The organism is Aliivibrio sp. 1S128, assembly GCF_001691065.1.
Lineage (GTDB): Bacteria > Pseudomonadota > Gammaproteobacteria > Enterobacterales > Vibrionaceae > Aliivibrio.
This window is the reverse complement of sequence record NZ_MAJV01000058.1, coordinates 1-115,343: the sequence shown is the minus strand read 5'-3', so window position 1 is coordinate 115,343 and position 115,343 is coordinate 1. Positions and strand designations below refer to the sequence as shown.

The 115,343-nt window shown below is 37.9% G+C and carries 100 protein-coding genes and 3 pseudogenes (1 of these 103 running past the window's edge); 40 read left to right on the top strand and 63 right to left on the bottom strand.

What is annotated here, in order from left to right:
• Positions 1 to 965 carry the 5' portion of an NAD(P)/FAD-dependent oxidoreductase gene (locus tag A6E03_RS08240; protein ID WP_065600593.1) on the bottom strand. 646 nt of this gene lie to the left of the window's left edge, so only the first 965 of its 1,611 coding nucleotides appear in the window; it begins with the start codon at positions 963 to 965; its stop codon lies beyond the left edge, outside the window.
• Positions 966 to 1,066: 101 nt separating this feature from the next.
• A complete protein-coding gene (locus A6E03_RS08235; protein WP_065591152.1) occupies positions 1,067 to 2,011 on the bottom strand; it encodes a LysR family transcriptional regulator in 945 nt (314 codons plus the stop codon).
• Between the two features lie 126 nt (positions 2,012 to 2,137).
• Between A6E03_RS08235 and A6E03_RS08230 the strand changes: the two genes are divergently transcribed.
• The 4 genes from A6E03_RS08230 (at position 2,138) to A6E03_RS08215 (ending at position 5,072) form a co-directional block, all read left to right on the top strand.
• Entirely contained in the window at positions 2,138 to 3,481 is a 1,344-nt protein-coding gene (locus A6E03_RS08230; protein WP_065591151.1) for an MATE family efflux transporter, read from the top strand.
• A 265-nt stretch (positions 3,482 to 3,746) separates the two neighbouring features.
• Positions 3,747 to 4,295, top strand: a complete 549-nt coding sequence (locus A6E03_RS08225; protein ID WP_369688357.1) for a VRR-NUC domain-containing protein — start codon at positions 3,747 to 3,749, stop codon at positions 4,293 to 4,295.
• Between the two features lie 27 nt (positions 4,296 to 4,322).
• Entirely contained in the window at positions 4,323 to 4,748 is a 426-nt protein-coding gene (locus tag A6E03_RS08220; protein WP_065600592.1) for an NUDIX domain-containing protein, read from the top strand.
• Positions 4,749 to 5,072 (top strand): DUF4144 family protein, encoded by a 324-nt coding sequence (locus A6E03_RS08215; protein WP_065600591.1) that lies wholly within the window; start codon positions 4,749 to 4,751, stop codon positions 5,070 to 5,072.
• A 47-nt stretch (positions 5,073 to 5,119) separates the two neighbouring features.
• Here A6E03_RS08215 and A6E03_RS08210 read toward each other — a convergent pair whose 3' ends face one another.
• Positions 5,120 to 5,281: a CCGSCS motif protein gene (locus tag A6E03_RS08210; protein WP_065591147.1), complete on the bottom strand. Its 162-nt coding sequence runs from the start codon at positions 5,279 to 5,281 to the stop codon at positions 5,120 to 5,122.
• Positions 5,282 to 5,394: 113 nt separating this feature from the next.
• On the opposite strand from A6E03_RS08210, the pseudogene A6E03_RS08205 reads away from it, so the two are divergent.
• From A6E03_RS08205 to A6E03_RS08180, 6 genes and pseudogenes are all read left to right on the top strand, one after another.
• Positions 5,395 to 5,571: pseudogene (locus A6E03_RS08205) on the top strand (chlorhexidine efflux transporter); the annotation flags it as partial.
• 50 nt (positions 5,572 to 5,621) lie between these two features.
• Positions 5,622 to 6,233 (top strand): sugar O-acetyltransferase, encoded by a 612-nt coding sequence (locus A6E03_RS08200; protein ID WP_065591146.1) that lies wholly within the window; start codon positions 5,622 to 5,624, stop codon positions 6,231 to 6,233.
• Between the two features lie 150 nt (positions 6,234 to 6,383).
• A complete protein-coding gene (locus A6E03_RS08195; RefSeq protein ID WP_065591145.1) occupies positions 6,384 to 6,758 on the top strand; it encodes a hypothetical protein in 375 nt (124 codons plus the stop codon).
• Positions 6,759 to 7,016: 258 nt separating this feature from the next.
• Positions 7,017 to 7,673, top strand: coding sequence for a Qnr family pentapeptide repeat protein (locus tag A6E03_RS08190; RefSeq protein WP_065600694.1), 657 nt, complete (start codon positions 7,017 to 7,019; stop codon positions 7,671 to 7,673).
• A 12-nt stretch (positions 7,674 to 7,685) separates the two neighbouring features.
• A complete protein-coding gene (locus A6E03_RS08185) occupies positions 7,686 to 7,997 on the top strand; it encodes a cupin domain-containing protein (protein WP_065600590.1) in 312 nt (103 codons plus the stop codon).
• A 75-nt stretch (positions 7,998 to 8,072) separates the two neighbouring features.
• Positions 8,073 to 8,363, top strand: coding sequence for a putative quinol monooxygenase (locus A6E03_RS08180; protein ID WP_065600589.1), 291 nt, complete (start codon positions 8,073 to 8,075; stop codon positions 8,361 to 8,363).
• Between the two features lie 136 nt (positions 8,364 to 8,499).
• On the opposite strand, the gene A6E03_RS08175 is transcribed toward A6E03_RS08180, so the two are convergent.
• Both A6E03_RS08175 and A6E03_RS08170 read right to left on the bottom strand, forming a co-directional pair.
• Positions 8,500 to 9,720, bottom strand: a complete 1,221-nt coding sequence (locus tag A6E03_RS08175) for a NupC/NupG family nucleoside CNT transporter (RefSeq protein ID WP_065600588.1) — start codon at positions 9,718 to 9,720, stop codon at positions 8,500 to 8,502.
• A 293-nt stretch (positions 9,721 to 10,013) separates the two neighbouring features.
• Positions 10,014 to 10,925 carry a LysR family transcriptional regulator gene (locus A6E03_RS08170; protein WP_065591141.1) on the bottom strand — a complete coding sequence of 304 codons (912 nt, stop codon included), beginning with the start codon at positions 10,923 to 10,925 and terminating at the stop codon, positions 10,014 to 10,016.
• 167 nt (positions 10,926 to 11,092) lie between these two features.
• Between A6E03_RS08170 and cobB the strand changes: the two genes are divergently transcribed.
• On the top strand, positions 11,093 to 11,806 hold the full coding sequence (cobB, locus tag A6E03_RS08165; RefSeq protein ID WP_065600587.1) for a Sir2 family NAD+-dependent deacetylase: 714 nt from the start codon (positions 11,093 to 11,095) through the stop codon (positions 11,804 to 11,806).
• Positions 11,807 to 11,904: 98 nt separating this feature from the next.
• Here cobB and A6E03_RS08160 read toward each other — a convergent pair whose 3' ends face one another.
• From A6E03_RS08160 to potA, 5 genes are all read right to left on the bottom strand, one after another.
• Positions 11,905 to 12,948, bottom strand: coding sequence for an extracellular solute-binding protein (locus A6E03_RS08160; protein ID WP_065591139.1), 1,044 nt, complete (start codon positions 12,946 to 12,948; stop codon positions 11,905 to 11,907).
• A gap of 210 nt (positions 12,949 to 13,158) precedes the next feature.
• Positions 13,159 to 14,193, bottom strand: coding sequence for an extracellular solute-binding protein (locus A6E03_RS08155; RefSeq protein WP_065591138.1), 1,035 nt, complete (start codon positions 14,191 to 14,193; stop codon positions 13,159 to 13,161).
• A gap of 99 nt (positions 14,194 to 14,292) precedes the next feature.
• The gene (potC, locus tag A6E03_RS08150; RefSeq protein ID WP_065591137.1) at positions 14,293 to 15,063 is read right to left on the bottom strand and encodes a spermidine/putrescine ABC transporter permease PotC; all 771 of its coding nucleotides are present in this window, start codon (positions 15,061 to 15,063) and stop codon (positions 14,293 to 14,295) included.
• Complete coding sequence (potB, locus tag A6E03_RS08145) at positions 15,063 to 15,920, bottom strand: spermidine/putrescine ABC transporter permease PotB (RefSeq protein ID WP_065591136.1); 858 nt, start codon at positions 15,918 to 15,920, stop codon at positions 15,063 to 15,065. The genes potC and potB overlap by 1 nt, the downstream gene beginning before the upstream one ends.
• Positions 15,904 to 17,022: a spermidine/putrescine ABC transporter ATP-binding protein PotA gene (gene potA / locus A6E03_RS08140; protein ID WP_065591320.1), complete on the bottom strand. Its 1,119-nt coding sequence runs from the start codon at positions 17,020 to 17,022 to the stop codon at positions 15,904 to 15,906. Before potA ends, potB begins: the two co-directional genes overlap by 17 nt.
• A gap of 327 nt (positions 17,023 to 17,349) precedes the next feature.
• Here potA and A6E03_RS08135 point away from each other — a divergent pair, with 327 nt between their 5' ends.
• The 3 genes from A6E03_RS08135 to A6E03_RS08125 are packed head-to-tail and all read left to right on the top strand — an operon-like array spanning position 17,350 to position 19,569.
• The gene (locus A6E03_RS08135) at positions 17,350 to 18,177 is read left to right on the top strand and encodes a hypothetical protein (protein WP_065591135.1); all 828 of its coding nucleotides are present in this window, start codon (positions 17,350 to 17,352) and stop codon (positions 18,175 to 18,177) included.
• 8 nt (positions 18,178 to 18,185) lie between these two features.
• Positions 18,186 to 18,920, top strand: coding sequence for a glucosaminidase domain-containing protein (locus tag A6E03_RS08130; protein WP_065591134.1), 735 nt, complete (start codon positions 18,186 to 18,188; stop codon positions 18,918 to 18,920).
• 1 nt (position 18,921) lies between these two features.
• Complete coding sequence (locus tag A6E03_RS08125; RefSeq protein WP_065591133.1) at positions 18,922 to 19,569, top strand: DUF2987 domain-containing protein; 648 nt, start codon at positions 18,922 to 18,924, stop codon at positions 19,567 to 19,569.
• Between the two features lie 107 nt (positions 19,570 to 19,676).
• Here A6E03_RS08125 and ttcA read toward each other — a convergent pair whose 3' ends face one another.
• From ttcA to ccoN, 11 genes are all read right to left on the bottom strand, one after another.
• Positions 19,677 to 20,600: a tRNA 2-thiocytidine(32) synthetase TtcA gene (gene ttcA / locus A6E03_RS08120; RefSeq protein ID WP_065591132.1), complete on the bottom strand. Its 924-nt coding sequence runs from the start codon at positions 20,598 to 20,600 to the stop codon at positions 19,677 to 19,679.
• Between the two features lie 136 nt (positions 20,601 to 20,736).
• On the bottom strand, positions 20,737 to 21,684 hold the full coding sequence (gene uspE / locus A6E03_RS08115) for a universal stress protein UspE (RefSeq protein WP_065591131.1): 948 nt from the start codon (positions 21,682 to 21,684) through the stop codon (positions 20,737 to 20,739).
• Positions 21,685 to 21,838: 154 nt separating this feature from the next.
• Complete coding sequence (locus A6E03_RS08110) at positions 21,839 to 22,591, bottom strand: FNR family transcription factor (RefSeq protein WP_065591130.1); 753 nt, start codon at positions 22,589 to 22,591, stop codon at positions 21,839 to 21,841.
• A gap of 96 nt (positions 22,592 to 22,687) precedes the next feature.
• A complete protein-coding gene (locus A6E03_RS08105; RefSeq protein ID WP_065591129.1) occupies positions 22,688 to 23,362 on the bottom strand; it encodes a sulfite exporter TauE/SafE family protein in 675 nt (224 codons plus the stop codon).
• A complete protein-coding gene (ccoS, locus tag A6E03_RS08100; protein ID WP_065600586.1) occupies positions 23,352 to 23,522 on the bottom strand; it encodes a cbb3-type cytochrome oxidase assembly protein CcoS in 171 nt (56 codons plus the stop codon). Before ccoS ends, A6E03_RS08105 begins: the two co-directional genes overlap by 11 nt.
• Positions 23,515 to 25,893, bottom strand: a complete 2,379-nt coding sequence (locus tag A6E03_RS08095; RefSeq protein WP_065600585.1) for a heavy metal translocating P-type ATPase — start codon at positions 25,891 to 25,893, stop codon at positions 23,515 to 23,517. The genes ccoS and A6E03_RS08095 overlap by 8 nt, the downstream gene beginning before the upstream one ends.
• Positions 25,894 to 25,898: 5 nt before the next feature.
• Positions 25,899 to 26,378, bottom strand: a complete 480-nt coding sequence (locus tag A6E03_RS08090; protein ID WP_065600584.1) for a FixH family protein — start codon at positions 26,376 to 26,378, stop codon at positions 25,899 to 25,901.
• A gap of 73 nt (positions 26,379 to 26,451) precedes the next feature.
• Positions 26,452 to 27,423, bottom strand: coding sequence for a cytochrome-c oxidase, cbb3-type subunit III (gene ccoP, locus A6E03_RS08085; protein WP_065600583.1), 972 nt, complete (start codon positions 27,421 to 27,423; stop codon positions 26,452 to 26,454).
• The gene (locus tag A6E03_RS08080; RefSeq protein WP_060990987.1) at positions 27,423 to 27,605 is read right to left on the bottom strand and encodes a CcoQ/FixQ family Cbb3-type cytochrome c oxidase assembly chaperone; all 183 of its coding nucleotides are present in this window, start codon (positions 27,603 to 27,605) and stop codon (positions 27,423 to 27,425) included. The genes ccoP and A6E03_RS08080 overlap by 1 nt, the downstream gene beginning before the upstream one ends.
• Before the next feature lie 10 nt (positions 27,606 to 27,615).
• Positions 27,616 to 28,227 (bottom strand): cytochrome-c oxidase, cbb3-type subunit II, encoded by a 612-nt coding sequence (gene ccoO, locus A6E03_RS08075; RefSeq protein WP_065591124.1) that lies wholly within the window; start codon positions 28,225 to 28,227, stop codon positions 27,616 to 27,618.
• 12 nt (positions 28,228 to 28,239) lie between these two features.
• Positions 28,240 to 29,670, bottom strand: coding sequence for a cytochrome-c oxidase, cbb3-type subunit I (gene ccoN / locus A6E03_RS08070; protein WP_065591123.1), 1,431 nt, complete (start codon positions 29,668 to 29,670; stop codon positions 28,240 to 28,242).
• A gap of 270 nt (positions 29,671 to 29,940) precedes the next feature.
• Here ccoN and A6E03_RS08065 point away from each other — a divergent pair, with 270 nt between their 5' ends.
• The 4 genes from A6E03_RS08065 to A6E03_RS08050 all read left to right on the top strand — a co-directional run bounded on the left by A6E03_RS08065 (position 29,941) and on the right by A6E03_RS08050 (position 34,685).
• Positions 29,941 to 30,396 carry a hypothetical protein gene (locus A6E03_RS08065; RefSeq protein ID WP_065600582.1) on the top strand — a complete coding sequence of 152 codons (456 nt, stop codon included), beginning with the start codon at positions 29,941 to 29,943 and terminating at the stop codon, positions 30,394 to 30,396.
• A gap of 96 nt (positions 30,397 to 30,492) precedes the next feature.
• Positions 30,493 to 31,677, top strand: coding sequence for an FIST signal transduction protein (locus A6E03_RS08060; RefSeq protein ID WP_083190341.1), 1,185 nt, complete (start codon positions 30,493 to 30,495; stop codon positions 31,675 to 31,677).
• A 14-nt stretch (positions 31,678 to 31,691) separates the two neighbouring features.
• Positions 31,692 to 33,770: an ATP-binding protein gene (locus A6E03_RS08055; RefSeq protein ID WP_065600581.1), complete on the top strand. Its 2,079-nt coding sequence runs from the start codon at positions 31,692 to 31,694 to the stop codon at positions 33,768 to 33,770.
• Positions 33,771 to 34,130: 360 nt separating this feature from the next.
• Positions 34,131 to 34,685 carry a DUF1439 domain-containing protein gene (locus A6E03_RS08050; RefSeq protein WP_065591120.1) on the top strand — a complete coding sequence of 185 codons (555 nt, stop codon included), beginning with the start codon at positions 34,131 to 34,133 and terminating at the stop codon, positions 34,683 to 34,685.
• A gap of 59 nt (positions 34,686 to 34,744) precedes the next feature.
• On the opposite strand, the gene matP is transcribed toward A6E03_RS08050, so the two are convergent.
• Positions 34,745 to 35,194, bottom strand: a complete 450-nt coding sequence (gene matP / locus A6E03_RS08045) for a macrodomain Ter protein MatP (protein ID WP_065591119.1) — start codon at positions 35,192 to 35,194, stop codon at positions 34,745 to 34,747.
• Positions 35,195 to 35,372: 178 nt separating this feature from the next.
• Here matP and A6E03_RS08040 point away from each other — a divergent pair, with 178 nt between their 5' ends.
• Positions 35,373 to 37,040 carry an AAA family ATPase gene (locus A6E03_RS08040; protein WP_065591118.1) on the top strand — a complete coding sequence of 556 codons (1,668 nt, stop codon included), beginning with the start codon at positions 35,373 to 35,375 and terminating at the stop codon, positions 37,038 to 37,040.
• Between the two features lie 65 nt (positions 37,041 to 37,105).
• Positions 37,106 to 37,624 (top strand): bifunctional 3-hydroxydecanoyl-ACP dehydratase/trans-2-decenoyl-ACP isomerase, encoded by a 519-nt coding sequence (fabA, locus tag A6E03_RS08035; RefSeq protein WP_065591117.1) that lies wholly within the window; start codon positions 37,106 to 37,108, stop codon positions 37,622 to 37,624.
• A gap of 152 nt (positions 37,625 to 37,776) precedes the next feature.
• On the opposite strand, the gene rmf is transcribed toward fabA, so the two are convergent.
• The 14 genes from rmf to A6E03_RS07965 all read right to left on the bottom strand — a co-directional run bounded on the left by rmf (position 37,777) and on the right by A6E03_RS07965 (position 58,779).
• On the bottom strand, positions 37,777 to 37,950 hold the full coding sequence (gene rmf / locus A6E03_RS08030; protein ID WP_060990978.1) for a ribosome modulation factor: 174 nt from the start codon (positions 37,948 to 37,950) through the stop codon (positions 37,777 to 37,779).
• Positions 37,951 to 38,147: 197 nt separating this feature from the next.
• Entirely contained in the window at positions 38,148 to 39,836 is a 1,689-nt protein-coding gene (locus A6E03_RS08025; RefSeq protein WP_065600580.1) for a DUF3466 family protein, read from the bottom strand.
• Positions 39,837 to 39,844: 8 nt separating this feature from the next.
• Positions 39,845 to 41,758, bottom strand: coding sequence for an ABC transporter ATP-binding protein (locus tag A6E03_RS08020; RefSeq protein ID WP_065591115.1), 1,914 nt, complete (start codon positions 41,756 to 41,758; stop codon positions 39,845 to 39,847).
• On the bottom strand, positions 41,739 to 41,981 hold the full coding sequence (locus A6E03_RS08015; protein ID WP_065591114.1) for a glutaredoxin family protein: 243 nt from the start codon (positions 41,979 to 41,981) through the stop codon (positions 41,739 to 41,741). Before A6E03_RS08015 ends, A6E03_RS08020 begins: the two co-directional genes overlap by 20 nt.
• 6 nt (positions 41,982 to 41,987) lie before the next feature.
• A complete protein-coding gene (gene rlmKL / locus A6E03_RS08010) occupies positions 41,988 to 44,105 on the bottom strand; it encodes a bifunctional 23S rRNA (guanine(2069)-N(7))-methyltransferase RlmK/23S rRNA (guanine(2445)-N(2))-methyltransferase RlmL (protein ID WP_065591113.1) in 2,118 nt (705 codons plus the stop codon).
• Positions 44,106 to 44,639: 534 nt separating this feature from the next.
• Complete coding sequence (locus tag A6E03_RS08005) at positions 44,640 to 45,179, bottom strand: cell division protein ZapC (protein ID WP_065591112.1); 540 nt, start codon at positions 45,177 to 45,179, stop codon at positions 44,640 to 44,642.
• Between the two features lie 218 nt (positions 45,180 to 45,397).
• Positions 45,398 to 46,408, bottom strand: a complete 1,011-nt coding sequence (gene pyrD, locus A6E03_RS08000) for a quinone-dependent dihydroorotate dehydrogenase (protein ID WP_065591111.1) — start codon at positions 46,406 to 46,408, stop codon at positions 45,398 to 45,400.
• Positions 46,409 to 46,672: 264 nt separating this feature from the next.
• Positions 46,673 to 51,505 carry an NAD-glutamate dehydrogenase gene (locus tag A6E03_RS07995; RefSeq protein WP_065600579.1) on the bottom strand — a complete coding sequence of 1,611 codons (4,833 nt, stop codon included), beginning with the start codon at positions 51,503 to 51,505 and terminating at the stop codon, positions 46,673 to 46,675.
• Between the two features lie 158 nt (positions 51,506 to 51,663).
• Positions 51,664 to 51,888: a DUF2835 domain-containing protein gene (locus A6E03_RS07990; RefSeq protein WP_065591109.1), complete on the bottom strand. Its 225-nt coding sequence runs from the start codon at positions 51,886 to 51,888 to the stop codon at positions 51,664 to 51,666.
• A gap of 107 nt (positions 51,889 to 51,995) precedes the next feature.
• On the bottom strand, positions 51,996 to 54,599 hold the full coding sequence (gene pepN, locus A6E03_RS07985) for an aminopeptidase N (protein WP_065600578.1): 2,604 nt from the start codon (positions 54,597 to 54,599) through the stop codon (positions 51,996 to 51,998).
• Positions 54,600 to 54,747: 148 nt separating this feature from the next.
• Positions 54,748 to 55,413 carry a hypothetical protein gene (locus A6E03_RS07980; protein WP_065591107.1) on the bottom strand — a complete coding sequence of 222 codons (666 nt, stop codon included), beginning with the start codon at positions 55,411 to 55,413 and terminating at the stop codon, positions 54,748 to 54,750.
• A 139-nt stretch (positions 55,414 to 55,552) separates the two neighbouring features.
• Positions 55,553 to 57,574, bottom strand: a complete 2,022-nt coding sequence (gene prc, locus A6E03_RS07975) for a carboxy terminal-processing peptidase (protein ID WP_065591106.1) — start codon at positions 57,572 to 57,574, stop codon at positions 55,553 to 55,555.
• A 17-nt stretch (positions 57,575 to 57,591) separates the two neighbouring features.
• Positions 57,592 to 58,221, bottom strand: a complete 630-nt coding sequence (proQ, locus tag A6E03_RS07970; protein WP_065591105.1) for an RNA chaperone ProQ — start codon at positions 58,219 to 58,221, stop codon at positions 57,592 to 57,594.
• A 105-nt stretch (positions 58,222 to 58,326) separates the two neighbouring features.
• Positions 58,327 to 58,779 (bottom strand): GAF domain-containing protein, encoded by a 453-nt coding sequence (locus A6E03_RS07965; RefSeq protein WP_065591104.1) that lies wholly within the window; start codon positions 58,777 to 58,779, stop codon positions 58,327 to 58,329.
• Positions 58,780 to 58,862: 83 nt separating this feature from the next.
• Between A6E03_RS07965 and A6E03_RS07960 the strand changes: the two genes are divergently transcribed.
• The 5 genes from A6E03_RS07960 to A6E03_RS07940 all read left to right on the top strand — a co-directional run bounded on the left by A6E03_RS07960 (position 58,863) and on the right by A6E03_RS07940 (position 67,361).
• Positions 58,863 to 60,656, top strand: a complete 1,794-nt coding sequence (locus A6E03_RS07960) for an ABC transporter ATP-binding protein (protein ID WP_065600577.1) — start codon at positions 58,863 to 58,865, stop codon at positions 60,654 to 60,656.
• A gap of 17 nt (positions 60,657 to 60,673) precedes the next feature.
• Positions 60,674 to 61,900 (top strand): paraquat-inducible protein A, encoded by a 1,227-nt coding sequence (locus tag A6E03_RS07955; protein ID WP_065600576.1) that lies wholly within the window; start codon positions 60,674 to 60,676, stop codon positions 61,898 to 61,900.
• Positions 61,878 to 64,514, top strand: coding sequence for an MlaD family protein (locus tag A6E03_RS07950; protein WP_065591101.1), 2,637 nt, complete (start codon positions 61,878 to 61,880; stop codon positions 64,512 to 64,514). Before A6E03_RS07955 ends, A6E03_RS07950 begins: the two co-directional genes overlap by 23 nt.
• Before the next feature lie 163 nt (positions 64,515 to 64,677).
• Entirely contained in the window at positions 64,678 to 66,099 is a 1,422-nt protein-coding gene (rsmF, locus tag A6E03_RS07945) for a 16S rRNA (cytosine(1407)-C(5))-methyltransferase RsmF (RefSeq protein ID WP_065600575.1), read from the top strand.
• Between the two features lie 86 nt (positions 66,100 to 66,185).
• Positions 66,186 to 67,361: a threonine/serine exporter family protein gene (locus A6E03_RS07940; protein WP_065600574.1), complete on the top strand. Its 1,176-nt coding sequence runs from the start codon at positions 66,186 to 66,188 to the stop codon at positions 67,359 to 67,361.
• A 68-nt stretch (positions 67,362 to 67,429) separates the two neighbouring features.
• Here A6E03_RS07940 and yeiP read toward each other — a convergent pair whose 3' ends face one another.
• Together yeiP and A6E03_RS07930 are read right to left on the bottom strand one after the other, a co-directional pair.
• The gene (gene yeiP / locus A6E03_RS07935) at positions 67,430 to 67,996 is read right to left on the bottom strand and encodes an elongation factor P-like protein YeiP (protein ID WP_065591098.1); all 567 of its coding nucleotides are present in this window, start codon (positions 67,994 to 67,996) and stop codon (positions 67,430 to 67,432) included.
• Between the two features lie 99 nt (positions 67,997 to 68,095).
• The gene (locus tag A6E03_RS07930) at positions 68,096 to 68,986 is read right to left on the bottom strand and encodes a sulfite exporter TauE/SafE family protein (RefSeq protein WP_065591097.1); all 891 of its coding nucleotides are present in this window, start codon (positions 68,984 to 68,986) and stop codon (positions 68,096 to 68,098) included.
• A 287-nt stretch (positions 68,987 to 69,273) separates the two neighbouring features.
• On the opposite strand from A6E03_RS07930, the gene A6E03_RS07925 reads away from it, so the two are divergent.
• Positions 69,274 to 70,035 carry a transporter substrate-binding domain-containing protein gene (locus tag A6E03_RS07925; protein WP_065600573.1) on the top strand — a complete coding sequence of 254 codons (762 nt, stop codon included), beginning with the start codon at positions 69,274 to 69,276 and terminating at the stop codon, positions 70,033 to 70,035.
• 75 nt (positions 70,036 to 70,110) lie between these two features.
• Here A6E03_RS07925 and A6E03_RS07920 read toward each other — a convergent pair whose 3' ends face one another.
• The 4 genes from A6E03_RS07920 to A6E03_RS07905 form a co-directional block, all read right to left on the bottom strand.
• Positions 70,111 to 70,797 carry a TVP38/TMEM64 family protein gene (locus tag A6E03_RS07920; protein WP_065591096.1) on the bottom strand — a complete coding sequence of 229 codons (687 nt, stop codon included), beginning with the start codon at positions 70,795 to 70,797 and terminating at the stop codon, positions 70,111 to 70,113.
• A 2-nt stretch (positions 70,798 to 70,799) separates the two neighbouring features.
• Positions 70,800 to 71,369, bottom strand: a complete 570-nt coding sequence (locus A6E03_RS07915; protein WP_065591095.1) for a glutaredoxin — start codon at positions 71,367 to 71,369, stop codon at positions 70,800 to 70,802.
• Positions 71,370 to 71,573: 204 nt separating this feature from the next.
• Positions 71,574 to 71,954, bottom strand: a complete 381-nt coding sequence (locus tag A6E03_RS07910) for a VOC family protein (protein WP_065591094.1) — start codon at positions 71,952 to 71,954, stop codon at positions 71,574 to 71,576.
• A 21-nt stretch (positions 71,955 to 71,975) separates the two neighbouring features.
• The gene (locus tag A6E03_RS07905) at positions 71,976 to 72,536 is read right to left on the bottom strand and encodes a TetR/AcrR family transcriptional regulator (protein ID WP_065600572.1); all 561 of its coding nucleotides are present in this window, start codon (positions 72,534 to 72,536) and stop codon (positions 71,976 to 71,978) included.
• 124 nt (positions 72,537 to 72,660) lie between these two features.
• Here A6E03_RS07905 and A6E03_RS07900 point away from each other — a divergent pair, with 124 nt between their 5' ends.
• Complete coding sequence (locus A6E03_RS07900) at positions 72,661 to 73,113, top strand: DUF417 family protein (protein ID WP_065591092.1); 453 nt, start codon at positions 72,661 to 72,663, stop codon at positions 73,111 to 73,113.
• Between the two features lie 111 nt (positions 73,114 to 73,224).
• On the opposite strand, the gene yciA is transcribed toward A6E03_RS07900, so the two are convergent.
• The 3 genes from yciA to A6E03_RS20245 all read right to left on the bottom strand — a co-directional run bounded on the left by yciA (position 73,225) and on the right by A6E03_RS20245 (position 75,515).
• Positions 73,225 to 73,650, bottom strand: a complete 426-nt coding sequence (gene yciA / locus A6E03_RS07895; RefSeq protein ID WP_065600571.1) for an acyl-CoA thioester hydrolase YciA — start codon at positions 73,648 to 73,650, stop codon at positions 73,225 to 73,227.
• 129 nt (positions 73,651 to 73,779) lie between these two features.
• Positions 73,780 to 75,216, bottom strand: a complete 1,437-nt coding sequence (locus tag A6E03_RS07890; protein WP_065600570.1) for an amidohydrolase — start codon at positions 75,214 to 75,216, stop codon at positions 73,780 to 73,782.
• 149 nt (positions 75,217 to 75,365) lie between these two features.
• The gene (locus A6E03_RS20245) at positions 75,366 to 75,515 is read right to left on the bottom strand and encodes a hypothetical protein (RefSeq protein WP_176703462.1); all 150 of its coding nucleotides are present in this window, start codon (positions 75,513 to 75,515) and stop codon (positions 75,366 to 75,368) included.
• A gap of 186 nt (positions 75,516 to 75,701) precedes the next feature.
• Here A6E03_RS20245 and malE point away from each other — a divergent pair.
• A pseudogene (gene malE / locus A6E03_RS07880) lies at positions 75,702 to 76,376 on the top strand (maltose/maltodextrin ABC transporter substrate-binding protein MalE); the annotation flags it as partial.
• 60 nt (positions 76,377 to 76,436) lie between these two features.
• On the opposite strand, the gene A6E03_RS07875 reads toward malE, so the two are convergent.
• Positions 76,437 to 77,429 carry an MBL fold metallo-hydrolase gene (locus tag A6E03_RS07875; RefSeq protein WP_065600569.1) on the bottom strand — a complete coding sequence of 331 codons (993 nt, stop codon included), beginning with the start codon at positions 77,427 to 77,429 and terminating at the stop codon, positions 76,437 to 76,439.
• A gap of 162 nt (positions 77,430 to 77,591) precedes the next feature.
• Positions 77,592 to 78,413, bottom strand: coding sequence for a helix-turn-helix domain-containing protein (locus A6E03_RS07870; RefSeq protein WP_065600568.1), 822 nt, complete (start codon positions 78,411 to 78,413; stop codon positions 77,592 to 77,594).
• Positions 78,414 to 78,480: 67 nt separating this feature from the next.
• On the opposite strand from A6E03_RS07870, the gene A6E03_RS07865 reads away from it, so the two are divergent.
• Positions 78,481 to 79,377 (top strand): DMT family transporter, encoded by an 897-nt coding sequence (locus A6E03_RS07865; RefSeq protein WP_012550255.1) that lies wholly within the window; start codon positions 78,481 to 78,483, stop codon positions 79,375 to 79,377.
• An 80-nt stretch (positions 79,378 to 79,457) separates the two neighbouring features.
• Here A6E03_RS07865 and manA read toward each other — a convergent pair whose 3' ends face one another.
• The 3 genes from manA to malX all read right to left on the bottom strand — a co-directional run bounded on the left by manA (position 79,458) and on the right by malX (position 83,392).
• A complete protein-coding gene (manA, locus tag A6E03_RS07860) occupies positions 79,458 to 80,564 on the bottom strand; it encodes a mannose-6-phosphate isomerase, class I (protein ID WP_065600567.1) in 1,107 nt (368 codons plus the stop codon).
• Entirely contained in the window at positions 80,564 to 81,733 is a 1,170-nt protein-coding gene (locus A6E03_RS07855; protein ID WP_065600566.1) for a MalY/PatB family protein, read from the bottom strand. The genes manA and A6E03_RS07855 overlap by 1 nt, the downstream gene beginning before the upstream one ends.
• Positions 81,734 to 81,814: 81 nt before the next feature.
• Positions 81,815 to 83,392 (bottom strand): maltose/glucose-specific PTS transporter subunit IIBC, encoded by a 1,578-nt coding sequence (gene malX, locus A6E03_RS07850; protein WP_065591084.1) that lies wholly within the window; start codon positions 83,390 to 83,392, stop codon positions 81,815 to 81,817.
• A 248-nt stretch (positions 83,393 to 83,640) separates the two neighbouring features.
• Between malX and A6E03_RS07845 the strand changes: the two genes are divergently transcribed.
• Positions 83,641 to 84,663: a Mal regulon transcriptional regulator MalI gene (locus A6E03_RS07845; protein ID WP_065591083.1), complete on the top strand. Its 1,023-nt coding sequence runs from the start codon at positions 83,641 to 83,643 to the stop codon at positions 84,661 to 84,663.
• Between the two features lie 80 nt (positions 84,664 to 84,743).
• Here A6E03_RS07845 and A6E03_RS07840 read toward each other — a convergent pair whose 3' ends face one another.
• The 5 genes from A6E03_RS07840 to A6E03_RS07820 all read right to left on the bottom strand — a co-directional run bounded on the left by A6E03_RS07840 (position 84,744) and on the right by A6E03_RS07820 (position 90,122).
• Entirely contained in the window at positions 84,744 to 85,610 is an 867-nt protein-coding gene (locus tag A6E03_RS07840) for a DMT family transporter (protein ID WP_065591082.1), read from the bottom strand.
• Between the two features lie 182 nt (positions 85,611 to 85,792).
• Positions 85,793 to 87,046 carry a peptidase T gene (gene pepT, locus A6E03_RS07835; RefSeq protein WP_065600565.1) on the bottom strand — a complete coding sequence of 418 codons (1,254 nt, stop codon included), beginning with the start codon at positions 87,044 to 87,046 and terminating at the stop codon, positions 85,793 to 85,795.
• A 63-nt stretch (positions 87,047 to 87,109) separates the two neighbouring features.
• A complete protein-coding gene (gene dcuC, locus A6E03_RS07830) occupies positions 87,110 to 88,471 on the bottom strand; it encodes a C4-dicarboxylate transporter DcuC (RefSeq protein WP_065600564.1) in 1,362 nt (453 codons plus the stop codon).
• Positions 88,472 to 88,604: 133 nt separating this feature from the next.
• Positions 88,605 to 89,456, bottom strand: coding sequence for a MurR/RpiR family transcriptional regulator (locus A6E03_RS07825; protein ID WP_065600563.1), 852 nt, complete (start codon positions 89,454 to 89,456; stop codon positions 88,605 to 88,607).
• Positions 89,457 to 89,711: 255 nt separating this feature from the next.
• Entirely contained in the window at positions 89,712 to 90,122 is a 411-nt protein-coding gene (locus A6E03_RS07820) for a LysM domain-containing protein (protein WP_065591078.1), read from the bottom strand.
• A gap of 606 nt (positions 90,123 to 90,728) precedes the next feature.
• Here A6E03_RS07820 and A6E03_RS07815 point away from each other — a divergent pair.
• The 3 genes and pseudogenes from A6E03_RS07815 to A6E03_RS07810 all read left to right on the top strand — a co-directional run bounded on the left by A6E03_RS07815 (position 90,729) and on the right by A6E03_RS07810 (position 93,530).
• Positions 90,729 to 91,475, top strand: a complete 747-nt coding sequence (locus A6E03_RS07815) for an HAD-IIB family hydrolase (RefSeq protein WP_065600562.1) — start codon at positions 90,729 to 90,731, stop codon at positions 91,473 to 91,475.
• Between the two features lie 27 nt (positions 91,476 to 91,502).
• Positions 91,503 to 91,642, top strand: a pseudogene (locus A6E03_RS20440) (IS3 family transposase); the annotation flags it as partial.
• 553 nt (positions 91,643 to 92,195) lie between these two features.
• A complete protein-coding gene (locus tag A6E03_RS07810; protein WP_065591076.1) occupies positions 92,196 to 93,530 on the top strand; it encodes an amidohydrolase family protein in 1,335 nt (444 codons plus the stop codon).
• Positions 93,531 to 94,319: 789 nt separating this feature from the next.
• On the opposite strand, the gene A6E03_RS07800 is transcribed toward A6E03_RS07810, so the two are convergent.
• The 5 genes from A6E03_RS07800 to aspT form a co-directional block, all read right to left on the bottom strand.
• Positions 94,320 to 96,410 (bottom strand): carboxylesterase family protein, encoded by a 2,091-nt coding sequence (locus A6E03_RS07800; protein WP_065600561.1) that lies wholly within the window; start codon positions 96,408 to 96,410, stop codon positions 94,320 to 94,322.
• Positions 96,411 to 96,575: 165 nt separating this feature from the next.
• Entirely contained in the window at positions 96,576 to 97,751 is a 1,176-nt protein-coding gene (locus A6E03_RS07795) for a BamA/TamA family outer membrane protein (RefSeq protein WP_065591073.1), read from the bottom strand.
• A gap of 272 nt (positions 97,752 to 98,023) precedes the next feature.
• A complete protein-coding gene (locus tag A6E03_RS07790) occupies positions 98,024 to 98,938 on the bottom strand; it encodes a LysR family transcriptional regulator (RefSeq protein ID WP_065600693.1) in 915 nt (304 codons plus the stop codon).
• Positions 98,939 to 99,075: 137 nt separating this feature from the next.
• Entirely contained in the window at positions 99,076 to 100,260 is a 1,185-nt protein-coding gene (locus A6E03_RS07785; protein ID WP_065600560.1) for a patatin-like phospholipase family protein, read from the bottom strand.
• Positions 100,261 to 100,301: 41 nt separating this feature from the next.
• Entirely contained in the window at positions 100,302 to 102,017 is a 1,716-nt protein-coding gene (gene aspT, locus A6E03_RS07780) for an aspartate-alanine antiporter (protein WP_065600559.1), read from the bottom strand.
• Positions 102,018 to 102,413: 396 nt separating this feature from the next.
• Here aspT and A6E03_RS19810 point away from each other — a divergent pair, with 396 nt between their 5' ends.
• From A6E03_RS19810 to A6E03_RS07750, 7 genes are all read left to right on the top strand, one after another.
• On the top strand, positions 102,414 to 102,626 hold the full coding sequence (locus A6E03_RS19810; protein ID WP_083190343.1) for a DUF1656 domain-containing protein: 213 nt from the start codon (positions 102,414 to 102,416) through the stop codon (positions 102,624 to 102,626).
• Between the two features lie 10 nt (positions 102,627 to 102,636).
• Positions 102,637 to 103,515: an HlyD family secretion protein gene (locus A6E03_RS07775; protein ID WP_065600558.1), complete on the top strand. Its 879-nt coding sequence runs from the start codon at positions 102,637 to 102,639 to the stop codon at positions 103,513 to 103,515.
• Positions 103,516 to 103,525: 10 nt separating this feature from the next.
• Positions 103,526 to 104,893, top strand: a complete 1,368-nt coding sequence (locus A6E03_RS07770) for an FUSC family protein (protein ID WP_065600557.1) — start codon at positions 103,526 to 103,528, stop codon at positions 104,891 to 104,893.
• Between the two features lie 160 nt (positions 104,894 to 105,053).
• Positions 105,054 to 106,700 (top strand): porin family protein, encoded by a 1,647-nt coding sequence (locus A6E03_RS07765; RefSeq protein WP_255310609.1) that lies wholly within the window; start codon positions 105,054 to 105,056, stop codon positions 106,698 to 106,700.
• A gap of 724 nt (positions 106,701 to 107,424) precedes the next feature.
• Positions 107,425 to 108,819 (top strand): glutamate decarboxylase, encoded by a 1,395-nt coding sequence (locus A6E03_RS07760; RefSeq protein WP_065591068.1) that lies wholly within the window; start codon positions 107,425 to 107,427, stop codon positions 108,817 to 108,819.
• Positions 108,820 to 109,060: 241 nt separating this feature from the next.
• Positions 109,061 to 110,785, top strand: a complete 1,725-nt coding sequence (locus A6E03_RS07755) for an aspartate:alanine exchanger family transporter (protein WP_369688358.1) — start codon at positions 109,061 to 109,063, stop codon at positions 110,783 to 110,785.
• 64 nt (positions 110,786 to 110,849) lie between these two features.
• Positions 110,850 to 111,488 (top strand): hypothetical protein, encoded by a 639-nt coding sequence (locus A6E03_RS07750; RefSeq protein WP_065591066.1) that lies wholly within the window; start codon positions 110,850 to 110,852, stop codon positions 111,486 to 111,488.
• A 494-nt stretch (positions 111,489 to 111,982) separates the two neighbouring features.
• On the opposite strand, the gene A6E03_RS07745 is transcribed toward A6E03_RS07750, so the two are convergent.
• From A6E03_RS07745 to A6E03_RS07735, 3 genes are read right to left on the bottom strand one after another with little or no spacing between them, the layout of a single operon-like run.
• Positions 111,983 to 112,645 (bottom strand): DUF3299 domain-containing protein, encoded by a 663-nt coding sequence (locus tag A6E03_RS07745; protein WP_065600556.1) that lies wholly within the window; start codon positions 112,643 to 112,645, stop codon positions 111,983 to 111,985.
• 9 nt (positions 112,646 to 112,654) lie between these two features.
• Positions 112,655 to 113,998: an FtsX-like permease family protein gene (locus tag A6E03_RS07740; protein WP_065600555.1), complete on the bottom strand. Its 1,344-nt coding sequence runs from the start codon at positions 113,996 to 113,998 to the stop codon at positions 112,655 to 112,657.
• Between the two features lie 2 nt (positions 113,999 to 114,000).
• Positions 114,001 to 114,690, bottom strand: coding sequence for an ABC transporter ATP-binding protein (locus A6E03_RS07735; protein ID WP_065600554.1), 690 nt, complete (start codon positions 114,688 to 114,690; stop codon positions 114,001 to 114,003).
• Positions 114,691 to 115,343: the final 653 nt, after the last annotated feature.

The following is a 115,343-nucleotide window of genomic DNA, read 5'->3' as shown; positions in this document are numbered from 1 at the left end:
ACGAGTTTATAATCGGCAGCGCCTAGAAGTGGGTGACCTGCATTTTTTCCAAAGCGTGCTTGGTCAATCATTTCTTGTTTGTGTTCAACACGGAAACCAATCGAGAATGATTGAGCTTCCATGTGTACGCCTTTATCATGCAACATTTGGAATGTATCACGTGCACTGTGGCCGATAGCTGCAACAACGTGTTTACTATTGATGACTTCGCCACCGTTTAGTGTCACGCCCGTTACTTGCCCGTCTTCGATATTGATTTCATCAACGCGGCTTTCAAAGCGAATGTCTCCACCCAGCTCAATGATCTTGCTACGCATTTGTGAAACCATGGTCACTAATTTATAAGTACCGATATGAGGCTTACTTACATAAATGATTTCAGCAGGTGCACCGGCTGCAACAAATTCTGTTTTTACTTTAAGTCCTAGGAAACCTGGATCTTTCACTTGGCTGTATAGCTTGCCATCAGAGAAAGTGCCTGCGCCGCCTTCACCAAACTGAACGTTTGATTCTGTGTTTAATTCACTGGTACGCCAAAAACGGAAGGTATCTTTTGCACGTTCGTGTACTGATTTGCCACGTTCTAATACGATTGGTTTGAATCCCATTTGCGCTAAGATAAGTGCAACAAATAAACCACATGGGCCCATACCAATAACAATAGGGCGCTCAGTTAAATCAGCAGGAGCAGTGGCAACGTATTTGTATTCTGTGTCAGGTGAAACACGAATGTTATGGTTGTCTTCAACGTTGCCTAGTAGCTGCTCTTCATTCACGTCTTGTAGGGTAATATCTAGCGTGTAGATTAAGAAAATTTGATTCTTTTTACGTGCGTCATAGCCACGTTTAAATACATGGATATCAACCAGCTGCTCTTCAGTAATAGACAGTGTACTTAAAACTGTATTTTTCAGTTCGTCTTCACTGTGATCCAGCGGTAATTTAACTTGGTTGATACGTATCATAATTCACCTGATAGTTGGCATGAAAATAAGCGCGTAGTTTACGTGATCTATCTCAAAAATGTAATCAATATTACCGCTTAAAAACGGCAAAAATACTCATTTCATATCACACCGTGCCAATGATATTTTTTTGCTAATTTTTTCAATAAGTTTATTTCATTTTCTGAACTCACTTTTAACCATTCGATTAGATCATCAATTACGGCTGAATGGGTGCGTTGGTGTCCGAAATATGTCCATGCGCTGTGCTGTATTTTTGCATTTTCAGGGCAATAAAAGAAACCTCTGTCCAACTCTTGAAGTATGAGTAAGAGATCCGTTACGGTAGCGCCTTGTCCTGATAAACAGGCACTCAACGCTAAATCTAATGAAAGAAAGCTGGTATTTCTTATTTGTTGATATGGGGAACTTGCCATATCTGCTAGCCACATTTTCCAATCATGATGGTCCAAGGTTGGGTGCAGTCGTGGCATGGTTAATATCGAATCCACATTTGTGTGTTCCGTTACGATACTGGCGGCACAAACGGGAGCCATAAACTCTTCTCGGAGAAGAAACATATTTGGTCTGTTGTCATAATAATCTTTTAAACGAGAGTGAAAGATCAACAGGTCATAGTCTGGGTTATTTAGGCATTCATCTTCTTCCAAAGAAGGGATGATAACGATTTCGTAATCAGGGTAACGTTCATTAAGCTCTCGAACCTTAGGGATGAGTATACGAGTCGCAAAGCTGAGCGTTGCTTTAATAACGATTCGTTTCTGTTTTGGTTCTTGCCAAGATGAAATGATTGATTCTAACGTGGAATAGTTACCTTGTAACGCATGATAAAGGTCTAACCCTTGTAAAGTCAGTTCGATGGCTCGATGTTTACGTATAATTAAGGATGCGTTGAGATCATCCTCAAGCTGTTTTACCTGCCGACTTACCGCACTTTGTGTCACATTAAGTTCGTTTGCTGCTGAGGTGAAGCTCATTAGGCGCGCTACGGATTCAAAGGCTTTTAGGCCGTTATGTGAGTAAGGTAAATTAGGATAAGGAGTCATAATCTCTTCGCATGAGTTTTTGGAATGTCAGTGTGGCGGATATATCAATTGAATACTAGCGCTTTACACTTTAACTTTGGCCCTAATCAATAATGTCGCGATATAATTATAAGAACGTTCACCTTTATGAAAAAAATACTCTCATTAGCATTCCCTCTCATCATCTCACAACTTATTTCTATGGCTTTGGTATTGACTGATGTATGGATGATGTCGCGGTTAAATGTTTCCGCATTGGCTGGCGGTGGTTTGGGTGCCTCTATCTACTTTTTCATTTTTATTATTGGCAGCAGCACGGTTGGTTGTGTCGCCAATTTAATTGCGATTGCTTATGGGCAGCGCTTGGCAAGACCTGATTATGGTAACCAGCAGATCCGTTTAGCGGTTAAAGGGGCCGTATTATTGTCTGTGTTATTAAGCGTTGTTCTTATGTTTCTTTTTTCGTATGCCCCATTAGTATTAAGGGCGGCAAATCAACCAGAAGAAATGATCACTTTGGCGATGGAATACGTTCACGCTTTAAAATGGGTTATGTTTCCATCACTCATATTACTTGTGCTGCGAGGCTTAACCAGTGCATTGGGCAATGTGAGGTCGATTATGGTGATGTCAGTGATTACCGTGATTCTTAATGTACCTATCAGTTATGTATTAACCTTTCAATTTGATATGGGTCTTACCGGTTTAGGATTAGGAACGGCAATTGCGGCGTTTATAGTGATGATTGGGTACGGTTTATGGGTATTTAAGCAAGCAGAGTATCAGCCGTTTTCCCCTTGGTTACATCTTGACGAATATTCATTGAAGTTAATGAGCCCCTTGCTCGTGATGGGATTACCTATTGCGGTAGCTGCATTACTTGAACATGGCTTAATTTACGGTGGCACTCTAATGGCAGGAACAATAAGTATTGCTTCTTTAGCGTTACATCAAATCCTATTACAGTGTTTAAGTTTTACATGGAATTTTAACTTTGGTTTCTCACAAGCCTCTGCCATTTTAGTGGGGCGTGATTTTGGTTCTGAGAATTATGAAGGAATAAAACGCACTTCGTTGCACAGTTTTATGTTGGTCACGGTATTAAGTGTATTTTTATCTGCTCTTTTCATTATCTGGCCAGAAGCGGTGGCAAACTTGTTCTTATTGGATGATGGAAGTAATAATATGTCTGAATTACTGTCGTCTGTTATTTGGGTTGTCGCCTTGTGTTTCATTGTAGATGCATGGCAATTGCTTGCGATTAACTTATTGCGTGGAATGAAAATTGTCTCAATGCCAACAGTTATGACGGCAATAGGTTATTGGGTGTTTGGTTTACCCGCGGCATGGTTCTTAATGCCATTGTTTGGATTGGCTGGAATTTGGGCCGGTATTGGGGTCGGATTAGGTGTAACTGGCATATTGTTATTGATTCATCTAATGGTGGCCATACGTCGCTATAATCATATAGGCAGTCATTCGTTGAATTAAAACACATCGTAAAAGATAATAAATTTCATTTAAGCATTTAAGCATTTAACAGTTAAATATGTTGAATGCTTTTTTTATTTATATTATTCACTCTAATATGTTGTTTTAGTTGCATACTCACATCTTTCACACTCTCTATAGCTGACATCACAAATTCATTAAGTCTTCATACACACAGAATTAATAGGGGATTATAATGGACAGAATAGAATGTTGCAGACCACTATTCGCCCACGCGTCTAATCTGTGTTTATAAAAGGAATTTATGATGATTCACACGATTCAAGAAACGGTATTTACGTATTCTCAACCATTGTTTGAAGATTGGAAAAAAGGTGCAAATACTTGGCTGCCTTCTGAAGTCTCTGTCCCTATAGAAATAGATGCTCAGCGTGATGAATATTTTGGTTCATACTTCGCTTTATCTCAATATATGAAGAAAGGGTGGTTAGGCACTCCGTTTTATGCATTAGGTAATAGGGAGGTGGATAACCCGATGTATACAGAAGGGCGAATTTTACTCGCCCAATATATAAACCCGAATAAATTATCTCTTTTTAAAGGATTACGAACAGGGTTAACGTCAGGAGAGCCTGATTTATTCTTATACCGACCTGATGGCGCCATATTGTTTGTTGTGGTAAAAAAAGAGAATGAATACCTTTCGGATGCAGAGTTAATTTGTTTATCCAACATTAAATCAGTCTTGGAGTGTGAGGTTGAAGTCGCCTACCTGGCAGAAGAGGACTGCAATTATGTTCCGAAGAGTTATGATATTAAGGTGGTTCAATTTCCTAACCCATTAGGAGTGTAAGACAAAGTGACTGATATAGGGGTAACAATGAATAAGATAATAGATAAATTAGCTTGGATTTACCTAGAAGATGGAAAGTTACTTACTGTGCGTTCTAAGGGGAAAGCCTTGTTTTATCTTCCTGGTGGAAAACGGGAATCAGGTGAAACTGATGAGGAGGCTTTGGTTCGAGAGATAAAAGAAGAGCTATCCGTTGATTTAAACGTTGATACCATCAAATATGCAAATACGTTTACCGCCCAAGCCGATGGGAAAGACAAGGGAGTATCTGTTCAATTGACGTGCTATTTTTCAGAATATGAAGGAGAACTAGCCCCTGATGCAGAAATTGAAGAAGCTAAATTTTTAAACTTGTCTGAGAAAGCGTTATGTTCACTAGCGACATTAGTTACTATGGATTGGCTTGAAGAAGAAAATCAATTAATCGGTAAAGAAGAAACTAGTGAGGTATAAATGGTAATTTGGCCAGCAATAGTGAAATTTGATGGTGATCCTGAACTTGATTACATCTCTGATGAAAAGAAATGGGAAATAGAATCTGAATTACATTATTTAGGGTATCAGGATAAAGATATATTGATTGATTCTACTGGTACGATATTTAGCTTGAATGATCCAAGTAATAATTCGACGAAGGTTATTAATAGCAATAAAACGATAGCGGTGGACGCTTTACTTGATCTTATTAAAGCACATCAGTCTTCATTAGGTTTATGTTGTGCTGCTAAAGTGGGTATTGATTCAATAAAAGAGGCCATTAATTCTGTTAAAGAATGATGTAAACCTCGAGGTATGAGGGTATCTCGAGGTTTTATATGAAAACATTATGAGCATGAACCGCAACAAACCCCTGGTTCACCGTGTTTTCCTTTTTGTTCTGCTTTAGCGTCTTCAGTGCTTTTAGTTGACGCTTGCTGTTGAATTACCGCTTTTGTTTCTTTGTTGGTTTCTTCTTTTTTGAAAATCTTTTTAAGTGAAAATGTCATAAGAACTCCTGATGGTTAATAAGGTGCATTTAATATGCGTCTTATTAATTATTTGTTGATTAGTCAAGAGTACATTCTTATCACTCTTAACCCATCTGATATTTAGATGGTATCTAACTATTCCTGGAATGGCGTGGTTCTTAAATATCAGCCTAGTTGAAGCCTTTATTTTAGATATTGGTCTCGTTGTGTTTTATCTGTTTTATGCTTATATCTATAACTTGGCTTATGATAAAGCTTTCCCTATACAGCATAAAACTCAGTTAAAGAATGAGAACGTAACAATATAGTTTTATTTGGTTGGATTTAAATAGGGAGTCTCGTTTAACAAGGAGTGAGAATGAGTCATAAATTGTCAGATTTTAGTGTGCATATCCCTATTGATCGTGAATTGATGGATCTTCAAAACCAAGTAAAAGAAAAACTCTATGATTTTAATCATAGTCGCCCGTCGCAAAGTGTACTTAGACAAGAATTATTGGATGATCTCTTTGGAAGTAATAAAGGAGTTACCATCATTCCTCCTTTTTATTGTGATATGGGGAAAAACATTCGCTTTAAACAAGGCGGTTTTTTAAATACAGGTGTCACTATTCTTGACCTTGCTACCGTAACTATCGGTGAATACGTTCAAATTGGGCCAAATGTGGTTATTAGCACTGCCGGGCATCCTTTTGATCTTGCTGAGCGAGTGCTTCCTATTGCTACAGGTAATCCTATTGTTATTGGTGATAACGTATGGATTGGTGCCAACAGTGTTATTCTTGATGGTGTAACAATAGGGGATAGAAGTATTATTGGTGCAGGAAGTATAGTAACGAAAGATATTCCTTCTGATTGTGTTGCTGTTGGTAATCCTTGTCGTGTAATTAAGTCAATTTCTCATAGTAAAATGCCGACAAATGAAGAATTAGATGAAATGTGGTTGCCATTGTTTGACGCACATAATTAAAGATAGAATTAACAATTGTTCTTTTTTTGAACAAATGAAGGTAATAGTGATCGTGATAGCATTTTGTGTTTATAAAGTTATCTAAACTCTTAATGGAAAATTTATTTTTGAAATTTGAGTAAGATTATCAAACAAACAAGGAGGTAACACATGGATAATGTAGCGATTGCATTGCACCAATTAAATAGGGCCATTGATCTTTACTTTAATCAGCAAGATTTTATCAGCACAATAACATTGAGTAATGCCGCTCAGACTCTTTTATTAAAGAAATGGATCGTTGATAGCCAAGCGAAAGCCTGTGAAGATGTTATTTTTAATTCAACCGAGTCTTCTGAATTTTTACAATACGGTTATAAAATGGATTCATGCATTTCATTTTCTGCGCTAGATAATAATGAAGAATTAGAAGATAAAGCTCATCAAATATTAATGCGATGCTGTGATAATGTAATGAGGTTAAACCTCCCTCGTAGCAAAGAGGTCTCTGCCTTTATTCGTATGAAAAGTAAAATATTCATATAGCGCATTTAAATACTGGTGTTGTGAATGTTAACCTATAGGAGGAGGCTCGTGTCGTCCTTTTTAAGCCCTCCTTGCCCAAGTAACCGTTTTTCTTATCCAGGGTTCTTTGTTTTACTTTTATTCACCACAGGTTCTGTTTTACGTCTTAAAACTCGTCTTTATTATGCCTTTAAGTTTTTGTTTTTTATGAGTTTATAATTATTGGTATTTGTAATGGATACTGGTAATCTTTCCCTAGATAAATTCAGAGGACAAGATATGGCGACCTACAATGAAGTATTTGAAAAAGTAGATTTCTCACATCAAGATTTGAGTGAGTCCTATTATGAAGGATGTAAGTTTTATTGCTGTAATTTTAGTCGAGCAAATTTAAGAGACGCTAGATTTATAGATTGTTCTTTTATTGAGCAAGGTGCCATTGAAGGTTGTCATTTTGATTACAGTGATTTACGAGATGCTTCTTTTAAAAGTTGCCGTTTAACAATGTCTAATTTTAAAGGCGCAAATGGATTTGGAGCAGAGTTTAGAGATTGTGATTTAAAAGGCGCGAATTTTGTCCAAGCAAACTTTGTAAATCAAATAAGCCACCAAATGTATTTTTGTTCTGTTTACATCACTGGTTGTAACTTGTCTTATGCGAACTTTGAACGTTTATGTATTGAAAAATGTGATTTGTTTGAAAATAAATGGAATGGCGCCAATCTACAAGGAACCTCATTAAAAGGTTCTGATCTTTCCCGTGGTTCTTTCTCTGAAGATGCGTGGGGGCAATTTAGAATGCAAGATGCTAATTTATGCCATTGTGAATTAGAAGGCTTGGACCCCCGTAGGGTTGATTTAACGGGCGTTAAAATTTGTGGTTGGCAACAAGAGCAATTATTAGAACCACTGGGTTTAGTCGTTTTACCTGATTAATAGGAGAGTGTGATGAGTAATTTGTTTACGAACCTTCCTACTGAGCTAAGTAATGAGGTATTTACTGATTTAGTGACAAGTCATTCTGTGCGTATAGAGAGAATCGTATCGTCAGGCCAAAGCTCTCCTGAATCTGGTTGGTATGATCAAGATGAGAATGAATGGGTTTTAGTACTTGAAGGTTTTGGTACGATAGTATTTGAAGATGGAACAGAGAAAACATTATGTAAGGGAGATTACTTAACTATCCCTGCACATCAAAAACATAAAGTGAGTAAAACAGACCCTGATAACATCACTATTTGGTTAGCGGTCTTCTATTGAGTAAATGAAGATTCTTACATTTGGGCTTTTAATCGTTTACTCTGTCTTCTCTATTAATAGAACGGAACCAATATAATGACTCAAACACTGACGATTGTTGCAAGAATTGAAGCACAAGAAGGCAAAGCGGAATTTGTTAAAGCAGAAATGCTTAAGTTACTTGAACCGACACGTAAAGAAGTCGGTTGTATTCAGTATGATTTACATCAAGATAACGACAACCCATGTGTATTTGTGTTCCATGAGCAATGGGAAAGCGAAGCGCTTTTACAAGACCATTTAGATAGCGCTCATATAGCTGAGTATGTAAAAGCAGTAGACGGCTCAGTCGCCTTATTTGTGCTTAATCGTATGACAAAGCTTTAATAGAGATTGAATACTGATAATTTATTAGAGACTGCAAGCTTATTGTATAGCGAGTAAGTCATGAGTAAGAAAAAGCCACTCACGTATCATCATGAGTGGCTTTTTTATATCTTATGTATTTATCAGTATCGAACCCTTAGAAGGAAAGGAAGATACCTGCAACTGTTGCACTCATTAAGTTTGCTAATGTAGCAGCAAAGATGGCTTTCATGCCTAAACGGGCAATATCAGGACGACGACTTGGTACAACACCACCTAACCCCCCCATTAACATGGCAATAGAGGTTAAGTTTGCAAAACCGCATAAAGCAAAAGTGACAATAGCTTGAGAGTGTTCACTCAATTGGTCTTTAACTGTCATTAAGTCAGCAAAAGCAACGAATTCATTAATCGCGATTTTCTTACCAATTAAACTGGCAGCAACCGTTGCTTCTGACCATGGCACACCGATTAACCAGGCGACAGGGGCAAATAGGTAACCAAAAATAAGATCTAAGCTTAAGTTTTCAAACCCAACTAACATTCCTATTTTATGTAATCCGCCATTCAATAGAGCGATAAGACTGATAATAGCTAATAAGCTGGCACCAACAGCAAATACAATTTGTAAACCGTTCAATGCACCTTGAGAAGCCGCATCAATAATATTGACAGGGGCATCATCAACACAATCATCTTCGTATTGGTCTGTTTCGTTAATGTCTTCAGTTTGAGGGACAATGAGTTTTGCCATCATTAGGCCTGCTGGTGCAGACATAAAGCTTGCTGCGATTAAGTAACGTAATTCAACACCTAAACCTGCGTAACCGACCATTGTGCCACCCGCAACGGATGCTAAACCACCCACCATTACGGCAAACAATTCAGAACGAGACATTTTAGCAAGAAAGGGGCGTACAACTAACGGTGCTTCAACTGAGCCAACAAAAATATTCGCGGTTGCTGACATTGATTCTGTACGAGTTGTGCCAAGGAAGCGCTGTAAACCGCCGCCAATAATTTTAATGACCCATCCCATTATACCTAAGTAGTAAAGAACAGAGATTAGCGCTGAGAAGAAAACGATGGTAGGCAAAACGTTGACGGCAAAAATAAAGCCTAGTTTGTATTGGGCTAAATCACCAAAAAGGAATTCTGTGCCTATACGTCCATAAGCAATAATGTCTGAAACAGCAAGAGAGATACTATTTAGGATAGTTTGGCCAATTGGCACGTAGAGGATGAACCCGGCAAATAATAACTGAATTAAGAACGCGCCTAATACAGTGCGCCATTTGATGGCTTGTCGGTTTTCTGAAAAAAGAAACGCAATCGCGAATAGGCAAACAATGCCTAAAATACTGACCAAAAAGTCCAAGGTCAAACTCCAATAGTATTTAGTTGATGATTGCGGGGGTATTCTAGTCAAAAATAAAAGTGTGACAAGGATCAAGATGTTATTGAAACTACATAGCCATAACAAAAATAAGGTAATTTGTTTATAGATCCATCAATAAATACTCATTTGAGAGGTTTGTCACATATAAAAGAGTCAGTTGTTACTATATGGGATAATGGGTGCGATTAATTACGATTATTATCCCTAAGGTAGGGTGTTTTTTTATCGATTAATCTAATTAACAATGATTCAAAAAGTTGATTAGGTAACCATTACACATTATCAATCTTCTCTGCATTAATGTGGTGGCGAACAAACTCCATAAAGATGTGTACTTTTTTGGCTAAGAATTTACGACGCGGATAAACAGCGTAAAGAGGCATTGATTGATTTAATTCCCAATCAGGAAGAAGTTGCACAAGCTTACCAGTTCGTAATTCATCAGAAAGCAGATAAGTCGCTATATAGCCTATACCATTACCTGATACGGTCGCGTTACGAATCGCATCGGCAGAATCAATTCGATAATTACCCGATACTTTTATTTGTAGATTCTCATCTCCTTTATGGAAACCCCATACATTATCTTTACGCTCACGACTCATGTACGTTAGACAGTTATGCTTTTTAAGATCGTAAGGGTGATAAGGGATCCCATGCTTAGCTAGATACGTAGAGTTAGCGACAAGCACAAAATGACAATCAATTAGATGCCTTGCTACAAATCCTTCAGGAGGGGAATCCATCACACCTATCCATAAGTCTAATTGCTCTGCAATCACATCGATCTTATGATCAAACAACGTTATCTCTATATTAAGCTGTGGATAGCGCTGATGAAGCTCAGAAAGATAGGGCAATATATGATTGGTTGCAAAAGACTGCGCGATACCGACACGTAATTTACCATTCAATGTATCTACGCTAGAAAGCAATTCATTTTCGGCTTCGTTAATTTCATCGGCGATATTGGCACAATGCACTGCGAACGATTGACCTGCTTCCGTAAGAGAAAAAGAGCGCGTGGTTCGTTGTACTAGCTGAACACCTAAACGCTCTTCAAGAAGTTGGATTTGTAAACTGACCTGAGTTCTTGAAATATCAAGAAGTTGAGCGGCTTTGGTAAAGCTTTTTTGTTGAGTAAGCGCATTGAATACGATCATTTGTTTAGCTTGCTTTAGCATGGGCTTCTCTATGGGCATTTTAACAGTTAAAAGGTCAACTCTATTGTAATAGAGCGATGGGATTGAATAAAGTGTGTAATATCTTTGTTTTACGTGGTCTATTGAAAAATACACTGTTTTTTCATGGTAAAGTTTGGTTATGAAAGAAGTTTATTAAGGAAGATTGAATGTTATTTCCATATAAGAATATAGTTATATTAACGGGTGCTGGCATTTCAGCAGAATCAGGTATTCAAACCTTTCGTGCAAGTGATGGCCTGTGGGAAAACCATAGAATTGAAGATGTCGCTACACCGGAAGGTTTTTTTAAAGATCCCGATTTAGTTCAAGATTTTTATAATAAGCGCCGTGCATTATTAAAAAGCAATGAGATCAAACCAAACGCAGCCCATAAAGCATTAGCGAAGCTTGAGAGTGAGCTTGATGGCACGGTGACTATTGTGACTCAAAATATTGATAATTTACACGAACGTGGTGGCAGTTCAAATGTGATTCATATGCATGGTGAGCTAAATAAGATCCGCTGTGAAGAATCAAACCAAGTTATCGGCTGTACTGATGATATCCATACCGGCGATCTTTGCCATTGTTGCCAGATACCTGCGCAGCTACGCCCTCATGTGGTGTGGTTTGGTGAGATGCCATTAGAGATGGGACGAATTCATGATGCGTTAAATAAAGCGGATTTGTTTATTTCTATTGGAACGTCAGGTTCTGTGTATCCCGCTGCAGGGTTTGTTCATGAGGCCATGCTTCATGGAGCTCACACCATTGAGATTAATCTAGAGGCAAGTGCCGTTGATGATGAGTTTGAAGAGAAACGTTATGGGAAGGCGGGTACGCTCGTTCCTGAGCTAGTTGCGGAACTATTAGAAGCATAAAACGAACCTAAATCGATATAATAAAAAAAAGCCAATGAAGTATTTGTTCATTGGCTTTTTTTGTTTTATTTATGACTTAGTCAAAAGTAAAAATAATATTACATATCTACTTTTAGGCGTTGGAAGTATTCATCATAAATAGAACTTGCAGAGCCTACTTCATCTTGCCACTCGCCTGAATCCATAACTTCTTGTGGTGGGAAGATATTAGGATCATTAGCAAACGCTTTAGGAAGAAGAGGATATGCAGATTTAACTGGCGTAGGGTAGCCAATTTCTAGCGCAATTTTTGCTGCATTTTCAGGGCGAAGTAAAAAATCTATCATTTGGTGTGCAGCATCTACATTTTTCGCACCAGAAGGAATCGCTAGGCTATCCATCCAAAAAATAGTGCCTTTATCAGGCCATACGATTTGAATATTAGCACCTTCTTCACGAGCCATATAAGCAGAACCGTTCCACAACATACCTACGCTTGTTTCGCCAGCTAAGTATGGATTTGCAGGGAAATCAGAATTAAATACCAATACGTTTGGCATTAATTTTTTCAATTCTTCGTATGCAGCTTTGATTTCGTCAGGATTAGTTGTATTTCCTGAGTAACCTAATTTAGTTAATGCCATATGGAAGACTTCACGTGAGTCATCCATCATCATTAATTGGCCTTGCCATTTTTCATCCCAGAAGTCATTCCAAGAATGAAGCTCATTCGGGTTCATCATATCCGCATTAACACCGATACCCGTCGCACCCCAAATATAAGGAATAGAGTAGTTGTTGTTTGGATCGAATGGTTTGTTCAAATAGTTAGGATCTAAATCTTTGAAATGTGGCAATTTACTTTTATCAATTTTTTGTAACATACCTTCTTTGCGCATTTTAGACACAAAGTAAGTTGAAGGAACAACTAGGTCGTATCCTGAACCTTGAGTTTTTAACTTAGCGTACATGCTTTCGTTAGACTCGTATGTAGAATAATAGACTTTGATGCCGGTTTCTTTTGTGAAGTCTTCTAGTACTTCATTAGGAATATATTCTGACCAGTTGTAAAAATAGAGCTCTTTATCTGCAGCTTGTGCATTACCAGCGATTAAGGCTGCAGCGCACAGTCCTGTAGAGACGAGAGTGGTCCACTTTTTCATTTCCTTCTCCTATATCAGAGGGATTTCCATTAATTAGCCGAGCATTATACCAATATTTGAGACAGACTTCATGGGTTTATAAATCAAGGGCTTGATATAGATTAGTTTTTGAGGAAAGAAAGGGGGGGATAGAGATGAATAAGCATAAATCTTGAGTATAAAAATGGCAGCGTAAACGCTGCCATTAATTAAGGTCAGTAAAGGGTTAGGTTACTGTCCGGCTTTCAGTTTTAAGAAGTACTCTTCGTATTTCACTGTCATGTCACCAACGGCAGATTGCCATTCAACACGGTCAAGATCTTCTTGAGAAGGGAATAATGGCGCTATATCTTTAAATTTGTCATTTGATGCTTTAACAGCAGTTAGGTAACCAGTATCTTGAGAGATACGTGCTGCAATTTCAGGGCGAAGTAAGAAATCAATCATCTTATGTGATGCTTCTACGTTTGTCGCGCCAGATGGAATTGCAAAGTTATCAACCCAACCAATACCACCTTCTTTAGGGAAGATTAGCTTAATTGGTAATCCTTCCGCTTGCGCGGCAGCCGCTGAACCATTCCAAAGCATACCAAGACCAACTTCGCCTGCCATGTATGGTGCAGCAGGGTTGTCTGAGTTAAACACCAATACGTTTGGCATTAGTTTTTGTAGCTCAGCGTAAGCTTCATCAATTTCTTTTGGATTGGTTGAGTTACCTGAGTAACCTAATTTGCGCAATGCAATATGGAATACTTCACGAGTGTCATCCATTAGCATTAATTGACCTTCAAACTCTGGGTTCCAAAGATCGCTCCAGCTATCGAAATCATCTGGATTATACATTTCAGTATTTACAGCAAGACCTGTAATGGCAACTACGTGTGGGATAGAGTATTCATTCTTTGGATCGAATGCTTTATCTAAATAGTTTGTATCTAAACCATTGAAGTTTGAAATTTTTGATTTATCAATTGGTTGTAGCATTTTTTCGTCACGCATTTTTGCTACAAAGTAAGTTGATGGTACAACTAAATCGTAACCTTTATTATGCGCTTTCATTTTTGCGTATAAAGTTTCGTTAGACTCATAAGTAGAGTAGATAACTTTAATGCCAGTTTCTTTAGTAAATTCTTCTAAGATATCACTGTTGATGTATGGTCCCCAGTTCATGAATACCAATTCATCATTTTCTTTTGCGTTAGCAACATTGATTGTTAGTGCTAATGCACAGGCGGTTCCAGTAAAAAACGCAGCCATTTTGTTCATTGATTGACTCTCCATTAGAGTGATAAAAAAGGAGACATGTCGAACAAAAGGCATGTCTTCCAGATTTTATTGCTTATATTAAGCAATTAATTTTTAGATTTACTTTATTTTTTCTCTTGCTAGCAGTTGTGATATTACAACTAAAGCAAGTGAAACAATTAACATTACCGTCGCTAGGGCGTTCACTTCAGGTGAAATGCCCACTTTAACCATTGAATAAATCTTCAGTGGTAAGATTTCGTAAGTTGGCCCCGTTACAAATGAACTGATAATTACGTCATCTAACGAAAGCGTAAAACTTAGTAACCAACCAGCGGCAACGGCTGGTTTTGCTAGTGGTAAGATAATCTGTTTTAGAATTACCCATTCACTTGCACCTAAATCACGAGCCGCTTCTAGCATCTTCACGTCAAAGCCTTTTAAGCGGCTATAAACAGTGACCACTACGAATGGCAGGCAGAAGGTAATGTGAGCAATTAATAAGGTTAAAAAACCAAGTTCAAATCCGATAACTAAGAAAATAGCTAATAATGAAATTGCCATCACGATATCTGGTGACATCATGACGATAAACAATAATCCATTAACGAATTTCTTGCCTTTAAACTGATAACGAAATAGGGCAACCGCTGTCAAGCTACCAATCACGGTTGCTGCAGTACCTGAAATTACTGCAATGGTAATTGAGTGCCAAGCGGCTTGCATTAAACTGTCGTTATTTGCTAGAGCTTCATACCACTTAGTAGTAAAACCTCCCCATTTCATGCCAAACTTACTTGCGTTAAATGAGTTCGCAATTAAAACGATGATTGGTAAATATAAGAAAATATATACCAAGCTCATGAAACTGAATTTTATAGTGCGTCCCATTAATCTAGATCCGCCTTTTTATTTAATAACTTGCCTGCACGATAGTATGCGTACAGCATTAATGCCATTGCTAGAGTTAGGGCAATACTGGTTGCTGCGCCAAATGGCCAGTCTCGAGCATTAAGTACCTGACTCTTGATAACATTACCAATCAATAGATTTTTCGCGCCACCTAACAGGTCAGAAATATAGAACATACCTAATGCTGGTAATAGAACCAATAAACAACCACCGATAATGCCTGGCATAGTAAGCGGTAAAACAATCTTCCATAACGTTTGAAGTTTGTTTGCGCCTAAATCACGAGCGGCTTCTAAATAGGTGCGATCCAACTTTTCGATTGCTGAATATAATGGCAAGATCATAAAAGGTAATAGGATATAAACCAAACCGATCATAACCGCGCTTTCCGTATACATAATTCGCATTGGTTTATCAATGATATCCATTGCGATTAAGCTTTTATTCAGAATACCTTGGGTGCCTAACACTATTTTTAAGCCGTAAGTACGGATCAATGAGTTAGTCCAGAAAGGAACAATGATTAAAAAAAGCATAAATGGACGCCATTTTTCTGGCATTTTTGCAACAATGTAAGCAAATGGGTAACCCACAACTAAACATATTAGTGTTGCAACAATGGCCATATAAAATGAATGCCACAGTACTTTTGCGTATAAAGGATCAAAAAGACGCAGATAGTTATCTATCGTAAACGTCATTTCAATTAAATTTGCTTCATCACGAGTTAGGAAACTGGTGCCGATGATCATTACATTAGGAATGAAAACGAACAGCAGTAACCAGGTTACGATAACAGTGATGATGATATTTTGGAGATTAAACTTCTTGTTCATCTGCTAACACCACTTCCCAGCTTTCAACCCAAGTAATTGCTACTTTTTGACCTAAAGAGTGATCAACATCAGGATCATCTTCATTAAAGAACTCACTGATCATGACTCGCATCCCTGAATCTAATTCAAGAACAGAATCTAATGTCATGCCTTTATAAGTACGTTCGCGAACATACCCAGTAATGCCTTTAGTATCTGATTCTTTAATTTCTTCAAGTCGTAAATCTTCAGGACGCAACAGCACTTTTACTTTATCTCCTGGATTTACATCCAGTTCACAGTAAACAGTTGCTGATGTGTCTTCAATTTCTGCTTTAATACGTTTGTCATCAAGACGTTCCAGCACAGTGGCTGCGAATACGTTGATTTCACCAATAAAGCGAGCAACAAATAGGTTCTTTGGTTCTTCATAAATTTCACGAGGAGTACCATCTTGTTCGATAACACCATCACGCATTACAATAATACGGTCTGACATCGATAGGGCTTCTTCTTGATCGTGAGTTACAAAGATAAAAGTAATACCCAACTGACGCTGTAGTTGTTTAAGCTCAATTTGCATTTGTTTACGTAATTTGTAATCAAGTGCAGATAACGATTCATCTAATAATAGAACCTTAGGCTTATTTACTACTGCGCGTGCAATAGCAATACGTTGTTGTTGGCCACCAGATAACTGATGCGGCTTACGATTTGCCATTTGAGCAAGACGTACCATTTGCAATGCTTCCATTACTCTTGGTTCGATGTCTTTACTTGGAATGTTTTGCATACGTAAACCAAACGCAACGTTTTCAAATACCGTCATGTGTGGGAATAGGGCATAGCTTTGGAATACAGTATTCACATGCCTCTGCTCTGCGGGTATTGACGTTACATCCGTCGAATCCAGTAAAATTGTTCCTGCATCTGCAGTTTCAAAACCTGCTATCATGCGCAACACTGTGGTTTTACCACACCCTGATGGCCCAAGAATGGTTAGAAATTCACCGTGGTTAACATCTAGATCAAAATTAGATATTACTTCTTTGCCATCAAAACTTTTTGAAATGCCTGTTAATTTAATAACGGCTTCTTTTTCGGATTTTTGTGTAACGTTCAATGTCTTTTTATCTCCGCCTTCGGGTAGTGATACCGCGCTTAGTATTATGAATGTAAGATGGGATTTCGGGCGCATAATAGACCCCAAGTTATCATATTAAAAGTGTTTTTTATTTGATAACCCTATTTTTTTTTAAACTCTTTGTATTTTAGCGCTTTAGTGTATATATGTTGAGCTTAATTATAGACAAAATTCAGTAAGTTGGTTGGTTTTGTTACAATTAAAAGTCGTTGTTTTCAAAGGATTAGTAAAATTCTTTTTTTTGATTACTGCACTAGGAGGATGAAAGCCGTATAATCGCCTCATGTTTTATTGTGGTATATAGAAATGAGCGAACAACCAAAAGAAAAAACGTTTCTCCTTGGTGGGAGCATCGAAAAGGCAATGACTGGTCAGGTTGAATTAAGTCCTGTTAGTGTACTTCAAGAAGCGTGGAAGAATACGATTACGCATTTCTTCACGTTTTCGCCCGCTATTTTATTGCTGACGTTTTCTTATATGGCAGTATTCTTCATTGCTTTACAAGTTCAATTAGGTGATCCCGCTATTTTGTTTCAAGCTTTCTTAGGTGAAACAGAACTGACGACGACTATCTCTTATGCAGCATTTGTTGCTGGTTTAAGTGCACAAGTTATTGTTTCTCCGTTAACGGCTGGAGCAAGCTTAATGGGCATGAGCCACGCGGCAGGGCTAAAGTGCCGTTCAAGTTATATCTTTAAAGGGATGGCTTCTGCGGGCATGGTTGCTTTAGTCACGATTCTTTCTGAGGTTTTACAAGGTTTGGTAAATATTTATTTACCAATGGTTGCCCTTTATTTATCAATGGCTTTTGGCTTTGCTATTCTTTTAGTGTGTGAGAAAAAAGTCCCACCATTAAAAGCCTTGCTATATTCATTTAGAGCAACGAATAAAAAGCTTACATCAATGCTTCTTATTCATGTTGTGATTATGCTTGCTTTGGTGTTTGGTATTGCTTTATATGGTGTAGGTTTAATTGTGGTGATGCCATTTATCTTTAATATTAAAGGTATTCTTTATCGTAATATGTTCGGTATTACTCTAAAAGTAATGGTGAAAAATGACGAGGATAGTGGTAATAACGATGACCACAATGCCCCAAATCAAGATGTTAAAAATAATATTTTCAATGCGTGAGTTCTGTAATGATTAAAAAAATTCTTGTTCTATCTGCTGTATTAATGATGTCTGCTTGTACTCCAAGAGAAGATGTTCCTGATTTTAAAGCCTTTACTGATGTAAAAGAGAAGAAAGCCGCTTTCTTTAATTTTATGTACCCAGCTGTGGTTGCTGAAAATGCTCGAGTTAAAGAAGAACGAACTTTCTTAGAATCTCTAGTTATGAAATTAGACAACGATACTGAGATTTCAAAAAAAGAGTTAGATAGAGCAACAGAGTTGTCTTCTTTATATAAAGGAAAATTGACGGATGCAGGTATTACCGCCGATTGGGTAAATGCAATGTTGGTTAAAGTTGATTATATTCCAGCGCCACTTGTGTTAAGCCAAGGGGCAAATGAATCAGCATGGGGGACATCTCGTTTTGCACGTGAAGCCAACAACTACTTTGGGCAGTGGTGTTACACTAAAGGTTGTGGTGTTGTTCCAAGTAAGCGCAACGAAGGTGCCGCTCACGAGGTGGCAAAATTTGATTCATCACAAGATGCGGTTCATGCTTATTTTATGAATGTAAACCGTAATGATGCGTATGCTGAACTTCGTATCATTCGTGCTAAATTACACAGTTCTCCTGAGGCATTAACACCAGAACAAGAAGCAAATGCATTAGCACATGGACTTATTCGTTACTCTGAACGTGGCGATGCTTACGTAGAAGAGATCCAAGCGATGATCCGTCATAACAGTCAGTATTGGAGATAAAATGAAAAAATGGATTGGTGCGACAACGTTGTCACTGTTGTGTTTGGCGTTACCAGTTAAAGCTGAGCAGTATCGTTTTACTTATTCGAAACTGTATTACCAGTTAAAAGTAAATCAAAAAGAAGGCCACGAAGATGTTCGCATGGCATTGTTCTTTAATGATTCACAAACGGGTAAAGCCTGTCAAATAACAAAAGCATGGATGGAAAAAGAAGAGCATTATGAGGAATTCACAATTCCAACTAATCAGGAGCTGCTTCTTCCAATTGATGACAACTTAAAATCAGCCAATCCATTAGTTTATATTCAAACAGAGGAAGGCAAGCAATGCGATATTTCGATGGAAGTATTAGCAAATAATCCACTGATAGGGACGGTGAGTGTTAATGAATTAACGCTATTAACAACTCAAATGGATGCGATGCTTTCTGATATTGGAGGTATGTTCTCTAAGTATTTTATGCCAGATGTAGAAGGCGTGCGTTTTGTTTTTAGTGACGCGGTAACATCAGGAATTAAAGCATCTAATGGCGTAATAATTCCTATTGAAAATGGGAAGGCAACGATAGACTTAAGATCCTTCAGTAAAGAGGATTCTTTTGAATTACCCGCCACGCCATTGAAGGTCACCCCTTGGCTTGTTAAGTAATCTGTTTCAATTAAATAAAAAATGGCGTTACTTTTAATAAGTAACGCCATTTTTATATATGATTTTTAGATAACGTGAGTATCTATGACTTGCAGTTCAACATAAGATTATTGAACGTTTACTACATTTAATTGTAAAGACGGGTCAAATTCTGCGACTGCATCATCAGCATCAACAGGTTGAACTGGCATGTCTTCTTTATCAAAACCAATGTCTCCGCCATTAATGATACCAGAATCACTGTTAATGCTCTTGAAATCAAAGGTGTTAAAATCAGCAAGGTGACTTGGTACTACGTTTTGCATTGCAGTAAACATAGATTCAATACGCCCTGGGAATTGGCTATCCCATGTATTCAGCATTTGCTTAATATTTTGGCGTTGCATGTTAGGTTGAGAGCCACAAAGATTACATGGAATGATAGGGTAATCAGCCAGATCAGCGTATTTTATGATGTCTTTTTCACGACAATAAGCCAATGGACGAATTACTACGTGCTCGCCATTATCAGAAACTAACTTTGGTGGCATTCCTTTTAGTTTGCCGCCGTAGAACATGTTTAAGAACATCGTTTCTAAAATATCATCACGATGATGACCAAGTGCAATTTTAGTTGCCCCTAGCTCTTTTGCTGTGCGGTACAAAATACCACGACGTAAACGTGAGCATAAAGAACAAGTAGTTTTACCTTCAACTAATTTGTCTTGAACAATCGAATAAGTATCTTCTTCGACAACCTTATATTCAACACCTAGCTTTTCTAAGTACTCCGGTAGGATATGCGAAGGAAAGCCTGGCTGTTTTTGATCAAGGTTTACTGCGATTAGATCAAATGAGATAGGCGCACTTTTCTTTAAACCCATAAGAATATCTAACATGGTAAAACTGTCTTTACCACCAGATAGACAGACCATGATACGGTCGCCATCTTCAATCATATTGTAATCGGCAATTGCATTACCGGTATTACGACGGATTTTCTTTTGAAGCTTATTGAAATTGACTTGCTGCGCTTTAGTGAATTCGCTCATTTACTTACTCTAACATAATGATGGAACTGATAAGGCGGGTATTATACCCAATCAAGATCAATAAGCGAGTTTCGACGGAATTATTTTAGTAGTGAAAGGGCTACATGGTAGCCCTTTATTATGTTAAAGGAGAGTATTAAGTATTATTAGGGTCAAGAGGACTAATGTAACCTTCAGGTTTTAGGGCTAATATATCGCTGTTTAATAGAGACAATGTATTTTCAGCAGTATTTCCTATGAATATAGCCGATAAACCGGTACGACCTGTTGTTCCTAGTATTACCAGTCCAGCATGAAGTTCATCTTCAACTTCAGATATCACTTCTTCGGTTATACCTTCGTATACATGAGTTTGTTCTTCAGGCAGACCATGCTCTTGTCTTAATGCCTTCATTTGAGTCAAATGATGCCCACGAATAGCATCTTTATATTGAATGGAATCAAATTCAGGTAATTCAACATGGATAGAAGGAGGCGTTGAAGGATAGGCATTCACTAAATGAGCGGTAGAATTTAAAATCTCCGCAAAGTATTTTGCTTCTTCTACCATTTTATGATTAAGAGCAAGGTGTGCTGGGTTTTCAGAGCCAACATGAACCGAGGCTAAAATATTTCCATTGTTTGGCCAGCCTCTTTCTTTAACTAAAAGTACAGGAATAGGGGCTTTACGTAGTAGATGCCAATCTGTAGGGGTAAAAAATACGGTTTCAAATTTAGCGTGCTCGCGAGTGGCTTTAACCAGTAAATCGTAACCACCGTCAAATATTTCATGAATAATGGCTTCATAAGGTCTATTATGCCAAACGATTTTTACCGTAACGGTAACATGATTAGGGATATCATAACTATCGATAATATCATTAAGCATTTTCATTTTTTGAGAAACTACGCCATTTCTCATTGCTGTTCTTTCATCAGCAGAAAGCATTGACGTCATTTCATAAGAAAAGTCGTAAGTTGTGCAGAATAGAGTGATTTCGGATGTTTTTGTACTGCGCTTAGCTATTTCTAATGCGCGATATAGTGCGGGTTGTTCATCCTGATCAATAATCCCTGCAACAAGTATTTTACGATAGCGGTTCATAGTAACCTCCTTGGTAAAACCAAATCTATAACATCGTTTTGTTATATTTACTTTAGCACCTTGGGGGGGAATTTGTAGCGTTAGAATACAAAAAAGTGAAGTACTTCAAAGAGAAATACCTCACTTTTTTATGTTATTTGTGGGAGGAGAGGACTTATTTTATCTCTTTTGCAGAACCTGCTAATTCAGCCAATGCATCGTGATCATTAATCGTGATGTATTTGCCTTTAACCGTAAGCATTTCTGTTTTTTGGAAGCGACCTAATAATCGACTAATGGTTTCTACTGTTAAGCCTAAGTAGTTGCCAATATCACCACGTGTCATGGTTAAACGAAATTCTCTTGGAGAAAAACCTCGTTGATGGAAGCGGGTCGATAAATTATATAAGAAAGCAGCGAGACGTTCTTCAGCATTCTTTTTAGAAAGCAATAGGATCATTTCTTGATCGCCTTTGATTTCATTGCTCATCAAACGCATGATTTGTTGACGAAGTTTTGGCATTTTACCAGAAAGGTCATCAAGAATTTCATAAGGTATTTCACATACCATTGATGTTTCAAGAGCTTGAGCAAAACTTGGATGCTCAGCTTCAGAAATGGCATCAAAACCTACTAAATCACCAGCTAAGTGAAAAGCGGTAATTTGCTCATCGCCTTGCTCTGTAATTGTGTAACTCTTAATTGTTCCTGAGCGAATAGCATAGAGTGAACGTAGCTCATCACCAGCTTTAAAAAGCTCTTGGCCTTTTTGAATTGGTTTTTTACGCTCAATAATCTCATCCAACTGATCTAATTCTGATTCATTTAACGTGAATGGAATACATAGCTGACTGATACTACAATCTTGGCAGTGAATAGCACAACCGCCTGATTGGATTCGTTTGTTTGCTGAGTTATCTGACATCATTTAATTCAATGCTCTTATAATTGACCTATGTCAATTTTAACATTAACCTGAACCAAAGTGGTAGCATAAAAACAAAACTATGCAAAAAAAATATAATTAGTTTAGTTGATCTATAGCAATATATATCGTATGAATTCCGTATGCTAATAATAATAAACCGCTAATGTTCTTGGTTATCTTGTGGTTTAACCATGATTTAAAGATTTGAGCACCTAGGCCAACTAAAAACATGGCCGGGAGGGTGCCTAAACCAAATGCCATCATAATTAATGCACCATTGTTGGCACTACCTGAAACAGCAGCCCAGCTTAATGTTGAATAAACCAACCCACAAGGTAGCCAACCCCATAAAAATCCAAATGGAATCGCATGCAGGGGCGTTTTTAAAGGAAGGAGTGGTTTTGTTAATGGTGATATTAATTGCCATAGCCGTTTGCCTATCACTTCAATATAAACGAGACCTTTCCACCAATTAGCGATATAACATGCTAATAGACACATGAGTAGCCCAGCCAATACTCTTAATGCTACTAATGCACTATAACTTTCTGATGCTAGGGCAATCGAAACAAACAACCCACCAATAATATAACCAAAAAGAGAATATGAAATTATTCTTCCAATATTATAAAGAAGGATAAATTGCCAGCGCGGATGTCTTTTGTTTGTCGAATTCATTGATATTACGGCAGATATACCGCCGCACATTCCTATACAATGAGCCGCTCCCATCACTCCAACAAAAAAAGCGCCTACAAGATCAATGTTCATTTTTATTCTTTTTTACTGGGGTGTCTTCATCAAATAAAATTTCAGTTCCTTGACGATCTAAGTCTTCAAATTGGTCACTCTTAACAGCCCAAATAAAGACAACAACGGCAACACAAACTAACATGATCGCAATTGGGATTAATAAATATAAACTAGCCATTTTCTTTTAATAACCTGAGTGAATTAGATACAACAATAATTGAACTTCCCGACATTCCAACAACGGCAATATAAGGAGCGACCAATCCCATGACGGCAAGAGGTAAGATAATGGCATTATAGCCTAATGCCCATGCTAAGTTTTCACGGATTATTTTCCGAGTTTTGATTGCCAACTCTCTCGCTTCAATAAGTCGAGAGAGGTTGTCTCCTAGTAAAATCATATCAGCAGAGGCTTTTGCTACATCAGTTCCTGATCCCATAGCAATAGATAAATGCGCACCAGCAAGAGTAGGGGCATCATTAATGCCATCACCAACCATTAAGCTTACTTCTTGTTTTGGTAATGATTTTAAATAATCCAATTTACCTTGCGGTGTTGCCCCTGAAATGACGTCATCAATATCTAAAGCTTTAGCCACTCTTTCAACAGAAGAGCTACTGTCACCAGTGAGCATTGTAACTTTAATACCTAAATGGTGCAGGGATTGAATTAAGACTCTACTTTCTTGGCGAATTGGGTCATCCAATACAAAAGCGGCAACCGCTTGTCCATTTTTAGATAACCACACTTGATAATCTTGATGGTTTTCTAATTGACAATTTTGTGCGGCAAAGATTTTATGACCAATTTTCCATTCATCGTTACCGATAAAGCCTTGTAAGCCAGAGCCTATAATATTTTCAACTCGTTCAAAACGGGTCTGCGTTGAGTCTCGATACTGTGAAAAAGCACGAGCAATAGGATGATTGGCAAAAGATTCTAGTTCTGCTGCAATCATTTTTATTTCTTTTTCTGAAATATCAGTAAAAGAATGAAGTTGAGTTAGGCGAATATTACCTTCTGTTAACGTGCCTGTTTTATCAATTACTAAGCGATTTACTTTGCATAATGTTTCTAATACATGACCACGGCGTAACATTAAACCAAGCTGTGCTAAGCGAGAAGTAGAGCAAGTAATCGCAGTTGGTGTCGCTAGAGATAAAGCACAAGGACAAGTAGCGACTAAAACAGATAGCATGATCCAAAAAGCATTATCAGGTTTGGTGTCATGCCAATAAAACCAAGTAAATGCAGAAATAATTAAAATACCAGCAACAAAATAACGAGCCACTAAATCAGCAATCTCAGCCACTTTAGGCTTCGACATTTGAGCCTCATCTTGTAATTTCACGATATTAGAGATTAATGAATCAGCTTTGGTTTTTGTGACTTTAATCGTGAGGTTTCCATCACCATTAATTGTACCGGCATAAACAAGGTCGGCTTCTTTTTTAGCGACTGGCATTGATTCACCTGTAAACATGGATTCATCAATAGCACTACAACCAGAGAGAACGATACCGTCTGCAGGTAAGTGTTCTCCTGGTGGAACAATTACGGTGTCACCAACATCGAGCGTTCTTGCGGGCACTTTTTTACCTGATATTAATGTCGCCATAACAGGTATTAATTTTAATAAGTTACCAGTAATTGCGGCCGCTTTACGACGAGCTCGCATTTCTAAGAATCGACCAAGTAACAAGAAAAAAGTAAACATCGCCACCGATTCAAAAAAAACTTCTCCTGTTTCGGTCACGGTTGCAACAACACTTGCAAAGTAAGCAAATAGCATAGCAATAGAAACAGGGACATCCATTCCTAATGTCCTTGCTTTTAAGCTACGCCAAGCGTTCATATAAAATGGTAATGCGGAATAAAGCATTACTGGTGTTGCAAAAACTAAACTGACATAACGAAGGTAATTTCTAAACTCTGCATCTAAATCACCAAATACTTCTAGGTATAAGGCAACAGCAAGCATCATGACTTGCATCGTAGCTAAACCTGCAATACCTAGACGATATAAGTATTGCTTCATTGAACGATGGTATTCTTCTTCTTGTTTATCTGCTTCAAATGGGGCAGCTTTATAACCAAGTTGGTGAATAAGAGTTAACAACGTACTTAATTTTGTTTCTTTTGGATTCCAACTTAATAAGGCTCGATGTGTTGACGTATTAACTTGAATTCGATGGATGCCTTTGGCACTTGACAGTTGCTTTTCTATTAACCATGCACAAGCAGCACAAGAAACACCATCAAGTGACAGTGTCACCTCTTTGACGTTATCACTTGACCGAATAAACTCTTTTTGAATTTCACTATGGTCATAATGCACTAGAGCTTTAAGTTGTTCTGGAATTAAATCTGCTTTATCAGCAGGGGCAGTACGATATTGATAATAAGACGAGAGACCATTATCTACGATGGTTTGCGCGACAGATTCACAACCAGGGCAACACATATCGCGATGTTCACCTAAAATATCAACTTGAAAATGTGAACCGGAAGGAACCGGTTCACTACAGTGGTAACAATCCTTCGACATATGGTCTACTTACCTAAAGGAAAAAAATCTGCGGTAGGGAAATTTACGCGCCCTTGAATCATCCAAGCACTGTTATGTGGCAATAATTCAATAAACCAAGGACCCGTTAAAGGTTCTTCTAATTGAATACGATAAACACTTTTTGCATCAGAGGTTAATAATTGCGAGAAATCATGATTTGGCAATGTACGGTGAGTAAAAATAGCTTTAATTGCAGGATTATGCTCGAGCTTTCCTTTATCTAATTGAATTTCAATAGTGTTATCCACAGTGCGAACCTTAGCAAAAATTGAAAGTTCTTGAGCTACTTTGATTTTTGAAAGATCGACATTGATTGCTTTGCCTTTCTTGTAATAGTCTTCTGCGACCAGATCAACATCGTGCTCTACAAATAAAATGTAAGTTGATATACAAGCAACGACAACGGTACCTGGAAGAATGATGAGAAACCAAGGCCAGAACTGCTTATACCAAGGTTGAGACATAGTAATAATTCCCTATTAAAGTACTTTAGTTAAAAAAGTAAAAGCCCCTGAGTATACAGGGGCGTTGTTCTTATTATTTATTACTTAAGCTCCAGACATAAGCAGAAAGAAGTTGAACTTTCTCTTCGCCTAATATGTCTTTCCAAGCTGGCATTACACCTTGACGGCCATTAGCTACTGTTTCAGTAACATCAGCACGAGAATCGCCAAATAACCAATCATTATCAGTTAGATCAGGAGCCCCAAGAGCAGGGTTACCTTTGCCATCTGTACCATGACAAGCAGCACAAACGATAAATCGTTGTTTACCTGCAGCAGCTTCTTTAACGTTTACTTTACGGCCAGATAGGCTAAGAGTATAACTTACTACTTCTTTAACACCATCTGCACCTAAAGCATCCCCCCAAGCTGGCATGTTACCAATACGACCATTCATAATAGTTGTTTTGATAGCTTGAGGCTCACCACCATATAACCATGCATTATCGGTTAGGTTAGGGAAGCCTTTCATGCCTCTTGCATCAGAGCTATGACACTGAGAACAGTTTTGTAGGAACAAACGTTGACCTACTTTTAATGCTTCTTTGTCATTTGCAATGTCAGTAATAGCACGGAACTCAGAGGTTCCTGGCTTATAGGCAAGTTTTGAAAATGTTTCACCAAAACTTTGGTTCGCTTCATCAAGTTCTCGAGCGTATTCATCAAGCGTTTTATCTTTATGAGAACGCGCTATTGATGCTCTTGATTCTTCGACGGTTCGAACGGTTTGATCTGAACTTGTCCAGCCTAATACGCCTTTGAAGTTGCCTAATCCTGGGTAAAGAATTAAATAAACAATCGCAAAAACGATTGTTGCCCAGAACATATAAGACCACCATTTTGGTAATGGATTATTTAGCTCACGAATACCATCGTATTCATGACCCATATCTTCACCTTCTTCAACGCCTGTAGTGTTTTTCAGACAAAAACGAAGAAGTAAACCACAACCTATCAGCGTACCAATGGTAATGACACTTATCCAGAGACTCCAAAAAGTACTCATTATTTTTCGACTCCTGTCTTAAGTTGGCTTGAAGTACTATTTTCTTCTTCATCAGCAAAAATCAAATTAGCCGCTTCTTCAAAACGTGTTTTTTGTTTTTTACTGTATGCCCAGAAAATAATGCCTACCATGCTTAAAAACAGAATGACTGTCCAAATTGCATGAATAGTTCCAGCGTCCATAGGGACCTCCTTACTTCATTGCGTGGCCAAGAGACTGAAGGTAAGCAATAAGTGCATCCATTTCAGTCTTGCCTTTAACCGCTTCAGATGCATTTTTCACATCATCTTCAGTGTATGGAACACCAAAGTTATTACGGAAAATGGCAATTTTCTTCGACGTTAATTTACCATCAAGCACGTTCTCAGCTAACCAAGGGAAGCCAGGCATGTTTGATTCAGGAACTACATCACGAGGGTTCATTAAGTGAACACGATGCCACTCATCAGAATATCGTTCACCAACTCGAGCTAGATCTGGACCTGTACGTTTAGAACCCCATAAGAATGGATGCTCCCAAACACTTTCACCAGCAACAGAATAATGACCGTAACGTTCCGTTTCTGCACGGAATGGACGGATCATTTGGCTGTGACAAACATTACAACCTTCACGGATGTAGATATCACGACCTTCCATTTCTAGAGGGGTGTATACGCGTAGGTTCTCAACTGGCTCTGTTGTTTGCTTTTGGAATATTAGCGGAGTGATCTCGACTAATGCACCAAAACTAATAGCAACAATAACCAATACAGCGAGGAGACCAACATTTTTTTCTATGATTTCATGACGATTAGAACTCATAACCTGATCTCCTTATAGTGTTGGTTGAGGAATTGCTTTTAGGCTATTCTTCGGTGAGGAAATGGTCTTATATGCATTATATGCAAGTAGGAACATACCTGACAGGAAGATTAAACCACCAACAAAACGAACGAAATAGAATGGGTAAGATGCTTCTAATGATTCAACAAAGCTATACGTTAATGTGCCATCTGCGTTAACCGCACGCCACATTAGACCTTGCATAACACCTGAAATCCACATCGCCACGATATAAAGAACAGTACCAATCGTCGCTAACCAAAAATGAACATTGATAAGGGATACAGAATACATACGTTCTTGACCAAATAGCTTAGGTATTAAATGGTACAGTGCACCAATCGTAACCATCGCAACCCAACCTAATGCACCAGAATGAACATGACCGATAGTCCAGTCAGTATAATGAGAGAGTGCGTTAACTGATTTAATCGCCATCATCGGACCTTCAAAGGTAGACATACCATAGAACGATAAAGAAACGACTAAGAATCGAAGGATAGGGTCATAACGAAGTTTATGCCAAGCACCAGACAGCGTCATAATACCATTTATCATACCGCCCCAAGAAGGAGCAAATAAAACTAATGACATCACCATACCAAGTGACTGAGTCCAGTCAGGTAACGCAGTGTAATGTAAATGGTGAGGGCCGGCCCAGATATAAAGTGATACTAATGCCCAAAAATGCACAATAGATAAACGGTAAGAATAAACTGGACGTTCTGCTTGTTTTGGTACGAAGTAATACATCATACCTAAGAAGCCTGCAGTCAATAGAAATCCTACTGCATTATGGCCATACCACCATTGAACCATCGCATCGACAGCACCAGAGTAAATCGAATATGACTTACCTAGCGATACTGGAACAGCAAGGCTATTCACAATATGAAGAACCGCAACGGTTAATATAAATGCTCCAAAGAACCAGTTTGCAACGTAGATGTGAGATGTCTTACGTTTAAACAATGTTCCAAAGAAAACAATAGCATACGCAACCCAAACTAGAGTGATCGCGATATCAATCGGCCATTCTAATTCTGCATATTCTTTTCCTGATGTCATCCCTAGAGGCAACGAAATTGCTGCCGCTAAGATAATTGCTTGCCATCCCCAGAAGGTGAACGCAACTAATGGACCACCAAACAAACGTGTTTGACAAGTACGCTGAACAACATAATAAGATGTTGCAAAGAGGGCACTTGTACCGAATGCGAAAATCACTGCATTAGTATGCAGAGGACGCAAACGGCTATACGTAAGCCATGGTGTGTCAAAATTAAGTTGCGGCCAGACTAATTGAGCGGCAATTAATACACCCACACCCATGCCGACAATACCCCATAGAATAGTAACTAAGGTGAATTGACGAACAACGGTATAGTTGTAGTTTTGTTCATGCTGCTGTAATTGGCTCATAATTGCATGCTTCCACTTTTTTATTATAACTACACTTTACTTTCCTTAACGCGAACAAATTGTCCGCAATGCCATCCAAAATTCTATCTCTAATAATTAGATTTGTGACCCTTTTATTTTGAAATATCCTTTTTTAATGCAAAAATGGCATTTTCGACATCAATGATACTTCACTTCAAAAATGAATCATAGTTGGTGCCTATAGTAATTTTACGGTTAAGCAACATTTTTTCTCTTTTTTTGAACTAGATAACAAAGGTTTTTTCAACTATGGCTATAGAAAAGTTAACAGGTCCTCGTTTATATCAACTTATTTTCTTATTGGTGGTATTAATCACTGCATTTACTTGGAGAACAGTAACCTACGTTCCAGTAAGTGACATGAGTCTAATAAGTGAAGATTCTGATGTTTGTGACATAACAAATAAAGCATGTATATTGAATCTTGATAAGAATCAGATCATTATTGACGTAATAGAAAGGCCCATTAAACAAAACACTGAAATGACTGTATCTGTAGCAGGAAGTGATACAGAATTAAAAATTGAAGCGGAAGGAATAGATATGAATATGGGAATACTAAAATTCATTCCTGAAAAAGCGGGTAATAACAGTCAATTGTATTCGGTTTTTTTACCTAAATGTAAACACAATGAAATGAGGTGGAAAATGAACATCACCTTAAAAGAAAAGACATTAAATGTTATTTTTTCAGATAAAAAGTGATTAAATACAATGAGTTAAATTTTTAACTGCTAAAAATAAAAGACTCAATCTAAAATTGATTAATTTGAAGCATAAGTAATACTACTTGGAATGGTTATGAAGATAATTAGCTGTATTTCACAGAAAACAGATACAGAAATTGCAATTAAAGAATGCATCATGAACCTGAAAGAAGAGTTTACTGAACCAAGTATTTTACTTTGCTATTTGACAGAAGAGTACGATGAAAAAATTGTATTATCATTATTAAAAGAATATTTTCCAACAAGTAAAATTCATGGCTGTAGTTCATGTCAGGGAATCATGACAAATGATGGTTTTGCTTCGAATAAGGCTATTGCGGTTTGGGGACTTATTGATTTAAAAAATGGTCGATACGGTACAAGCATTAGTCAATATGAAGACAATGATAATGTCGCTTTGCTCACCATTCAATTATTAGAATCTGCGATCTCTGACAGTGGTAGAGAAGGGGAATTGCCCTCATTAATTCTTCTTCATGCGACTTCCGGTCATGAAGAAATCATAATATCTACCATTGATGATTTTTTTGGAACAGCGGTACCTCTGATTGGAGGTACTGCTGCAGATAATCACAATAAAGGCAACTGGTGTATTTTTACTCAAGAAGATATCGTTAATACTGGTATCTCTATTTCTATCTTTTATCCCTCTTGTAAGGTCTCGTATTCTTTTCATTCCGGCTATGCACCCTTTGATATTTCTGGCTTCGTAACAAAAACCAACAAACGAATACTTTATGAAATTGATAACCTGCCAATTATTGATGTTTACAAAGAGTGGACACAAATGTCAGAACTCATTAATAAAGAACAAAATTTGTTAGAGCATATGGCCCAATATCCTTTAGGACGAATTGCTGGCTATATGGATAATGTCCCTTATTTTAAATTAGCCCACCCAGCAAAAATTACTCACGATGGGGGAATTGAATGTTTTGCAGATATTAATGTTGGCGATGAGATCTATATGATGTATGGAGAAAAGGACCAAATTATTTCTCGGCCTCAAAGAGTGATTAATTCAGCCATAGGGTATCAACCGGAAAATTTCATTCCCATTGGAGGAGTAAATATTTTTTGTGCGGGTTCTATGATGCATATTAAATCTTCAATGTTAAAAGTGTATGATTCCGTAACCTCAGCCATGCATGATGCTCCTTTTATTTGTCCATTCACTTTTGGTGAGCAGGGTCGATTTACCGGTGGTGAAAATGCACATGGTAATTTAATGGTTTCTACCGTTTTATTCCATTATTAATCAGGTAATTATTTTTGAAAAATCACACGGAGAAAGAACAACTTCAAGAGCTTAGGTTGGAATTAAAACGCAGTAAAGAACGTGAAGCTCATCTCCAAAAAGAAAACCAAGTAATATTAAATGGCCTTTCAATTATTTCGGAAGCTCAAACCAAAGAAGATATTTTTAATGGCTTATTGACTGTTATTAAAGAGTTTATTCCATTTGATAACGCTCTTGTTTTATCGTCGTCTAATGCTGAAATTTTCTCAGTCCTTGCATCTACTGATTCTTCTTTAAATAAATTAACCTGGAAATATAACGAGCTTTTTTATAGAGCTTGCCATAAAGAAACAATCGTTTTATTTAAACCATCTCAAACGCCTCACTTCACTTTTGATTCAAAGATATTACAATCGTATTTTACCTCTGTTGCCATTAGTGGAATAAAGTCCGATTCTGGTTATGCTGTCATTATTTTAATGAGTTCACATTTTGGTGTTTATTCCACATCAACGAAAGAAAGTTTACAGCGTTTTATGCCTCTTATTGAAAGGGCTATTATTGATATTGATTACAAAGATAGACTAAATGCATTAGTCGATATTAAAACGAAAGAATTAAAATTAAGCAAAGAACGCTTTCAAGATTTTGCTGAAACCGTAGGTGATTGGTTTTGGGAAACAGACCTTAAATTTAACTTCACCTATTTATCAGATTCAAAGATAAATAGCGTACCAATCCTCTCTCGAAATTTACTTAACCTTCTTGATGAGGAATTAATTATTTCGATAATTAATTCCTCAAGACATAATCAAACAGCTTTTAATGAGATTGAATGGTGTCCTGAAATATTCAATCATAAAATTTGGTTTTCTCTTAGTGGCACTCCATTTTTTGAAGAGTCTGGATTATTGCTTGGCTATAGAGGAACGTTGAAAGATATTTCCAGAAGAAAAAAACAAGTCCGAGATATTCAGAAATCTAAAAGCGAAGCAGAGAAAGCAAATACAGCAAAGTCTCAATTTCTTGCAATGATGAGTCATGAAATTAGAACGCCACTAAATGCTATTCTTGGATTAGTAGATGTATTTAAAGATAGTTCTTTATCTGGCAACCAAAGAGATTGGCTAAATCAAATGGAGTCATCAGCACAATTATTATTAACGATCATTAGTGATGTGTTAGATATTTCAAGAATTGAGGCAGGGTCATTTACTTTAGATGAACAGGTTATTGATTTACTAAGCACAATTAGTAACTCAGTTGATTTTTTCAAGGATAAGATAGACAGCGAACTGATAAATTTAAATGTGACCGTGTCACATAAAATAGCTAAGTATGTATATGGAGATCCAACAAGAATAGCTCAAATAATATTCAATCTTGTTGGAAATGCCGTAAAATTTACCGAAAAAGGCATTATTAGTGTAAATATTGCTCAGTTAGATGATGGTTTAATTTCAATATCAGTGTCTGATTCAGGTATTGGCATTAGTAAAAAGGCATTAAATCAATTATTCCAGCCATTTGTACAAGCAGATAGTTCAATTACTCGACAATATGGAGGTACAGGGTTAGGTTTATCGATCATAAAACACTTAACTGAATTAATGAATGGCACAATTACAGTCGAAAGTTCTTTAAATGAAGGGAGTAAATTCACCGTAGTTTTACCATTAAAAGAAACAACCAAAAAACCAAAAGTTATACTACATAATGATGTAGATATTTCGGTAAAAAGAATGCGAGTTCTTATTGCTGAAGATAACAAAGCCAATCAAGTAATAATTAAATTAATGCTAGAAAAGCAAGGGCACGAAGTCTGTATCGTAAATAATGGTGAAGATGCCATTAAAGAGATCACACAAAAATTAATATTAGATTATTACGATTTGATTTTAATGGATGTTTCAATGCCAATAAAAGATGGTATAACCGCAACCAAAGAACTAAGAAGTCTTGGGGTTAGATTACCGATTGTAGCAATAACAGCTCACGCGATGGAGACTGAAAAAAAATCATGCTTAGATGCTGGGATGAATGATTTTATTTCAAAACCGATAAGATCAATAGAGTTAACACAATTATTAGCTTCTATAGATTTACGCTAATAATCAATGGATGAATACGAAGTATTATTTAATGATTATTAGCTATTTTATGGTAAATACGATTATGGTTAAATTAGTAATGCGAAGAAACCACAGTGAGATAAGGGGATAACTATAGAACTAAACGTGGGCTTCTCCATACGCTATTTAACATAATATACATAATACGCACTTGGGTTAAGGCTTTTAATAGAGCGATATGTGCTGAATATGCTATATTTTATCTAGTCGTTTATGGTTTTATTTCTATTAAATTTGTCTCTATCTATAGTTATCGTTAAACTAGTCCACATTGTATTTTGTTACCTTGTCACGATTTATACTTTTCTTCATGTTGTGCTCAAGAACTTAAGGTTACCAATGAATATTACAAAGCTGCCATTATTTACCTTGTTATCTAGTATGTTCTTAACTGGCTGTGCTAGCTATTCAATCACAGAAAAAGAAATGACCGATTATCTTTCTAATGAAATTCATGTAGAAAAATCAGTTGGTGTCCCTGGCTTTATCTACGCACAAATTAATGTAGAAAACGTTGATGTGAAAATTGGGCGTCTTGATGCTGACAGGATCAGTGTTGTTGCTAACACTACCGCTGACATTCAAATGATGGATGAGATAAAACAGAATTTAAATTTAACACTAGAATTTAGCGCTATTCCTGAATACGACAAAGAAACGGGAGAAATCTATTTAAAATCATTGAAGTTAGAAAAATTTGAAGATAAAGATAAACAACTCTCAACTGATCTAATCTCGTTATTAAAGCCTGCAGTCTCTATGATTGGATACGCGTTATCGAATGAACCGGCGTACAAGTTAAGCTCTGATAAATTAAAAGAATCTTTAATTAAATCAGCTAAACCTAATTTAGTAATAAAAAACAATGCGTTAGTTATTGAGTTGTTTGATTAATATAATGCACTTTGGTTAAGGTGCATTATATCGCTGTACGTATTATCTTGTTGCGTGGATTATTGTTTTAATAATTCATGCAAATCTGCTTTAAGAGATGAAACCGTTTGGCTTGCCTTTTCTGTTCTTGACGCTTCACTTAACAAATACTCAATTGTATCTGAAAGCGTTGAATCAAGATCTTGAGCTCTAAGTGAGAGCTTTTCCCACACTCGAAAATCTAAGTCGATCGATTTTTTACGAGTATGCTCTTGTTCAGCATTAAAATGACGTTTTCTTTTTGCTCGAATCGCTTGTTTTAGTTTATTTTCTAGTTCTGGATTCATATGTTTTTGAATCCAGTTAAGTGCTTTTACTGGCTCATGTTCAAGTTTTAAAAACTCATCTACCCATTGCGCTTGCTCACTAGAATCAATATAACAAGTAATAGCTCCTCCCATACGGTGTTTATTAAATAAATACATCCATTTCCAACCGGCTTCTAGGTTTTCAAGTTGCTGATATTTCATGTACACCTAATATAAAGAGAATAAAATTTGGGTGACAGTGTAACTCTAGTTATCACTTTCTTCAATAAAATTACTCTGTAATGAGATTCAACTCGAATTGATAATGTAATTACTGAAAAATCAGACGTATGTGACTATGTGATGTATAATCGGTTTTATTTCTTATTAATAAGTAAGCATGCAGTTAGACACGCCATTTTTAATCACGCCACAATATGATCATATTCAAGACAGCTTGAATGAACCTTATCTAATTGACGCGCAATCACCCTATTCTCTGCAGCCTAGATTGACCAAAGCTTTAGAGCGCTTCTCTCATATAAATGGTGTTAACATTCTTCAAATCAATGCGTTAGATAATCATGTATATCGTGATTACATCGCTCGTTGGTTAATGATAAATGCTTCAAACCGTTTAATGACCTCTGATGCGGCTCCTGTTATTATTGCAGAAAGCGCTTCTGAAACTGATCTTTTCGGTGTTTACCATAATAAAAGTGACGTACTAGAAACGGGCTTATTACAAAAAGCCGATGGTGGTTTTCTAATTATATCAGCAAGTATTTTACTTGCGACTCCTGCACTATGGCCTCGTTTAAAAAGCTTATTACAAGGTCATACCGTTGCTATTCCTACCAGCGATTCAAAATCACCAACACAAAAAAAACATCATTTAACTGCTGATGTGAAATTAATTATTGTAAGTGATCGTGCCTTGCTTGGTGAAATTGAACAATTAGAACCAGATTTACTTGCTGGTATGTCTATGTTTTCAGAATATGAATTTGACACTAAAATATCGTCAGATTCAATTATTGCATACAGAAAGTTAATTGAATCCATCATAGTCAAACATAATCATTTACCACTAGAAAATGGAGTCGCCCTACTTCCATTGCTGAAATTAGGTGCTCGTGAGTGTGAAGACCAAACTCGAATTAATTTATGTTTATTATGGCTTAACTCTACTTTAGCTCATGCCTCCTTATCTTCGGTATCAAAAACACATATCTGCGCGGGTGATTTTACTCAATCATTTGATGATAAATATTATTTAGAATCTTATTTACCATCACGAGCATTAGACGATATTTTAGAGCAAAACATTTTCATCGAAACAGATGGTGAAAAAGTTGGTCAAATTAATGGGTTAACTGTTGTCTCTGTACCAGGACACCCTATTTCTTATGGTGAACCTTCACGTATATCTTGTGTCGTACATGTTGGTGATGGTGAATTATCTGATGTGGAACGTAAAGTCGAGTTAGGTGGTGATTTGCATGCTAAAGGCATGTTGATCATGCAAGCTTATATACTTAGCCAATTAAACACACATGAACCATTACCATTTACAGCGTCAATGGTATTTGAACAATCGTATTGTGAAGTCGATGGCGACAGTGCTAGCCTTGCTGAACTTTGTGCATTTTTAAGTGCTCTTGCTATAAAGCCAATTAACCAAAGTTTTGCCATTACAGGTTCTGTTGATCAATTCGGCATGGTACAACCTATTGGCGGTGTAAATGAAAAAATAGAAGCCTTCTTCCAGCTGTGTGAAAAGCGCGGGTTAACTGGTGAGCAAGGTGTTATTATCCCAGAAACAAATGGAATTAATCTTGTATTATCAGACGATGTAATTCGAGCAGTTGAAGATAAACAGTTTATAATTCATGGCATTAGTCATGTTGAACAAGCAATTGAGCTATTAACTGGCTTACCATTACAATCTGAAGAACATGAATCGATTTTCTCTTTAATAGCTCAACATATAGAAGACGTTGATAATAATCCGAGTCAGTGTTCTGCTTTATTATGTCGTATCAAGAACTGGTTTAACCAGCGCTGATCAGACTTGATAAGCGTACAAGTGTTCGCTAGAATCACAGCAACTTATTTAGGAGTAATACTTTAATGCAAAACAAACCTAGTTCATACAATCGTGAAGATTTACTAGCATCAAGCCGTGGTGAATTATTTGGTCCAAACGGTCCACAACTGCCTGCTCCAAACATGTTAATGATGGATCGTATCCCTCTTATGTCTGAAACTGAAGGTTTATTTGGTAAAGGTAAAGTGATTGCTGAACTAGATATTACTCCAGACCTTTGGTTTTTTGATTGTCACTTCCCTGGTGATCCTGTAATGCCTGGTTGCCTTGGCCTTGATGCTATGTGGCAGCTTGTTGGTTTCTTCCTTGGTTGGATTGGTGGCGAAGGTAAAGGTCGCGCTCTAGGTGTGGGTGAAGTTAAATTTACGGGCCAAGTATTGCCAACTGCGAAAAAAGTAACGTACGAAATTGATTTCAAACGTGTTATCAACCGTAAACTTGTAATGGGCCTAGCAGATGGTCGTGTTTTAGTTGATGGTAAAGAAATCTATGTTGCTAAAGATCTTAAAGTTGGTCTTTTCCAAGACACTTCTAAGTTCTAATTGTAGAATAATATGAATTGATAGAGTCAGCCATGTGCTGGCTTTATTTTTATCTAAACATGGTAAGTTATAGTGCGTTAGTTGTTTGTTGGTATGAATATAATTGAAGCCTCACAAGGAGGCTTCAATTATAAATTCTATTTAATGTTTAGTTATTTAAACAAACCGGAATGTTTGTCGTCTCTTGCGTCCCGCCAGCCCCCAAGCCAACATGAACGAGCATCCATTGATTGATATGGGCAATTCTCTGATGAGCGGCCATTTAATCCCGCTTTATAACCTTGCGATTGTGCTCGTTCTAAACGGTCACGCTTTTGTCTCTTCATAGTTCAGTCCTCATAGATGGAAGGCATAATGCTTCGATAAATATACTACTTTACTATTCACACCCTTTTCCGTTAGGGTTTACCATAAACATTTTATGGTAACAATATTAAGAATCGGACAAAATTAACGCTTTTTCAAGTATAAAAAAGCCCGAAGTCACAGATTGTGACTTCGGGCTTACTCTTATAAATCAGTTTTATTTAATTCGCTTTCTCATGAAACCAAACAAACTAAGCAGTGTCAGAGCACCAAAACCAAAACCAGCACCTTGACGTTCTGTCGCCGTACTTTCATAAATACGATCATCTCCCGCGTTATAAACTTCACCTGCAATTGGAACAAGCTTAACGGCAACTATCTTTTCGGTACCATTACCATCACCACAATATGCATTATGAGCAGTTGAATCATATTCTCTTGCCGTAGAACCACTTTCATCAAAACACTTAACTGCCGTTGCAGAAATAACACCAGCATCATTAATATCTGAAGCGTCATAGATTCGATATTGGTTATTACTACTACTTTCCGCACCACCATTGGTTAAATTATCGATTAACTGTGCTTTCCCACCTAAAATAGCTTTACGAGCCACAATTCCCGCTGTATCCACCTCAGAAACTCCAGATGTCTCGCCATATGGATAAATAAACGCACGTTGGCGTCGTTGTTTTCCATCGTATTCTCGGAAGTTTTCTGAATCAATTCGGCCAACAATCTCATTGAAATTATTAATGCCTCCCATTTCACCACCGGCACCATCGAAGAAGATTCCACCAGAAAAGAAAGAAGCATTAGAGGATACTGAAGCATCAGGAACGATAAACAAACGATTTGCAGCAGCACCATTTTGTGGGTTGTTACCAGAACGTTTTGCTTGACCAACGACAACTAAGTTTTTATTTATGTTTGTCGCTACTGAGTTTGTATTAGTATTATCATCACCAGCATCTACTTGAGCGTCATTAATTTGTGCTGAACTGATATCAGATAAAGCTGTAGTGCCTTTAAATATGGTGGCATTCATGTGTTGGTCATCGTAATTGTTATAACCTACACCATAAAATACATTAGGCGTTACAGATGTATCAACATACAGATCACGCATGCTGCCTTGTGAATAGTAGTCTCCATCCTTCTCTGAACCACCAGCTCTGGCTATCGAAATAAGATTGGATGCATCCCAAACGGCAGGCGATGATGAATAATAATACCTGTTGTCTCCAACACCACTTTTAGTTGATGTACTCCCCACAACATAGGTACCATCACTAGCCCATGCTCTGGATTGAGGCTTTGTTAAAATATCAGCATTAGCAACATCTGAAAATACTTCATTACGTTTACTTGAAGTACTATAATTACCAATAGGAAGAGTGCTCGCAGCTCCACTCACTTTACTAAATGAATTAACTACAGAATTAATAGCTGTCGATTTTATCTCCCCAGTTCCTTCAACAAACGCAATTGAATTTTTAGTATTATCCGTTTTTTCAACATTCCAACCACTATAATATTGTGTATCAGCCCAATATTCACACGTCGAATAACCTAATTGATAATTGCAGTAATCTTCAAACCCATCGTAATCATCTTCAATGTAGCCAAATGAGTTATCCATCGCAAATGGAACTTCTTCTCGATATGAGAACCCTTCAGCACGATTACGAGTTTCTCCCGCTAATTTATATGCAGCTCCATCTCCACAATCGTTAGTAAAACATCCTTTAGGGTCCGTGGTCATTCCTGGTTGAATCGCCGTTCCATAATACTCGGTCCCAGAAACGCCAGGCGTTACTTCCACCACTTTATAAAGCGCCGCTTGCGCAGGAAGCGCAGCGGACACCAAAACAGCTAATGTGGTTAATTGTAATTTACTACTCATTTAACTTCCTATTGTAGAGCTTCAAGTTCTTCCCAACGCTCGAATGCCACTTCCAACTCTTGCTCAGCTTCTGCTAAACGCCCTAAGACTTCATCAGTCTTTTTAGGATCTTGTTGGAAGAAAGCCGCATCGTTCACTTTCTCTTGAAGTTCAGTAATTTCGTTTTCTAATTTCTCTAATGTTTCAGGAAGCTGTTCAAGCTCACGCTGTAACTTATATGATAATTTCTTTGGCTTAGCTGCCTGCTCTACTTTTTGAGTTGTAGCAGCAACTGCTTCCGCTTTTACTTTTACTGTTGGAGCCATTGCATCACGAGCTGCCTGTACATTAGCACGTTGACGTTGTGCATCGTGATAGCCACCTACGAATTCTTCGATCTGGCCCTCACCTTCAAAGATCCAACTGGTCATTACTGTGTTATCAACGAACTGACGATCGTGACTTACTAATAATAATGTACCCTCATAGTTGGCAAGTAATTCTTCTAAAAGTTCCAATGTTTCGATATCTAAATCATTGGTTGGTTCATCAAGAATCAATAAATTGTTTGGACGAAGGAATAAACGCGCTAGTAATAAACGGTTTTTCTCACCACCTGATAATGCTTTAACAGGCTGACGAGCACGCTTTGGAGAGAACAAGAAATCTTGCAAGTAGCTCAAAGCATGACGCTCACGGCCATTCACTGTCACTTCTTGCTTACCGTCAGCCAAGTTATCGATAACCGTTTTTTCTGGGTCTAACGCTTCACGATATTGGTCAAAGTAAGCCACTTCAAGTTTCGTACCGCAATACAATTTACCTGAATCAGGTTGAAGTTGGTCAAGCATCAGTTTAAGCAAGGTACTCTTACCACAACCATTTGCACCAATTAAGGCAATGCGATCACCACGCATAACATTGAAGCTGAAGTTCTTAACAATGTTTTTACCATCAATTGAGTAATGAAGGTTTTCAGCTTCAAATACAATTTTACCTGAACGATTACCACCATCCACTTGAATGTTCGCTTTACCAACGACTTCACGACGATCTGAACGTTCACGACGTAATTGTTTTAATGCACGAACACGACCTTCATTACGAGTACGACGCGCTTTAACACCTTCACGGATCCACGCTTCTTCTTGAGCAAGTACTTTATCAAATTGAGCATTCTGATCTGCCTCTACACGTAGAGCTTCTTCTTTTGCTAGCAAATATTCGTCATAGTTACCAGGGTAAGACGATAAGTTACCGCGGTCTAAATCAACAATACGTGTCGCCATTGATTGAATGAATGCACGGTCATGCGAGATAAAGATGATTGAGCCTTTAAAATCTTTTAAGAAAGTTTCAAGCCATTCAATCGTCGTTACATCTAAGTGGTTGGTCGGTTCATCAAGAAGCAATACATCAGGATCAGAAACTAAAGCACGAGCCAATGCCGCCTTACGTTGCCAACCACCCGATAAATCGGTTAATAGCATTGAACCATCAAGTTTTAAAGACTCTAAAACTGATTGAATACGTGTATCAAAATGCCACGCATTAAGATTATCAATTTGCTCTTGTGCTCTTGCCAATTTATTAATGTTTGATTCACTTGGATCAGTCGCTAATAAATCTAATATATGGTGATACTCTTTTAAGTATTTCCCCGCTTCTGCTAGGCCTTCAGAAACATAATCAAAAACACTGCCTGTTTCATTACGCGGTGGATCTTGCTCTAGGCGAGAAACCACCACATCTTGATTAATTTGAAGTTTGCCGTCATCCATAATGATGTCACCAGCAATCACTTTCATTAGCGTTGATTTACCTGCACCATTACGGCCAACTAAACACACACGCTCATTTTCTTGTAAAACGAAATCAGATTTGTCTAATAACGGATGATCACCAAACGCTAATTGACCGTTATTAATTGTAAGTAATGCCATTGTCTTCTAACCAATTCTTTAATTGCGATATATTGAATGGCCAATTTAGCTCAGATAAGCCATTGGCCACCACTGGTATTGTGACACCGTAACGAGAGAAAAGCTCATCGTTGAACGCTATGTCTACCGTGTCTACTTTTTCGATATCTACACCCACCTCCACAAGCAAGTCAAACGCTTGCTCGCAAAGATGGCAGCCTTCCGTGCTATAGAGAGTTATCATTCGTCTCTAATCTTCCTTGTGTGTGATAATCCAACAGTTATGAATGTGTTTATTACGAGCAAAATCAAGTGGCAATGTTTGCTTAGAAATATTCTTAGCTTGAAGGCCTGCTTTCTCTAGTGCTTCGTCATCCATTTTGAAATTACGTTTGTTGTTCGAGAATACGATCGTCCCGTTCTCACGTAGCATACGTTTTAGGTTCTCAAGTAACATGATGTGATCACGTTGAACATCAAACGTCTGCTCCATACGCTTAGAGTTAGAGAACGTAGGTGGATCGATAAAGATTAAATCAAACTCACCTTCTGCTTGTTGTAACCATTGCAGACAGTCAGCTTGTAAGAACTGATGTTGAGTTCCTGTTTGATCATTCGTATTCATGTTCTTCTGTGCCCACTCTAGGTAGGTACGAGACATATCAATCGTCATGGTAGATTTTGCACCACCACAAGCAGCATGAACTGTCGCAGAACCGGTGTAAGCAAATAGGTTTAAGAAATCTTTACCTGCTGCCATTTCACCAATCATTTTACGAGTTAACTTATGATCTAAGAATAAACCCGTATCTAGGTAATCTTGTAAGTTAACAATCAGTTTTACACCGTACTCATCAACATCAAAAGAGCGAGATTTCTCAGCCAATTTTTGATATTGATTTTTACCTGATTGCTTTTGACGAACTTTCAAAATTACATTATTCGTTTCTACACCGGTCACAAGAACCGTTGCACGGATCATGTCAGTTAAACGACGACGAGCTTTGTCTTCTGAAATTTCTTTTGGTGCCGCGTACTCTTGAATGATGATGTAATCTTTGTATACATCAATAGCCGCGTTGTAATCAGGTAAATCGGCATCATAAAGACGGTAACATTCTAATTTCTCTTTACGAGCCCACTTACCAATCTTAGACAAATTCTTTTTAAGACGGTTCATAAACTCAGGAGCAACTTCAACGTTTACGGCTTCTTTACGTTCAGCTGATTCAGTAATTGAGTAGTTTTTCTGAACACACGGTAATGCACCATTGTTCAGTTTAAATTGCTTATCTGCTCGCATACGTATACATGCAAGTAAATCATCATTACTTGAATAGATTGATGCAGTACAACCACCAAACTGTTCTTTAAGTTGACGACCAAACTCACTGTACAATGCAATCAATGCTGGCTCAGTACTTAAACGCTCACCGTATGGTGGGTTACAAATCACTACGCCATTTTCAAATCCTTCTGGACGCTCAATCTTAGTTGCATCACCAACATCAAACGTAATTAAATCTTCAACGCCGGCACGACGAGCATTATCACGAGCGGTTTGAATTACACGGTAATCACGATCAAATCCGTAAAAATGTGTATCTACTTTCTTAACACCACGACGACTCTTCACTCGCGCTTCTGAACGGATCTCAGCCCAAAGCTCTGCATCAAAATCATTCAGTGCTTCAAAACACCACTTTTCACGTTTAACACCCGGTGCCATTTCACATGCCATTAGCGCCGCTTCAATCAGTAACGTACCTGAACCACACATTGGGTCTAATAATGGCTTGCTCTCATCCCATGTACTACGAAGTACTAAGGCTGCTGCTAATGTTTCACGCAGTGGAGCTCGACCGGCTTCAGTACGGTAGCCACGTTGATGCAAACCAGAACCAATTAAATCAAAACCAAGAATCCCTTTCTCGCCAGATAAACGCATATGTATACGTAAATCAGGTTCCGCTTTATCAATATTTGGACGTTCTAAATCTGCTTTTGTGAAACGGTCAACAATCGCATCTTTTACTTTCAATGCACCATATTGGCTATTTCGAATCTCACGGTTCGTACCGTTAAAATCCACCACTAACGTTTTATCTGCTGTGAAATAATTAGGCCAGTTAATTGCAGAAGCACCTAGATATAAATCCATATCATCACGAACATCAAACTCAGAAAGAATTTGAACAAAACGAGAAGCGATACGGCTCCATAAACAACAACGATAAACAACCTCAACAGGAGCTTCAAACGTAACCCCGGCATAAACTAATTTTGGATCAGTAACACCAAGTGCAATAAGTTCGTCAGCAAGTAGGTTTTCAAGGCCTTTAGAAGTAATGGCTAAGTATTTTTTCATGGGATTCTTTTGGTTATTAAATTGCCTCGCATTATACATGAATCTTACTGAAAAAGGATAAATAGATTGTAGATAAATACCTATGAAACAAGTTCATTTAAGCCTTTTAAAACAAATACTTATTAAATATAAAACCGACCGATCATTAATTATGTTTCTAAGCGGAAACTAAAAACCATCGAACAACCCTCACCTAAACTGGACTACTCCAGAATAAAATAACGGCTGTAATATTCTTACATTTACCGTTAAATGAGGAATCGAATAAGAAATATGCTTTATTTTTTGTGCTTTATGGCCATTTTTTTTCATGGTGTTTTTTTGTACTTCTTGACTCTATGTCTCATTTTTAATAGACCGAAATACAAATAATTAACTTTTTTTAAGGATATTTATCGGAAAGCTGAAATGTACAAATGGCCAATAAGCCATTCATATAAAGAATAGAAGCGATGTTTGTAGGGCAAATAAGGCGTGATAAGTCTTCAGGAAAGGGATTACAAATACATAGAGATAAGCGTGGCTTCTCGTTAACTAGCCCACTAAGGCGTAATAGGCAGAGTTTACGACTTGCATTTTGGCCATACGATCATGCATAACTTTAATTGGTTCACAAAATGCCATGTATTTAATTGGATTAAGTGCAAAAGAGTCCATGTCGACTAGCATACACATACTGGCACATTCGTAATTCTCTACAATAATAAAGTGCCCTTCTCCCAAATCATTCTTAAGAGAAACAATTTCGCCCTCTTCAGGAGAGTAACCGCAGCCTTGAGGTTCAAAAAACCAACTTTTAGGTAGCATTGGTTTATGAAAGCGTTTAGCTGCGACGCAATTAAGTGCTAATTCAACTTTACGAGGTTCAGAAAGCGGTAAGAATGAAATGTGTTCTACGAACATTTGGTAAGCAGAGGCGTCATCAACAGAGAATTTACACTCAGAGAAAGCACTATCAATAAGTACTTTATAAGGTAAGTTAACACGGAATACCATGTCCATACCTAAATCGAGCATTAGTGATTGTGCTTTATTGTCGTAATACCAATTCCATGTATCACTGGGTTTAAGCATTATCATTTCTCTCTTGATAAAATGGGAAGAGTCCCTTAGATAGCCAGTCACCAATTACTGAAAATTAAGCTGAAATTAACTCCTGTTTTCAACTCAAAATAATACTGGTGCAATTAATCATTAATTTTACAAGAGGTTAGCAATAAAAAAAGGGGAAATTTTCATTTCCCCTTCCGTTTGAATGGTTTGTAAGCAACTTTCGTTACTTTTTATAACAATTAAATATTATTAATAATATCTTTAACTAAAGCTGGACCTTTATAAATGAAACCAGAGTAGACCTGAACTAGATCTGCACCAGCCATCATCTTCTCTTTTGCTGCGATATAAGAATCAACACCACCGACTCCAATGATTGGCAACGAGTCTCCAAGTAGCTCTTTTAGACGACGTACGACTTCAGTACTGCGAGTTTGAATAGGACGACCACTTAGGCCACCCATCTCTTCCGCATGCTTCATGCCTTCAACCATTGAGCGATCTAATGTTGTGTTCGTTGCTATCACACCATCAATTTTATATTTCATTAAAGAATCAGCAATTTGAGATAATTCATTATCGTCTAAGTCCGGAGCGATCTTTAGAGCAATAGGAACATACTTACCGTATTTCTCTGCTAATTCTTTTTGCTTCTCTTTTAATTGAGAAAGAAGATCATCTAATGCTTCGCCATATTGAAGAGTGCGAAGCCCTGGAGTGTTTGGTGATGAGATATTAATCGCGATATATCCTGCGTATTGATATACCTTTTCCATACAAATTAGGTAATCTTCTGTGCCCTTTTCAATTGGCGTGTCTTTGTTTTTGCCAATGTTAATACCAATAACACCATCAAATTTTGCTTTCTTTACGTTCTCAACTAAATTATCAACACCAAGGTTATTGAACCCCATGCGATTGATTATCCCTTCAGCTTCAATTAGGCGGAAAAGGCGCGGTCTATCATTACCGGCTTGAGGACGAGGTGTCACTGTACCCACTTCAATAAAACCAAAACCCATTGCGCCAAATGCTTCGATACATTCGCCGTTTTTATCAAGACCAGCCGCAAGGCCAAGAGGATTTTTAAATTGGATACCCATTACTTCTACAGGTTTAGAAGCGAGTTTTTGACGATAGAAGAGATCAAGCGGAGTGCCTGTAAAGCGTTTAAAATTTTGAATAGCTAAATCATGTGCTTTTTCAGCATCAAGTTTGAAAATGCCAGCTCTGGCGATGCGGTATAACATTGTAGCTCCAAAAAAAGTCCCGAATAAACGGGGAGTCATTATTCACTGATTTTATTCACAATTCAAACTTAATCGTACTTTATTCGTCATAATTTATTGCAATCTAAATCCATACTATAATTAAAACAAATAACAATTCAATAAAACAGATTATAAATACAGGTGAATGCGGAAAATGTCGGGTAAATAAAAAGGCAAAGTGAATAAACAATCACTTTGCCTTTTTCTATGCAAACGTTTAGCTAAACGTTACCACTCGTTATTTTAAGAGTGTGATGAACAACTTAAGTTAAGTAAAGTTAGCTCTCTTAATGCTACAGAGAATTTAGCAAATTCATGCACCGAACCTACTTTAAACTCATTGAGAATGTTGTCCCAACGCCCTACTGATGCCGTATTCTTTTTACACCACTCTTCAATCGCACTTTCAACTGAACTACTGTCTTTATACTCATCAAGAACAAGTTGAGTTAACTGACGTTGTTGCCAATCTAAATCTTCACGGAAAGAAGCTCGAGCTAATGCTTGCCAATGATTATCAACACTTTGGTTATTAATTTGTTTTAAGAACCAATGAAGAGATAATTTGTCCCCGAGTACATAGTATAAACGAGCAGATATCGATACAGGTTGATTCGTTATTTCTGCAACAACTGAAATATCCATTGCTGAATATAAGCTGCTTAAACGAGCTAATGCATTACCTAATTCACAGGGTACCCCTAGCTCTAAATAATGATTTGCTTGTTCAATATGCTCCACTACTTCATCTTTCACTAAGTAGCTATCTAGATTCGCTTTAATATCATCAACCGCTGGTTTGTATTTAGCTATCAACTCTTGAATCGTTAGTTTTTGTGAACCATTACGCAATAACCAACGCGCTACTCGACGAATCGTTCTACGCATCGTGAAGAACGCATCATATTGCGCTTCTGTTGTGGCAATATTATCTAGTTTACGAATTTCTTTAAATAAATCCCCGAACTCAAAAATTGCTCGAGTAGCAGAATACGCATTAGTAATATCAGTGACACTGTAACCAGTTTCTTCATGCATACGAGTGATAAAGTTGCATCCCATTTCATTCACCATCTGATTTGCTAGGCAAGTCGCGATAATTTCAGAACGTAAGGGATGATTATCCATTGCTGCTTTATAGTTACGCTGTAACTCATTAGGGAAATACGTGGTAAGTAAATCAGCATGATATGGATTATTTGCTATTTCATCACACGCTAATTGCTCTTTAAGCACCATTTTTCCGTAAGCGACAAGAACCGAAAGCTCAGGTCGAGTTAATGCCTGCCCCATTTTCTCACGTTCAGTCAATGTTTCGTCATCCGGAATAAATTCCAATGCACGATCTAACTGACCTTGTTTTTCTAAGTGATGAATAAATCGGATCTGCTCTTTAACTAATGAGGTTCCTTGTTGCTCTGTCACCGAGATCGATTCCGCCTGACAATAAGCATCATCAAGAACAATCTCACCGACGTCATCTTCCATTTTTTGTAATAATACGTTACGTTGTTTATAGGTAAGATCACCATTGGCAACCAAACCATTAAGTAAGATCTTAATGTTTACTTCGTTATCAGAACAGTCAACACCACCTACATTATCAACAAAATCGGTATTAACACGGCCACCTTTAAGCCCATATTCAATACGACCCAATTGAGTCATACCTAAGTTACCACCCTCACCAATTACTTTCGCATTTAGTTCTGAACCATTGATACGTAAGGAATCATTAGCACGATCACCTACATCTGCGCTGGTTTCTTTACTTGATTTAACGTAAGTACCAATACCACCGTTCCACAACAGGTCAACATCCATCTTCAAGATCATCTGAATTAAATCATTCGGAGCTAATGATTGTTTACGAGTCCCTAGCATCTTCTGAATTTCAGGAGAAAGATCTATCGATTTAGCTCGGCGTGAGAATATACCACCACCTTGCGAAATCAGATCTTTATTGTAATCTTCCCAGCTTGAACGAGGTAATTCGAATAAACGAGCACGCTCAGGCCAAGTCAGTTCCGAATTTGGATTAGGATCAATAAAGATATGCATGTGGTTAAATGCGGCTTGAAGACGAATATGTTTAGATAGCAACATACCGTTACCAAACACATCACCCGCCATATCACCAACACCAGCAACGGTGAAATCCGTCGTTTGGCAATCAATATTCATTTCACGGAAGTGACGTTTAACCGATTCCCAAGCCCCTTTTGCAGTAATACCCATGGCTTTATGGTCATAACCATTAGAGCCACCAGAGGCAAACGCATCACCTAGCCAGAAGTTGTACTCTTCAGATACTGAGTTAGCTAAATCAGAGAACGTTGCTGTCCCTTTATCTGCTGCAACAACTAAATATGGGTCATCATCATCATGGCGAACCACATTGTGTGGTGGAATAACCTCTCCTTCAATGATGTTATCTGATACATCCAATAACGCACGAATGAATTGTTTATAACAACGTTGACCTTCAGCAAAAATATCATCCCGCGTTGTGAAATGATGTTGCTTCTTACAAACAAATCCACCCTTTGCGCCTACTGGAACAATAACGGTATTTTTAACTTGTTGTGCTTTTACTAGTCCAAGAACTTCGGTACGGAAATCTTCCTGGCGATCAGACCAACGCAAACCACCACGGGCAACTTTACCACCACGTAAATGCACACCTTCAATATCTGGCGCATAAACAAAGATTTCAAAAACTGGCACGGGTGCTGGAATTTCAGGGATATTCGATGGCTGCAGCTTCAAAGATAACCAGGGTTTTGGTTGTCCATCGTCTCCGGTTTGATAGTAGTTAGTACGTAACGTGGCAACAATCATCTCAACATAACGACGAATGATACGATCATCATCTAAGCTTTCTACTTTATCTAAACTTGCGTAAATAGAGTCTAGTTGTTTTTTCTCTTTCTTCTCAGACCAACCAGCCGCAGGATCAAATCGCAGTTCAAAGAGATTAACTACGGATACTGCCAGTTTGGTGTGCGTAGATAAGGTATCTTCAATGTATTGCTGGCTGAATGGAAAGCCCACTTGACGCATATAACGAGCATAAGCACGTAAGATGGTAACTTCACGACCCGACAATCCCGCACCAAGTACTAAACGGTTAAAGCCATCACTCTCTAATTGTCCACCCCAAATTTGAGCAAATGCTTCTTGGAAACGGCAACGAGCTTGGCGTAAATCAACTTCTTCCGAACCGTTATGAATCATAGAGAAATCTAAGATCCAATCAACAGAACCGTCACTTTTCTTAACGCTATATGGTGATTCACCTATTACTCGTAATCCTAAATTTTCAAGCATAGGCATTACATCAGATAAATGAATTGGCTCATCACGATGAAATAGTTTTAACTTAACGTTCGCTGAGCCTTTTTTCTCTTCTTGTGGACGATAGAATAACATCCCCAACTTATTGTCATCACTCAACAACTCAAGAAGCTCGATATCTGCAACCGCAGACCCAGGAAGTGTCGCTTCTTTATATGAACGAGGAAAAGCTCGTTGGTATTTCTTCGCAATCGCGGTACCTGTGCTTTCACCTAGATTGGCAACGATCACATCACATAGGCGATCATCCCATGTTGATGCCGCTTCCATTAGATTATTTTCAATATCTTTCACATTAATGTCGCCGTTATTATTATCTACACGAACAATATAATGAGTTCTTGCTAAAGCACTCTCAGAGAAGAACGTCGTAAATTCAACTTCTTGATCTGAACCAAAGTAGTTCTTCAAAATACGCTGAGTTTGACGACGAAGTTCAGTGTTATAACGCTCTTTAGTCACATACACCATGCATGAGAAGAAACGACCAAATGGGTCACGACGCACAAATAGACGTAATAAATCACGATCTTGCATTTTAACTACGCCAACACCCACTTCAAGCATCTCTTCTTCCGTCGCTTGAAACAGTTCATCGCGTGGATACGTTTCAAACAAATTGGTTAATGCTTTAAAAGAATGCGAACCTTTAATGTATTGGCTTGATTCTAAAATACGCTCGACTTTATTACTTAGAAGCGGAATGTTAGATACGCTTTGGTTATAGGCAGTTGAAGTATAAAGACCAGTAAAGCGATGCTCACCAATCACTTTCCCTTCTTTATTCAATCGTTTAATACCAATGTAATCGGTATAAGCTGGGCGATGAATTCGAGACTTTGTATTCGACTTTGTTAAGATCAACAAATCTGATTTTTTCGCTGCTGCCCGCGCAGAAGATGGCATATCAGATAATTTAGCCGTATGGATACGAGAATCTAACGAAAATAAACCTAAGCCAGTCTCTGCGGTTGGCGTTAACTCATGATCGCCTTCAATAGCAACCAAATCAAAATTCTTATAACCCATCAATGTGAAGTTATGATTTTGCAACCAAGTTAAAAACTCAATGGCTTCATTCACCTGTTTTTTAGCAATCGGAGAATCGTTATCCTGAAGCTCTTTAATCACATCTGACAGCTTATCTGACATTGGTTTCCATTCATTCACCACACGATGAATATCTTCTAAAACCAAGAGTAATTCAGATTGAAGCGCTTTCATTTCAGAGAGATCATTTAAATGATCCACTTCAAAATGAAAAAGAGTTTGTTGCATTTTACCATCACTACTACAGATCGAAATAATCTCACCGTTCTCATCACGAGTAAAACAGTGTGGACCGTGCAGCATAAAATGACTTGTCATATCAAGACGGGTTAATGCCATTTTAACGGAATCAACCAGGAAGGGACTGTCTGGCGCTACAATCTCAACCACACTGTGGGTTGATTGCCAGCCATCTTGGCTTAATGTGGGGTTAAAGACACGAACCGAAATATCAGACAGATTAACATCTGATAAATGGTTCCAAAGACTGAGAGTTGCGCCATACATATCTGATTCATTACGTTGTTGTAAATCATCATCATCAATATTGGCAAATAAACGCTGAGCAAGTTGCGTTACTAGGGATTGTTGAGGCATTTCAAGCTTTTCAGCAATTAGTGCGTACACTTTCTCAAGTAGTACTGGAACGATAGGATCACGCGTCGTCATAAAGCGAATGCTCCGTTTCTTATGATTAGAATTATTTATATAGTGTAGCAGTTGAAACTGCTTATGCGCCTTATATTGTAAGGATAATATGACGGAAACGTTATGACTTTTTTACGTGCTAGAGTCTTTATAGTTAGAAATGTGATTAAAGTAGAGGTTTATCCTACTTGCTCAAGATTTACAAAACGATTATTTTGGTCAACCGTTAAACGAAAGCGACCTTTCACTCCCAGTTGGGTTAAAAATGCTCGAAAACGTGATGCTGGTAACTGAAGTTTTAACCCTTGTTCTGTCATCACCAATACAGTACTGGCCGTGCCAGAATAATGGCTTAGAAAGGATTGGTAGTTAACATTAACTCGAAAATAATAAAACGTATTCATGGTCTATAAGTATATTTATTCTGTAATAAGAAAACGAAGTATAAAGAAAAAATGGCCAGTATAAAATACTGACCATCTCATTCTTAGATCATATTAAGATCGCACTATTACGCCAGTGCCTTTGTTACTTTTTCAAACAGATCTTTAGCTAGGTTATCTAGATCCGCCAAGCGCTGTAATTGCTCTTTCATTAGCGTCTGACGATCACTATCGTATTTCTTAAACTTCAATAATGGATCAATTAAACGCGAAGCAACTTGTGGATTACTCACATTGAGATCAAGTAATATATCGCCTAAGAACGCATAGCCTTCACCTGATTTATTATGAAAATTCACCGCATTATTAGCTGCAAATGATCCAATCAAACTACGGATACGATTCGGGTTTTTTAAGCTAAATGCTTTGTGATTCATCGTCTCTTTAATTGTAGATAATACTTCAATACTTGGGTTTGAACCCTGTAAAATGAACCACTTATCCATAACTAAGCCGTCATGAGACCATTTTTCACTAAAGTCATTCATCAATGTTTCGCGAATCGAAAGTTCTGCTGAATTAGCAGAAACCATCGCTGCCATTGTGTCTGTCATGTTATATGAGCTCTTATATTGCGCTTCAACTAATGACTCACCAACGTCTGTTTTTGCTAAATAACTTAACGCAGAATTTCGTAAAGATCGTTTACCAATTGCATTATGATCCACAGAATAAGCGTCTTGTTTCAAGCTGTGATAAGTTGCAGAAAACTCATCTTTAAGATCATTTGCTAATGTTTGCTTAATAAAACCAAGAGCAGTATCAATCGCATTTACATCAACCGTATCAAACCAACCTGTTATCTCATTATGATTTGGCAAGACAAGCATTTCAGCAATAAAAGCATGATCTAATTCTGGGTTTAATAATACACCACGGAACGCATCAACTACCGGATCTGGCAGAACCAATGAGTCATTATTTTGAACATGAATAATGTTCGCTCGAATATAATTTGCAAGTAGCATTTGCCCTGCATCCCAACGAGCAAAATCATTTTTAGCATGAACCATTAAGAAAATTAATTCTTCATCACTGTAAGCGTAATTTAATTTAACTGGCGCTGAAAATTCACGAAGTAAAGAAACGACTGGTTTTTCAGAAACCTCTTGGAAGACAAACGTTTGTTGTTCTTCAACTACATTCAATACATTATCAATACTTTTATTGTTACAGCGTAACGGTATCACTGCCCCATCTCGTGCATAAAGCTCAATATCTAATGGAATATGCAATGCTAACTTTTCAGTTTGATCTTCTGTTGCTGGTGTATGCTGTTTCACTGTTAGCGCATATTCTTGTTTTGCTTCATCGTATTCAGAAGTAACAGATAAAACGGGCGTACCCGATTGACTGTACCAAAGACGGAACTGAGTTAAATCAATTCCAGACGCATTTTCCATTGCTAATACAAAATCTTCGCAGGTTGCAGCCGTACCATCATGACGTTCAAAATAAAGCTTCATCCCTTTTTGGAAATTTACTTCGCCCAATAAAGTATGCATCATACGAATTACTTCACTCCCCTTTTCGTATACAGTCAGCGTATAGAAGTTATTCATTTCTATTACTTTTTCTGGACGAATGGGATGTGCCATTGGACTCGCATCTTCAGAAAATTGCGGGCCACGCATAATGCGAACATTATTAATTCGGTTAACAGAACGAGAACCTAAATCCGATGAGAATTCTTGATCACGAAAAACCGTTAAGCCCTCTTTTAAGCTTAATTGAAACCAATCGCGACAAGTAACACGGTTACCAGTCCAGTTGTGGAAATACTCATGACCAATTACCGCTTCAATACCTAAATAATCAGTATCGGTTGCCGTCTCTTGTTTTGCTAATACAAACTTAGAGTTAAAGACATTTAAGCCTTTATTTTCCATTGCACCCATATTAAAGAAATCAACAGCTACTATCATATAAATATCAAGATCATATTCAAGGTCAAAACGATCTTCATCCCACTTCATCGAATTGATTAGAGATGTCATTGCATGAGGTGTACGATCTAAATTTCCTTGATCAACATAGATTTCAAGGGCAACATCACGACCTGATTTGGTTGTATAAGTATCAGTTAATACATCAAAATTACCCGCGACTAAGGCAAAAAGATACGCAGGTTTTGGAAATGGGTCTTGCCAATGAACAAAGTGTTTATCCCCATCAAGATCACCATGGCTAACACGGTTACCATTACTTAATAAATGCGGGTACGCTTTTTTATCTGCTATTACTTTTGTCGTAAAACGCGCTAATACGTCTGGGCGGTCTAAATAATAAGTGATACGACGGAAACCTTCCGCTTCACACTGTGTACAAAAACCATCACCTGATTTATATAAACCTTCAAGTGCTGTATTTTCTTGTGGATTCACTTCCGTCACAATCGTTAACGTAAAATCACCACTCACATTATGAATGGTTAACTGTGTGTCTGTTTTCGTATAGTCACTATGATCAACATCATTAATTTTTAATGACACTAATGTCATTCCTTCGCCTTCAAGAAGCAAGTCCGTTGATTTTTTTAGTTGCTGTACTTTTGAGGTCGCTGATATAAATGTTTTTGTATCATCAAGATCAAAAACTAAATCAATGTCTGAGATGGTAAATTCTGGAGATTGGTAATCACTGCGAAATTTAGCCTGAGGTTGTTGGCTCATAATATATCCTTATGATGTCTATCACTAAAATGAATACAAATAGATATCTAGTGACAGTAACTAATTAACCCAACTATTTTCGCATAAGATCTAATAAAAATGTTAACTAAAAGTGGTATAGACTCATATTTCTATCCTTAGAGTCACACTATTCTCTTTGTAATAAGGCGTACATTCCAAACTGATCATTCTTTAACTCAAATACATCTTCTTTAATTATAAACGTCGATTCCTGTTCCCCTTCTTCATACAATAAAACAAGATCGTTATTTTCAAAATAATAATAACCAACCTGTTGATTCTTTTTTCCTGTTTCTGAAATAACCTCAAGTAAAAAAACAAAATCAGGACGTAGTTTCAAATTTAACGATTGAACATTACTTACCATAATGTCTTCACCTGATACAAGTTTTGAATTCCATGAACCGACCATTTGATCTGGAACGACTTTAAAAAATTCCACCCCATTTAAATAAAGACGATTATGACTGACTTTATAGTTATAAACTTGAGACTCTTCTCCTTTTCCCTCAAAGCGAATACTGTCTTGAGAAATATTAAATGTTCCTTGCCATGTCTCCGCCGTATTAGTGGCAATCTCGATCATTTCTATTTTGAATTCATTTTCTGAACTTAGTGCTATATGAAGAACATCATAATCATTATCGACGTGATCTGGTTTAAAAAAATACCAATCACCAATAAGAAATGGATTTTCAAAATAAGTCAGTGATTTATTATCAATCTCAACCTTTGCATTAGATACAAATGGACTCATAAAGAAGAGTAATATAAATAAGGTCATCAACTTCATAACAAGACTCCAAATAAGATAGAGAATATGTATTTACTCTCATATCTTAAGCCTAGATGAAATTTAACTAATTTTCTGTTTTTTAGGCATAAAAAAACAGAAGCCAAATGACTTCTGCTTTTTAGGAGCTATAACTCTATTAACTTTTTTGATTCATTAATGCTAAATCAATCGTAATCGAAACCGCTTCATCTAAATAAGCATCCGGAACTTCATAATCTTTCGGGATATCATCAAGAGTTTTAAATTCTTCTTCTTTAAGAAGTTTTTGTCTCTCGTTCACTCGCGTAAGACGACGAACATCAGCTTCATCACTTTCTTTCTCACGAACTTTCTTATTCAATGAAATCGAGGTAATGTCTTTATCTGCTTTATAGCGAGCAATATCTTCTTGAATAAATCCGAATTCTTCATCCGTTTTAATTCGTTCAATATGTTTTTTCGCTAATGGTTCAATTGTATTTACGATCTGATTAGTTTGATCATAAGTTGCCGCTTTAATGCTATCCCAAGGAAGCGCATTATCTTCAACACTTTCGCCAGTTTCTTTAGGATCAATCGCTGTTGGGAACGCAATATCAGGAACAACACCTAAGTTTTGCGTACTACCACCATTGATTCGATAGAACTTTTGAATCGTATATTGAACATGGCCAAGTGGTTTATCAAACAGATCATAAATATGATTTAATGATCTATGTTGTTGAACCGTTCCTTTACCGAATGAGTTTTCACCTAAGATAACGGCACGGCCATAATCTTGCATTGCTGCAGCAAAAATCTCAGACGCAGATGCACTGTAGCGATTCACTAATACCGTCATTGGACCGGTATATGAAATTTCACCATCAGTATCCGCATTAACATTAACTCGTCCGTAGCTATCACGAACTTGAACAACTGGGCCAGCAGTAATAAATAATCCTGATAACGCGGTTGCTTCAGTTAATGCACCACCACCATTATTGCGTAAATCAACAATGATGCCGGTAATATCTTGCTTTTTGAGTTCATCAATCTGTTTTTTCGTGTCTTCAGCTAGACCAACATAAAAACTAGGTACTTCTAACACACCTACTTTCTTGCCGTTTTGCTCGATGACTTCAGATTTAACTGCTCTATCTTCTAGACGGATCTTATCTCGAATAATTGTGACAGTGTGACTTTTTGAATCATTACCTTCTGGTAAGATATCAAGCTTCACTTTTGTCCCTTTTGGTCCTTTGATAAGCTGAACAACGTCATCTAAACGCCATCCAATCACATCAACGATTTTTTCACCTTCTTGCCCGACACCGATAATTCGGTCTCCTTCAGAAAGTTGTTTACTCGTTAATGCTGGTCCACCCGCGACTAAAGAACGAATAACCGTATAATCATCCGTTGCTTGTAATACTGCGCCAATGCCTTCTAATGAAAGATTCATTTCAGACTGGAATTGTTCAGCATTACGAGGAGATAGATAACTGGTATGAGGATCCACTTCACGTGCAAATGCATTAATGTAAAGTTGGAACGCATCTTCATTGTGACTTTGAGTTAAACGCTTAAGCGCATTATTATAACGCTTGCCTAACATCTCTTGGATTTCAGGCCAATCTTTACCTGTCATAGACAAGTTCAGCGCATCATATTTAACACGTTTACGCCACAGTTCATTTAATTCAGCTTCATCTTTTGGCCAAGCCGCTTCAGAGCGATCAAGTTCAAGAGACTCATCAACCGTATAATCAAACTCTTTATCTAAAAGAGATAGCGCATAAACATAACGTTCAAAACGACGTTTGAGTGATAAGTTATAGATATCAAAAGCGGCTTGAGAATCACCGACTTTTAATTGGTCATCTAACTTAGTAGATAATGGGGCGAATGAAGTAAGGTCAGCTTGAGTAAATATATTACGATTGTAATCAAGCATGTCTAAATATCGCTCGTAAATGGCAACTGAAAAGTCATCATCTAATGAGAAATGCTTGTAATGAGAACGTGTAAAACGAGAAGTAACACGCTTACTTGCAGTTGCATGCTGCGTTTCTGCGGTTAATACAGGTAAGTCCGTTTCTGAATACTTGGCTTCGAGAACCTTAGCTTCAAGTGCGTGTGCAGACGCTGCTAGCATTACGCCAGCAGCAATCAGCGAGACTCTAAATCGACAATTCATGCGTCGGGAGTGCTCCTTTATGAACGAAGATTCTCCGCTTTAACAACCATTTGTAGGCCATTTGATAAGCGAATTCGTACATCATCCTTGTTAATTTCAACGATTGTCGCAGGCATATTACCTTTACCCATGTTAACGCTTACGTTGTTACCAACTGTAATTTCTTCTGCGTTTAGAGCACGAGTTTCAACTGGTTGTTCTACTTTTTTAGCAGCAACTGGTTGAGGACGACGCTTAGGTGGAGTAGCAGCACGAGCTGTTTTCTTAGCTTTTGCTTCTTCTCTTACTTTTTTAGCTTGCTCTTTACGACGAGCCGCTACTTTTGCTTTGCTTTCTTCAAGAGTAGCTTTAGCGTGTTCAATGTGCTCTTCTTCTAGTTCACCACAAGGGTTACCATCTAAATCAACACGAGATGCGCCCGGCTTAACACCGTGTAGGTAACGCCAAGAAGAGGTGTATTGACGTAAACCAGCACGTAGCTGAGTTTTACTTACTTTAGGATCATCACTTAAACGCTCAGATAAGTCTTGGAAGATACCAATTTTAAGAGGTTGAGCTTCGCCTTCTAAGATAAAGCATTTCGGGAAGCGTTCAGCAATGTATGCAATTACTTCTTTGCTGTTCGCTAATTTTTCAGAGTTTTCCATGTAGTTTCCTGATAGTACGGTTTATCCCGTATTTAGGTGTATTTCTAGTAAAGATATTCCGCTATTATAGATACTTAAGCGTGAAAAACCACTACTGAAGGAAAATTAAAGTCTCTTTTCTGCTTCTTTCATGAAATCAATCAGTCCTTTTTCATCAATTTCACTAAATCGTGCAATTTTTGGGCTATCAATATCCAATACCCCTGCCAATTTGCCATTTTTATAAAATGGGATCACAATTTCAGAATTACTTTCAGCATCACACGCAATGTGCCCATCAAATTGATGAACATCTTCAATACGTTGAACCGTCTCTGTAGCAAACGCGGTTCCACAAACACCCTTACCTATCGAAATGCGAATACAAGCAGGTTTTCCTTGGAATGGTCCTAAAACAAGTTCATCATCTTTAAATAAGTAGAATCCAACCCAATTGATGTCATCCAGTTCCATATTCAATAAGGCACTTAGGTTCGCAAGATTAGCGATAAAATCTCTTTCACCTTCAATAAGCCCTATCGCTTGTTGTGTTAAACGTCGGTAATGTTTTAATTCCATTTGTTATTTTCCTTTATTCACTTGCGACTCGTTCTATACTGAGTACAATGCCGGATTAAACAGTAATAGGAACCATTCTCACCATGAGCAGTATCATTTCATCTACAATTAACTGGAATTGGCTATTAAGGCAAGCAAAAACCTACAAAAAACGTTTGGTTGCCGCAAATGCTGTTGCGATTATTGCTACACTTATCAGTGTTCCAATCCCATTATTTATGCCATTGATGGTTGATGAAGTTTTATTAAATAAACCATCTACTGGTGTTGAATTATTAAACAAGTTACTCCCTACTGCTTGGCAAGGCCCAATTGGTTACATTTTACTTGTCCTTGTCTTAGTTATCTTGATGCGAATAGTGAGTCAGATACTTAATATTTACCAAGGAAGGCAATTCAGCTTAGTGTCTAAAACGATCACTTATCAAATCCGCCTTCAATTATTGGATAAGCTAAGTCGTATTAGTATGAAAGAATACGAGTCTCGCGGTAGCGGTGGTATTAATTCTCATATTATTACAGACATAGATACTATTGATAAGTTCCTTGGCGCTACATTAAGTCGCTTTATTGTTTCTTTTTTAACGGTAATAGGCACGGCAGGTGTTTTACTGTGGATTAATTGGCAGCTTGGCTTATTTATTCTTTTGGTTAACCCTATTGTTATTTATTTTTCGCGTAAGTTAGGAAGCCGTGTAAAAGAGTTAAAACGCAAAGAAAATCAGTCATACGAACATTTTCAAACTCGCTTGATTGAAACTTTAGATGGTATCTATCAATTACGAGCGTCAAATCGTGAGCGAGCTTTTTTAGAGCAATTAAAGGATCAGGCAGATAAGATTAGGCACAGTGCTGATCAATTCGCATGGCAATCAGAAGCGGCTGGTCGACTCTCCTTTTTGTTATTCTTATTAGGCTTTGAACTTTTTCGTGCTGCTGCGATGATAATGGTCCTACTTAGTGATTTAAGTATTGGTGAAATGTTTGCCATATTTAGTTATTTATGGGTCATGCTCTCTCCTATTCAGGAATTACTTAGTATTCAATTTTCTTGGTATGGTGCATCAGCAGCACTCAAGCGCATTAATACACTATTGCATATTAATGAAGAGCCTAAAATTGAATCAAACACCAATCCTTTCCACGGTAAGAGCACAACCGAAATAACGATTAACAATTTAAATTTTAGCTATAACGACGAATGCCAAGTATTAAATAATCTATCCTTAACTATACGCGCGGGTGAGAAAGTCGCTCTTGTTGGTGCCAGTGGGGGCGGTAAATCAACACTTATTCAACTATTATTAGGATTATATCAACCTAGCGACGGGCACATTCTATTTAATGGTCACAATACAAAAGACATTGGTTTTGAAAAAATAAGAAACCAAATCTCGGTTGTATTACAACAACCTATACTATTTAACGATACATTAAGGCATAATCTAACGTTAGGATCAGACTACTCTGATGATTTATTATGGCATGCTCTTGATGTTGCTCAATTGCAAGACGTCGTAATTCAACTAACAGATGGATTAGATACACAGATTGGCCGTCAAGGCGTTAAACTTTCAGGTGGCCAACGTCAGAGACTCGCTATCGCAAGAATGGTATTAACTGACCCTAAATTTGTTATTTTAGATGAAGCAACATCAGCATTGGATACGGCAACAGAAGCAGCGTTACATAAGGCATTAAGTGAATTCTTAGTTGGAAGAACAACATTGATTGTTGCTCATCGCTTAAGCGCCGTAAAACAAGCCGATACCATTTATGTATTAGATGATGGTAAAGTGTCCCAATCAGGCACACATCATGAACTGGTTACACAGCAAGGACTGTATCAAACTTTATATGGATCAATTCAAAGTTAATAAATTGGATATACACCGTGGAAGACGCTAAATTTCGTCGCTGCCACGGCTGTGATCTTGTCGTTAAAGTAGCGAAGGTAGAAAGAAAGCAGAATGCACACTGCCCTCGCTGCAATACACAACTGTATCGTGGTAACCGAATTTCATTAAACAGTGATTTAGCCATCGCTATTGCTGCGTTATTGCTATTTGTACCTTCACATTTTTTTCCAATGGTTACCATCCAATTATTTGGTGTCATGATCCCCGCTACGCTGCCTTCCGGAACCATCACTCTGATGGGGGAAGGTTTCCCTATGCTCGGGTTATTAATCCTATTTTGTAGCTCTATTGTGCCTTTCCTTGTTTGTGGTTCGGTCGTGACTGCGCATTTAGCCCTAAGACGAAAATGGTTTCCCCTCTTTAGAGCCAGCATTTCAACCATTCAGCATTTAAAAGACTGGATGATGCTCGATGTTTTTCTTGTCAGCTTAGCTATCGCCTGCTTTAAAATACAAGACCATGCTGATATTTTTATTGGCTCAGGCTTGTATGGATTAATTCTATTGCAGTTTGTTACATCGCTATTATTAACTCATGTCAGCGCAAGACGCTATTGGCGTGTGTGGCAAAGAAAACACCAACAGCACATTGAAGCGCCAATTATTGAACCCGAGAACTCCATACATTGCGGGCATTGTCACTTCACACAACAAAAAGGCAGTCACTGCATTCGATGTAAACGCCCTATACATTCAAGAAAACCCAAATCCATACAGAAAACATGGACCTATTTACTTACCGCTGCGATATTTATCATTCCTGCAAATATTCTCTCTATATCTATACTGTTAACTAACGGTAAGCGATTAGAAGATACAATTTTTTCAGGGGTTGCAGGGTTAATAAAAACCGATATGTATGGCATTGCCATTATTATCTTTGTTGCAAGTATCATTGTACCTCTCGCTAAAATTTTTGGCTTAGGCTATTTATTATTATGCGTTCAGTTTAAACGAACCGTTTTTCATCGCCAAAGAATGTCAATATATGTGGCCGTAAAATGGATAGGTAAATGGTCCGTAATGGATTTGTTTGTAATCTCGATTATGATGACATTAATCGATCGTGGACAAATTCTAGATTTCACTCCCGGCCTTGGTGCTGTTGCCTTTGGCTTAGTTGTGGTATTTACCATGCTAGCCGCAGAAAGTTTTGATTCTCGTTTAATTTGGGATAATTATGAGCGAAACAAAGAATCTTGATTCATCTATTGAACAAGTGAACATAAAAAATGAACGAGGGATATCTCCATTATGGATGCTACCTCTCCTTGCGCTGTGCCTTGGTGGCTGGCTGGTCTATTCCGCTTTTATGGAAGCGGGTCAACGTGTGCAGATCTATTTTGAGGATGCACAAGGTTTGATTGCTGGTCGTACGACTATTCGCTATCAAGGCCTTGAGGTAGGTATGGTAAAAAACATCACCTTATCTGAAGATCTTTCTAATATTTATGTCGATGCAGATATATACCCAGAGGCATCAAGTCTTCTTAAAGAGAATACGCAATTTTGGCTTGTTAAACCTCAAGCGTCTTTAACTGGTATTTCAGGGTTAGATGCGCTTGTTTCCGGTAATTACATTGCTATTTTACCCGGTTCTGGAGGGGCTAAAACCACCTTTACCGCACTAGCAAATTCCCCAGCAATTCAACCAGATTCAACGGGGTTAAGTGTAACGCTGAGATCTAAAGATTTAGGTTCAATTTCTGTTGGTTCAAAAATCTATTACAAGAAAATACCAATAGGTGAAGTGTATAACTTCAAATTAGATCAAGAGTCCGATAATGTTCGTATAAAAGCGCTTATCCAAGAAGAGTACGCGCATTTAATTACGTCAAAAAGCCGCTTTTGGAACGCCAGTGGCATTGGCGCTAACATCGGTTTTAGTGGTGTTGAGGTTCAGTTTGAAAGTTTATCTGCATTAATTGGGGGTGCGATAGCTGTTGACTCCCCTGACGATGGTGCTGAAATAGAAAATGGCAAAGAGTTCCGCCTTTATTCAAACATTAAAACGGCGGGTCGTGGTATCCCTATAAAAATCACATTACCTGATAACAATCAAGTGAGTCCTAATGGCTCTGCGATTATGTATCGAGGCCTTGAAATTGGTCAAATCAACAGCTTAAAACTGTCTGATGATAAAAAAGACATCATTGCTTCTGCCACTATTGAACCTTCTTTTAGTGACTACCTTAACGATGGTTCTCGCTTTGTGCTTGAAGAAGCTAAATTAGGCCTTTCAGGTGTAGAGAATATTGGAAATCTTGTCCGTGGTAATTTCCTTACTTTAATCCCAGGTAACGGTGATAAATCACGAGCATTTACAGCAATAAGAAAACCAGAGCTTATCAAACAAGATGCAAGAGCCCTTACCTTTTCCTTATATGCAGATCGCTCTTTTGGGTTAACACCAGATACTACGATCTTATATAAAGGCATTAAAGTCGGTTCAGTAACTCACGTTGCATTAGTGAATGACCGAGTTAAATTCGATGTGATGATTTTTGAAAAGTACAAACATCTAATTAAATCTAATAACAAATTCTTTGTATCTGGCAGCGTTTCCGCAGAACTAACCGATTCTGGTGTAAATATTGATATTCCACCAACGCAAGCGTTGATCTCGGGTTCAATAAGCTTCAGCAGTGAAGGTAAAGGTTATAAGCAAAAAAGCTACACTTTGTTCAAGAACAACTCTCTTGCAGAGCTCGCTCAGTTCAAAACAGAAAAAAGTACAGAGCTGACTCTATTTAGCCCTGAACTACCACCTATTACTAAGAACAGCCCTATTTTATATCGTAACCTTGTTGTCGGTAAAATCACCGATTTCAGTTTGGGTAATGATGGCGTCAACATAAAAGTAAACATTGAAAAGCAATACGCGCACTTGATCCAAAACGATACCGTATTTTGGAATTATTCAGGCGTAAATGTTGAAGCCAGTTTAACGGGAGTCAATATTCAAGCCGCCCCACTCATGTCGATGATCCGAGGTGGCATCGGTTTTGACAATATGCAAGGCGTAGAAAACAAACTAGGTAAAAAATGGAAGTTATACTCAAACCTATCTGAAGCACAAGAGTTTGGTAAAATAGTTGCCTTCACTGCGAAAGACAGTAACTCCATATCAAAAGGAACCTTGATTAAATATAAAGGCGTGTCCGTTGGTGAAATAAGTAAAATTACACCAAACTTTAAACAAGGCAATGTTTACGTACAAGCTCGAATCTACCCTGAATACGTAGACCAAATTGCAGTATCAGGAAGCCATTTTTGGGTGGTTAAACCAAACATTAGTCTCTCTGGTGCTGAAAATTTAGATACGCTACTTGGCAGCTATATTCAAGTTACACCTGGGGATGGTAAAGCTCGAACTCAATTTAGCTTAACAGACCAACCTCAAAGTAATGAGTATATTCCTTATACTTTAGAGTCAATTACACGTGGGTCTGTAAAAGTAGGCACCCCTATTTTATTTAGAGAAATGGAAGTCGGTGAAGTAACTGATGTTAAATTAGGTGATTTATCTGACCGTGTTATTTTCACGATTGGCATTGACCCTGATTTTGGCTACCTTATTCGTGAAAATACAGTTTTCTGGAATGTCTCTGGTGTCAATATGTCTATTGGCTTGAGTGGCGCAAAAGTACAAGCTGGCACAGTCGACAGTATCTTACGTGGTGGTATTGCTTTCTCAACCCCTGATGATGAAGCCCTGCAACCTAAAGCAAAAGCAAAAAAATCTTATCTATTATATAAATCAGCAGAAGAAGATTGGCCTTTGTGGAATGCAGCAATACCGAATCCAAACAAGTAGCCATACACACATAAAATAGTTAAATTTAGGCAACCAAACTTCACATTGGCTGCCTTTTTTTATTTAAGGCCTAAATTTGTCCTATAACTACCGATTCCATTTAGACAATAGTGTTAATTGCGTTTACACTCCTTGCCATAACATCACCCTATGAGATCCATCCGTGCACGATAATATTTTTCTACCTGAAGCCTTCTTAACGCAAGTGCAAGAAACCATGCCTTCCCACCTTTCAATGGAAGATTTTGTTGCTGCTTGTAAACGCCCTTTGCGCCGTAGCATTCGTGTAAATACATTAAAAAACAGTGTAGAAGAATTTAAACAACGCGCCGATGAAAAACAATGGAAACTAGAGCCCGTTCCTTGGTGTGATACTGGATTTTGGATCACAAGACCAGAAACAGACACGGTGAAATTAGGCAGTACTGCTGAACACATGTCAGGTCTATTCTATATTCAAGAAGCCAGTTCTATGATGCCAGTAACGGCATTATTAAAAGATAATGATAACATTGAAATGGCATTAGACATGGCCTCTGCCCCAGGCTCTAAAACCACACAACTTGCTGCGGGCATGAAAAACCAAGGCGCATTAGTTGCCAATGAATTTTCATCAAGCCGAGTAAAAATACTGTGTTCTAATGTGCAGCGCTGTGGCGTTAGCAATGTTGCTCTTACCCATTTTGATGGTCGAGTATTCGGCGGTTGGTTACCTGAAACCTTCGATTCTATTTTACTAGATGCCCCTTGTTCTGGTGAAGGGACTATTCGTAAAGATCCTGATGCGATGCATAACTGGAGCCCTGAATCAGTCATTGAAATTGGAGATACTCAACGCGACCTAATCGAAAGTGCTTTTCATGCTCTTAAACCGGGTGGCGTGATGGTTTATTCTACTTGTACGTTGAATCATCAAGAAAATCAGAATATCTGTCATCATTTAATAGAACAGTTTGGTGACGCGGTCACGTTTGAACCGTTAGGTGATCTCTTTGAAAATGCAGAGAAAGCATTAACTAAAGAAGGTTTCTTACACATCTACCCACAGATCTTTGATAGTGAAGGCTTCTTTGTTGCTAAAATCCGAAAAAATTCAGCAACAGTCGCACCTGAAGTTAAAAAACGCTTAGGTAAATTCCCCTTTGCTCCCGCTTCAAGCAAAGAAGTAACAGACATCGAAGCAGAATTAAAAGCCACCTTACAACTCTCAATCCCAGAAGCAAACGAGTTATGGATAAGAGATAAAGAAGTATGGGCTTTTCCTAAACGTATGAAGCCTTTAATTGGTGAAATGCGTTACCACCGTATTGGGTTCAAGCTTGCGGAAACTCATAAGAAAGGTTATCGCTGGCAGCACGAAGCAATCATGGCATTGGCTGATGCAGACAACCCTACCGCGAGTGAGTTGACCATTGAACAAGCCCGCGAATGGTACATGGGTCGTGATGTACGCCCTGAAATCGTAGGCAAAGGCGAAACCATTGTTACTTATTGTGGCGCCGTTATTGGTCTAGGCAAATGGGTAGGAAATCGCATTAAAAACGGATTACCGAGAGAATTAGTTCGTGATGGTAACTTATTCTAACTAAACGAACGATAGCCATCGTACAGTTAAAGGAATCAAGATAAACTGTACGGTGGGTTATATACAACAGAATTAGGAATACGGACATGCCTACGCAGTATAGAATAAATAGGATTGTCGATATTGGGGACACATTGCACCGTTGTGGGTGTGCTCCTTATAAAGTAGAGCGTTACACCACTTTTTACGCCAATAAACACGGTGTAAATTGCATGATACAGGCAACACCAACCGCCATTAATTATCAGTTTCCTGACGATAATAACACAGTGATATTAAAGCGACACAAACCGGCTAGTATTGATTTAGGCCTGTTGGCAAATACGATAATTCAATTACAACAACCCTTAACCCCGGTACCATTAGCTCCTGCAGAAGGAGTGTCTTACCCTACTTGGATTGTTCTTTTAGCAAACACGTGCATCCCTCCCGCATTTTTAATGCTCGTAGGTTCAACCTATGAAGCATTGTTTGTGAGTTTTCTTTTGGGGTTTATTGTTTGGGCTTGCCAAGCTATTTGTACTAAGCGTCGTAGCCTTGCTGTTGAATTCTTTAGCGCAGTCATTGTCACTCTCATTGTTACTTTTATTGCCAGTCTCGGCATCCCCATCCCCGTTCTTGCACTTTGTATTGCTGCCATCGTCCTTTTTGTCCCCGGATTATCCATTGCCAATGCACTTGAATGTTTAGCATTTAATGATCTTGTTTCTGGAACCAGCTTACTCGGTCAATGTTTCTTAACACTCATCAAACTCTTTATTGGCATTATTATTGGGTTACATATTGGAGAGGCTCTTTGGGGCGTACCCGAGTTCATCGATTATCAAAACGAATTTCCACTCTGGTTACAAATTGTAGGACTTCCTCTGATCTCTTTTTCCATTGGGGTTATGTTTAAAGCCAGACCCATAGATATGGTTTACAGCTTACCGGTCGCCGTATTAGGCATGTGGGGGCCCTTCTACCTTGGCTTTGATGGCGGATGGGTTGTTGGAACTTGGGTTACCACCGTTTTGATCACGCTCTATGGAACATGGATAGCAAAAAAGTTAAATCTGACTGGTATTATTTTTATCATGCAGGGGATTATAATTTTAGTTCCGGGAAGTCGAGTTTTAGTCAGTGCAAGCCAAAATGTATTTGAAGCTTCTATACTTCCTATCCCAAGTATTGGCCTATCCGCCCTTTTCATGTTCTCTGCTATTGTCGCAGGTCAAATTACAGCTTATTCAATCTACTCCCCTAAAATAGATCAAGATTGATATCCGTAAATAAAACACATAAAAAAGGCCAACTATAATAGTTGGCCTTTTTCTATTTCAAAAAGCGATTATGCACGGCTCATGAACTTGTGTTCAGTCGTGTTGATTTTCACTTTCTCACCGTTAGCGATGTATTCTGGAACTTGTACAGTTAAACCCGTTGTCATTGTCGCAGGTTTAGTACGAGCACTTGCAGAAGCACCTTTAATTGAAGGAGCAGTATCAACGATAACTAAATCTACAGCTGAAGGTAATTCAATTGCAACTGGCACGCCATCAACGATTAAAATTTGAAGACCTTGCGTCTCTTCAGAGATGAAAAGTAATTCTTCTTCGATAGCTTCTTTGTTGAAGTTATATGGAGTGTAATCTTCTGCATCCATGAATACATACTCATTACCATCAACATAAGAGAAAGTCGCACTACGACGGCTAAAATCAGCTAAAGTAATTATATCATCTGATTTAAAGCTCTCATCTGCTTTTGAACCCGTAGCTACATCATACATACGCATACGGAATAACGTTGCGCCAGCACGACCACTTGGTGTTAGCTTGCTGATTTCTTTAACGAAAAATACTTTACCGTTCAGTTCAATTGCTGAACCTTTTTTAATGTCGCTTGCCTTTGGCATGATAAAAAATCCATAAATAATTGGTAGGTGAAAAATACCATGAACTTTTTATATCTCCAATAAATATGTGCTTTAAACTCGTCATTTATCGGTTAATTATTAGGCATTCGAATCAATAAGAGCTTCTTTTCTTCCTTGCTGCCAAGATCTAAGCATAGTTATCGCAGTATAAAGCACAACAAACGACACTAACCAAGATAGCATCTCTACATCTAATGATTTAACGATGAAAGCAGCAATGAAAACACCGATGGATCCGGTAACGACAACAACGAGTGCAGCCCTTGAATTTAATGCTTCTTTTTGAATAAAATTACCAGAAGAAAAAAAGCAAAGAAACGCACATGAGCACATCATAATAGGAAATGCGGCCAATGGGTTCATTCCTAATAAATAAATCATCGTCATACAAGGGGCATATAAACCAATACCAACCGTCATTAATGCACCAAAAATAAAGTTACCAATAATGCCTATCACCAGCTTCTCACCAGATAACCCAAGCGCATCGCCACCTAATGGAAACAGATGAAATTGCCCAGCAAACATTAAGAATGCCACCACAAATAATGCGCCCGTCATAATCAGTCTAATAAGCTGGCGATCAAAATTTGAAACCAGTCGAGCCCCTATCGTTGCACCTGCACATGCAGAAACAATTAGGCTAAGTAATGTAGTTAAATCCACATTGATTGCAGTTAAGAATATCAAGGCCTGAAATACTGTCGCCATTGTTGCTTGAGCGTTCATTGTTCCTGGGAGATCTTTATCATCGAGAAGTTTAAATTGTTTATAGCCCGCTGTTTTTATAGCAAAACTTCCTACACCTAACGTGTCACAGAAATTAGCAAAACCACCAATCAGACCAATCGCTACCACATTCGTATTCTTCTCTGATTCTTTTTTTCTCATCCATAGCTTAATAAGCATATAAAGAAAAATCACACCACCAATAAGTAGACTAATCTGTAAGAGTAAAAGAACGGTCATGATACGCACACTGCAATAAATAAGGGCACAAATCATAGTCCAGTTTTATTTGAAAAACCAGTGAAGTCCCTTATGAACAAAGGGGTTAATAAAACCATAAGTAACAATCAATCCACATTATTAACACTTAAAGATAAACACATTCTTTATACCTATATATTTAGTAATTCAAGCGAATGAAAAATGCTTAACTATGTTTTTTTATCGTTATTTATAGAATAGTTTAGTGCGTTACTTTGTGAAAAAGTGATAGATTTGTTAGCTAACCTTATAAATAAAAATATCTTATGAAATCAAAATTATTGTGCTTATCTCTTTTGCTTGCCGCTTCCTGTTCAGCCCAGGCTGATCGCCTCAGTGATATTCAAGAATCAGGAGTACTTCGTGTCGGTACCACTGGCGATTACAAACCTTTCTCTTCTTTTGATGGTAAAAACTATTCAGGTTACGATATCGATGTAGCGAAACACGTTGCCAATCAACTTGGCGTAAAACTAGAGCTTGTGAAAACGTCTTGGAAAAATTTAATTCCAGATCTAAACGCCGACAAATATGATATTGCAATGGGTGGGATCACTCGTAAAATGCAACGTCAATTAAATGCAGAACAAACTCAAGGGTATATGACATTTGGTAAATGCTTTCTTGTTGCTAAAGGGACAGCAGAGAAATTTAATACCCTCGATAAAGTAAACGGAGAAAAAATTCGAGTTGGCATTAATGTAGGTGGAACAAATGAAATTTTTGCCAATAATAATTTGGAAAAAGCCATTTTTACACGTTATGAAAATAACCTTGATGTACCTCAAGCCGTCGCTGAAGGAAAAGTAGATGTGATGGTAACAGAAACCCCTGAAGCCCTTTACTATCAAGCAACAGATAAACGATTAGAAGCCGTTCGATGTGATAATCCATTTACTAAGAGTCAATTTGGTTACCTTATTCCGAAAGGCGAGCAAGAACTATTAAATACAATGAATTTCATTATGGATGAGATGAAGCTGAAAGGAATTGATGACACATTAATGAAGCAAAACTCACTTCGCTAACGTGTTCTAAAATCAATCTTGCTTAGGATAAATAAAAAGAACGTATTGAGAAATATCAGTACGTTCTTTTTTATATTACGATCCCGTTTGAGATCGTCTTTTTTGAATAAAGTGGATAATAAACTTAATCACAATTGGGAATAATCCAAGTAAAGCTAAAGATCCTAAGATCTCAGGAGAAATAAGCCCAGACAAGGAAGTAATCTCAGACAACTGTGTACCTGCATTAAGGTAAACCATGGTCCCTGGTAACATACCTAATTGACTAAATAAATAAAATCGTCCTGCACTTATCTTAGTTAATCCCATCAATAAATTAATAATAAAGAAAGGAAAAATAGGAATTAAACGAAGCGTTAATAAATAAAATGCCCCATCTTTTTCTACCCCTTGATTAATTGGGACTAATTTATCTTTAAACTTACTATCAACCCACTCTCTTAATAAATAACGACTGCTTAAAAAGGCGATGGTTGCCCCAATACTACTTGCAAAAGAAACAAGTAATAGGCTCCACCAAAAACCGAACAGAGCGGCGCCGAGTAACGTAACGACTGCAGCTCCGGGAATGGACAATGCTGTAATAACAACATAGGAAAAAAAGTAAGCAGCACTGTAAAAGAACAGATTTTCTTGGATGTCGCTTTGAAGCGATTGATGAAACTCTTTAATTTGCTCTAATGTAAGCAAGTGTCCAAAATTGAAATAAACAACCGCAAATGAAGCAAGAAGAACAATTAATAGTATTAATTTTTTATTCATAACTAGCTCCCTACTTTAGCATTCATTGTTTTTTCCAGGTCATCAAAACCGCCAACATATTTGCCTTCTAACCAGATCTGAGGCACGGTTACTGGTGTTTTCTCGCCAATAATAGCTTTAACTTCAGGGATCATTCGGTATAAAGCGGCACTGTCTTTTACGACATCATGATAAATATACTCTATACCAGCCTCATCTAAAGTCGCTTTTGCTTTAATACAAAACGGGCACGTTGCCTTACCAAACACAACATTGCCTTTAATATCATCTTGCTTGGCGACTTGTGCAATAACCGCCTGAACTAAAACACCGCGATTTAATGCTTCACCTTCGCTGATCACTTTATCTTCAACAATAATAATCGGAGCATGCCATGCCTTAAGCTTTAATGGTTCCCACCAGTGAGATAACCAGTCTTTCACTTCTAATTCGATTGGGATCCCAGCAAGTTCAGTATTAAACGTATCTTGAAGAATATCTTTGGTTAAAGTGCATTCACCACAAGGGATATTAACCTTAAATGGTCCCCAACTACCTGCCCAACGATATAACGTAATTTTAATTGGCTTCATAATTTTATCCCTTACCGATACAAATTAAACTGAACTGTTTAGTTTAATTTAGCTTATATCAAACTTAAGTCAACCATTAAAAACAAAAAGACATAATTAGTTAACTTAATGATAGTCGCTATTTTTATGCTATGAATACGGTATAGGCGATAAATGGTGAGATAACCATCTATTTAATTGTGATTAATCTGCTTAGTCTTAAAACTATAGATAATTTGAGAGTTCTATCAAGTTACCATCCGGATCTCTAAAATAGATAGATACGATCTTACCCAAGGCTCCTGTTCGCTGGACTGGCCCATCAATAATCGTAAGACCTTGCTCTTCTATGTGTTTTTTTACTTCTGTAATGCTCGTGTTCACAATAAAGCAAAGATCAGCACTTCCGGCTTTTACATTCAGAGCTTTTGGCTCAAACTCATTGCCTTGTTCATGTAGATTGATCTTCTGATCACCAAACAACAAAGCGACTCGTCCCTCACCAAAGCTTATGTGCTTCATTCCAAGTACTCGAGTATAAAAATCTACTGTGTTATTAATGCTTTTTACTGTGAGTACAAGATGATCTAAATGACTAATTTCCATGATGGCACCCCACCCTAAATATTATTCCGGCTTAAAAATGATATCTATAAACAATTGATGAGCTAATTCAATAAGTAATATATCTTTCGTTAATTGTAGTGACGCTAATAAGCCGTTATAAACTAGCCCTGCTTTTTTAGCTTTCAACTCCGCATGACTAATATCATGCCTTTTTAAAAGTGCGATTAATAAATCTTGAGTTTTTTGCTTATATTGTGCACTAACCTCAGTAATAGCCTTATCTTCATTACTGTATTCACTAAAAGCAAGCTGGAAGTAACAGCCATTAAATGAATCAATATCAATACAACTAGCAAGGCCTTCAAAACGTAGAGCTACTTTTTCTTCTAGAGTCAGGTCTGTATTCTCAAAAATCACCTTTACACTCGATAAAGATTGCTCGCTAAAGAGCTCTAAAGCCTTGGCTATCAGGTTTTCTTTAGACTGAAAGTATTTATAAATAGTTGCCTTTGACAAGCCCGTCGCAGCCGTAATTTTATCCATACTCGTACCATGAAAGCCATATAAGGCGCACAGTTCTATCGTTTTTTGTAACGCATTCAATCTCTTTTCTTCTTTCATGACATCTCTCTCCTCTATTGGTTCCATAATAACAAAATAAACTGTTTAGTTCAAAATCGGGTTGACTTACTTGAGATTACATATAAATTAAACTAAACAGTTTAGTTTATATCGGAGATGAGAAATGGAAAATAAGACACCACGAAGAATACACAATGAAACGTCTTTAGGTTATAAGATTGGCGTTTTTGGCGTAATTCTTACCTTGTTGTGGATAGGTATTTTTAAATTTACCCCAACAGAAGCAGCAGCAATCGAACCTCTTGTGATTAATCATCCTTTAATCGGCTGGATATATCACTTTATATCGGTACAAATGGTTTCAAACATCATTGGGTTAACCGAAATTGTTATTGCTATCGGACTTATCGTGGGTTTCTTTAACCCTAAGGTTGGTTACTTCTCTGGGATCTTGGCCCTACTCACCTTTATTACAACATTAAGCTTTTTAGCCACCACCCCAAATACATGGACAATGGTTGATGGCGTGCTAACCACTAACTTTTTCTTATTAAAGGATATTGTGTTTATTTCTATATCATTATTAGTCATTGAGCATAATAAAAAACACATCTAGAACTTATAAAAAAAGCCTGCTCAACATATATTAAGCAGGCTTTTATTTTTTGATGTTAAACAGAAATCACGACAACACTTGGTAAGTTCTACTTAATACCAATCATAATAGTTATGAATGTTTAGGGATTGCTCTTGGTTTACCTTTTGAATCAATCGCTACATAATTAAATGTTGCTTCACACACTTGGAAGCGATGGCTAATTTCATCTTCTTTAATTGGTTTTACCCAAACTTCTAAATCAATCGACATTGACGTACGTCCAACTTTCGTACATTCACCATAACAGCAAACAACATCACCAACACTCACCGGTTTTTTAAATGTAATGCTCGATACAGAAACCGTCACAATACGCCCTCCTGAAATTTCCTGGGCTAAAATTGCACCCGCCAGATCAAGTTGCGACATAATCCAACTACCAAAAATATCACCATTAGCATTTGTATCGGCAGGCATAGAAAGAGTTCGAAGAAGAAGCTGCCCTTTTGGTGTTTGATTGGCGTTTAATTCAGTTATCAAAGTAATTCTCCACATTAAATATTTTGAGAACCATATCACATTTTGAAAATATCGGCAGAAATATTCATTTTGCTAAAGAAGATTCACCTAACGTTGCACTTAAAAAACCTGCTCAGATTATTCTAAGCAGGCTATCCTTTTTTCTTAATCCATTAAGCTTTTTGATTTAATGGCTTTTTTCGATAGCTCTTTCGCGAATGCGGCTATGTCATTCTCAAACTGTTTAACACTCTCACGAATATCATCTAATTTAACCGTCTGCATGTTTCTGTTTTCCATAATGACTTTGCCATTCACGATTGTCATATCTACATTGCTCGGGTTCGCTTGATAAACCAATGTGGCATACGGGTCATAATTTGGCATCATATTAGCGGACTGAGTTTCTACAATAATAATATCCGCTTTTTTCCCGACGTCTAAAGATCCAATTTCATTTTCCATATGCAGCGCTTTAGCTCCGCCGATGGTTGCCATTTCAATCACTTGCTCTGGGATCATTATCGTTCTGTCTGAGTATTTTAAACGCTGCATATTTGCGGCATAACTCAGTGTTCTCCATAGATCCACTTGGTTTGAACTCATTGGTCCATCAGTACCTAAACCAATTCGCATATCAACACGATACATATCCCACGCGGGGGCAATACCTGTTGCGCCTTTTGCGTTCGCCATTGGGTTATATGAAATACCCGCATCCGCCTCTTTAAGTAAAACCTGATCGTGTTCTGATAAATGAATACCATGTGCAATCACAACGCGTTCATCAAGTACTCCAATCTCATCTAAATACTCAACCGGTGACGTCGCTTTTGTTGGATCTTTAATTCGAGTTTCTTCGTTTGGAAATTCAGCAACATGAATAAGTACGGGTACATCTTCACTTTTTGATAATTGATTAATTTCTTGAAGCTTCTCTTTACTCACAGTATAAACCGCATGGGGAGCGAAAGCTGGCGTGATCAGAGGGTCATTCTTATACTCTTCAATAAACGTCTTTGCGTACTCAATACCACCATAAGGTTGTTTTGCATCCACCACTGGAAACTTAATTACGGTTTCACCAAGCACGGCTCTTAAACCAACTTCTTTTGTTGCTTTTGCCATTTCATCCATGTGGTAATACATATCAGCATATGTAGTTACACCGCTTTGTGCTAAATCGATAGCCCCTAACTTAGTGGCATTATAAATTAATTCTCGACTTAGTTTTTCAGACTCTAACGGGAAGAAATAAGCAAATAATCGATTTGATATTCCTTCTTCACCTAGACCACGAAAGGCTATCATTGGGAGGTGATTATGAGTATTAATCATACCTGGCATTACGATACCATTTTTTGCATCAATCACTTTTGGCGCTTGGTATTGATTTAATAACTCTACCGTCCCAACAGCCAAAATCTTATCATTCTTAATCACAACAACACCGTCATCAATCACCTGCATCGCAGAGTTCATTGTCAGTACTTGTCCATTATTTATGATCATATCGGCATTATATTTTTGTTTTTCTGTCGCCAAACCGCAACCGGAAAGTAAAACAACACTTAAACTAAATACCAAACTTTTAAGCTTCATTCCTAAACCTTAATTAAATATTCCCTAATAAGGAGTCACGTAAATTTAAAGGGAAAAATAAACTTACCGTCTTTAAGATAAGAAAAAAGAACGTAAAGCGTTTATAGCTATACGTTCTTTTCTATTTTTATTTTAACGCTGATTAGGCGTTATAGTTCATACATTTTATCAAACTCACGTTGCGCTAAAATTTCTTCAATTTTTGAGCGAGCATCAGGTTTGATGTTTGCATCAGAACTTGCTTGTTTTGCTTTCTTCCTTGATTTAACTTCACGTACTGGTTTAATTTTATCAGTCATACACTTCTCCATTTGATAACTGAAGTATAACATTATTTTAATTACTATTATCATAGTATCGTCAAATCATTCAAATTTAATAAATAAAAAACAAGCTTTAATTAATTTATAAACTGCTTTCCTTCACATTTATCAATCTTACTTTAAAAGATTATTTCAACTAATACTTGATAGCTATCACCAATAATGTAGTGGGATGTGAAAAATGCATATTTCACTTGGCCAATGATCTCTTCTGGTGGCGCTTATGCATTTAAGAAAACCACCTCTGGTTACAATGCGAAAGATACTGGTGTAAATAACCCAACAGCAGTTCATGGTCTTCAATTCTTAGTTGATATGGTAAATAAGGGGATCGTTAATCCAAATATGGATTATTCAGTGTCAGAAGCCGCCTTTGCTAAAGGGAATGCTGCAATGACAATCAATGGACCTTGGGCATGGGGGAACTTAGATAAACTTGGCGTAAATTATGGCGTCGCGGTTTTACCAACACTCAATGGAGGCAAAGGAAATCCATTTGTCGGTGTGTTAAGTGCTGGTATTAATGCTTCAAGTCCGAATATTGATCTTGCCGTCGAATTTCTTGAAAACTACTTATATCAAGATGACGCTTTAAAAATCATGAATGATGATAAACCGCTAGGAGCAGTAACATTAAAGTCGTTCCAGAAAATATTAGAAAGCGATGAACGCATTAAATCCACCATGATTAATGCAGAGAATGGTGAAATCATGCCTAATATCCCACAAATGACGTCTTATTGGTTCTCTGAAGGTGCTGCGATTGATAATGCAATGCAGGGAAAACAAACCGTCAAAGAAGCGTTAGACATGGCTGCACAACAAATTACAAGATAATCAATCAATACAAAGCTCGTACTCTACAATACGAGCTTTTTCTTATTGAAGAATCTTATCTTAAAACTGCAATGAATCACCTTGCTCAGGAAAAATGAAATTAACACCTAACTTATTTGCATCCGCTAGCTGTTTTTTGATCGTCACTTTAGGATCTTCACTATTCTTTAAGCTATATTTAATATGACTAATGACAACATTCAAACCATTTAATGACCCATTTCCATTCATGCTTTCAAGTACTGTCAGTTCTTTGAGTAGCCAGTTTGGTGTTAAATGCCCAAATAGCGATTTATCTGGTGTTTCATTCGTAAAAGAAACTTCAATGATAATTCCTTTTAACTTTCCTTGTTTTACAAAAGGCGCCAATGTTGACCAAGCAGTTTTCAATGCTGAGCTTTTTTCTATTTCATCAGGCCCTGTATCCCCAAAATAAGCGAATACATCTCCTTTTATATCTTTTAAAATAAATGCGGTTGATTCTCCACCAGAATGAGACAGTGGTAAGGCCATTACGCTCATTGTGGTATTCAAAACAGGAACCCACGTCGTCGGTACCAAATCGACGTAATTGTATTTATTTAATTTAAAACCATCGCCTTTATTACCAAAATTAGGCCATGCCGACCAGTTAAAGTAATTTTTCATAAGGTCTTTATTTGTCGCTTCCAGCCCATAGATCGGTTTTTTGCTGTCATCTGGAGAAGAAATAATTAAGCCTGCCACATGATCTAAATGAGCATGACTAATAAAGTAACCTTTAATTTTTTCATTTAATAAATACCCTACTTTGGTGTAATGGGTATCATCTGGCAACGCTATATTTTTAAAAGCCCCTTTCTGCTCTGAAACAATCAATCCATTCACGACAGAACCGGCATCAAGCATGACAAAATTTGAATCTTCCTTACTTTTAATTAAAAAAGCCGTTAAATTTCCATCCTGTATCCCTCCTTTACTCCCTAACGTTACTGTCTCAAAACTGATTGATTGAGCCGAGAAAGAAAAGACAGACAAACACGTAAATAACACCGCTAATTTATTTTTAAACATATCCAACCTTATTTATTTGGCACACCCTTGTGCACAATCAGATAATACAATGAGAAAAATAAATGGTGTATTAAATATTTAAAACTATTGATAAGAAAGAAACTATAGGTAACAAAGATTCCCTTCCATGGAAAGCAAATCAAGCAATTGATTGTCTATTTTCTAATTATCCATCACTGTTGAAGTTTCATTCTGCTTTCTAAATTGTTCCGGAGTTACACCAGTATGCTTTCTGAACATTTTAATAAAAGAAGACCCTTGGCTATAACCAAGCTGATACGCTATTTCATTAATGCTTATGGATTCTTTCAATAATGTCATTGCCTTAACTAGTTTTGCTCTCTGTCGCCAATCATTAAAGCTCATTTTTAATTCTTTTTGAAAACGTCTTGCTAGCGTCCTTTCTGTACTAAATACACGTTTAGCCCAAACGGATAAACTCGAATCATCTTCAGGCGTTTCTTCTAGTTGCGTCAAAATAGGCGCTAATAACTTATCTTGCGTTGATGGTAAATAAATTTCAATCGGGTTTATTTTTACTAATCTATCCATAAGCACATAGCTAAGGCATTTATCTTCTTCTGAGCTCACCATCGTTGTTTTTCGTTCAATCAAGTCATCAATTATTGCTCTTAATAACGGTGTTAATGGGATCATACACGCGTGTTTAGGAAACTTTTCACTCAACTCTGCCGTAATATTAATGGCGCAATATTCGATGTCACTCCGATTAAATGCTCGGTGCTTTTGGTAAGGAGGCGGCCAAATAGTATAGTTTGCAGGGCACACCATTTTCTGTTGATCGACTTCCATTTCTAACACGCCTTGCTTAATTAAATGCAACTGCCCCCAAGAATGAGAATGTGGCAAAGTTTCTGTTTTTGCTTCAATAAAAAAATAGTGGCAGAACACATCTGTTGGCAGTGTTTCTGTCAATTTAGGCATGAATTTTTTATATGTCGTAATCGCTATATCCGGTGTCATAAATGGTATACCACTGCTCTCTGTATTAGTGTGACAATTCTGTTAATTATCAATAACAGAGATTATTATGAATTTATTTTTCCCAATCACTGCTGTATTTATTTGGGCAGCAAACGCAGTAGTAAGTAAACTAGCCACTGGCGCAATAGAACCGGGGGCAATTGCTTTTTATCGCTGGCTTTTCGCTTTATTTATCTTGCTTCCGTTTTGTGTAAAACCGGTATGGCAACAACGACAATTAATAGTGAAGCATTTAGGTAAGCTCGCTATTCTTGCTTCACTTGGCATGGTATTAAATCAATGCCTTGCTTATTATGCTGCACACACAACCAGTGCAACCAACATCGCCGTTTTTTTATCCTTAATGCCCCTATTCAGTTTATTTCTAGCCGTGCCTTTATTAGGTAAACAGTTAAAGCAACAAGCATTAATAGGAGCCGTTATTTCATTCTCTGGATTACTGTACATGCTCAGTGAAGGCAGCCCTGTCAGCTTACTAACGAAGGGAATTCAACAAGGTGATAGTTTGATGTTTATTTCCAGTTTGGCTTATGCGCTCTATTCAATATTGCTGAATAAATGGAAGTTACCTCTTAAGCCTTGGACTTCTGTCTTTTGCCAAATTACGATTGCAACTCTATTACAACTTCCCCTACTGCTAAGTAGTAATTCCTATGCAATTACCACAACTGCCTTTCCTATGGTTCTGTTTGCTGCTGCATTTGCTTCCGTGTTAGCCCCATGGTTTTGGTTGAAAGGAGTTCAGCGAATTGGAGCAGCCCAAGCAACCTTATTTATGAACCTAGTTCCAATATTTACCGTGCTCATTAGTCTTCTCTTTTTAGGACAGTCACCAACGGTATATCACCTAATTGGGGGCGGTTTTGTCTTTATTGGCTTGCTATTAGCTCAAGTGAAGATAGTGCCTTGTAGAGTTAACTTTAATCCTGATGTAATCAAATAATCGTTATCAACTACTCTCAGTATTTCTCATAATTGTCTGATAGTTATAAAAAAGCCGATAACATTATCGGCTCTTTTTTTCTATTTAGATTCAAAAGCCCGAACTAATAATCCATCACCAGATACCTGATAAGCACCTGATTCAATGAATAATGATTGCCCAGCTAACAACACCGTGTCATTAAATTGAACCTTTCCTTTGGCAACCAATAATATTGAACGAGACATCACCGTTAAAGATTGTTCATGCTCAGTGACTTGGCATAACGCTAGCCCGAAATCAGTCTCTGTTGGTTGCAATATTTGTTCTGATTCAACAAGCATTGGCACTAACTTTTCAGGGGTAAACGGAACAAATTGAGTACAAGCCATTAGCTCTGCCGTATCAATATACTTTGGGGTAAGCCCTGCTCTTAATACATTATCTGAACACCCCATTAACTCAATACACGTCCCCTTTGTGTACGCGTGAATCGTTCCCGCAGGTAAATACATCGACTCACCCGGCTCTAACGTTAAACAATTCATATAAAGCGGCGCTAATATTCCAATATCACATGGGTAGTAATGTGCAAGCTCAACCAATTGCTGCCACATTGGTTCGTTACAAGTAATAGCAATAGATAATGCTTGTGCAATAATCTGCTGTTTATCTTTTTGTGTTAGTTGCAACAAGGATAATAATAACGTCTGATGATTAAATGTTTCACTGTGTAAGATAGTCTTTAATGCATCTGATTGAATTAAGTTAAGATTATCAATAATCTCTTCTAACGGCCTAAACCCCACCATTATTTTAAAAGGTGACAGCGCCATGACCATTTCTGGTTTAGCATAAGCGTCTTTATAATTTCGTTGTGGTGCGTCTAAAGGAATATGTTGTTCATTTTCACGCTCAAAACCGGCTTTGGCTTGAACATTATTTGGATGTACTTGAAGCGATAAAGGTTGCGATGCACTCAATACTTTAAACAAAAATCGAAGTGGCTTTTGTTCAAGAAACTTATCCAGTGTTTGCCAAGAGCTATCATTAAGTTGAACTTTAGAAGGTAAGGATGGATGCCCCCCTAACCACAGTTCCGCAAGCGGTTTATCATCTTGGATCGGAAGACCAAACAAACCATAAAGTAAGTGGGATCCCCATTGATAATGGCGCTGCCCTGCTTCAACGTTATATACAGTATTCATTAAGATTGCTCTTTAATTGCAGAAATGAGCGCAGATAAGCCTTTTTCCACTTTTATGCGCGGACAGCCTAGGTTAAGTCTCACAAAACCTTTTCCTGCAACCCCGTAAGTACTGCCTTGCATGATGGCAACTTTATGATTTTTAATTAAGCATTGATTTAATGCATCCATATCTAACGAAAAAGAAGACAGATCAATCCATGCGAGATAAGTAGAATCGGGAATTTGATAACCAATACTTGGTAGCTCCTTCGCCAATACCTCTTGAACATAGCGATGATTTTCATATAAATACGACTTTAACTCATCAAGCCACGGTCCACCTTCTTGATAAGCGGCCATTAAGCCAATAACACCAAGAATAGAAGGAGAAGAAAGCCCATCCACTTGTTTAAGGTTAAATAAATAATGTTCTCTTGCAACATCATCAGCAATAAAAGCATAAGCCCCATTAAGCGCCGGAATGTTAAATGACTTTGATGCAGAACTGACTAAGGCCCAGCGACTCCCCATTCCAAACCCTTGCCAAGGCGTATGAGGTTTAAAACAGATGTCCATGTGGATCTCATCACTGATCACTGCCACATGGTATTTTTCACAAAGAACCGCCATGCGTTTCAACTCATCAGCAGTCCAAACTTTACCTGTTGGATTATGAGGGCTGCACAGCAATAAAATCGTGTTATTAGGATCAGATAATTGAGCTTCAAATACATTCCAATCAATTTGATACCCTTCTGAAGAAGGCGATAATTGATTTGGAATAATCGTTCGTTCTAATCCTAAAATCATTTTATCAAAGGCATCATAAGCTGGAGTATGAATAATAATACCTTCACCTGCACTGCTCCATTGACGGATTAATTGCGAAATAATGTAAATAACAGAAGGTCCATAAACAAGATGGTTATCATCAAGCTCAGCATTGAAACGGTTCTTAAACCAATCGTTAATCGCTCCTTTGAAATCACTGTGATCCCAACGGCTATAACCAAAAACAGGATGCTCCATTCGTGATTTTAGTGCATTCATAACCACAGGTGGCGCAGCAAAATCCATATCTGATATTGTGAATGGCAAAAGATCGGCCTCACCGAAGCGATCAGCAACGTAATCCCATTGAGTGCAGTAACTGCCTTTACGATTGATTTGCTCAGAGAAAGTAAACATAGCGACTCCAAAAGCTCATATTTATATGAACTAAAAAACAAAGAGTGTAAAAAAGGTGGAGAGAACCTCCACCTATAAAGATTAAGCCGTTGCTGACATTAAGGATTGCATTTCATTTTTTACAATATGAACTTGCGCGCCAATAACAACCTGTAAGCTATGTTCATCAAGCTTAACGACACCAAGAGCGCCATACAGTTTTAGCTGAGCATCATCAACCAAACTCATGTCTTCAACCGTCATACGTAAACGTGTAATACAGTTGTCTAATGACGTGATATTTTCTGCACCACCAAGTGCCGCAAGGATAAGTTTTCCTTTACCACCAGCCGTTGCAATAATTGCCGCTTCTTCTTTAGACATCGCAATATCTTCTGCTTCACGGCCCGGAGTTTTAAGGTTGAACTTAAGAATCGCAAACTTAAACACAAAGTAATAAACCGCGAACCAAACACCTGCAACCACAGGAACTAAGTACCATTTAGTAGACAGACCTTGAAGCACACCAAAGACTAAGAAATCAATAATGTTGCCATCGGTATTACCAATAGTAACGTCTAGCATCCCCATGATCATGAAGCCAAAGCCAGTTAAAATTGCGTGGATAAAATACAAAACTGGCGCAACGAATAGGAACAAGAACTCAAGTGGTTCGGTGATACCACCAACAATACAAGCAACCACACCAGAAACTAATAACGCTTTAATCTTGCTGCGGTTTTCAACTTTAGCACAATGGTACATCGCTAAAGCAGCACCAGGAAGGCCACCTAAAAACGCAGGCATTTTACCTTGAGATAAGAAAGCAGTAACTGATGGAGTGAAGCCTTGAGTTTCAGAACAAGAAAGCTCTGAATAGAAAATGTTTAATGCACCAGACACCGTATCACCACACACTTCCATCGTACCGCCCGCTTCAGTAAAACGGATAAGCGCAACTAAAATATGATGAAGACCAATAGGTAAAAGTAGACGTTCGCTCATGCCAAATAAGAAAGGACCAAAATCACCTGCACCCGCAATTACATGACCAATACCATTAATACCTGCCGCAAAGTAAGGCCAAATAAAAGGAACCAATAAACCAACAACGCCTAACGTAATGGTTGAAATAATAGGAACAAAACGAGCACCACCAAAGAAAGCTAATGCATCAGGCATTTTAAATGTGTAGAAGCGAACATGCAGCTTAGCAACGATAATACCAACGATAACCGCCCCTAAAATACCCGTATCAATCGATTCGGTCCCTAAGATAGATTTTACACCGTAAGCTTCACGCAGTACTTCATTGTCAAGTACGCCGTTCACCGTTAGGTAGAAGTTAACCGCTAAATTTAATGCCGCGTAACCAACTAAACCCGAGAATGCAGCCACCCCTTTCTCTTCACGAGCAAGACCCATAGGAATCGCAATCGCAAACATGACAGGCAGATAAATAAACGCAACTAAACCAATTTTAGTCATCCATATAAATAAATACTGGAAGATTACATTATCAAAAAATGGCATTGCTTCTTTTAATGCCGCACTTGAAAAAGAACTCCCGATACCGAGTAAGATGCCCGAGAATGCAAGCAAAGCAACAGGAACCATAAAGGTTTTCCCTAAGCTTTGTAAGAACTCCCATAACGTCGTTTTATTCGCTTTTTGCTGCATAAAATATCCTTAATTAATCACTTAAAATAAATATCATTGAGTAATTTAAACCTCTTCATTGATTTAAATTTTCTCTTAATCTTGATCAATACAATACACCTGACAAATTTTGGTAAAACGTTTTACCAACAATCTTGTGCGAGTGATCACGATCTTTTTCCATTAGATTGATAATTAAGCTAGAATGGCGTCAATAAATGTGTTTAATTAGGTAAAACGTTTTATCTAATCGTGGTAAAAGAAGTGCTATGACTAACAAAAAAGCAAATATAAAGGATGTTGCAAAACGAGCGGGAGTCTCAGTAACAACCGTATCAATGGCACTGAGTGATAAAGGACGGATCTCACCTGAAACCATTCAAAAAGTAAATCAAGCGGTACAAGAACTCGGCTACATTAAAAATCGCACCGCTTCTAATTTAAGTTCAAAACAATCATTATTGATTGGCTTAATTTTAAGAGACATCAGTGACCCCTATTACGCTGAAATAGCAGCAGGATTAAGTGAAGTATTAGAAGAAAAAGGTTACATGCTTTTTCTTACCCAATCAGGCACAAATCAAGATAAGTTTGATCAATGTATTGAAACCATGGTGGCTCAAAATGTTGGTGGGATTGTATTTTGCCCTATCCGTGATATTGGCGTTCCGAATATTCAAAAAATACAAGATTTAAACTTACCAATAGTCTGTGTTGCTCGAGCCAAAGTAGGACAGCAGATTGACTTTGTTGGGCCCGATAATATGCAAGCTGCGAAAATTGCTACAGAGTATTTGATTAAACAAGGGCACCGTCAAATAGCTTACGTTGGCGGACAAAGTGATTCATTAAGTAGAGCCGAACGTTTAGGTGGTTATTGCAGCACACTAATGCAATTTGGCTTACCTTTTAAACCTGAATGGGTTGTTGAATGTGATAAAAGTCAAACTGCCGCCGCAGAAGCAGTAAATCAACTAATTAATAAAAATCCAAAAATAACAGCAATACTATGTCATTATTCATCAACCGCATTTGGTGCTGTTTATGGTGTTAATCGCTCTAATCGCACAGTGGGTAAAGATAATTACATTGGACAACAAGTCGCTATTATTGGATTTGATGACGTACCCGAAGCTCAATTAATTCAACCGTCATTAACCTTTGTGTCTTCTCCTATTCGTGATATTGGTCGCCAGGCTGGACACCGGTTAATTCATCAAATACACAATAAAGATAGCACCCCACAAAGCCTGATTCTAAACCCAGAATTAATTGCTCGTGACTCTGCTTAATCAATAAAAAGGACAGTCACGCGCAACCAATAATAATGCTTGAGTTTATAATCTTATCGCTCAAGCATCTAATAGATGATTTAAAAAGTACGTCTAACTTGGCTAAAGCGATAAAAAACCAAAGACAGAAGCAATAAACCACAGCCAACCAGTTTATTCATTGGCATCGATTCATCATAAAACCAAACACTGAGTAGCATAGTCCAAATAGGTTCAAGTAACATTAAGATCGCAGCATTAGTTGGTGTTACCCACTTCTGTCCTATCGTTTGCAATAAATAGCGCAGACTGGTTGCAAGTAACACACTTAAGACGACCCACTTCCACGTAATTACACTCACCTCTTGTGGCCATGTTTCTGATAACAGTGATAACACGACACCCAAACAACCCACCGTAAATAATTGTAATGTCGTTAATAAAATCGTCGGTAAACTGGCTGAATACTTACTGTTAAAATTAAAATGAGTCGCAAGTCCTATTGCTGCACAGATAAACCATATTTGACTTGCCGATACATTCCACCCGTCATTCCATGCTAATAAGAACAGACCAGAAATAGCAATTGGCAAAGAGAACCAAAATGCTCGTGGTGGCCTAGAACCAAACAGTGGCCAAGCAAGTAAAGGGACAAATAACATAGAGAGGCTCATAATAAATGCCCCTTCACCCAATGTGTCACTGATCGAAATAGCATGGATCCAACAAAATAAGGCTGAAGAAAGTAATACGCCAACCCCCATTGAACGAAGACAATCTTGCCACAAGGCTTTTTTCAAGGCACTGAAGCAAAACGGCAATAAACACAATGATGCCAAAATAAAACGAATACCAATAAAAGCAAATGGAGGTAACTCTTGAATTGCTTCTTTTGAAAACACCCACCCAGCGCCAGCTAAAAGAGTGGTTATAATTAAAACAGGTTCTGCACGAAGTTTAGTTAGCATAAAGACACTTAATAGTGATGAAGACAGAAAATGGTGGGTATTTTAATACGCATCAAGCGAGACATACAGATTTATAAACTAATTTATCACTTACTCATAATAAAAAAGAGCATATTGATATTATCAACATGCTCTTTACTACATTATTCGCCCACAATCGTTACACTGTCACTAATGACTTGTTATTTATGCCCTTCTGCCGTGATCTTTATAACGTCGATCACCACATTACTTGCCGCCTTTAATGAGTTAACCGGTAGGTATTCATAGATAGAATGGAAATTATGTGCCCCAGTAAATATGTTCGGACACGGCAATCCTTTCTGTGACAATACCGCACCATCATAGCCACCACGCATAGGCACCGCCTTCATCGTAATGCCATTTCGCTCATACGCTTCTTTGGCGATATCAATAGGGAAACTCGCATCCCCTTCCAAACTGTTTGCTACATTCTCATAGCGATCACTTAGGTTGATAGAAATACTTGACTCACCCCATAATTTCGCAAAGCTGTCTGACAGATTTTGTAAAAATGTCATGCGATCACGATAACCATCTTTATAGAAATCGCGCACATCCATTTTTAGTACCGTTTTAGCACTGTTGCCAGATAACTCTTTCACCCAATAATAGCCTTCACGACCTTCAGTATATTGAGGAGCTTCACCACCTGGCACCATACTAATGAATTGATGAGCCATTAATAACGAGTTTTTCAATTTCCCTTTTGCAGACATTGGATGTGCAGATTGCCCAGTAAACGTAATAATTGCATCACCGGCATTCCAGTTTTCATGAACAAATTCACCAATACCACAGCAATCAAGCGTATAACCAAAATCAGCACCGAAGCTTTCTACATCAAACGCTTTAGCCCCTCGCAGGCCCTGCTCTTCATCAGGAACAAAAGCGACTTTCACCGTACCATGAGGAATATCAGGATTCGCCTTTAACACTTGCAATGCATTCATGATTGCAGCAATCGCGGCTTTATCATCAGCACCCAATAAGCTTGTTCCATCCGTTACAATAATATCATCGCCAATGTAATCCACTAATTCTGGAAACTCAGCCTCTTTTAAGGAGATATTTGATCCTGCATTCAAGCAAATATCACCGCCTTGATAATTCACAATATGTGCTTTTGTATCATTGCTTTGCTCTGCACTCGTATCTAAATGCGCAAAGAAAGAAACCGTCGGAATGGGTTTTGAATCTTCGCTTGTTTCTATATTCGCAGGCAATGTCGCCGTCAATATTGCGGTATCACGTAGAACAACGTCTTCCATCCCTAAAGCGGTCAGTTCTTTTGCTAATAATTGAGCAAGAACCATTTGTCCATCAGAAGAAGGCATAATGCCTGCCGCGCCTTTCTCTCTGCTCGTTGTTGTATTAATGCGTGTGTAACTTAAAAAACGGTCAATAATATCCATAGGAAACTCCAATGCTTTATTCATTTTCAATAAATGTTCGATAAAATACGATGTGCTCAGCTATCACACTAAAATCTGTGAACAAATTAATACGGTAACCAAACCACCCGTCATAGGAATAATGGTTCGTTTTGCTAGCTCAATTGGAGATACGTTTGCCACACCCGCACAGGCAATAACTACACCTGCAACTGGAGAAGCTGAACGCATTAACCCTGCCGCTAATTGCATAGGAAGCGCAACATGAGCTGCGGCGGTTCCTACTTGAGCTGCGACTTCAGGCGCTAAGTTTGAGAAACTAAAGAATGAGGCGTTACCAGAGCCAGACAACATTGTGACAAGAACAATGATAACCACAAGAACAAGAACCATGGCTAAATACCCTAATCCCATATTTGATGCAGAGTCGAGTAATAAAGCAATAAAACCAATTGTTGTTAAACCGGTAACGAATACTTGTGCCGAGATAATTAAACTTACCACGCCAGTAAATACGTTACCCATGCCTTCTAAATACACTTTTAAAGAAGCCGCAACTTCCTTACCGTTACGGGTATAAAGATAATCACACACCATTGCGATAAACAGAGAGATAAACATCGCTGTCACTACATCCATACGAACCGATGTCACCGCAAATTTACTGAAGGTTAATAGAAGTAATAATGGTAATACTGGTAAAATAGCGAACCATTTAGGCGCTTTACGTTGTTCTTTTGCATCAAGATTGAACTCGTGAGTAACGCCTTTCTCTTCGTCTTTTTTGTCAAAGTAACGCTGACAAACATAATGCAGAGTAGCAATCACCGCCATCGCAGCCATTGCGACAGGAAGTTGGTAACTTGCAAAATACGTCGCGACATCAATGCCAGAAACTTCAGCTGCTTTGTTTGCTGCAGAAGACGCAGGACCTAAATCCAAACAACCCGTTGTTGCAACAACCGCTGCTGCTGCCGCCGGGTTACAACCAACACCAACAAGCACTGGGTACATAGCGATAAGTAGTAACAGAGCTAACCCTGTTGCACTTGGAATAAAGATATTGATTAATTGGCCAATAATGTAGGCGAATGCCAACACTAAATATGGGTTTTTAATATAAGAAAGCGGTTTAGTCGCAATTTGCACCATCGCATTTGCCGCACCAATGTGACCCATGTATTTAGAGAAACCACCAACCGCCATGATGATAAGGCCTAGCTTCGCAAGGGTTGATGATGAAATAACTTTTATGACTTCAAAAAAATCAACAATGATCGACCCTGTTGGTGTACCACCTTTAGGTAAAAAATCGGTTGTCCCATTAAGAACACCCAAACCTATCATTAATAAACCAGAAAGAAATAATACCGCCTGAGTATTATATTTCTTTATAATAAAATACCCTACGCCTAATATTATTGGTAACGCTAAAAAAGCAATCATAACAAACCTCATTATATTATAAATATAGAAAACCGTACTCATTTAAATAAATGAGCATTAATTAAAAAATTATATCGATTCACTCCTATTAATTAATAACAGTGAATTTCGTGTATATTATTTCATTGTGTCTTTATTTATCAAAAATACTAAACTCGTCAAATAACCCTTCGATACGCTTAAAGCGATCGTTTTTTTCTTTTTGTTTCGATAAGCCTTTAATAAAAGCCTCAATTAATGCAAAACCTGAGGCTCTGTTATTAAAAAAGCCATCACTTGCACTCTCGACAGAAAACTGGATATCACAATAAGCCACAAAAGGGTTTACAGGCTGATCAGTAACTAAAATAATTCGCCCACCAAATTGATGAAACCATTTAACTAAACGTATCGTAATCGTTGAGAATCGATGATAAGAAATAGCAAATAAAATGTCGTCTTTACTCACATCTACCAGTTGATGAGGTAATGTTGAAATATCAGCTTTTAGCCACACCACATCTTTACGTAAGTACCTTGCTAGTAAGTAAAAATAATTTGCTAATGCCTCTGATGACGCACTTCCAATTACGTATAATTTACCTTTAGGGTTTTGCATATATTCAATAGCACGATCAAAGTCAGGCTCAGAGATCATCGAGAAGGTTTTAGTCATATTAGACATGACTTCATCGTAATGATTTTTTAATACATTATTTTTATTATCAGTAGGTTGAAGTTTTTCATAGCGCTCTACAGGTGTCGTAAGTGTTAATGCTAGATCATCAGCGACGTGCTTTTTAAACTCTAAAAAGCCACTAAAACCTAAATGCTGCAAAAATCGTCCTAATGTCGCCTTCCCTACACCTATTTGCTTACATAGCTCATCAATCTTGGCAAATGGCAGCATAGTATAATGCTTCATAAAATACTGAGTAATTCGCTTTTCTGCTTCAGTAAGCGCACCCAGTCCATTTACCGTATTTATGAAGTCTTTTTTATTCATGGGGATTATTTCCCAAATATGTAATCTATGGGATATATTTCCACTAATCTAATGATACTTTCAAGGGAATTAATTTTTCCCATACTTATTTTGTGACAAACACACACAAAAAGTAAGGAATTAACATCTTGTTAAAATAACCACTGTAAATAACAACAATTAAAGACACCCAGTTTTACCCAAAAAAAAGGCCACTACAGTAGTGGCCTCTCAATCATATTCTTGAATACACTCTAGAATAAGTGAATATTTATATTACTTAATATTAAGCACATCACCAATAAGCAAACGTTTAGGGTTTTCTATTTGAGGATTTAATTTAAGTAAATCATCTAATGAAATCCCTTGTTCTTTTGCGATACTGTATAGAGTGTCATCTTGTTTGATAGTGTAGTACATGCCCGCATTATCAGCATCTTGTTGTGCTTGTGCTGCTAATTCACCTTGTACGGCATCTAAATTACGAATAACTTGGTAAATTTCACCGTCAATGTCTTTTTGTTTCTGTAGTTCAGCTTCTAAAGTACTGACTTTTGATTCTAATGTGTTTATCTGGTCAGTTTGATTTTTTTGTTGAGCAATAAGTTCATCATTTGATGCACAGCCAGTAAGAACTAATGCAGACATTAGCGACGCTATTAGAAGAACATTCTTTTTCTGTTTCATACTTTTCCCACCACTTCATCTTTTTGATAAAAACCATGACTATTGTCTTAAAAATAGAATGTATGCACAAGTAATAATCAATTTTATCATTCGATTTTGATTGTTTAGTGCCATTTAACCATAATACTTAATGGCAATATTATCAATTTCACCTTTTGGATTATCTAAACTCGATTCAAAATGACATTATTAGCTAAATCAGGAAGTCTTTCATAAACCTTGATGGTAGATTTATCACGGATTTAAAATTTCATTTAGTATGCCCGCCAAAAATCCCAGAAAAATAACTAGATCTTAAACAAAGATGCAGATAATCAAACCTCTAACTAATTTGTTCAGCTGCGCTGTCCGGGATCATAAATCAAATTAATTCTGAATCCTTAGCTGATAATAAAGACCCATTTTATTTTCATCACTTATCTGTGATCTTATATACCCTTTACACAAAGTTCAGTATACACACGGACACTTTCAGGTAAAACTAAACACATTGTTATCCAATACAAAGCGGTTAAGATAAATTAATCTATTAACGCAGAAATATCTCTTCTACACACGTTTAAAAACAGCACGTTTTTTCTCGACACCAACATATAGGTAACCACCATGATAAAAATGCTCGTTTGTGATTTCGATGGTACCATTAATGGCGGTTCGTCACTGGGCGTAGACCAGTTTTCAGCATATCTAAATACACAACCCGATCTACAATTTATTATTGCTACTGGTAGAACGCTACCTTCGATTAAAGAAGGGCTGACAATGCATAACTACCCAAAACCGCAGTGTATTATTAGCGATATTGGTACGCATATTAATTATGACTATGATTTAATTGCAGATGAATATTGGCAGCGCCAATTGCAAGCAAGATGGAATAAATCAGAAGTACAAGCCGCTTTGCGAGACATCACGTTTTTAGGAGAATGTAATGCATCGCACCAAGGTGATTATAAGATCACTTTTGAGGGAAAACTTGACCACAAGCAATACTCAGCGATCTCGATGGCACTTGCACAACAATCGATTGATGTAGACATCACCTATTCCCATGATTGGTTTCTTGATATCACCCCAAAGGGTATAAACAAAGCCAGTGCCATTCATTACATCATGCAAAAATACAATCTGACTGCAAAAGAAATTTGTGTCGCTGGAGATTCGGCCAATGATACCACCATGCTGACCATGCCAGGAATTAATGCCATTTTAGTCGCAAATCATTATCACGAAGTCGCTCATTTGTCTGCACTCAATCACGTATATACAAGCAATGCTTCCCATGCAGAAGGTGTATTAGAGGGGCTAATATACTGGCAAGATATTGCAACGAAAAATAGTATCTGTAAGTAAGCTTAAAAGTACCTAATGACATACTAAAAAAGCCATGGCTCTGTTGATATCAGACTCACTGAACAATTTGTATTAATAAATAAACTCAGGCGGAGCCACAGTATAAATACCCTTTGTAAGTTTTTTGATATTCATCAGAGTAGCTTAAGTATTGGAAGGAAATACCAAAAAAAAAACATTAGAGCAAAAGAAAAGCAGTTAGGATGACTATAAAAATTCACGGAAAATAAAAAACTAAGCTGTTGATAAAAAATGAATTACAGACACAAGAAATCCCACGCTAGGTGGGCTTTTTTATATAATGTGGTGCTGTTTAGATAACCCTGCTACAGAGCAATTTTTTGGCCGCGTAAAGAATATATCCGTTACTACAACCACGCTCGACTTCATACAACTACAACGTTCGGAAAATTAACCATACCCCCCCCAAATAACCTAGCTAACTCATCGGCATACAGATATAAAAATAATAAACGCAAACATTTGAAGGATGTGATCATACAAATGCGATTATAAAAAAACTGCAATCCCCCCTACTCTACTCCTACAAAAAAATGGTAAGCAAGCAAAATGACTGAATATAAATATTCAGTCTATCTTTCACACCGAACGATATTTCATCAAATTGAAATGAAATCCCCACCGCCTTGTGCAAATGAAACGTTAAATATTTAACCATTCACTCATGAATAAATTTTTACAATAAAATCAGGTATTTATATGTTAAAGAAATTAATTACACCAATTACACTCGTCACATTTTCTCTATTAGCGAGTAATGCCATTGCAAGTGTAGAACAACCACACCGTTATCTTATCAAAAACGTGAATGTTTATGATGGTAGCGACAAGTTAGTTCCAAACCAAGATGTACTTGTAGAAGGAAATCTCATAAAGCAAGTTTCTGAAAATATTACGACAACAAAAGATATAGAAATAATTGATGGCGAAAACAAGACCCTAAGCCCTGGATTTATAGCTACTCATGAGCATCTCACGGCTCAGATGTCTTTTGGGCAATTAGCGACGTCTGACTCTCGATTTATAGGTTATGTTGCTACCGATACAGTAAATACCTACCTAATGAATGGCTACACTGCAGTACGAGACGTAGCAGGAAATACGTTTTCTTTAAAGAAAGCAATAGACCAAGGTTACGTAACGGGACCAAGAATCTATCCATCAGGGCCAATGATTAGCCAAACAGCAGGCCACTCGGATCACCGTTTTGATGCTGATGGTTCCAATGTTCGCGGGAATGGTACTTGGGATACGATGGCTCGTAATTACGATATGGTCGTTGTGGATGGTGTACCTGAGATGCTTAAAGCCGTTAGAGAAAATTTAAGAAGAGGTGCTACACAAATTAAGATTGCTGTAGGCGGAGGAACTGGCTCTATTTCTGATCCACTCGATGTTGTTGAATTTAGACCAGAAGAGATTAAAGCAGCAACTGATGCGACAGGTGATTGGGGAACATATGTTCTATCACATGTCTATAACAATAGAGGTATTCGCCGTGCCATTGACAATGGCGTAAAAAGTATTGAGCATGCAAACCTTATCGATGAGAAAACATTGCGCTACATGAAGAAAAATGACGTGTGGTTATCTCCTCAAGTAAGTGTTTATACTTTCATTCCTAAAGGTTACACCGAAGAACAGGCAGATAAACATCGTGAAGCATATGCTGGCCTTGATAATTTATTCACTATAGCTAAAAAGATAGGCTATGAAAAAATCTCATTTGGTACTGATATTATTACAGACCCTGAAGCAATTAGAACAATGAATAATGAATTTGTTCATCGTACAAAATGGTTTTCTAATGCAGAGGTTATGCAACAAGCAACGTCTAACTCTGCTGCATTACTCGCTCTATCAGGTAAACGTAACCCATACCCACATCCAATGGGTGTAATTAAAGAAGGGGCATACGCAGATTTATTATTAATCGATGGTAACCCACTTGAAGATATTACAATTCTTACCAACCCGACAGATAACCTTAAATTGATCATGAAAGACGGTGTAATATACAAAAATACACTTTAAATAATACATTCGAGTGCATGGATGCACACGATACTTTAAAATAACGAGCACTTACCTAGGCGACTTCACTTTAATCACTTGTATTGCTAAATATCACTATTTTGTGTTGTTTACTTGCAAGATAAGATCAAAGAATATCTCAATAGTCAAAGCTATTCCCTCATTTTAACTCACACATCATTCCAGCTCGTATCTCCAGTAATATACAGCCACTTACATGTATTAATAGAGTTATCCATACAAGCATACTTCCATCGCTCAGCACTGTCTGAATGGCCAGTAAGCATGATTTATAACGTTTCTCATCTAGCAACAAGTCGTCATCAGCAACGTCAATGCTCTTCGTTTCCACAACAAAAATCTTAGTTATATCACTGGTTTTATAGCCCTAAACAGCGCTTAGACCTAGAGGTTTGTTTGCATAGTCAAAAACGAGAGTAATAGGTAAAAGTGTTGGAATGATTATTTTTGTCGTAATGGGTCGGAAATAAAGCCTAATGAGTAGTTGATAATATAGTTGTAACTTAGATGACAGGTTAGCTAAGTATCAAGTCAAAATAAACGAAGCTAAAAATCAAAATCGGCCAACATAAAGAATGTTGGCCGACTTGCCATATTGTTGAGATTATTCGCTACCTTGTAATACCCATCTGGATAAGTAATTGGTCATAGAATTGCGCAGGAAAATTCATTTATAACAAGGAGTCAATTGCAATTAACTAGTTATTCTAACTACAAAATTGACAAAGAAGTTAGAAAGGAATTTAACCAGCAAGAATGACCAAGTATTTATTTAGATTGGTATAAGTAAGGTATTAATAGCTTTTCATCTTCAAGCCCATTTAATAGGCCATTGCGTAATTTAGGGTCAATTCCCGATTGAGTCGCACTGTCCCAATCATATTGCATCATAATTTTGCCTGTGCTTTCAATCACCATCACACTGTCTAATGCTTCGCTATATTGGTAGTTATCGAACAGTTGGTCACTAAACCAAACACGCGATAATTTATTCATGAGTGTTTTATCTTGGTCACTAGGGTGAACACTCATACCATCTAATTTAAACGCTTTATTAAACACGAAAGGCAACTCTGAACCATGGCAAGCACCACTAATACAGCTAATGGATTTAAGTAAATCTGTAATACCAAGGTTTATTTCATTGTCAAAGCTCCAAACATTAAAGCTCGGGCGATAATTAAAATGATAAAAGCTCACCGGGACATTATTATCGTCACTCTGTTTTGCTTTCAACCTTGCAGGTCCTGCAAACACAATTGCATTCACTAATGACTTAAATTGCGACATATTATCGCCAGCACCACCGAGGGTACTTTCCGAATTAGGGTAAAAGTCGGTTAACGCTAATAATTCATTATTAGTTTCGCTGTTGCCTAACCCTAAAAATAATTTACTGACGGCTTCATAAGCACTGCTCGGCAAGTCGTCTAATAGATCCTCAATGGCCAGTTTAGTACTCGCATCTTGCACGGTTAATGCAGATAGCTCATCCTGTAAACGCTCAACATTGTCCTCTTGTGCTAACCACTGTTGCAGTGTACTGACCTGTAGAGATTGAGATGCTAACGCATCGTTATTGATAGCATCTTCACTGATTAATTCAATCAATGTCGGAATTAAAAAGGTTAACATTGGCAACATACTGACGGTATTGGCTTCATCGGCATTCACACCGAGTACGGTTGGAATAGTCAATGCCGTTTCCATCGGTTGTGTGGTCACATGTAAACCTTCGTTGGCACTGCCAAACAGCGGTTTATAATATTCTACATAAGGTGCAAAGGGCATTAATGTCGCGATAGGTGTTATCTCATTCGAGATTTTGCTGATAACGCAGGTTGCGCCATAGTCGATTTTATCAGTATCAATGCAATCAAGTCCTGTCCATGCACCAATACGCTCGATTGGATCAAGTACTTTGCTTTGTAATTGCATAATTTCATCAACTGACAAGCTATCGAGCGCTTCAGTCGCAAATAACTCACTACTGTAGTCATTTATTTTGCTGGCCATTTTTTTAGCTTGCCCATAGTTTTGATAATCAAAGCCATACGGATTACTTTGCATGATAGCGCGTTGTATGTAACTCCCCGATACCACATCATCCCCTTCGGTTTGTTGTAATATACCAATTGACATTGCGCCTGCCCCTTGGCCCATCACGGTGACATTAGCTGGATTGCCACCAAACTCAGTAATATGTTGGTTAATCCACTCTAGTGCCCTTTTTTGATCACCAATGGCAAAGTTGCCACCTTCAGGTTGTTCGGTCCATAAACTCCCCAATATACCCAGACGGTAGTTTATGCTCACCATTAAAAAAGGGTTGCCATCATCAATGCCTTGTGCGACGACGGTATCACCCTGCGTGATTGCATCTGATGCGCTACCCTGCTCAAAATCGCCACCATGAATAAAAACATACACAGGTAAATGATCACCGGAATAAGTACCTTCTGGTCGCCAAATATTTAAGTTTAGGCAATCTTCCGATTGCACTTGCTGCGTTGAGACGACCTGTGGACACGCATCACCAAATTTTGTGGCATTAATATTTCCCGCTAATTCACTGGTAACACTATGTGCAAAGCGATCTGCACTCGCATAGTTAACACCTTTAAAGGTTTCAATCGCCACTAAGCTTTCATCACCCGTTTGAGTCGTGATAACGACAGATTCCTGTAATGCTTGTAATGTCGCATGCTCGAATTCTATCGTAATTTGTTGTGGCGGTAAGGGTAACAGCGGTAAGGGCTCAGAGGGAATAACGGTCGTTTCCTCTTCGCTATTACAAGCAGAGAGTACCACTGACACACTAAGGGCCAATAAAGAGTGCTGTATTAAAGTCTTAGTCATGATAATAGTTATTCCATAGTAATGATGAGCCTAATGTTGATAGGCTCATCATAAAGAGAGATAAGAAATAACAACAATCGCTTTTGATGGATCACGCCCTCCTTACAACCTTCACCCGCATTCTCACGCCAATAGTATCGCATCTAGAGTATCGATACGGTGAGATTAAAAGCCACTACCAAGATTAAAGTACAACGCCTGCTCTTCATCACTAAAAGCCACATCAACACCAATATGTAGCCCATAACGGCGCGCTATTTGATAACGAAATCCAGCACCATAGGCATCAACACGATCCTCTTTAGCTGACTCAAAACGGTTTTCTGTGTGGGTCATACCTACACCATAGAAACCAGATACCGTCCAACGATGATCAATGTCATAGGTTACTTGTGACTGTAAAGTGACGACGTTATCCCCTTGAAAACGGTAGGAAGACACCCCACGTAATTTCACGTAAGGCTGCGCCGTGGGTGACACAAAACTATCTTCACTGTTAAAAGCCTGATAGTTACCTGCAAAAGCTAATGTCCAATCCTGTGCAATGGGTATGTACCCTTCACCATTAAGCACCAAGTTTTGATAATTTGAATCACTGCCAATATTTTCGTCATAGACCATATATTCAAGACCGACAGCATGCCCCTCGGTCGGAAAGAAAATATTATTTCGCGTATCATAGTCGGCGGTGACACCAATGCCAGAGGTAAGAGAATCGTTCCCCAAGGTAAGTCCCATTAGTTTATCAACCCATTTCTTATCTGAATGTACCGAGCTCTTCATTGCGACTTGTTTTATGCCTAGCATTAAAGGTGTACGTGCGATCCTAAATTGTAGTTTTTGCAACATACCAATACCCTTTGTTTCTGTACCGAACTGCAACGTTTGTCTAGCCCCTCCCAATGAGAACTCTTTATATATTGCTAAATTAGCCTGACCTAAGCCGATGCCACCGGTATAACGAATGGAATCGCTTAGCCAAGAATGCCGGTGTCCAGCAAAGGCAAGCCACGTACCATTTTGGGTTCCCGCAGCCCCCACCAGTGTAATAGCAGCGGGCATTAGCTGGGCCCCACCATCGAGGGAGTTCATCGCGAGTGTTTTACGCTTCTCTTTTTCTTCTTCTGTTTCATGCATAAACATCCCCATTAACCCACCACCGATACCAACCGCAGGCTCTGTTATCAAAATAGGAACAGGTAAAAAACCAAAACTATTCTCAGCAATATAATGCCCCATATCAAAGCGCAAATCCGTTGGATCTGAAAATGAAGCGTAAGTGGGTGCATTCCATGCCAGCGTTAGCACAGCAAGGGAGTTTAATAACGTATTTTTTCTCATTGAGCACTCTTTAAAAGTAAGTGTTAATGCAATACATGAGCGACACTTAGTAAAAAAGAGGCTCAATCATGAATAACACTGATTTTAAAGGAGCGAGAGAAAAAGCTTAACTCACAGAAAGAGGACTGAACCCTACCAATCATGCAAAGATTGTGGCGTAAGGAGAAGTATCAACGTCATCAAAAAAAGGCATCACGCAGGAGTATAAAAAACGATAATAAAAAGAAAGCAATAAATAAATATGCCTGTATTTATTGCTTTGAAGGTGCGGATTAATGAGGGTTTTGAATGGTGTCCAAATGTGCAATGTAGCGCTCAATTGCTTCTACAAACGAATTTTTAATCGTTTTAATCTGTTTTGAGTGTGGGCACCATAATGCGATACCAAACTTTACCCCTCTTTTCATTTCATCCGCAAACAGTGGCTCCACGTCACTCGCGGTGTATTCTGATTCGGTAAGGACTTTAGGCAATAACGCCCAGCCCAATCCTTCTTGTACTAATTTGATGACCAGAGTAAGTTGATCGATGACTTCATGGTTAGGCGAAAAGACTATTTTCTCGCTTAGTCCCTCATCAATAAAAGATTTTAATACAAATTGGCGCGATTTTTTCAACGCAGCAAATACCTCATCCGCTGGTAGTTCAGCCAAGTCAGATCCCTTTTTCACAAAAGGTAGAAACTCCAAATTGCCCAAAAAAGTGGCATCAAAGCTATGCATAGCACTACTTTCATGGATATTCACCAAACCAAAATGATAAATATTATCCATGATCCCCTGCTTTATCTCGGCTTTATTTCGCACTAAAAAGTTAACGCGCATCATGGGAAAATCATTCGCAAGTTGAATACGTATTTGAGATAGCATGCGTTGGGGCAAAATACTCGGGTAGGCTATGGTAATATTTTCTAACCCACCATAGGATAAACTCAATGCTGCTTTATCGAAAACACGTGCCTGCTCTATGGTTTGTCTCGCATAGTGATACAAAAATTTACCGTCGTCTGTTACGTTAACAGTACGGCCAACACGTTCAAAAAGTTCGACCGCTAATTGGTCTTCTAAATTAGTGATAACTTGACCAATCGTTGTGCGGTGCTTATTTAATTTAACCGCAGCTTTACTGAAAGAAAGCTGTTCATATACAGCAACAAAAGCTTGAAGTTGTTCGAGGCTAAACTGCATATTCTCATGTTCTTTTAATATAAAGTTATACATCAAAGTATATCATTAAGAATCTAAAAAACTAGTTCACTTATCCAGCGTGTACATTGTTCACTTATCAATGCACCGCATTCATTCTGCGAACGTTGAATGACTGATTAGCGTGGGTATATGCTCTGAGAGCCTTCTTTCCATACATTACCCCTGATTGCTTTCGCATAACCATACTCATACAAAGCATTCATATAGTGTAAATCGAACATATCCTGAGTCGATTTTTTTCCTTGAAAATCCTCTTCTATTTGAGTAAAAAAGAGAGCTAGATGTTCCACTTCACTAAAATATAACATCCTATATAAATCACCCATACTTTGCTGAACCACCATTGAATCGACACTTCTTTTTAACAGTTCAACACCTTTATCTTGCGTTGAATGGTATCGCGCAGTAAAGACACCATTACGTATCACATCTACCCTAGGCGTGGTCGTTAATCCCAATGCAATATTGATTTTACTGTAATCAAGATGGCCTGGCTTAAAGAAAACTTGTGCCGACATACCACCATCAACATGCAACTCTTCGAATGTATCACCTTGATAATTCACATCAATAAATTGCGGTGGAAACACCCCTGGAATAGATGCACTTGCCGTCAGAACTTGATGAATCAAGTGTACTTTATTAGGGAGGTCGCTTTGTGCAATGGCACCGATATTCCAAATAACTAATTCATCAGAATCAAAATGCGATGTGCCAATAAATAAACGTCGACCTGCACGGTGTTCTACAGCCATTTTTTCAATTATTTGCTCAGTATAAACCTGCTCAATAAAACGGAACATATCATTACCGTCGCTGAATGCATCCTTAATCAATGCATTGATAATATTGCCACTACCAAGCACCATACTGTCATCCATTCCTAAAGTGACGGCTTTTAAGTGAGATATTTCATCTCCCCCTATAAATACAAATGGCGCCATCAATGCCCCTGCACTGATACCCGTTACTACCGTGTATTCATTGAGCCGGCCACTATCATGCAAGCCATTTATAATGCCCGCTCCATACGCACCATTAGCACCGCCACCCGATAACGCTAAAATATTAAACCTATCCCCTTTGACCTTTAACGGGGTCGAGTTATCTTCCTTAGATAGTAAAAAATCGACACCTCCATCTGGCCATATTCGAAACGGCTCTGCTTTCTTGTCTTGTTGAGTCTCAATAGAGACCGCTCTGTAATTTTCTTTTGTCACACGTTTTTCAAGTGTATGCGTAGAACTACACGCCGTTAGCAATAGCGCTAAAATAGTAATGCCATAATGTTTATTTTCCATAAATTTCTCTTTTTATGCCCAATAACTAATAAAGTAGCTCGTTACATAGTCGCGTTAACAGTAATAACAGCGACGATAATAGGCCCTAATAATGTGAGTAAAATGGTGGACACCGCATAGGTAGCGGTGAATGAAAATACCGGTGTTGCATTACCGGCTTTTTCCATCAGAGCAGCAAAACCAGGATTTGCACTGCGCCCACCGACGATACAACCTAATGCTTCGATTGGGTTTTTAATGTTCAATACATAATATGAGAAGAAGAAAGAGAGAATTTGTGGAATAAGCGTAACCGTAGCCCCTAAAAACAACAGTGAGGTACCATGCGCTTTGATGCTAGCAAGTGCTTGAGGGCCGGCTTCAAGACCAACAATACCTACAAACATAGCAAGGCCAAAATCACGAATGAAGTTAGATGCCACCATCGGAAATGCACCAATGTTGAAATGGTGGTGGCGAAGCCATCCGAGCACTAAGCCGACTATCAAACACCCAGGGCCCGTGCCTATCGAGACGGGAGTGCCTGCAATACTAAAATTAATAAGACCAATGAATAACCCTAACGACATCCCTAAACCAAAGATAAAAAAATCGGTGGTCAAAGCGGAATCCAACCGTTTACCAATGTTTTTTTCAACACGGTTAATATCTTCAGCTGAGCCCGTTAACGCGATAACATCATTTTTTTTAAAAATTAAGTGCGGGGAAACTTCAACAGGCGTGCCTTCGCGTAAGTAATCCGTGATGTAAATACCACGGTAAGTACCTTCATTAGAAAAATCTTTTATTTGCTGTAGTGATTGTCCAATAAATTGACGATGACTAGCAATTAACTGGCGAGTCTCTTCTATACCCACAAACCCCTCAGGGATAGCGACTTCACTTCCAAATATATTATCTTCTAATTGGTACACCGCATCTTGATGACCGGTGATGATAATCACATCACCCTTCTCAAGACGTTGGCGACCATCACTTACTGGCACTTTGCCAACACGTTCAATCAATTCAATACGTACATCAATAGTAGGTTTGTTAATTTCATCGAGTGACTTACCAAGTGCAATACTTTTTGAATTCACTTCGTAAGCACGCGAAACCAAATTAATGACGGCATTAACCTCACCTGGTGCAAGCTCTGCTTTACCGTTCGACACTTTACCAGCAAGCTTAATTGCTTCAGCACGGATATCCCATTTCATGAAAGCCGGAATAATCCAAGTCACCATAAAAATAGGGCCCAATGCACCAAACACATAAGTGACCGCATAACCGACCGCCATATGAGTTTGCATCAACTGTTTTGCCTCTGTAGTTAACCCGTCAAGCTGACTTATCGCATCGCCCGCAGTACCAATGATGGCAGATTGGCTTAGCCCACCAGCGGCAAGTCCAGCAGCGGTGCCTTGATCAAGATCAAATAACCAAGCAACCGCAATAACACACACTAAACCAGTGACTGTCATGACAACCGCTGACAGGAGAATATTGATGGTTTTAACATTGAAAGCGTTAAAGAAATGTGCACCTCCTTGATACCCCACCGCATAAATAAACAGTGCAAAGAAGAGGCTTTTCATACCAGGATCGAAACTGACACCAAATTGCCCAATAATCACGCCTATTAATAATGTGCCCGCAACCCCACCAAGAACAAAGCGCCCAATGGTAATTTTGCCGACTAAGTAGCCGAGTGAAAGCGTAATAAATAGTGCAATAAAGGGGGACACACTAAATAGTTGATGAACAATATCCATAGTTTTATCACTTCAAAATTTTAATTAATCTTTTATTCACAACAAAATGGCGACGGAAAAGTACGTTTTGTCACGCCTCTTAACTTAATCATTTCATCAAGTTACCTTAAAAAATGGGACTAAATAGTATTAACCCATCATCAGAAAGTAACGCCATCATAGTGGGATAAAGCAATAATCATAAATCACATATGATGGATCGAACCCTCATTGCAATAAGCAAATTAACTATCAGTTTCATACTTTATAAAATATTTGATGAAATGAAGTACAGAAAAGAACAACACTCCCTTAAGTATCTATCAAGGCTTGATGGATAAGATCCATCATAAGCGATTTCCGACATCGCTTATCCTTCTATATTGTGACGGCACAATAATGACTAGGTAAAATATAGTGACTAACTCTATCCCCCACGAACTCATATTTGGTGAGATTTATATCCCCCCCTTATTACTGGTGGTCGCGTTAGCTTACCTGCTGACCAGTATTGTTAGTGCAATTAGTGTCAGGTTTGATTTCTACAAATATATTGCCGTTCCTGCGATTGCAGAATTGAGTTTACTTATTATTTTCACAGGCCTCATTGGCCGCTTAATTATTATTTAAAGGACAAAAAATGCGCAGACGTTACTTAAACACATTCATTCTTGTTTTACTCGCAGGGGGATCGTTGTACTCCTTCTATCAAAACGACAACATCAATCCCTGGACTCGGGATGCACAAGTACGCGCATCAATTGTAAAAATAACCCCGCGTGTTACAGGTCAAGTATCAGCCATCCATATCGATGACAATTCACACGTAAAACAAGGCGAATTATTATTTGAAATTGATGACAGAATGTATAGAGCAAATTTAAACCAAGCCATCGCAGCTGTAAATCAAACCAACGCATTGGTCGCTAAGGCTAAAAATGAACAAACAAGAGCAGTACGCTTAGAAAAATTAACACCCGGAGCAGTACCTGCATTAACACTCAATAACTTAGCAGTTGCCGTAGAAACAGCTACAGCAAACCGAGATGCAGCCACCGCAAATCAACAAGCCGTCGAATTAAACTTAGATTTTACAAAAGTGTATGCACCTGTAGATGGCTACATTACTAATTTAAATTTACGTATTGGTGCTCAAGTCATCGCAAATCAACCCGTTGTTGCCTTAATTGATGAGAATAGTTTTTGGATTGAAGGCTTCTTTAAAGAAAATGATCTACAGGGGGTTGCTGCGAATGATAAAGCGTATGTGACGCTGTTGATGAACGACAAATACACACTATCTGGTAAGGTTCTCAGCATTGGTTTTGGTATTGCTAAACTAGATGGAAGCACAGGCAACGACCTGCTTCCGACTGTAAATCCAAACTTTCAATGGATCCGTTTAGCACAGAGAATCCCAGTAAAAATCAAACTCAATAATGTGCCCAAAGAGATCCAATTACGTGTTGGTATGACGGCGTCAGTGCAAATTACCAAACAACAAACAACGTTTAATTAAGGCTATCATTATGTTGCATCAATCGACTAAAGAAGCAATTAAGGTTGGGTTAGCAGTCGCACTGTCCATTACAGCTGCATTTTGGTTGGGGTGGGATAAAGCCTATTGGGCAGTTATTACCGTGTTTATGATAGCAGCAACAGAGAGTTATTCTCATGCAATAGCTAAAAGCAGAAACCGTATTCTCGGCACTTTAGTGGGTAGTGTTTATGCGATATTCTTGCTAGGCAGTTTTGCACAAAATTATATTTTATTTATTACTTTCTACACTCTTTTTTTGGCGTTTTGTGTTTTTATGTCGTCACACAAAAAGTTTGGATATGCCTTTACCATGGCATTTACAGTAAATGTTATCGTCGCTTGTTCTGGAGGATTTAATGGCGATTATTCCTTTAGTTTAGCAATATTACGCATTCAAGAAACACTGCTTGGCGTGCTTTCCTACAGTTTTATTTTCCGTTTTATCTGGCCAATAAAGACCGAAGATATCTTTTTTGACCTATTTTCAAGCGTTACTCACAAGATAAAAAAGACAATAGCACTTCAAGGCAATAATTCTGAAGAACAAGACACTTTGGTAGTAGATCAAAACCCTGAACTCTTAGAGCAATTACAAAAGTTACATGAAATGTTAAATCTTCCTTTGCTCGATAGCCCAAGGCTTGCGCATGAAAGAAAGTATTGGAGATTCTCACTTAATAGCATAGAAAAACTTAATTCATTATTGCAGGATAAAACACAAGGTAAAAATATAGATGAATCAGATCTTGATAAAGGCGTATCCTTATTTTCAGAAAGCTTGCTATCTCCCAAAAGTAGTTACACTGAACTACAGCAATGGTACACCTATGAAAACAAGAAGGATCATGTAACATTAAATGTGCAAAACCACTTTAATATACCGTTAAGACAACGTCTAAAGAATGTGTTTAAAGCAGTAAGCGTTCTCGTGACATGTTTAATCATATGGATATATTTTCCAATACCGGGTGGCTATATTATGCCATTGATTGCCTCTATTTATGCGAATGTATTGGCCGAACATTCAAATAAGGTTGTCAATCTTTCTGCGTTAGCCATGGTAGCTGGATGTATAATATTTACTGCACAATATGTATTCTTGATGCCTACACTCACTGAAATATGGCAACTTGCAGGGCTCTACGCACTTAACGCCTTTTTTATATGGAAAGGCTGTAGCACACCATCATTAGCACCACTTCGATTATTAGGTGGTAACTTCCTCGTGATATTAACCATGGGGGCACTGCAACTCACCCCAAGTTACCAAGTTGAAAGCTCTTTACTTATGATCCCACTATTTTATATTTGTTTAGCAGTGACCTACTTTTACAACAAACTCTATCAAGTAAACTAATCAGCACCGCTTCACTGAAGCGGTGCTGAACCACCTGTTTAAATAATTGAGGATGCCATCCATCATAAGCGATTAACCCAATCCCCTTTTTCTCAATAAAATTCACTCATTACATAAATCAAAGACGTTATTAAGATTGACTAAGTGAGTGAAATAAAAAATGAAAAACTTTACCGCACAAATAAAGAAAGGAGTTAAACCGTCAGTTCATATTGGGTTCCTATTGGTCATCGCAATGTTTAATCATGCGATGGCAGCTTCAGTCACAGAGGGCGAGGCTATTTTTATACAGCACGGTATTAATGACGATATCCCAAGGCTTGGCCTAAGCTCTTTAACCAAAGGAGAGCAATTAGTTGAGCATGTCAATCGTCGCATTCAAGTAGGTAATGAAGTACGTGAATCAGAGATATTTATTATTCAAACGACAGATACGAAAGGTAATATAAATTTACGCATTAAGTATGATGAAGCTAAGCTTGCTGAAAGTGAAGATGTCATCACCGAAATTGAAAAGATTACCCGTACTGAATATCAACTGCGCGATTACGCACAAAGCTATGACCCTACTTCGGTCGAAGCCAAAAAGCTTGATGCAGAGCATACTGAAATCAGTTTCAATTATTCTAAATATGGACTACCGCAAGAGATCGCTTATTTTCGTTTTATGAATGTAAAGATCATCGTAAAAGATAAACAGCCGGTCAGCATGGTAATCAGTAACTCACAACCATTTAAATATGGCGATTATAACGTTGACCATTATCAGCAAAAAATAACCTTCAAAACATTGCAAACAGGCAAAATAATCACGGAAAAAAAACACATTGAGGCCAAAGGAAAATTTAAGCGAACATCAGATTTTACGTTAGCAATGACAATAACACCCATCTCTTATTATGATGAAGGTGGTGAAATCAACGTACTTAATGAAGCTTATTTAAAGCAAGTATCTGACCCTCGAATGCGAGACAAACAAGTCACTGTGCATGATTTCTTCCCGATAATGGGTGATATGGTGCGTCGTAAAGGGATTGATATTCCTAAAGCTTATGGTATTTCAATCGCCTCTCGTAGCCAAAATATGAATTTTGGATTTACAGACTTTAATGTCATGGGGGCAGACTTAAATGCCATATTTAATGCAGCGGGTTCAACTGCGTCGGTGACCGCAGAAAGTTTAACCGTGCGTGGCGACCTTAATATTCTACCGTTTTGGAATGTCTATGCGTTACTTGGAAAAATTAATGTTGATGCAAACATCGATGCCCAATATACCGGCTCTATTGGCCAAGGTATTAAAGACAAACTTAACGATAAATTGACTGGATTAGGGGATGCTTTTTGCGATGAAATTTCAGCCTTGTGTAATCAAACAAAAATCGGAGTACCGATTCATCTCGAGTATGATGTGGTAGGGCTTGGCACTACCCTTTCCGTCGGTTATCAAGAATACTTTGCATCCGTCTCCGCCACATATTCTCAAACGAGACTAAAAGGCACGAATACTTGGGGTGATGGCATTTTATCAATCCAACCCATGTTAGGGTATCAACTAGTTAATTACCGTACACAATTATTCATTGGTGCAGAGTACCAAGGCTTAAAACCGCGATTTACAGGTGAGCTGGAAGGCATCGACATTAACGGTGAAACCTTTTCTTATGATGTGGGTGTAAACCTTAATAAATGGGCATTTCTAGTGGGTTTCAACAAACAAATTGGCAAAAGTTACAATGCGACTTTACTGCTGAATAAAGGTGAAACACGAAGCTCTGCCACCTTAAATTTAGGCTACCGTTTCTAATACTCTATTATTACGAATTAAGCTCGGAACCATTATAAACTGATTTTTTAGTACTCTTTAAAAGGAGGGGAAACGATTAAAAGAATGTTTCCCAAAATGCAGGTATTAGTCTAAATCCGATAAACAGAATATTTAAAAATAAAGAGAACGTTTTATCAACTTTGTAGACAAATTTCTTGAATAAACTGAGGGGATAATAATTGAAAAGTATAAAACCCTCAGTTTTAAGCTCTTCAACGCGTAGCGATTTAATCATAAAAATAGCCAGCCCTTTATCTAATCTTTATTAAAATAACACCTCAGAAATCCTTATTCTGTCGTTATAAAAAACATTCATCAATGAACAATTAGCTACCAGTATATATCACCGAATTAATAAGCCCTCCCACATAATAACACTCATAACAAACAACAAAAAACCAGTGTATTCATCAACCTAAAACAGCATAAATCCTTTAGTTGTAAGTATCTGAGATAGCGCTCGACTGTGCCTCAGATGGCTGATTCAAATAGGTTATAACCCCAACCTATTTGAAGGGTTAGATCCTTCTTAAGCGATTAACGCCCTACGGTTTTCATTGATAATATTCACAACATGTTCAGACAGCAAGATAACGACAACCTTTATCAACAGATACATACAACAAACTATTCATTATATAACGATTAATCTTTTTATTATGAATGATTAAACAATACAATTTTCATTAAACTGGAGTAATACATGCCTCTTCATTCCAAAAATACAGTACGCGATAATATGCTAGACGATGTTTACGCATCAGAAGACTTATCACTATCAATGCCTAAATATAAAATGCCTGAAAATGAGCATGAACCACGCCATGCTTACCAAGTAGTGCACGATGAATTAATGATGGATGGTAATTCTCGTCAAAATTTAGCTACCTTTTGCCAAACATGGGTTGAAGATGAAATTCATCAATTAATGGATGAATGTCTAGATAAAAATATGATCGACAAAGATGAGTACCCACAAACTGCTGAAATAGAAGCGCGCTGTACACACATACTTGCAGATCTTTGGAATTCACCAGATGCTGAAAATACACTAGGCTGTTCAACAACGGGCTCTAGTGAAGCTGCAATGTTAGGTGGTATGGCACTTAAATGGGCTTGGCGCGAAAAAATGAAAGCACTAGGTAAACCAACTGATAAACCTAACATGGTTTGTGGTCCAGTTCAGGTATGTTGGCATAAATTTGCACGCTACTGGGATATTGAATTACGTGAAATCCCAATGGAAGGCGATCGTCTGATCATGACAGCTGAAGAAGTGATTAAACGTTGTGATGAAAACACCATTGGCGTAGTACCAACACTGGGTGTGACTTTTACTTGTCAATATGAACCAGTAAAAGAAGTTCATGATGCACTTGACCAACTTCAAAAAGACACTGGACTTGATATTCCAATGCATATCGATGGCGCAAGTGGTGCATTCCTAGCCCCATTCTGTGAACCAGAACTTGAGTGGGATTTCCGTTTACCACGTGTTAAATCGATTAATGCTTCAGGTCATAAATTTGGTTTAGCTCCTTTGGGTGTGGGTTGGATTGTTTGGCGTGATGCGAGTGCTCTACATGAAGATCTAATCTTTAATGTTAATTACTTAGGTGGTGATATGCCATGTTTCGCATTGAACTTCTCACGTCCTGGTGGACAGATTGTTGCACAATATTATAACTTTTTACGCCTAGGTAAAGAAGGCTACCGTAAAATCCACAATGCCTGTTACGACACTGCACGTTACTTATCTGATGAGATAGAAAAGCTAGGCCTATTCGATATTATTTACAATGGTCGTGGTGGTATTCCAGCATTAAGTTGGTCTCTAAAAGAAGATATTGACCCAGGCTTTAACCTGTTTGATTTATCGGATCGTATTCGTTCACGTGGTTGGCAAATTGCGGCTTACACAATGCCGCCTAAACGAGAAGATCTCGCTATTATGCGAATCCTAGTACGTCATGGTTTCAGCCGTGACCAAGCAGATTTATTAGTTGAAGATTTAAAACGTTGCATCGATTTCTTTGCTAAGAACCCTATTGTTCACAATAGTAATGCTATTGAATCTGCTGGCTTTAACCACGGTTAACCCCCCTCTTTTTTATCAAGTATTGAGAGTAGGTTGATATTCAACCGACTCTCACATCAAACATATTTCTATCCCGGAGATAATTATGAAAATCACAAAATCGGAGAGCATCTTTACCCCCCTTGCTTCTCTGAAAAACAAATTTGGCTTAAGCCTCCTTATTTTTGTATTAATGGCACTGTTATCTGCTGGTGTAATCGCAGCAGATAGCAGTGCAATTACACAGGACGTCAGTGGCCCAATTGCCTTCCTTTTTACCTATGTTGCAAATAATTCTTTTGTCTTTCTATTTCTATCAATAGCGATCGGTTATCCCTTAGGACAAATCACCATCAAAGGCGTTAATTTAGGCTCTACGGCGGGTACATTGTTAGTCGGTATTGCTATCGCGCTAACCGCATTTTCAGTTTACGGGTTAAATATTGATGCGCCTGGACTTGTGTCAGACATTTTCCTAATGATGTTTATGTACGCTATTGGCATGAAAGTAGGCCCTCAATTTTTCTCAGGGCTAAAAAGCGGTGGTATCGACTTCATCGTTATTGGTCTTATTGTTGTCTTTAGTAACTTCTTAATTGTATTTTTTGGTGCAAAATTACTCGACATGGCACCAGGTTATGCAGCCGGTATTATTTCAGGTAGTTACACCGTAACTGCTGTAATGGGCGTTGCGCAATCGGCACTGTCATCAGGTGCTGTTAACTTACCAGACGGTATGACCATAGACCAAGTTAGCGCAAATATGGCAGCGGGTTATGCAATCACTTATATCTTATCAAGCATATTTATCATCTTACTTATTAAATACTTGCCAGCAATGTCAGGCCGAGATCCTGTAAAAGCGGGTAAAGAAGCGGAAGCTATGTTTGGCGGTGGTGATAGTTCAGAACCCTTACCAGGCACCAGCGGTTTCTCTAATACAGGTCGACTGCCTTTAGATATCCGTGCCTATAACGTAGAACACAAAGAACTGATTGGTAAAAGTGTCATCGACCTATTTCATCAATTTCCACATGCGGCGATCTTAAAAGTAGTGCGTGGTGATGAAGTGATCGATGCTTCGGATAACCCAACATTAAAAATGGGTGACGTTATTGGTGTTCGTGGTAATTATCATGTCCTTATCGAAGGTGGTGATGAAACGGTTGGTACTGAAGTTGATGAGCCTAGAGCGCGTAATGTTGACCTTGAAGTTGCAGATATTCACATTGGTAAATCAGACTATATAGGAAAAACAATTGAAGAAGCGAGTAAAGAAATCGGATTTGGAGTACATCTTAAAGCGCTCTTTAGACAGGGTACTCAAATTGCAACACTACCAAAAACAGTACTAGAAACAGGTGATGTACTTCGTTTAGCAGGCTCTGATTGGTGTATTAAGCAAACCGCAACAAAACTTAATAGTGTACCGATTGTTGAAAGTACGGTAACAGAAACAATGTACCTTGCAATCTCACTGCTCATCGGTTTTGTTTGTGGGCATGCAAGTGTTAACTTAGGCGGTATTCCTTTCGCACTAGGTACATCAGCAGGTTGTATGCTAACTGGTATCTTATTCTCTTACTTTAGAACACGTAACCCAAGCTTTGGTGGGCCAATGAGTGAAGGCGCTCGTAGTTTCTTACAAGACATTGGTTTAAGTTTATTTGTTGCAGTATTAGCCGCTTCCGTTGGCCCTAAAATATTATCCTCGTTCCAAGGTACTGTTGTTATCAAAATAGCAGGGCTAGGTCTGTTGGCAGCATTATTACCGCCATTACTTGCTTGGATATATGGTTTAGTGTTCCGCAGAATGAACCCCGCAATTCTAGCTGGCGCTTGTGCTGGAGCACGTAATAGTACACCTGCAATGAAAGGAGCTCAGGATGCATGTCAAAGTGACTTACCAGCTGTCGGATACCCTGTTCCTTATGCTCTAACCTCAATGATTGTATTGATATTAGGCTACCTAAGTATGGTGCTATAACTGATGAAAGCCTTAGATGAAGTGTAAACAATTACATCAATAAGATAGTAATAAGGAATATAAAATGACACCATCTAAGCGCGTCCATTCCATTAACATAGCGGTCAACGTGATGCGTTCACGTTTGACCGTTATTGGTTTTAACATTGCCGTTGCCTCTTTCCAAATAAATCGCCTTTACGGTACATCAAAAGGCATCGATGTAGCACAACAAGCAAGTCCACATATTTCCCTCTTATTAGCTATCGCCCTCTCTATGGCGGCGATGGTTAGTTATATCTATTCTAGTGAATACGATCAAGCTGGCACCTGCACTTCCTGGCATCTTATTGCAGGTGATTTATTAATGTATTGCGGGCTTGCATCCACTTTATCTGGTTTTTTTATCCCAATTGAGCTTATTTTAAGCGTAATGGCAGAGGAAAAACAGGCGTTATCGATACACTTTTCGTCCTTGAAAAATTTAATGTTATTTGTCGGCAGTATCAGCTGGTTTTTAGCCACTTACATAGGACCACTGCATGCAATATCTCATTCACCTTTTCCGAAGAGAACCAATATGGCACTCGCTTTCGGTTATTTTATACTGTTAAGTAGCTTAGGTGTTATTACTGCAACGGCGATGGCAATTGATATGAATGATGCAACAAGCATTTCTATCAACCAGTGGTTAATTGAGTTTTTACAACCAATACGCTGGTAAATATATTTCTTATATTTGTTTATATATCAGCACATCCAGAGAGACTCCTAGGTCGTTAACAGTAACGGCATCCAGAAAGGTATAACTTGATTCGATTTCAAACAACAAAAATATTACAATATTATCAATAACTTAATTAGGTGCTAATAAATAAGATTAGCTACAGTATTTGCTACAACCGTTAGAAAGTTACCTTCAAAAAAATTGGCAGAGGTTGCATTAAAATTTTCGACGTATACATGGATTTATGGAGATAATAATATTAAGAGGATATCAACGACGGAAGTCTTACTATTTTCAAAGGTATTAACGAATGATGAAGGGTTATTCAATAAAGAGCACGGGAATAAAAGCAATAAACGCATACACAAATTAAAAAAGCCCTCACTAGCGAGTAGTGAAGGCGATCATAGAAAGGTATTTAACTTTTTTGCGAAAAGGCGATTAGTTGATGCTACTTCACATTCCCTTTCAAACAGCCAACAATCAGGCCGTTAATATTTACTCACATAAGGCTCAACGATGGTATCTTCTAAGCTATATGCCATTTCAATTTGTTTCTGACCATCAACCAAATATAGGTCCTTTTCTTGTGACGTTAAGCGTAGTGTTCCGGTAACGCTGACCGCTTCATAAGGCGATCCGACTGCAAACGGTGTCTTAGTTTTAACTAAGATAATTTGATTTGCATCGGGTACCCCTTCATGCGAACAAGCTCCAAACGTTGGCACTAACAAAAATTCTGAAACCAATCCATCTTCGTAAGTAAGTGCAAGCATATAACCAGCCATTTTAATTGTCTGATCAGCAAATAATCCATTCGTTGAACTCATCGCTTGTTGGCGTTTTTCCATAATAACTAAACGCTGTTCAAAGAGGTATTCGATATCAATACTATCTGCTACAAGGCTTTCTTTTGCATCATCAGCTATTTTTAACCTAGCTTCAGACACTTTTTCTGGCGACTCTTTCTGCATCTCTATCACACGCGCAAGCACCGATAAATTATAAATTTGATCCTCTGTTAACGCTTTAAAAGGATCACTATAAGGTTCAACAACTCCTTGTAAATCTTTCCAAGTCACCGCGATAGGCGATGCCGCTTGTACAGCAGAAACGCTGCATAATAAAAATAAACTTAATAATAATTTTTTCATGTGGATACCTTAAAATTTAATACTCATACCATCAGATAATGACGTCTTGTAAATTAACAAACCAGGAATGATTGCAATGACAATTGCACTCACCTGAACACTTAACAGAATCAAACCATCATTTAAATTAAGCCCAGAAATGTCTAAATAAAATCCGAAGTGATTTGCAAGTGGTGCCTGTAATAAAAATAACAAACCGTATAGAAGAATGATGCCAAGTAAAATACCCGATAAACAAACGACTGCGGCTTCTCCTATAATTAGGGAGAAGATATGAACTGGTCTTGCCCCCATTGAACGTAAAATGGCCATTTCACGACGTCGCTCATTAAGGCTCATTAAAATGATGCTTAACATGCCTAATAAGCCAACTAACACAACAAATCCAGAAACAATATTTAAAGCAACTTCCGCTATTGAGAAAAATGCCCACAACTCTTGCAATGCAACTGTCGGGATAATTGCCGATAAAGGTTCTCCGTCATAGTTGTTCACATAATTTTGCATTCCTAATACAACATGTTTCGACTTAAGCCCAACGAAAACAGCATTGATATGCTCTGGTTTAATTTCCATCAAACGTGCAACGCGTTGCTCTTGTGACTCATGGTGCTGATGTCCTTCATGCTCTGCATGTTCATGGTCACTTTCTGAGTGCTGTTCAGCACGAGTATCGATACTATTTTCTGAGCTGAGTACACCAAAGTGGCCATCGCTATCAGCATGCATCGCTTCCATCGCTTCCAATGAAATAACTAGCGTTTGATCAATGGCGGTAAACGAAGGAGCAAGCACAGCACCAATATGGAAAGTTATGTTGTCATGATCGTGGCCTTCTATTTCACCGCCACCGTGTGTCATGATTATTTCATCACCAACTTGGTACCCAAGCTTATTAGCGACATCAGAGCCAATGACAGCAGAAAACATATCATTTGAAATATTCCCCGACTGAACGACTAATGACTGTTTATTCGCATAGCTAAAATGCTCAAAGAAAGACAATTCAGTTCCTAATACGGTATAACCTTTGTGAGAATCACCCATCGAAATTGGCACCGCCCACTCAACAGCAGAAGATTTTCTAATATCTTCGAACGAATCGTATTTAATGGTGTTGGTTGTATTACCAATATGAAAAACGGTACTCAATAAAAGTGGCGAAGAAGCCCCTCTTGCACCAACAATTAAATCAGTGCCTGAAATGCTTTTCATAAAACTTATTTTTGTTTCATCTTTTAATGTCTGCACGCCTAGAATCAACGTAATGCTAATGGCAATCGAAAACAGGGTGATTAAAAAAGTTAATTTACGATTGAATAAGCTTTTAAGCGCTAAAGAAAAGATAGCCATAATTACTTCTCCTGCTTAATCTGGTTAATGTCGGTTAAGTTAATGTGATTAGAAAAATGCTTTTTTAGGCTGGTATCATGACTGACAAATATCAGCGTAATATTTTCTTTCTCACATTCATTGAATAAAGTATTAATAAACGCATCTCGATGCCCTGAATCTAATGCTGATGTCGGCTCATCAGCAATGATAATTTCAGGTGAGCCTAACATCGCGCGAGCGGCTGCCACACGCTGTTGCTGACCAACACTTAACTCATTGACGCTACGCTGAAACAGCGCTTGATCGTTTAAACCTAAGGCCTTCAATAGGCGTATAGCCTCAATATTCAAGTTTCCACTACGCTGTAATGCTTTTTGTTTTCTTATCGCAGAGAATGAACAAGGTAATATGATGTTATCAATGACGCTTAAGTAGGGAATTAAATTAAATTGCTGGAAAATAAAACCGATATGATCGGCTCTAAAACTGTCCTTTTGACTCGGAGAAAGCTCCCTTAAATTCTGCCCAAGGATATTAATATCGCCTTTTTTCGGGCATAACACACCAGCAAATAAATTTAATAACGTACTTTTCCCACTGCCACTTGGACCTTCAATAAATAGATGCTGTCCAGCTTGAATATTTAAACGAAGCCCTTCAATAACATAACTTTTTTCCCAATAAAAACAGAGGTTGTTAATTTCTATCATTAATATCTACCTTAACGTTTTTTAGGTGTTTAAGAACGGCTTAATAAGTCGCGTTGTTAATCGCGTTTACATCTAATAGCAATTCCTTGATGTGGCAGATATTAAAGGTAAAATGCTAAAGCGTTAACTCTCTTAAAGAGGACGAAACCCTTCACAATCTAGCAACTATCATTTTTGTTTTTTATTAGATTATTCTTCAATTACAATACGCAATCCTTCTTCTAAAAAAGCGCCTGCTAGCACAACAGAGTCTTCACCAATAACGATAGCGTTTACAAAGATATAAGGGATACCTGTCGATAATGTTTAGGCTATTCTATTGCTGAGTTACCCGTCACTATTTAAGGCTAAAATGGCGATGTATGAATGTATGAATGTATGAATGTATGAATACTACAGAATGAACTTAAATATAAAACCAGTGTAAAGTAAGAGTTCTAGTGGCTAAGCGGTTCTTGCCATGCTTTCTAAGTCAGTTTGTGCCCGAAGCGCCCTAGAAACTATAAATTAATAGCCAATATTACGTAGTCACAACACTACCGTTTCTAACTTACCTTGAGTAAGATTAGCTCGCTTCTTAGTGATTGGTCGCTGGTAATTAAATATCCAAAACTTACTACCGATTGGCTTTACTCGAAGTGCAAGACCATTAC

Coding starts and splice junctions, on each gene's coding strand:
- A6E03_RS08235 (WP_065591152.1), bottom strand. CDS start 2,011: ATGACTCCTTATCCTAATTTACCTTACTCACATAACGGCCTAAAAGCC.
- A6E03_RS08230 (WP_065591151.1), top strand. CDS start 2,138: ATGAAAAAAATACTCTCATTAGCATTCCCTCTCATCATCTCACAACTT.
- A6E03_RS08225 (WP_369688357.1), top strand. CDS start 3,747: ATGATGATTCACACGATTCAAGAAACGGTATTTACGTATTCTCAACCA.
- A6E03_RS08220 (WP_065600592.1), top strand. CDS start 4,323: ATGAATAAGATAATAGATAAATTAGCTTGGATTTACCTAGAAGATGGA.
- A6E03_RS08215 (WP_065600591.1), top strand. CDS start 4,749: ATGGTAATTTGGCCAGCAATAGTGAAATTTGATGGTGATCCTGAACTT.
- A6E03_RS08210 (WP_065591147.1), bottom strand. CDS start 5,281: ATGACATTTTCACTTAAAAAGATTTTCAAAAAAGAAGAAACCAACAAA.
- A6E03_RS08200 (WP_065591146.1), top strand. CDS start 5,622: ATGAGTCATAAATTGTCAGATTTTAGTGTGCATATCCCTATTGATCGT.
- A6E03_RS08195 (WP_065591145.1), top strand. CDS start 6,384: ATGGATAATGTAGCGATTGCATTGCACCAATTAAATAGGGCCATTGAT.
- A6E03_RS08190 (WP_065600694.1), top strand. CDS start 7,017: ATGGCGACCTACAATGAAGTATTTGAAAAAGTAGATTTCTCACATCAA.
- A6E03_RS08185 (WP_065600590.1), top strand. CDS start 7,686: ATGAGTAATTTGTTTACGAACCTTCCTACTGAGCTAAGTAATGAGGTA.
- A6E03_RS08180 (WP_065600589.1), top strand. CDS start 8,073: ATGACTCAAACACTGACGATTGTTGCAAGAATTGAAGCACAAGAAGGC.
- A6E03_RS08170 (WP_065591141.1), bottom strand. CDS start 10,925: ATGCTAAAGCAAGCTAAACAAATGATCGTATTCAATGCGCTTACTCAA.
- cobB (WP_065600587.1), top strand. CDS start 11,093: ATGTTATTTCCATATAAGAATATAGTTATATTAACGGGTGCTGGCATT.
- A6E03_RS08160 (WP_065591139.1), bottom strand. CDS start 12,948: ATGAAAAAGTGGACCACTCTCGTCTCTACAGGACTGTGCGCTGCAGCC.
- A6E03_RS08155 (WP_065591138.1), bottom strand. CDS start 14,193: ATGAACAAAATGGCTGCGTTTTTTACTGGAACCGCCTGTGCATTAGCA.
- potC (WP_065591137.1), bottom strand. CDS start 15,063: ATGGGACGCACTATAAAATTCAGTTTCATGAGCTTGGTATATATTTTC.
- potB (WP_065591136.1), bottom strand. CDS start 15,920: ATGAACAAGAAGTTTAATCTCCAAAATATCATCATCACTGTTATCGTA.
- A6E03_RS08135 (WP_065591135.1), top strand. CDS start 17,350: ATGAGCGAACAACCAAAAGAAAAAACGTTTCTCCTTGGTGGGAGCATC.
- A6E03_RS08130 (WP_065591134.1), top strand. CDS start 18,186: ATGATTAAAAAAATTCTTGTTCTATCTGCTGTATTAATGATGTCTGCT.
- A6E03_RS08125 (WP_065591133.1), top strand. CDS start 18,922: ATGAAAAAATGGATTGGTGCGACAACGTTGTCACTGTTGTGTTTGGCG.
- ttcA (WP_065591132.1), bottom strand. CDS start 20,600: ATGAGCGAATTCACTAAAGCGCAGCAAGTCAATTTCAATAAGCTTCAA.
- uspE (WP_065591131.1), bottom strand. CDS start 21,684: ATGAACCGCTATCGTAAAATACTTGTTGCAGGGATTATTGATCAGGAT.
- A6E03_RS08110 (WP_065591130.1), bottom strand. CDS start 22,591: ATGATGTCAGATAACTCAGCAAACAAACGAATCCAATCAGGCGGTTGT.
- A6E03_RS08105 (WP_065591129.1), bottom strand. CDS start 23,362: ATGAACATTGATCTTGTAGGCGCTTTTTTTGTTGGAGTGATGGGAGCG.
- ccoS (WP_065600586.1), bottom strand. CDS start 23,522: ATGGCTAGTTTATATTTATTAATCCCAATTGCGATCATGTTAGTTTGT.
- A6E03_RS08095 (WP_065600585.1), bottom strand. CDS start 25,893: ATGTCGAAGGATTGTTACCACTGTAGTGAACCGGTTCCTTCCGGTTCA.
- A6E03_RS08090 (WP_065600584.1), bottom strand. CDS start 26,378: ATGTCTCAACCTTGGTATAAGCAGTTCTGGCCTTGGTTTCTCATCATT.
- ccoP (WP_065600583.1), bottom strand. CDS start 27,423: ATGAGTACTTTTTGGAGTCTCTGGATAAGTGTCATTACCATTGGTACG.
- A6E03_RS08080 (WP_060990987.1), bottom strand. CDS start 27,605: ATGGACGCTGGAACTATTCATGCAATTTGGACAGTCATTCTGTTTTTA.
- ccoO (WP_065591124.1), bottom strand. CDS start 28,227: ATGAGTTCTAATCGTCATGAAATCATAGAAAAAAATGTTGGTCTCCTC.
- ccoN (WP_065591123.1), bottom strand. CDS start 29,670: ATGAGCCAATTACAGCAGCATGAACAAAACTACAACTATACCGTTGTT.
- A6E03_RS08065 (WP_065600582.1), top strand. CDS start 29,941: ATGGCTATAGAAAAGTTAACAGGTCCTCGTTTATATCAACTTATTTTC.
- A6E03_RS08060 (WP_083190341.1), top strand. CDS start 30,493: ATGAAGATAATTAGCTGTATTTCACAGAAAACAGATACAGAAATTGCA.
- A6E03_RS08050 (WP_065591120.1), top strand. CDS start 34,131: ATGAATATTACAAAGCTGCCATTATTTACCTTGTTATCTAGTATGTTC.
- matP (WP_065591119.1), bottom strand. CDS start 35,194: ATGAAATATCAGCAACTTGAAAACCTAGAAGCCGGTTGGAAATGGATG.
- A6E03_RS08040 (WP_065591118.1), top strand. CDS start 35,373: ATGCAGTTAGACACGCCATTTTTAATCACGCCACAATATGATCATATT.
- fabA (WP_065591117.1), top strand. CDS start 37,106: ATGCAAAACAAACCTAGTTCATACAATCGTGAAGATTTACTAGCATCA.
- rmf (WP_060990978.1), bottom strand. CDS start 37,950: ATGAAGAGACAAAAGCGTGACCGTTTAGAACGAGCACAATCGCAAGGT.
- A6E03_RS08025 (WP_065600580.1), bottom strand. CDS start 39,836: ATGAGTAGTAAATTACAATTAACCACATTAGCTGTTTTGGTGTCCGCT.
- A6E03_RS08020 (WP_065591115.1), bottom strand. CDS start 41,758: ATGGCATTACTTACAATTAATAACGGTCAATTAGCGTTTGGTGATCAT.
- A6E03_RS08015 (WP_065591114.1), bottom strand. CDS start 41,981: ATGATAACTCTCTATAGCACGGAAGGCTGCCATCTTTGCGAGCAAGCG.
- rlmKL (WP_065591113.1), bottom strand. CDS start 44,105: ATGAAAAAATACTTAGCCATTACTTCTAAAGGCCTTGAAAACCTACTT.
- A6E03_RS08005 (WP_065591112.1), bottom strand. CDS start 45,179: ATGCTTAAACCCAGTGATACATGGAATTGGTATTACGACAATAAAGCA.
- pyrD (WP_065591111.1), bottom strand. CDS start 46,408: ATGTTATACCGCATCGCCAGAGCTGGCATTTTCAAACTTGATGCTGAA.
- A6E03_RS07995 (WP_065600579.1), bottom strand. CDS start 51,505: ATGACGACGCGTGATCCTATCGTTCCAGTACTACTTGAGAAAGTGTAC.
- A6E03_RS07990 (WP_065591109.1), bottom strand. CDS start 51,888: ATGAATACGTTTTATTATTTTCGAGTTAATGTTAACTACCAATCCTTT.
- pepN (WP_065600578.1), bottom strand. CDS start 54,599: ATGAGCCAACAACCTCAGGCTAAATTTCGCAGTGATTACCAATCTCCA.
- A6E03_RS07980 (WP_065591107.1), bottom strand. CDS start 55,413: ATGAAGTTGATGACCTTATTTATATTACTCTTCTTTATGAGTCCATTT.
- prc (WP_065591106.1), bottom strand. CDS start 57,574: ATGAATTGTCGATTTAGAGTCTCGCTGATTGCTGCTGGCGTAATGCTA.
- proQ (WP_065591105.1), bottom strand. CDS start 58,221: ATGGAAAACTCTGAAAAATTAGCGAACAGCAAAGAAGTAATTGCATAC.
- A6E03_RS07965 (WP_065591104.1), bottom strand. CDS start 58,779: ATGGAATTAAAACATTACCGACGTTTAACACAACAAGCGATAGGGCTT.
- A6E03_RS07960 (WP_065600577.1), top strand. CDS start 58,863: ATGAGCAGTATCATTTCATCTACAATTAACTGGAATTGGCTATTAAGG.
- A6E03_RS07950 (WP_065591101.1), top strand. CDS start 61,878: ATGAGCGAAACAAAGAATCTTGATTCATCTATTGAACAAGTGAACATA.
- A6E03_RS07940 (WP_065600574.1), top strand. CDS start 66,186: ATGCCTACGCAGTATAGAATAAATAGGATTGTCGATATTGGGGACACA.
- yeiP (WP_065591098.1), bottom strand. CDS start 67,996: ATGCCAAAGGCAAGCGACATTAAAAAAGGTTCAGCAATTGAACTGAAC.
- A6E03_RS07930 (WP_065591097.1), bottom strand. CDS start 68,986: ATGACCGTTCTTTTACTCTTACAGATTAGTCTACTTATTGGTGGTGTG.
- A6E03_RS07925 (WP_065600573.1), top strand. CDS start 69,274: ATGAAATCAAAATTATTGTGCTTATCTCTTTTGCTTGCCGCTTCCTGT.
- A6E03_RS07920 (WP_065591096.1), bottom strand. CDS start 70,797: ATGAATAAAAAATTAATACTATTAATTGTTCTTCTTGCTTCATTTGCG.
- A6E03_RS07915 (WP_065591095.1), bottom strand. CDS start 71,369: ATGAAGCCAATTAAAATTACGTTATATCGTTGGGCAGGTAGTTGGGGA.
- A6E03_RS07910 (WP_065591094.1), bottom strand. CDS start 71,954: ATGGAAATTAGTCATTTAGATCATCTTGTACTCACAGTAAAAAGCATT.
- A6E03_RS07905 (WP_065600572.1), bottom strand. CDS start 72,536: ATGAAAGAAGAAAAGAGATTGAATGCGTTACAAAAAACGATAGAACTG.
- A6E03_RS07900 (WP_065591092.1), top strand. CDS start 72,661: ATGGAAAATAAGACACCACGAAGAATACACAATGAAACGTCTTTAGGT.
- yciA (WP_065600571.1), bottom strand. CDS start 73,650: ATGTGGAGAATTACTTTGATAACTGAATTAAACGCCAATCAAACACCA.
- A6E03_RS07890 (WP_065600570.1), bottom strand. CDS start 75,216: ATGAAGCTTAAAAGTTTGGTATTTAGTTTAAGTGTTGTTTTACTTTCC.
- A6E03_RS20245 (WP_176703462.1), bottom strand. CDS start 75,515: ATGACTGATAAAATTAAACCAGTACGTGAAGTTAAATCAAGGAAGAAA.
- A6E03_RS07875 (WP_065600569.1), bottom strand. CDS start 77,429: ATGTTTAAAAATAAATTAGCGGTGTTATTTACGTGTTTGTCTGTCTTT.
- A6E03_RS07870 (WP_065600568.1), bottom strand. CDS start 78,413: ATGACACCGGATATAGCGATTACGACATATAAAAAATTCATGCCTAAA.
- A6E03_RS07865 (WP_012550255.1), top strand. CDS start 78,481: ATGAATTTATTTTTCCCAATCACTGCTGTATTTATTTGGGCAGCAAAC.
- manA (WP_065600567.1), bottom strand. CDS start 80,564: ATGAATACTGTATATAACGTTGAAGCAGGGCAGCGCCATTATCAATGG.
- A6E03_RS07855 (WP_065600566.1), bottom strand. CDS start 81,733: ATGTTTACTTTCTCTGAGCAAATCAATCGTAAAGGCAGTTACTGCACT.
- malX (WP_065591084.1), bottom strand. CDS start 83,392: ATGCAGCAAAAAGCGAATAAAACGACGTTATGGGAGTTCTTACAAAGC.
- A6E03_RS07845 (WP_065591083.1), top strand. CDS start 83,641: ATGACTAACAAAAAAGCAAATATAAAGGATGTTGCAAAACGAGCGGGA.
- A6E03_RS07840 (WP_065591082.1), bottom strand. CDS start 85,610: ATGCTAACTAAACTTCGTGCAGAACCTGTTTTAATTATAACCACTCTT.
- pepT (WP_065600565.1), bottom strand. CDS start 87,046: ATGGATATTATTGACCGTTTTTTAAGTTACACACGCATTAATACAACA.
- dcuC (WP_065600564.1), bottom strand. CDS start 88,471: ATGATTGCTTTTTTAGCGTTACCAATAATATTAGGCGTAGGGTATTTT.
- A6E03_RS07825 (WP_065600563.1), bottom strand. CDS start 89,456: ATGAATAAAAAAGACTTCATAAATACGGTAAATGGACTGGGTGCGCTT.
- A6E03_RS07820 (WP_065591078.1), bottom strand. CDS start 90,122: ATGAAACAGAAAAAGAATGTTCTTCTAATAGCGTCGCTAATGTCTGCA.
- A6E03_RS07815 (WP_065600562.1), top strand. CDS start 90,729: ATGATAAAAATGCTCGTTTGTGATTTCGATGGTACCATTAATGGCGGT.
- A6E03_RS07810 (WP_065591076.1), top strand. CDS start 92,196: ATGTTAAAGAAATTAATTACACCAATTACACTCGTCACATTTTCTCTA.
- A6E03_RS07800 (WP_065600561.1), bottom strand. CDS start 96,410: ATGACTAAGACTTTAATACAGCACTCTTTATTGGCCCTTAGTGTGTCA.
- A6E03_RS07795 (WP_065591073.1), bottom strand. CDS start 97,751: ATGAGAAAAAATACGTTATTAAACTCCCTTGCTGTGCTAACGCTGGCA.
- A6E03_RS07790 (WP_065600693.1), bottom strand. CDS start 98,938: ATGCAGTTTAGCCTCGAACAACTTCAAGCTTTTGTTGCTGTATATGAA.
- A6E03_RS07785 (WP_065600560.1), bottom strand. CDS start 100,260: ATGGAAAATAAACATTATGGCATTACTATTTTAGCGCTATTGCTAACG.
- aspT (WP_065600559.1), bottom strand. CDS start 102,017: ATGGATATTGTTCATCAACTATTTAGTGTGTCCCCCTTTATTGCACTA.
- A6E03_RS07775 (WP_065600558.1), top strand. CDS start 102,637: ATGCGCAGACGTTACTTAAACACATTCATTCTTGTTTTACTCGCAGGG.
- A6E03_RS07770 (WP_065600557.1), top strand. CDS start 103,526: ATGTTGCATCAATCGACTAAAGAAGCAATTAAGGTTGGGTTAGCAGTC.
- A6E03_RS07765 (WP_255310609.1), top strand. CDS start 105,054: ATGAAAAACTTTACCGCACAAATAAAGAAAGGAGTTAAACCGTCAGTT.
- A6E03_RS07760 (WP_065591068.1), top strand. CDS start 107,425: ATGCCTCTTCATTCCAAAAATACAGTACGCGATAATATGCTAGACGAT.
- A6E03_RS07750 (WP_065591066.1), top strand. CDS start 110,850: ATGACACCATCTAAGCGCGTCCATTCCATTAACATAGCGGTCAACGTG.
- A6E03_RS07745 (WP_065600556.1), bottom strand. CDS start 112,645: ATGAAAAAATTATTATTAAGTTTATTTTTATTATGCAGCGTTTCTGCT.
- A6E03_RS07740 (WP_065600555.1), bottom strand. CDS start 113,998: ATGGCTATCTTTTCTTTAGCGCTTAAAAGCTTATTCAATCGTAAATTA.
- A6E03_RS07735 (WP_065600554.1), bottom strand. CDS start 114,690: ATGATAGAAATTAACAACCTCTGTTTTTATTGGGAAAAAAGTTATGTT.